This window comes from Desulfovibrio desulfopostgatei (assembly GCF_053570645.1).
This window is the reverse complement of sequence record NZ_JBRBQS010000002.1, coordinates 197,098-311,485: the sequence shown is the minus strand read 5'-3', so window position 1 is coordinate 311,485 and position 114,388 is coordinate 197,098. Positions and strand designations below refer to the sequence as shown.

Below are 114,388 nucleotides of genomic sequence, written 5' to 3'. Positions count from 1 at the left end.
ACCCTCCAGGCGCACTACGGCATAGAAAGCCAGTGCATCCTGACCCTGCCCCTGCTCGAAGGCACCGATGGCGTGCGCAAGATGTCAAAATCTTACGGTAACTACATTGGTATTGACGAAGCGCCTTCCCAGATTTTCGGCAAGGTCATGGCCATCTCTGATGAGCTTATGTGGCGCTACTATGAGCTGCTCTCGGCCAAAAGCCTTGAAGACATTGCAGCCCTCAAGGCTTCCGTGGCCAGCGGCGAGCTGCACCCCAAGGCCGCCAAGGAAAATCTTGCCCACGAGATGGTGGCACGCTACCACAGCGAAAAAGATGCCGATGAAGCAAAGCAGGGCTTTAATGCCGTTTTTGCTGGCGGCGGCGTGCCGGACGACATGCCCGAGCACCAGTGCGCCTGCGGCGAAGACAGCACTCCCCCGTTTTTTCTTGAGGCCGCAGGCCTTGTTAAAAGCCGTGGCGAAGCCAAACGCCTGATGAAAGAAGGCGCGCTCTCCATTGATGGAGAACGCTGCGAAGACGCCATCACCCCGCTTGCAGCCGGGGAATACGTGGTCAAACTCGGCAAAAAGCGCTTTCTCAAGCTGAAGGTGCGCTAAGACGCAATCTGTCTGAATACTTGAAGAAACGCCCTTGCGCGGCAGGTCTGCACCTGCCGCGCAAGGGCGTTCTTTTTATGCGCCAAAACCCTGACCCTCCGAATTATCCACGGCAGGCGGCAACAAATTGTCCGCAAGGCATACGCGATTTCGGCCACTGTTCTTGGCCCGGTAGAGGGCAAGGTCTGCCCTCTTCACCATGTCTTCCAGGGGATTTTCCATATCTGCCTGTAAATCCGCCAGACCAATGCTGACTGTAAAGCGAATGTCCTTTTCGTTGTGCCACACGACCATTTCTTCCACGCGCCTGCGCAACCGCTCCGCAATGGCTTCTGCCTGCTCGGGCACAACACTGGCCAGAAGAATGCCAAATTCTTCCCCGCCAAGGCGTCCCACATGGTCAGAGGTACGCATGGTGTCATGCAGCAGCGCGCCAAGCGCTTTCAGCACGGCATCGCCCGTATCATGCCCGAACGTATCGTTGATCTTTTTGAAATGGTCGATATCGAGCATGAAGAAGACCATGTTCAGGCCGTAGCGCTTGGCCCTTTCAATCTCGAACTGAATCTTTTCCAGCAGATTCCTGCGGTTGTTCAAGCCCGTAAGCGCGTCTGTGGTCGCCAGCGAGTACAGGTCTTCAATGCGTTTTTCCAGGCTTTGCTGTGTCTGCTTAAGTTCTGTAATGTCAGAGGCAATAACAAAAAAACCTCGCACCTCCCGTCCATCCATATCCGGTATGTAGCGGGACAGCACATAGCCTGTTGAACCGTCGGCCCTGGCCCTTTCCTGTTCAAAATTCTGCGGTTCGCCGCGCAGGGTCGCATCAATGAGGGGGGCGCATTTGGCAAGCAGCTCCTCGCCCAACAGGGATTGCAAATCAATGCCGATGATCTCCTCCTCACCTTTGCCAAACCAAGCCCTGTACATTCTATTGGCGTAATGGCACCGCCGCTCCGCATCCCAGTAGGATACCATGATGGGCGCGTGGTCCATCAGGATACTGATGAACTTGTCGCGCGAGCGCATGGCGCTTTGCAGTTTTTCTGTGGAAAGTTCAGAACGGCGACGGCGGCGCGCTTCTATCATCAGGAGTAAAGTCGAAAGCACTGCCGCGGCCAGCCATATCAACACCTGAATGAGCAGGTCGCTATGCCAGTGGGCATAACTGTTCTCGCTGCTGATGATTGTTCCCACCACCAGGGGGCCGCCCGCCAGAAAGGGCGCTGCCGCCTGCTGCAAGGTGAGCATGGACCGCGCGCCATCAGCCCGCAGGGACTGGGTGTGCAACGCTGCCGCATCGGGTGCCATGTTTGCAATACTCTCCGCCAAAAGGGCATTTTCAGCGTTGCCCAGGTTGGCAAAGGGCAGCAAAGGGCGGCCAGAGGCTGTATATACGGCAACTTTGGCATCTGCGCGGTTGAACGCATACGCCAGTTTGTATCCCCAGAATTCTGGTTTCAAGGCAATGCTTACAGATACGGGTGGAAGCCCGTCCTTTGCTGTGGAACGGGAGAAAAGGGCTGTGGACGCAGAAGAAATTGCGCCAGTGGAGGCCCGTGGTGCACCGTTGAGCTCGACAGCAATGGCGGCGACAAGGGGGTTATCCCGCACCAGACCTTGCAGTTGGTCGGCAAGCTGGCCTTCGTCCCGCTGGGCCATGACAGCGTTTTCCACCGTGTCCAGCAGATGGGTGATGCCGCCCACTTCCATTTTGACAATATTGACGGCAATGCTGCTTTCAGAGAGCAGCAGACGCAGCTCATTTTCCTGGAGCTGGAAATAACCATCCACCACGTTGGCGCACAGGACGCCAGCAAGCACGACCAGCCAGACACTGTGGATGGCCCAGTGTGACCGGGAAGCCAGCGTTCTGAAAAAGGCCGTGATGCTCATGGCAAAACTCGGCAGGTAAATATGTTTATTGCATGATACTACCGCTATTGCGGGCAGGCAAGGAGCGACCCGCCCCATCCCGCAGAGTTCTTTTATTTTTTTCTCTTTTCTCCTACCATGCTGCAACGGAGGTCGTATGCAGAAACTTTATGTCGCCATGGTCGGTCTGCCCGCAAGGGGAAAATCCACTCTGGCAAAGCGCATCCGCGATGGGCTTGTGACCGAGGGCATTGCCGCAAAGCTGTTCAATAACGGCGACATGCGCCGGGCGCTCATTGGCGCGGAATCCACCGACCCCAATTTTTACGATCCCAACAACAAGCTGGGACGTGAAGCGCGCGAAATGATCTGCATGCGCAACATGGAGATTGCCCGCGAATGGCTGGCCAAAGACGGCGAGGTGGCCATTCTTGACGCCACCAACGTCAGCCGCGCACGCAGGCACCTCATAGAAACCACGCTCACCGACTACCCGGTACTCTTTGTGGAATGCGTCAACGAAGACCAACTGCTGCTCAATGCCTGCATACGCCGCAAGACCACTCTGCCGGAATACGCCTCGTATACAGAAGAAGAGGCCCTTGCCAGCTTCATGAAGCGCATCAGCTACTATGAAACCATCTACGAGCCATTGCAGGACGAAAAATACTGGCTGCGCGTTGATTCCACAGCCAACCGCATTCTGGACGAGCGCCCCTGCGAAAGTTCACCCTACTATCCAGCTATCCGCGAAATGGTTGTCAGCGTATGGATTCAGTGCCTGTATCTGGCGCGCCACGGGCAGACGGAATTCAACCTGCGGGGGCGCATCGGCGGCGACCCGCCGCTCACAGCCACGGGCCGCGCCCAGGCGCTTGCGCTTGCCGCCCACCTGCGCGACAAGCCCATTGAGTGGGTGTTTACCTCCACGCGCATACGCTCGCACGAAACGGCAACACCGTTGCTGACCGAACGGCCAGAGGCGCATGCCATGGCCTTTAAGGAATTTGACGAAATCTGGGCGGGCGATTGCGAGGGCATGCTCTACAGCGAAATCCGCGAACGCATGCCCGAGGTCACCCAAGGCCGCAACGCCTGCAAGTACACCTACACCTACCCCAATGGAGAAAGCTACGCCCTGCTGCGCGAGCGGGTACAACGTGGTTTGCGGCGGGCGCTTTTTCTGGCTGGGGATGCACCCCTGATCATTGTGGGGCATCAGGCCATCAACCGGGTGCTGCTTTCGCTCTTTCTCCGGCAGCGCAACGAAGACGTGCCATTTATCTACATTCCGCAAAACCAGTACTACCACATCAGCCTGACCCCGCGCCGCAAGGTCTTTGAACGCGTGCCCTATGACGGCGGGCGGGGGGCCAGCCTGCTGGCTGAATAAAAAAGGGCTGCGCCCCTGTCTGCCCGCGCGTCCATCAAACGCAGGCAGACAGGGGCGCAGCCCGTGGACAGCCTGTTACGCGAGGCGCGATGTTACGTAGTTACGCACCGCGCCCTGCTCTTATTCAGCATTCAAGGCAACCGGCCAGGCGGTTGAAAACCGTCGGTTCCGCATGCCCCACCTGCACATCCAGCACATCGTGCAGCTTGCGCACCTGCTTTACAATCTGCTCCATACGCCCATCGTCCTTGACCACCAGCCACATGCGGCAGGTATCGCCGTCTGCTTCCGGCGTGACAAGCACGCCCTCAAGGTTGTAGGCGCGGCCAGCAAAGAGGCCGCACACGTGCGAAAGCACACCGGGATGATTGTTGACGCTCAAGTGCAAAGTTGTAAGCGCGCTCGTCACGGAACCGTTCATGCGTTAACCCCCTCTATCATCTGACTGTTTGCCGCTCCTGGCGGCACCATGGGAAAAACCTTTTCTTCTGCGCTCATGCGCACTTCAAGCAGGCATGGGCCGGGCGTGCCCAAGGCCTTTTCCAGCACGGCCCTTGGGTCGCGCTCGTTGTTAAGGCAGATGGCCGGCATGCCAAAGCCCTGGGCAATGCGCACAAAGTCCGTGCCCGCCGTGAAGGTCGAGCCGAACAGCCGCCCTCCAAAGAACAGATCCTGCTGTTGCTGCACCAGCCCCAGTCCATCGTTGTTGCACAGGATAATCTTGACGTTGGCCTGATTTTCAACAGCCGTGGCCATTTCCTGAATATTCATGAGCAGGCTGCCATCGCCGGAAAAACAGACCACGGTTTCCTCCGGCTTTGCCAGCGCAGCGCCTATGGCGGCAGGCAGGCCAAAACCCATTGTTCCCAGCCCGCCGGATGTGAGCCACTGCCGGGGCTGCATCATGGGGTAGGCCTGGGCCACGCGCATCTGGTGCTGGCCCACGTCTGTGCTCACAATGCCCTTGCCGTGCAGGGCGTCCGCCACGTGCCTGATGATGCCGTAGGGCGAACAGACCTCATCCGTGCGGTCAAAACGCAGGCCGTGCTCCGCCTTGCATGCTGCCACGCGCTCAAGCCACGGCTCGTGGTCGGTCTTGCGCAACAGGGGCAGCAGGGCCGTGAGAGCCTCTGCCGCGTCCGCTGTAATGCCCACCTGCGGAATGCGCAGCTTGCCCACCTCGCAGGCATCAATATCGATGTGGACAAGGCCCGTCTTGGGGCAAAATCCGTCCAGCCTGCCCGTGGCGCGGTCGCCAAGGCGAGCGCCCACAACCATGAGCAGGTCGCATTCGTCTACCAGCATGTTGGAGGCGCGCGCTCCGTGCATACCCAGCATGCCCACGGCCAGCTCATGCCCATGCGGCACCGTGCCCAGCCCGCGCAGGGACATGACGGCGGGGATGCGGCGGGCCTCCATAAAGGAAACCACCGCCGCCGAGGCCTCGGGAGAAGACGTGCCGCCGCCCAGCAACAACAGGGGGCGCTTTGCGGCGTTCATCATTTCCGCCGCGCGGGCAAGGGCCTGCGGGTCTGGCTGCGGCATGGGCGCGGGGATTCCGGCGGCGGGCAGATCCTGCAATTCAGCAACAGCCACCTGCACGTCACGCGGGATGTCCACCAGCACAGGGCCGGGGCGGTCGCCAGCGGCAATGGCAAAGGCCTCGGGAATCACGCGCAGCAGTTCGTCAATGGAGCGCACAATAAAGTTGTGCTTGGTGGCGGGAATGGACATGCCGTAGATGTCCACTTCCTGAAAGGCATCGGTACCGATCATGCTCAGGGGCACCTGCCCGGTGATGCAGACCAGCGGCACGGAGTCCATGCGCGCATCGGCGAGCGCCGTGAGCGTATTGGTAGCGCCGGGGCCGGAAGTGGCAAAGATAACGCCGGGACGGCCCGTAACCCTCGCCATGCCCTGCGCTATAAAGCCTGCGCCCTGTTCGTGACGGGCAAGGATATGCCGGATGGTTCCACTGCGCCCGAGGGCATCGTAGAGAGGAAGATTGAAACCGCCCGGGATGCCCGCAATGTGCGTGACACCCTGGTTCTCCAGCAGGCGGATGGTGAGTTCTGCTCCCGTAAGACGTAACATCGCCGCAAGACTCCTTTTCGATGGTGAGGCTTGTCGGCGGCGGTGCGGACTAAAAAACCCCGCCGACTCGCGCCGGCGGGGTTTGCAATACTACCTTGGATCTTCCCTGCTCAGAACGCGCGCAAAGTGTGACACCGTACTACTACGGCGCACATAATGGATAGCAGCGCTACGTGGCGGAAAGAAGATTGTGTGTTCATGCTCATGGTTGAGACCCTACGCTGGCACCCGGCAAGATGTCAACATATCAGACCAGTGCGGACCAATAATTTTATTTTTTGCGCTTTCTGCCATCGGTATGCGGCAGCAGCAGCTTGACCGCGCGCACCTCGTCAATACGGCGACGATCCATGCGTGTTATCTCCAGATCCCAGCCCTGATAGCGCAGGCGCGCGCCTTTTTCGGGTATACGGCCCAGGCGCTCCATAATGAGCCCCCCGAGGGTGGCGCTGAACAGACGGCGCGGCAGGCTCACCCCAAGCCAGCTTGCAAAAAGGTCAACGGCAAGACGCCCCGGCAGAACCCAACTGCCGTCAGGCCTGCGGCAAACCTCCGGCCCGGCGGGCATGTCGCCCATCTGGCCCGCAAGCACGCTCAGCAGTTCCGCGGGGGTGATGATGCCAACAACACTGCCGTATTCATCCCGCACAAAGGCCAGCGGCGCGGGATTTGTACGAAAATCTTCCAGCAGGGTCGTCAGCGGCGTGTGCTCAAATATGGTGGGCGCGGGGCGCACGTAGGTTTTCAGATCCCACTCGCGGTTGCCTATGCCCTGTTGCTCCTGTTGCAGGATTTCACCGGGGTGCACCACGCCCAGCACTTCGTCCGTATCGCGCCGCTGCACAGGCAGCCATGCAAGGCGCGAGGCAGCCGCAAAACGCGTGACCGTGGCGCGGTCGGCATTGCTGTCCAGCCAGTCCACGCGCTGACGCGGAATCATGATAAAACGCGCCGTGCGCCCGCCAAGGCGGATCACACGGGCCACCATGTCCCGCTCCATGGGAGCAAAGAGCTGCCCCCCGGCATCACCAGCCAGCGCCGCCGCCTCAAGCTGGGCCTCGCCGCCGCCGGGTACGCCGCCGCCGAGCAGGTTCAGAATGACCCGCGCCGTGGATTCGCGCATGTCGCGCATGCTGTAGCGCCTGCGGCGGCTGCGCAAGGCCCACTGGTTGCAGGTCTCCACCAGCACGGAAAAACCTATGGCCGCGTACATATAGCCCTTGGGGATATGGTAGCCAAGTCCATCGGCCAGCAGGCTCAGACCGATCATCAGCAAAAATCCCAGACACAGCACAATGACTGTGGGGTGGCGCTCCACAAATTCCAGCAGGGGGGCTGCGGCAAGCACCATGATGACCATGGCAGCCAGCACCGCCAGCATCATGATGAACACATGGTCCACCATGCCCACGGAGGTGATGATGGAATCCAGCGAAAACACGGCATCCAGAATGATGATCTGAAAAATCACCTGCCAGTAGCCAGCCTGCGGCCCGCTGGTATCGAACCTGCCCGCATGGCCTTCAAGCCTGTCGTGCAGTTCCATTGTGCCCTTGAGCAGCAAGAACACGCCGCCAGCCATAAGGATAAGATCGCGGGCAGAATAGCCGTGCCCCCCCAGGGTAAACAGGGGGTCGGTAAGGGCAACCAGCCGCGCCATGAAGGCCAGCAGCACCATACGCATGAGCAGGGCAAGCCCAAGGCCGGTCATGAAGGCCTGACGCTTCTTTTCCTGCGGCAGCTTGTTCACAAGTATGGAAATAAAAACCAGGTTGTCTACGCCCAGCACCACTTCCAGCAGCACCAGCGTACCCAGGCCAGCCCAGGCTGCGGGGTCAGTTACCCATGCCAGATCCCACATATTTTCTCCGGCGGCCATGCCGCGTTTCCGTAATAAAAAAGGGGCCAGAGGCCCCAGCAGACAGCAATTCCCGCCTGGCGGGATTTGAAGAAACCATTCGCGCCCGACAACACCGCAAGGCGCTGTCAGTTCATGATTTCTGGTTGCGTTGACTTTGTCAAACGCAATGGGGGGCCAAAGGCCCCCCATAAAACCGTGCTTGGCCAGAAGGCGTACACTTATGTGCCGGAATCCGGCGCAGCGCTGTGCCTATTCGGCAGCAAGCTGGATGCGTTCGAAACCGGTAACCGTGATTTCGTCGCCGATGGTCTTGCCCGTTTCGCGCACGATGTCGGAAATGGTCTTCTTGTCATCGCGGATGTAGGGCTGTTCCATGAGGCATACTTCCTTCTGGAACTTCTTCACCGCGCCGTCGGCAATCTTGTCCACGATCTGGGCGGGCTTGCCTTCTTCAAGGGCCTTCTGGCGGTAAACTTCGCGTTCACGCTCCACAGCTGCCTGATCAAGGCTGGCGGCGTCAAGGGCCAGGGGGCTGGCGGCGGCAACCTGCATGGCGAGGTTCTTGGCCAGTTCCAGCACTTCGGGCTTGGCGGCGCTTTCAGCCTTGCCGCAGGTCAGGTACACAAGAACGCCAATCTTGCTGTTGGCGTGGACATACTGACCCACCACATCGTTGGCGCTCTTTTTGCTGAAGCGGGCAAACTTGCCGAGCTGCATGTTTTCGCCCACGGAGGCGATGAGCTGGGTCACTTCTTCGCCCAGGAGGGCTTCAAGAGCGGCGGCGTCGGCAGGAGCCTTTTCAAGGATAACCTGGGTCACGCGGGTGGCCATGGCCTGGAACTGATCGCCGCGAGCCACGAAGTCGGTTTCGCAAAGCAGCGAACCCATGGCGATGTGCATGTTGTCGGCAGTGGCGGCCACGGTCACGAGGCCTTCGCTGGTGGCGCGGCCAGACTTTTTGGCAGCCTTGGCCATACCCTTCTGGCGCAGCCAGTCAACGGCCTTTTCCAGGTCGCCTTCCACTTCCACCAGGGCTTTCTTGCAGTCCATCATGCCTGCGGCGGTCATGTCGCGCAGTTCTTTAACCAATTGTGCAGTGATAGCCATAGTATACTCCACACGCTGTCCGGCCCCAAGCCGGAGTTTTGTAAATGCCTGATCGGTTGCGCGGCCTCCGCGAAGCGCGGCGCGCAATCTTTCATCCAGACGGGGGCAGCGCAGCCCTTACAGGTTGCGCCGCCCCCAGGATACGGAATATGGAAAGGCCTGCTATTCGGCGGGAGCGGCTTCCGGAGCGGGAGCGGCGGCTTCAGCCTTCTGCATGGCTTCTTCGGCGTTGACGGCTTCGCCCTTGTGATCCTTGTTCATGGCTTCGCCTTCCATGCAGGCTTCGGCGAAAGCAGCCACAAACAGCTTGATGGCGCGGATGGCGTCGTCATTGCCGGGGATGATGTAGTCAATGACATCGGGATCGCAGTTGGTGTCGGTCACGGCCACGATCGGGATGCCGAGCTTGCGGCATTCCTTCACGGCGATGTCTTCACGGTGCGGGTCGATGATAAAGGCAAGCTGGGGAATGCGGTCCATGTTCTTGATACCGCCAAGGGTTTCCTCGAGCTTTTTCATTTCGCGTTCCAGAAGCAGAATTTCCTTCTTCTGGTAGCGATTGATGGTGCCGTCGCCAAACATGGCTTCCAGCTTCTTCAGACGGTCCACGCTCTTCTGGATGGTGACAAAGTTGGTGAGCGTGCCGCCCATCCAACGGTTGGTCACATGGAACTGACCGGCGCGGCCAGCCTCAGCGGCCACTGCTTCCTGAGCCTGACGCTTGGTACCGATGAACAGCACCTTGCCGCCCTTGGCAACAGTGTCGACCACTTTGTCGTAGGCGACGCGGAACAGCTTGACGGTCTGCTGCAGGTCAATGATATGGATGCCGTTGCGGGCGCCAAAGATGTAAGGACGCATCTTGGGATTCCAGCGGCGGGTCTGGTGACCGAAATGCACGCCGGTTTCCAGCATTTGCTTCATGCTGACATAAGCCATTGGGATTCCTCCAAAGGGTTAACTTCTTCCACCCATGCCCTGACCCTGCAACCCGATGTCCACACCCTGGAGGGACAAGCCGTCCTTGGGCGCAAAAAATGGACGACGCCACACGCGCCGTCCCACCGGGCACCCCGGGCCGCTGCCTTTGGGTGTGCTTGATGGAAAGGGAGTCAATACACTATCACCTTGCGAATAGCAAGCATTGATGCGGAAATTTCCGCGCAAACCGCAGATCAGCCTAACGGCTCAGCCCCTGCACAAGCTCAGGCTGGGTTTCGCTCAGCCCCTTCCCTGCATAAATGACCAGAACATCACTGTTCTTTACGCGGACAAGATCGGGATGCGCGTCAAAAAACGCTGCCGCCCGTTCAAATTCCCCACGTGATACCCCGCCCCCGCCGCCCGCAAGATAGGCCGTGCCCGCATAGGGTGAAATCATCACCACACTGTCGCCCAGCGGCCCGTCCATATGCGATATGTCGGCGATATAGCGCTGATAGGGATAAAATACGTGCGGCCCAAGGCCGGACTGCGCCCACACGCGCACCGTCGGAGAAAAGTTCGGCAATTGCCCCAGAGCTTCGCGCAGGCGCGTATAAGACTGCGCCTCGGGGTGTTGCAGCAGCCGCGCCACTGTCACAGCCGGATTGTACCAACCCGTCTGCGTAGCGAGCATGATGACGGCCATCGCCACACCGGCGGCGGGCAGAAGCTTTTTCCACAATGCGGGGCGCAGGTTGCCCTGCACCCACATGCAGGCGTGGCAGATGGCGAGCATCAGAAACACGCCGGGCAAATCCTCATACTGCCCGGCCATGGCCCACATCTGGCTGTAGCCCGAAACAGCCACCATGGCGAGATAGGGCAACGTGCACAGCAGGCAAAGCAAGGCCTTGCGCCCAAGCAGGGGCAAAAACCACGAGTACGCCAACAACTGGATATAGTATCGCAGTTTGAGATCCCACTGCCCGCGCACATCTACAAAATGGCTGAAGGCATAGCCCGTGCCCGCGCCTGCAAGCTGGCGCATGTAGGGCAGCCATACCTTTGTGACCGTGACAAACCACAGGCCGGAACACAGACATAAAATAGCGCCGACACGCCGCTGCCCCAACAGCAAAAAGGCATACATGCCCAGGCAGAAAATACTGGGCGCGGCGCGCTCCTGCGCCAGAAAGACCACAAGGCAGCATCCGGCTAGCGCCCACCAGCGGCGCTTGTGCAGCATGAGCACGGCCAGCATGAGCATGGGCGTGACGAGCGTTGTGTAGTGAACCTGCCGCGACCACGGCGTGAGCACCGGACGGAAAAAAAAGAAAAGAAGCAGCGCAAAACCTGCCGTCCACACCCAGTTGCCAGAAGGCGTATCGCCTTCCGCTTCTTCATGCAGGGTGCGCACCAGCCGGGGCAGAATAAAGGCCATTGCCCCCACCGCCACGCCTTGCAGAACGCTGAGGGGGTACGGGCTCTTCCACGGCCCCACAAGGGGGGCCAGCAGGGCCGTCAGGGGGGTGCAATGGTGGGCGTAAAAGGGTTTACCCTCATAGACGTTGGAAAAAGGAGCCTGCCAGTCCCAGCCGTTCCAGACCCGCCAGATCTGCGTAATAAAGTAGCCAAAATCCGCATCATTGATGACAAAGCTGCGCATTTGCAACACGCTGCCCCATATGAACAAGGCGGCAAAAGCCAGAGGAATGTACCAGAGCACCAGCTTTTCCGCCAGTGCAGACCCGCCTGTACAGGACTTGCAGTTCATGTTCATATCATCTCGCTCAATCAAAAATTTGCGGCCCAGCGCAAGGGCACGGGCTGATTTCAGTATCACGCCGGGAGCCGGGTCACAAGCCGGGCATGACGCGCCCGCTGGCAGCGCCCCTTTTCAAACGGCGCATCTATACTTATAGTTAGAGTTCACGCTGCGCCTCAAGCGGCGCTGCACATCAACACTTCAGGATTCATCATGAACAATCACGGATTCACTCTTCTTACAGAACAGCATCTGCACGAAGTGGACGGCACCGCCCGTTTGTGGCGGCACGAGGCCACGGGAGCGCAACTGCTTTCCATTAATAACTCTGACGAAAACAAGTGCTTTGGCGTCAACTTTCGCACGCCGCCAGCCGACTCCACAGGCGTTGCCCACATTCTGGAGCACTCCGTTCTTTGCGGCTCGGACAAATATCCCGTCAAGGAACCCTTTGTGGAACTGATGAAGGGATCGCTGCAAACATTCCTCAACGCCTTCACCTTTCCCGACAAGACCTGCTACCCCATCGCAAGCTGCAATCTGCGCGATTTTTACAATCTCATTGACGTCTACATAGACGCCGTGTTCCACCCCCGCATCGATGAAGATATCTTCCGGCAGGAAGGCTGGCACGTGGAGGCCGAAACGCCCGATGGCCCGTGGTCGTACAAGGGCGTGGTCTACAACGAGATGAAGGGCGTCTACTCCTCGCCCGATTCCGTCCTCGCGGAGCAGAGCCAGCAGGCGCTCTTCCCCGATACGCTCTACAGCCTTGATTCCGGCGGCAATCCGGAAAACATCCCCGACCTCACCTACGAGGCCTTTTACGATTTTCACAGCCGCTACTACCACCCCAGCAACGCCCGCTTTTTCTTCTGGGGCGACGACCCGGAAGACGAACGCCTGCGTCTGACGGCAGCCGCGCTTGAGGGCTACACGGCCCGCCCGGTCAATTCCGACGTGCCTTTGCAGCCGCGCCTGGAAACCCCACGGCAGATTGAAGTGGCCTATGCCGCCTCCAAGGGCGAAAAACGCGCGCTGTTCACGGTCAACTGGCTTTTGGGCGAGCGTGGGGACGTGCATCAGGCCCTGCTGATGGAAATGCTCGAGCATATCCTTGAAGGCCTGCCCGGCTCCCCCCTGCGCAAGGCGCTCATCGCCTCCGGCCTTGGTGAAGACACCACCGGCTGCGGGCTGGAGACTGACCTGCGCCAGATGTACTACTCTACCGGTCTCAAGGGCGTGGCCCCGCGCGATGTGCAGCAGGCCGAACTGCTTATTTTTGACACCCTGGCCCAACTGGCGGACGAAGGCATCCCCCGCTCGGCAGTGGAAGCCGCCGTCAACAGCGTGGAATTCGCCTACCGTGAAAACAATTCCGGGCGCTTCCCCCGTGGGCTTTCAGCCATGGTGCAGTCGCTGACCACATGGCTGTATGATGGAGACCCGCTGGCCCCGCTGGCGTGGGAAGCCCCGCTCAACGCCCTCAAAGCCCGCATTGAGGCTGGCGAACCCGTATTTGAACAGGCAATCAAGGACTGGTTCCTCAACAACGAGCACCGCGCCACCGTGGTGCTGCTGCCCGACACCAAGCTGGGCAAAGCCCGCGAAGACGCGGAAAAGGCCCGCGTGGACGCCGTACAGGCCGCCGCCGATGCCGAGGCCCGCGCCAGGATGGTGGAAGAAACCACCCGCCTCATGGAAGCCCAGAGCGCGCCCGACAGCCCGGAGGCTCTTGCGACCATCCCGGCCCTGGGGATTGAAGACCTGCCGCGTGAAAACGCCTTGCTGCCCCGCGCAGTGGCAGAACTGCCCGAGACGTTCCTGACGCACGAGCTGCCCACACAGGGCATTGCCTACGCAACCCTGTTGCTGCCCCTTGCCAATGTACCGGACAGGCTCGTGCCCCTGCTGCCGCTCTTTGCCCGTTCCCTCACCGAAACAGGCACCGCCAAACGCGACTTTACGGAGCTTGGCGCACTCATGGCCGCAAAAACGGGCGGCCTTGGAGCAGAAACACTGGTGGGCCTTGTGCGCGGCAGCCGCAAGACTTTTGGCTACCTTGGCGTGTCTGGCAAGGCCGTGTACGACAAGCTGCCCGACCTCTTTGCCCTGACCCGCGAGATTCTGCTGGAACCCCTGACGGACGCCGACGTGTTGCGCGAACGCCTGGGGCAGATGCTGCTGGAAGGCAAGGCCCGGCTGGAGCACGGTTTGCAGTCCGCCGGGCATGCGGCGGTCAGCGCCCGCCTGCGGGCGCGCTTCAACGGCGCAAGCGCCATTGCCGAGCGCACCTCGGGCCTGAGCTACCTTGAGAGCGTACGTGGCCTGCTGGAACGCATGGACACGGACCCGCAGTCTGTTTTGAACGATCTTGAAGAACTGCGCTCACGCATCATCGCCCGGCCCGGCGCTGTTATGGACTGCACCGCGGAGGCGCAGGGCCTCGCACTGGTAGAAACGGAAGCCCGCCAGTTGCTGCGCTCGCTTTCACCCGCACGGGCAGGAGCGGCAACGGACTTTGGCAGCGCCCCTCTGGAACTGCCCAAGGGCGAAGCCTTCATTGCTCCGGCCCAGATCAACTATGTGGGCAAGGCCGCCAACATCTATGATCAGGGCTACGTGTACCACGGCTCGGCCAGCGTTATCCTGCGCAGCCTGCGCATGGGCTACCTGTGGGAGCGCGTGCGCGTGCGCGGCGGCGCGTACGGCGCGTTCTGCAATCTTGACCGCCTTGGCGGCACCCTTGTGTGCGCCTCATACCGCGACCCCAACGTGGACGACACCCTGGCGGCCTTTGACGGCATGGCCGAATACCTGCGTACCTTCAGCCCGGACAAGGCCCAGCTTACCCAGGCCATAGTGGGCGCGGTGGGCGATCTGGACAGCTACCTGCTGCCCGACGCCAAGGGTGCCCAATCCCTCTCGCGCTGGCTCACGGACGATACCGATGCAGCCCGCGCCCTCATGCGCGAGGAAATCCTTTCCACCACCGGAAAGCACTTCCGCGAATTTGCCGAGGTGCTGGCCGAGGCCGCGCGCAGCGGATCCACCTGCGTGTTGGGTGGCCCCAAGACCGAAGCAGCAGCCAAGGAACACGGCTGGAGCAGCACCAAACTGGTGTAGCCTCCTGCGATTATAGAATGATAAAGGGGGAGATTTTCAAGAAATCTCCCCCTTTGCGCATGGTGGCTGCATGGCCGACGCCACATGCCGCGCACAAGGAACACCCCCATGTCCCGAGATTCAGGCGACCAGACGCTCCAGCCAGACACGCCGCATCTGCGGCCCGCACGCTTTGCAGGCCGTCTGGCCGCTCCGTCCTTTGTGCTGCCCGCCGGAGTGGCGGAAAACGCACGCTTTCTGGCTGGCAAGGTGGACGAGGTAGGTCTGTGTTTTTTTGAAGCTCAGTCCTGCCTGAACTACGGGCCGCAGGACTTGCCGCCCGATCTGGAAACCCTGCCCCTGCGCTGGCATGTGCATCTGCCCGTTGACCTGCCCTGGCCTGCCAGCAAGAGTACTGCCGCCTACCCTGCCCGCGCTGCCGCCCGCCTGGCCCATGCCGTGCTTGGCAAGGCGGCTTTTCTTCAGCCGCGCTGCGCCGTGCTGCACCCGCCCCAGGGATCGCCGCAAGTGCAACGCCGCCTGCTGGCAGGTTTTGCGCATCACTGGAAAAACTGCTGCGATATTCCGCTGTTGCTGGAAAACGTTGCCCACAGTGATATTACCTGCCTTGGACAGGGATTTCTTCAGGATCACGGACTGGGCCTGTGTCTGGACGTAGGGCACCTCCTGGGCTATGGTCAAAAAAACCTGTTGGTTTCGACCCTGCCAGAGCAGGCGACCATGACGCACTGGAGCGCCCCCGGCGACGGCGACCGGCATCTGCCCCTCACGGCTTTTACGCCCGGGCAGGCGCAGACCGCAGTCGCCCTCATGCAGCGCATCCCCGCTACGGCAGTGCATATGGTCGAGATATTCAACTGGAATCGTTTGGCCGCTTCCCTGCCGGTGCTGGAGGCACTTGCGCAACCGCATTCCGGCAGATGATGAACATGCGCGCATAAACGTTTAAGGAGAATCATGGCTGGCGCCACAGACCACATCGCCCTGCTGCAAAAATGGCGGGCAGGTCTCAGCAAGGACGACCGCTGGTGCATCCTCATCAATGCCGACCCCGATGCCCTGGCATCGGCGCTGGCGCTCAAGCGTATTATGATCCACAAGGTGCACAGCGTGGATATTGCGCGCATCAATGAGGTGACCCGCCCCGACAACCTGGCCATGATCCGCTACCTGAACATCCCCGTGCGCCCCTGGCAGCCTGAAAATGCCGACCAGTACACCCACCTTGCAATGGTGGATTCCCAGCCGCACCACAGCAAGGCTTTCCAGGGCCTGCACTTTGACTGCATCATCGACCACCATCCCCTGCCCCGCGCCGCCAACAATATTACGGCATGTTCACTGGCTGGCCCGGCTTTGTTGCGCGATATCCGCCCCAACATGGGCGCCACCAGCACCATGATGGCCCGCTATCTCAAGGCTCTGCGCATGCGCCCCGGCCCAAGGCTGGCCACAGCCCTGCTCTACGGCATCCGCACAGATACGGCGGCGTTTGAGCGCTCTGGCGGCGAAGACGATTTCCGCGCCTATCAGTGGCTTTCGCGCCATGCGGATAACGGCCTGCTGCGCCGTATTCTGCGCAGCGAATACCTGCGGGAATGGCTGCCGCTGTTTTCACGCGCATTCCGTTCCCTTGCCGACTGCCGCGGCGGCGGGGCCTTTGCCTCGCTCAACGAGGTCAACAGCGCAGACCTCTTGGTGGCAGTGGCGGACTTTTTCACGCGGGTGCATGGCCTGCGGTGGATAGCCGTAAGCGGCGTGGTGGACAAAACCGTTATCGTGATATTTCGCGGCGATGGCGGCCGGGACATTGGCCGTCTTGCGGACGCCTGTTTTTACGATGTGGGCGAGGCCGGCGGCCACCGCAATCTGGCCCGCGCGGAGTTTCCCCTCTCGGCAGTGCCAGAAGGCGTAAAACCCGGCGACTTTGTGCTCAAGCGCATTGAAACGCGCAAGCTGCGGCGCAAAACAACAGCCCCGGACGCCCCCTCAGACCCCGCAGAGCGTGGCGCAGCCTGACTTTGCGAATAATTTGCATGCAAACTTCAATTTTCTATTGACAGGCTTTTGCATGCCGCGTAGCTTTTTACCTAGAAAATTTTAAGGATACTTTCATGCAGCGCATTTCTTCCAACCACACCTCCTCATACGCCGCCGGCATCTTTAGCTGGTATTATTTTGCGTACTTTACCGGAGCCTGTGGTCGGGAGCTTTGCTGACGCGTAAAAGTTAGAAAGTTCAACGGGCCGCAGGCAACAAGCCAGCGGCCCTTTTTTTGTATGGGCCGCCGGAAAAGATGCGGCAAACCCCGCTCCATGCGGGTCACCTTAAAGCAGCAGACTGAAAGGAGCGAGCCCATGTACCTTGGAAAAAAAATCCGCCTGGAACGTATCATCAACCGCGCAAATGGCCGTACCATCATTGTTCCCATGGACCACGGCGTGACCATCGGCGCGGTTGAAGGCCTGGTGGACATGCGCGACACCGTCAACGACATGGCCACGGGCGGCGCTGACGCCGTTCTCATGCACAAGGGCCTTGTGCGTTGCGGGCACCGTAACGCGGGCAGCGACATCGGCCTTATCATCCACCTCTCCGCCTCCACCGCTCTTTCCCCCCTCGGCAACACCAAAACCCTCGTAGCCACAGTTGAAGAAGCCATCAAGCATGGCGCGGACTGCGTTTCGGTACACGTCAATCTGGGCGACCCCAATGAACGCCTCATGCTGGCCGATCTGGGACGTGTGGCCGAATCGTGCGACAACTGGGGCATCCCGCTGCTGGCCATGATGTACGCCCGCGGCCCCCAGATCCAGAACGGCTACGCCAAGGACGTGGTGGCCCACTGCGCCCGCGTGGGCGTTGAGCTGGGCGCGGACATCGTCAAGGTGCCCTACACCGGCGATGTGGAAAGCTTCTCTGAAGTAGTGGCCGCCTGCTGTGTGCCCGTGGTTATCGCTGGTGGCGAACGCATGGATTCCACCCGCCAGATCCTCCAGATGGTTCAGGATTCACTGAGCGCTGGCGGCGCGGGTATTTCCGTGGGCCGCAATGTCTTCCAGCATCCCAACCGCGTTGCTCTGGTCAAGGCCCTGCGCGCCATCGTTCACGACAACGCTTCCGTGGATCAGGCCATGGAAATTGTAGGAGAATAAGCCGCATGTCCCGCATCTATTTCAACTGCGTTCCCTTTGACAAGGGCGATGTGACCCTGGCGCTGGAATCCGGCGTGGACGGCGTTATTGTGCCGCGCAAGCATGTGGAAGAAGTTTCCGGTCTTTCGCGCTGCCCTGTGTGGGCTGCCGAAGATACCGCCATGATGGCGCTCAGCGTCAAGGCTGACGAAGAAGCCGTGCTCGAACGGCTGCATAAGGGCGAGCGTGTGGTTCTGGCTCGCGGCTGGGAGGTAATACCTGTGGAAAACCTTCTGGCCCAGAGCGACAGCGTTCTGGCTGAGGCCGCTACGCTGGACGAGGCCCGCCTTGCCGCAGGAATTTTGGAACGCGGTGTGGCGGGCATTGTTGTATCCAGAGAGGCCGTGGCCGATCTCAAGACCATTGTCAGCCAGTGCAAGCTCGCGCAGGGGCATGAAGAACTGCAGCCCGCCGTGATCACCCGTGTGGAATCCGTGGGCCTCGGGCACCGCGTCTGCGCCGACACGCTCTCCATCCTGCGCAAGGGGCAGGGCATGCTGGTGGGCAATTCCAGCGCCTTTACCTTTCTTGTGCATGCGGAAACCGAGCGCAACGAATATGTGGCCGCCCGCCCCTTCAGGGTTAATGCGGGGGCCGTGCATGCCTACGTGCGCCTGCCCGGCGACAAAACCACCTACCTTGGCGAGTTCAAGGCGGGGCAGGAAGTGCTGATCGTGGACGCCAACGGCGAAACAAGCCTTGCCACCCTTGGCAGGGTCAAGATTGAAGTGCGCCCCATGCTGCTGGTTGAAGCCCAGGTCACCACCGAAGACGGCGTCAAAACCGGCGCGGTATTTTTGCAGAATGCCGAAACCATCCGCCTGACCACCCCCGGCGGCGAACCGGTAAGCGTAGTGGGCCTGAAGCCCGGCGATACCGTGCTGTGCCGCCTGGACGAAGCCGGCCGCCATTTTGGCATGCGCATCCGCGAAGACATCCGGGAGATATAGCATGGACGACAGCAACAGCCACTGGCCCAAGGGCCACCCCGTAGCCGCAGCAGACCGTCAGGCAGCCTCTCCCGATGAGGCGGGCGCGCGCCTTGCCGCCATCCGCCACGAGATTGACGCCGTGGATCAGGATCTGCTCACGCTCTTTAACCAGCGGGCGGCCCTGAGCCTTGAGGTGGGACGTATCAAGGCCGACGTGCCGGGCATTATCTTCAAGCCCCTGCGGGAAAAGGAAGTGCTGGACAGTCTGGCTACGCGCAACCCCGGCCCCCTGCCGGAGGATCATCTGCGGGCCATCTGGCGCGAGATATTTTCTTCCTCCCGTTCCTTGCAGCGACCCCAGAATGTGGCCTATCTCGGCCCGGAAGGCACGTTTTCCTACTTTGCAGGCGTGGAGTACCTGGGCCATGCCGCCCAGTTCCGCCCCTGCAACGATATTACACAGGTCTTTCAGGAAGTGGCTTCCGGTCAGTGCGAGCTCGGCGTGGTGCCGCTGGAAAATTCCCTTCAGGGGACCGTGGGCGTGAGCTTTGACCTGTTCCTCAAGTACGACGTGCATATTCAGGCCGAGCTGTTTTCGCGCATTTCGCACTGTCTGCTGAGCAACGCGCCCTCGCTGGCCGCAGTGCGTACCGTGTATTCCCACCCCCAGCCCCTGGCCCAGTGCGGCGCGTGGCTGCGCGCCCATCTGCCAGGCGCTGGCCTTGTGCCGGTGGAATCCACCGCTGCCGCCGCACAGTACGCCGCTGGCAAGGAAGACGCAGCCGCCATCGGTCACGGCAAGCTGGCCGACCTCATGGGCATTGCCGTTCTGGCCCGCCGCATTGAGGACGAGCCGGGCAACTGGACGCGCTTTGTGATCATCGGCCCCGGCGATGCACGCTCGGGCAGCCGCACGGGCGGCCCGCAGCCCGGCCATACCGGCGCGGACAAAACCTCGCTGCTGTTCACCACGGCAGACAAGGCTGGCGCGCTCTCGAGCGTGCTTGACCTGCTGGCAAGCAACGGCATCAACATGCGCAAGCTGGAATCGCGCCCCCTGCGCGGCCAGCGCTGGAAATACGTTTTCTTTGCCGATGTGGAAAGTGATCTGGAAGATCCCCGCTACGCCCCCCTGCTGGAAAAACTGCACGAAGTCTGCACCAGCTTCCGCATACTGGGCAGCTATCCCACAGGGCCGCAACTGGACCGTCTTGACCTCCACTCGGAAACACCGGAGCAGCCAGCCTCATGAGCCAGAGCACCATTATCATCACCGAGGCCGAAAAGCAGGCCACGGCAAGCGTTACCGCACCCGCTTCCAAATCCGTTTCACACCGCTATCTTATTGGCGCGGCGCTGGCGCAGGGTGTTTCCACCGTGCGGCATACCCTTGAAAGCCGCGACCTCGAACGCACCCGCGCCATCCTGTGCGGGGCCGGGGCGGGCATGGAAACCCTGCCCGAAAGCACTCCGGCCTCCGGCGCGTGGCGCGTGACGGGCATGGGCGGCAAGCCGCTCGGCGGCGCAGAGGGTACGCCCCTCTCCTGTGATGTGGAAGAGTCCGGCACAACTTGTCGGCTGCTTACCGCCGTGCTGGCCGCTGGCGAGGGTGAATTTCGCATACACGGCGCGCCGCGCATGCACGAAAGACCCATTGCCGAACTGACGGACGCACTCAAAAAGCTGGGGCTTGCCGTCACCTTTGAAGGCAAGCCCGACTGCCCGCCTCTGGTGCTGCACGCCAAGGGCCTCAACCCCGCGCTGTGCGAGGGAGAGGTGACCCTGGGCATGGATATTTCGAGCCAGTATTTTTCGGGTCTGCTGCTGGCTGCCCCCATGGGGCCTGCGCCCCTGTCCGTAACGCTTGGCGGGCAGAAAGCCGTTTCCTGGCCCTATGTGGGGCTGACCCTGCAATGCCTGACCGACTATGGCATCCGCTTTGATGTGGAAACCCGCGCCGAGGCCGATGCCCCGTGGGAAATGCTGCCTCCTGGCGCATGGCGCGAGCTCAAGGCCGCGCATCCCGGCTGCCTGCGCGTGACAGTCCATCCCGGCGCGTACCGCGCGGGCAACTACACAGTTGAAGGCGACTGGTCTGGCGCCTCCTATCTGCTGGCCGCTGGCGCACTGGGCCTTAAGCCCGTGAGGGTCGAAGGTTTGCGCACGGATTCCCTGCAGGGCGACCGCGCCATGCTGGGCATTTTGCAGCGCATGGGCGCGCGTATGACCATGACGGGGGATTCCGTCACCGTGTACCCCTCCGCCCTTCATGGCGTGGAGCTGGACATGGGCGACTGCCCCGACCTCGTGCCCACAGTGGCCGTTCTGGCGGCCTTTGCGCAGGGTTCCACGCGCATCAGCAATGTGGCCCATCTGCGTTATAAAGAGTCGGACCGCATCAGCGCCCCGGCGCAGGAGCTTGCCAAGGCTGGCGTAGTCATTGACCAGCTTTCAGACGGCATGCTCATTCACGGCCTGGCCGGACGCGGCAACGGCAAGCCGGACTGTCCGCGTTTGCCCGAGGGCGTTTCCCTCTCGGCCCACAACGACCACCGCATCGCCATGTCTCTGGCCCTGCTGGGGCTGCGCCAGCCTGAAACAAACGTGCGCGACCTGCTGGACGACCCGCTGGTGGTGCGCAAATCCTTTCCGCAATTCTGGAATATCTGGGAGCAACTGGCATGAACGGCAATCAAGGCAGCAACGGCGTCCCTGCCGCCCAGAACGGCGGGGAATCCGCTGCGGAGGATGGATTTGACGGCTTTACCGGCTTCTGCCCGCGCAATCCCGTAAAAACCGTCATTGTCGGCTCCACCGGCCGCATGGGCGCCATGCTGCTGGCCCGCGCCAAGGCGGCAGGGCTGAACGTGGCGGGCGTGGACGTGCCCCTGACGCCCGAAGCTCTTGCTCCCGCCTGCGCGGGGGCCGATCTGGCCATCATTTGCGTTCCTGCCGCTGTATTCAGCGAGGTTGTTGCTACGGTCTGCCCGCATCTGCTCCCTGGGGCTGTGCTGGCGGACATAACCTCGGTAAAGGAAATCCCGCTGCAACAGATGGAAAAAATCTGGGCAGGGCCAGTGGTGGGCACGCATCCCCTCTTTGGCCCCAAGCCGGATCCGCAGGCAGACCAGCCCGTGGCCATTGTGCCGGGGGCCCATGCGGTGCAAGAGCATGTGGAGCTGGCCTCGGGCTTTTTTACAGCCCTTGGCTGCCGTGTATTCTGCACCACTGCTGAAAAGCACGACAAGGCCATGGCCAGCATCCAGAACATGAACTTCATCACCAGCCTGGCGTATTTTGCCCTGCTGGCGGAGCATGAGGATCTGCTGCCCTTTCTTACGCCTTCGTTCCGCCGCCGCCAGAACGCGGCCCGCAAAATGCTGACAGAAGACGCGCGCATGTTCGCTGGCCTGTTTGAGGCCAATCCATACAGCTATGAGGCTGTGCGCCAGTACCGGCAGATGCTCAACCTCGCCGCCGCTGGCGATATTGACCTGCTCTGCCAGCGCGCCCGCTGGTGGTGGCAGGAGGAAGAGGATCGGCAAACTCCCTGATTTCAAAGAGCTCGCAACAGATGGCGTACATGAGGAGGAAGCCCATGCGCCCAATGACCGTTGCGCCCATATCTGATATGCCCGCCAGTTCTCTGACGGGCATATTTTTTGCTATTGCCAGGGCAAAGCGCTTAACAGCGCCAACCAAGCCAGGGCGGTAAGAGCATGTTCGGTTCACAGCAAGATCCAAGCAGAACAGAAGAAGCCACTCCAAAACGTGTCAGCAAACAGCGTGAGGAGGGCAATGTTCCCAAAGCGCAGGAGCTTGGCAAGGCCGTGAGCCTGCTGGGGGGCATGTGTATTATTTATGCCTGGATCGGCCCTATGGCCGACAACATCAAGCGCCTCTTCCGCCACTTTCTCAGCCACTCGTGGGAGTTCGATCCCAATCCTGAAAACGTCTACAGCCTCAGCATTGACGTCACGCTTGAAATTGCCCGCATGATCATGCCAATCCTGCTGACTCTGGGATTTCTGGCCTTTCTGGCGCAGCGCTTACAGGTGGGCAAACTCTGGACAACCAAGGTGATGCGCCCCAACCTGAAGCGCTTCAACATAGTTCAGGGCCTCAAGCAGATGCTGGCATCGCCGCAAACAGCCCTGCGCACCATCAAGAGCCTGCTGTTTTCTCTTGTTCTCGGCATTATCCCCGGCTGGATCATCTTCAAGGAACACCAGAACTTTCTGCCCATGTACTACGCCAGCACCGAAGGCGTGGCGACCTACATGCTGCAAATGGCCTTCAAGCTGACCAGCTATGCACTTCTGCCCATCATTGCCATTGCCATTTTTGACGTATGGCAGTCGCGCTATGCCTATAACGAAGGCATGAAGATGACCAAGTCAGAAGTGAAGGACGAGCAGAAACAGACCGATGGCGACCCCGTGATCAAGGGGCAGCAACGCAGAAAAATGATGGAAATGATGAGCAAGCGTATGCTTGCAGACGTGCCCAAGGCGGATGTGGTGGTCACAAACCCCACGCACATAGCCGTGGCCCTGAGCTATAATACATCGGAAGCTCCCGCCCCCATCGTGCTTGCCAAGGGCGCAGACCATCTGGCCGAAAAAATCAAGGAAGTAGCCCGCGAAAACCGGATTCCCATTCGCGAAAACGTGCCTCTGGCACGGGCTTTGTATAAGTCCACAGAGGTGGGCGACATGATTCCCGAAGAGCTTTACAAAGCTGTGGCTTCCGTGCTGGCCAGCATCTGGAAGATCAAGCCAAAAGTGGTAAAACACTAAAAAGACATGAAATTTTTCCATCTTGCCCATACGTTCCAGGGTAAACCCGCTTTCGGGAACCAACGCAGAGAGGTGTCATAAAAATGGCTGCCGCAGTAATCCCCCAGCTTGATTACGCTCGATTTTCAAAAAACGGCGAAATATTTCTTGCAGCCGGCGTGGTCATCATCCTGTTTGTCATGTTGGTGCCTCTGCCCACGTTTTTTCTCGATTTCATGCTCTGCGTCAGTATTTCCATTTCACTGCTGGTGCTTGTAACCACCATGTTCATGACCTCGCCGCTGGAATTTACCATCTTTCCTTCGTTGCTGCTGGTCACGACCCTTCTGCGGCTGGCGCTCAACGTGGCGTCCACCCGCCTTATTCTGCTCAACGGCAATATGGGCGCAAACGCCGCGGGCGAAGTCATCCGCGCGTTCGGCCAGTTTGTTGTAGGCGGCAGCTACGTTGTGGGCGCAGTTATCTTTATGATCCTGTTCATTCTGAACAAAACCGTTATCACCGCTGGTACCACGCGTATCGCAGAAGTGGCGGCCCGCTTCACCTTGGACGCCATGCCCGGCAAGCAGATGGCCATTGAAGCCGACCTCAACGCTGGCTTGCTGGATGAAGAACAGGCCAATGCCCGCCGTGCAGGGCTGCGCAAGGAAGCAGATTTTTACGGCGCCATGGACGGTGCCTGCAAATTTGTTTCGGGCGACGTAAACGCAGGCATGTTCATCACCCTGGTGAACCTTGTGGGCGGTATCATCATCGGTATGGTCCAGAAGGATATGGACTGGAACACAGCCCTCACCACCTATTCCCTGCTGACCATCGGTGACGGTCTGGTTTCCACCATACCTTCCATCATTGTTTCCACCGGCACAGGCCTGCTGGTTTCGCGCGCCGCCTCCGAAGCCAAGATGGGCGAAGAATTTCTGGCCCAGCTTACCTTCAACAGCCGCGCGCTCAAGATGGTCTCGGGCGTGTTGCTGTTGTTTGCGCTGGTGCCCGGCCTGCCGACCATCCCCTTCCTCTGCATATCCATCCTTATCTTTGTGGTGAGCCGCCTCACGGAAAACAAGGATCAGGAGGCCGCCAACAAGGCCAAGGCAGACAAGAAAAAGAAGAGCGGTTCAGGCACTGCCGACACGCCGGAAGAGGTTCAGGCACTGTTGCCCCTTGATACACTTGAACTTGAAGTGGGCTACGGCCTCATCCCTCTGGTGGACGAAGAACAGAGCGGCAACCTGCTGGCCCGCATCCGCTCCATCCGCCGACAGTTCGCGCTGGACATGGGCGTGGTCATCCCCTCGCTGCACCTGCGCGATAACCTTCAGCTCAAGCCCGGCCAGTACGCCCTGCTTATCAAGGGCAATCAGGTGGCTTCGGCAGAAATTCTGGTCGATCACTTTCTGGCCATGGATCCCGGCAACGTGACCACCAAGATCAGCGGCATTGAAACGCGCGAGCCTGCCTTTAACCTGCCTGCCCTGTGGATTCCCGACAGTCAGCGCGAGGAAGCCATGCTTGCGGGTTACACGGTGGTTGACCCGGCAACGGTTATCGCCACGCATCTGACGGAAGTGTTCAAGCGTCAGCTGGCCGACTTTCTTGACCGCCAGGGCGTGCAGGGTCTGCTGGACACGGTCGCAAAGCATGCGCCCAAGGCAGTGGAAGACCTGGTGCCCAATGTGCTGCCCCTTGGCGTGGTGCAGAAAGTACTGCAACTGCTGGTGCGCGAAAGCGTCAGCATACGCGACATGCTCACCATTGTGGAAACTCTGGGCGACTTTGGCACAAGCGTCAAAAACCCCGACACGCTGGCAGAATATGTGCGCGAAAAACTCTCCCGCGCCATTGTGCGGCCGTATCTGGACAGCCAGGGAACGCTTTCAGTGCTGACCCTTGCGCCCAATGCCGAGCGTATGGTGCAGGAAGGCATTCGCCATGCCGACAACGGCGTAACCTTCCTCTCCATGAATCCGGCTGTGGCCCAGCGGCTGGTGAACAACATCAGCACGGCTGCCGACAATGCGGTGAATACCGATGCCCAGCCCGTGCTGCTGGTGACGCCGCTCATCCGCCCGCATCTGGCCCAGATTGTCACGCGCTTTCTGCCCACGGTGCCGGTCATCTCGCAGGCGGAGATTCCGCCCGACATCCGGCTGCAATCTGTGGGCGTGGTAAGCGCCGAATAATCCGGCCAGCCCCAACGTTGCGCGGCGCTCCGACCCCTTGTGTCAGAGCGCCGCTTTATTTTTTATATTCCTCTCCAGCTATCAGGATTCGTTGCCTTTTACTTTTCCACCAGCTAGTATTGTCTATGCCAAAAGCTGCATTCCCGTGATTGTAACCGCATGGGCCAATACTGCCCAACAAGTTGGCCCCGAATTTGCAACTACTGGTCTGTCGTCAAACAAACGGCACTGATGCGCCGCTGGGCGATATAGAACCGTTAGGCAAAGGAATGGGCCATGCAGGTAAAGACGTTCACAGGGGCCACATCACAGGAAATTCTGGCCAGAATCAAGGCCGAGATGGGGCCTGACGCCGTTATCCTGGGCAACCGCACCTATCGTAAGAACGGTGCCGTCTGCCATGAAATAACTGCCGGGATCGAGCGCCCCAAGGCCGAAGCAGCGCAAGCCGCAGGCGCGCCTGCTGGCTGGGGTGAATGGCACAAGGAATGGATGCATCTCAAGGATCAGATTTTTGCCTTGATGAAGCCAGCCATTCAGCTTGAACGCCTTACGCCCCGCCAGCGTGTTGCTCTGGAATATTTGCAGCGCGAAGGTGTTTCTGACTCTGTGGCGGTTGACCTTTATCAGCGCTTGCTGGCGGAACCCGGAGCCTCTGTGCTTGAATGCCTCTGCGGCATGGTGCCGGTTAAGGCCTGGGGCGCGGAACAGTGGCAGCAGCGCATCCACCTGATGGCCGGGCCTTTCGGTTTTGGCAAAACCACAACGGCCCTGCGCTTTGCACTGCACCTGCGCAAACACGAACCAGAAGCGCGCATTGCCTTTATCAACGCCGACTGCCTGCGCGGCAACGGCAGGCTGATTTTGCGCCACTGGGCGGAACTTTCCAATTTTACGTATATGGAAGCGCCCGACAAGGCCGCCATGGAGCTTGCCCTGGCCGCCACACGAGAGGCCCGCGCCGTATTCATTGATGTTCCCGGCCTTGACCGCAACGGCAATCTTGCCCACTGGCGGGCCGACATGGGCCTGGACACTGTGGAAGCAGCTACGCACCTTACGCTTTCGCCATTTTTTGACGCGCTGCAAACACAGGCATTTTTACAAAGATATAAATTTGAAGGGCCTGGCTCCCTTGTATGGACCAAGCTGGACGAAGCCGTAAGCTTCGGCAATATTGTGAATGTGGCCTGCGCTGCCGGATTGCCGGTTTCAGCACTGTCGTTCGGCGCGGAACTCAAGGAAAGCCTTGCCCCGGCCACCGAGCCGCTGGTCTGGCGTCTTATTTTCAAAAGGCAACTTCCCGGCCAGGCCGCCTAGCGCGGCATGAGCCATAACATGTGGAGCAGACAGATGAGCGGCACTTTCCCTCTGGTTTTTTCCGTCACCTCTGGCAAGGGCGGCGTAGGCAAGACCAATATCTCGGTCAATCTTGCCACTTGCCTTGCGCAGCTGGGCAAGCAGGTGGTGCTTATTGACGCCGACCTCGGCCTGGCTAACGTAGACGTGGTGCTTGGTCTGACCCCGCAGAAGAATATTTTTCATCTGTTTCACGAAGGGGCCACCATTTCGGACATACTCTTTCCCACGCCTTACGGCTTTTCCATCTTGCCTGCTTCCTCCGGCATGAGCGAAATGCTCACCCTTTCCACGGGTCAGAAGCTTGAACTGCTTGAAGCCGTTGATGAAATGGAAGACGGGCTTGACTACCTCATCGTGGATACAGGCGCAGGCATCAGCGACAACGTGCTCTATTTCAACATGGCCGCGCAGGAGCGCCTGGTGGTGCTCACACCGGAACCGACCTCGCTCACTGACGCCTATGCTCTCATCAAGGTGCTGAAAAACAATCACGGCGTTGAACGCTTCAAGGTGTGCGTCAACATGGCCCCGGACCTCAAGACGGCCAAGGACATGTTTGTGCGTCTGCATCAGGCCTGCGACCATTTTCTCAGCGGCGTCTCCCTGGAACTTGTGGGCGTCATCCCGCGCGATACAGGCGTACGCAAGGCCGTGGTGCAGCAGTTGCCCTATTGCATAAGCGAACCGCAAAGCCCGGCGGCAAAGGCCACCATGTCGCTGGCCAAGAACATCAGCGCATGGGAAGCCCCCGAAAACCTCGACGGCAACATCAAGTTTTTCTGGAAAAAACTGCTGTTCCGCTAGAATTGCGGATGGGATTCCGGGCCTGAAAAGCCTTTGGCGACAGAAACAACGCTTCATAACCTCAACGAGTCAATAACGCAGCGCAACCAGCCTTGGCGGGCAGGTGGAGCGAGGCACAACAGGCATCCAGATGCCACGGGGTAGAAGAGGCAAATCCGAAGGAAACCAACATGAAGACCGGCACAGCGCAAGCGCAAGCTCCCTGCCCCTGGGAAGCGCTCGAAACCGGGGCAACCCCTTGGGAGAGCTTTTCACCGGCAGAGCAGGAATCCGTGGTGCGTCACTATGCGCCCAAGATCCGCTTTCTCGCTTTGCGGCTCAAAGCCAAACTGCCGCGCAGCATAGAACTTGGGGAGCTGATCAGCTCCGGCACTCTGGGCCTCATGGAAGCCTTGGGCAAGTTCAGGCCGCAGCTCGGCATCCGCTTTGAAACGTATGCCGAAAGCCGCATCAAGGGAGCCATGCTCGATGAATTGCGCCGCCTTGACTGGTTTCCCCGGTCGTTGCGTCAGCGTGTGCGGGTGCTTGATGAAGCCATGCGCAAGGTTGAACACGAGCAAGGCCGTCAGGCCACCGAGGACGAGCTGCAAAAGATCACCGGCCTCGACATGCGTGATGTGCGGCAGGGGCTTGAAGCCCTGCAAAACCAGCTCTGGATTTCACTTGACGCTATTCAGGACACGATTTCTGGCGAAGGCCCCGAAGGCGGAGAACCCTTCCGCAGCACTGCCCTGCAAGAGCTTGTGGAGCGCGTGGCACCGCTGATCGACCGCTTGACGCCAAGAGAAAAGTTGGTACTCTCGCTGTATTATACTGATGAGTTGAATATGCGTGAAACTGCCGAAGTCATGGGCATCACTGAAGGCAGGGTTTCACAATTACATTCACAGGCCCTGAGCCGCCTTCGCAAGGAATTTCATAATCTCTACGGCGAAGGCACAGAAATATAAGCTTACGACAGACAGTGGCGCACGGCTGCAACGTCTGTTGCAAACCGATATTGACGGCGCTTCAAGGAGTTCTTCTCATGCCTTACAATCCGAATATGCGTGTTCTTGTGGTTGACGATTTTTCCACCATGCGCCGTATTGTGCGCAACATTCTGCGCCAGCTTGGTTTTCAGAACGTGGTGGAAGCCGATGACGGCACCTCGGCATGGGAAGTTCTGAACCGCGAGAAGATCGACTTTATCGTTTCGGACTGGAACATGCCCCAGATGACAGGCATTGATCTGCTCCGCAAGGTCCGCTCAAGCGAGCAGTTTGCCAACATCCCCTTTCTGATGGTCACTGCTGAAGCCCAGCAGGAAAACATCATTGAAGCCGTGCAGGCCAAGGTTTCCAACTACATCGTCAAACCCTTCACTGCGGACACGATGAAGCAGAAAATCGACAAGATTTTCCCCTAGAGCATTCCATGTTGAAAAACTTGCCAGAGGCGATGTGCATTCGCCCGGCAAGCATGCGTGGCGCGGATATACATAAATAACCACGCAGGGCAGCCAGCCTTTTCGCAGGCAACCTGCCTTTGGCCACAGCGCCAAATTTCCCTGGCTTTGACGGCCCGCTCCTGGCCGGGGTCAGCGCTGCATGCGCTCACCTGGTTCGGGGCGGGTTTTTTGTTCTTAGTGGTTGTGGTAGTGTAGTGCTGGTCACGGCATGGAACAGATGAACAGGCCGTGATTGTCAGGAGAGGCGCGTGGCTGAAAAGCAGGATTTGAAAGACGCCCCCGTCAAGGATGAACTTCAGGTTGCGGTCAGCCAGGACACAAGCCTGCGCAAGGTCGAACTTGATCTTGACGATGCCCCGTTCCTTGTGGAACAGGCGCCTCCTCCCCCGGCCAAAACCGAGGAAGCCCCACTTCAGGTAGCCGAAGAAGGGGCCGAACCACCCAAGAAGAAAAAAAAGCTGCTGCTCATTGCTGCCGCTGCTGGCCTGCTCGTGTTGCTGGTGGCAGGCGCTGCAATCTGGTGGTTTGTACTGCGCACCCCCCCGCCGCCGCCTCCGGAGCCAATCAAGCCGGACGTGATCGTGGTGCCTTCTGCGAAAACACCGACTGCCCAGCCTGACAGCGTCAAGGAACTGGCACCCTTCGTTATTCCCCGGCAAACACCCACTGGGGCGCGCTTTTTGATCTGCAAATTTTCAACAGTCAGCCAAAGCCCCAGGGTGGGCATGGAGATTGACCACAAGCTCATTCCTCTGCGTGATGCCCTGTATTATTACCTGAGCAGCAAGTCGGACGAGTTTTTGCTGAATCCGGCCAATACGGCTATCATAAAAAAAGACCTCAGCGGGGTGCTGAACGATTACCTGACGCAGGGGCGCATTGATGACATTTTGTTTGAGAGTTATCTGAACGAATAGCCACAGCAGCATCTGCAGGCCAGTGGAGCCAGCAGACGACAGCGCCCGTGGCCCGACGCAAGGCACACCCGCTGCTGTTGCACAAGCGACCTGTGAAGGTCGTCAGGCCCCCGGAACCGGCAACAGGAGGCCTCCATGAGCGTTGACGCCACCATGGCCGTGCTGTATGCCCAGACCAGCCTGGCCACATCCGTAAGCAATGCCGCTGCTGTCGCCCCGCAGGCATCGGCTGCCATGTCGCGCGTTCTTGCCGCCGCCATGGCAAAGCAGGAGCAGCAGCAGGTAACGCGCACAGAACCCGGAACCCAGACGGCGCTGAACCCGGATGCCGATCACCAGGGCGCACCCCATTTTGGCAGCCGCAGAAGGCGGCGGCCCCCCCCTGAACCGGAAACCCCAGCGGGTGAAACTTCATCCCCGCTTGTGGGCAACCTTTTGAACATAAAAGTATGAACGACACACTGCTTTACGCACTTATCATGCTCTTTTCCCTCTTCGAGCTTGCCATCCTTGGCGGTGTGCTTGTTTTCTACCTGCGTTTGCGCCGGTCAGAGGGCCTGCTCAACGCCTTGCAGGGCAATCAGGACAGCCTGCTGGCGCGCATAGAAATGAACGCACGGCTGGAAAAAGAAATAGTGGCTACGTTTGCCCAACGGCAGGCGGAGTTGCGGAATCTGGATGAAAAGCTGGAAGCGCGCACGCATGAACTGCGCCGCCTGCTGGAACAGGCCGAGGGCATCAGCCGGTCGCCCCAGTTTTTGCGGGAACTGATTTTAAATGGACACCGCAAAGGCCTGAGCAGTCGGCAGATCGCCAAAAACGCTGGCCTCAGCGTGGATGAAGTGGATCTTATCCTTGCGCAGAACGTTCAGTAAGGCCCCATACGGCCCTTCACCCGCTGTGGGGCAGCCATTCCTTACGCAACCCCGCACGCACAGACAAACAATTACCCACTCCTGCGGCAGGGCTAGAAGTCAAGCTTGAACTGCATGCCCAACCCCAAGGCGGATTCGGGCTGTTTGTTGGCATTGGCGCGCTCGCGCTGCTCATCCTTGAGGATCAGCTCCGGCCCGACCCTGATGCTCAGGTCATCGCCCGCGTCCACATCCGCATAGGCCCGCACAACATGGCGGCTTTGCATGGGGACATTTTCGTCCGCCTCTAGTTCATGCTCTCCCTTCTTACGCCACGCGGAGTCTTCCTGCCCCACGCTCACTGCCATGCCGCTTTTGTGTTCTTCTTTTGCTGGCGGCCCCTTGAGGGCGGAATTGATGCTGGCCGTTGTATTTACTGATTTTTCCTTGGGCACGTCATCCCCCACGGCCCGCTTTTGCAGATCGTTGGTGCTTGTGCCTTCCCGCCATGCATCCCGGCTCTGCGCCCCGCCGCCAAACGCCCACGCTGGGGCGTGAATACCCTTGGAGTTCTTTTCCTTCTGCTTGCCCTCGCGCCGGTTTGCCTTGGCGGAGGCCCCTTTTTTCTCGCCAGAACGCTGGGCGCTGGATTTGGGGGGGGCACTTTGAGGTGTGCTTTTGTCAGTCTGATCTGTCGAGGCCGGATTTTCCTTGGCGCATGCCAAATCCGGCGCAGAGCAGCACAAACCCAGCGCCACGCAAAGAGAAAGAAAAATCAGGGGCAACTTTTTATCCATGTTTTTCCCTTTACGACAGGCCCGCCCCTTCTGTAAAGCCCCCGCGAGCGGGCCGGGCTGGCTTCAGTTCCCAGATACGGACGAATATGCACATAAACGCACAGTGGGGGAAGCGCCGTCAGACGCCTCCCCCACTGTTTATCAGTCAGCGGCAGCATGCCGCTTCAGTTCGTATATTATTCGGATTTAGCCGCAGGCGCGCTTGCCCGTCCGCCAGCCTGCTCCTGCAACAGCTTTTCTGTGTTCACCACAGGGAAGCTGGGGCTTGTGCCGGGGTCCTGCCAACCGCCGCCAAGGGCCATGCACACGCTGACGACGCTATCAAGTCTGTCGCGCAGCGCTGTCGCCAACCGCAGTTCGGCAGCAAAAAGCTGACGCTCGGCGTCCAGCACCGTCAGGTAGTCCGTATAGCCGTTGTCGTATTGCAGGCCAGCAATCTGGGCGGCACGCCGCAGGCTTTCAACCTGCACCTGCATGCTGCTCACGATGTGGTCGGCCTCACGCTGCGATGTCAGCGCCGTGCGGATGTCTTCAAAGGCCGTCTGCACTGTTTTACGATACACGGCGATGGCTGCCTTTTTCTGGGCTTCGGCATCCTTGAGGTTATACCAGTTGCGGCCAAAATCCAGCAAGGGCACCGTACCGCTTGCGCCATAGCTCCATGTACCAGCGGGGCCGGTAAAGAGGTTGCCCATGGAAGCGCTCAGGGAGCCCAGCATGCCCGTGAGGGAGATGGAGGGGAAGAACTGTGCGCGGGCAACGCCGATATTGGCGTTGTAGGCCATGATGCTGAATTCTGCGGCGCGCACGTCAGGCCGACGCTCCAGAAGATCAGAAGGCAGGCCAGCGGGCAGCACAGGCGGCGCGGGCAACATGTGGATGCCCTGTCCGCGCTTCATGGCCCGATCCATTATGTCGCGGGGCGAGCGGCCAAGCAGCACGGCCAGACCGGCCTCTGCCTTGTCCACATCCACGGTGCTGGTGTGCACCTGGGCGCGGGCGGTTTCCACCTCTGCACGGGCGCGCTGCCAGTCGAGTTCGGTAATATCGCCCTGTTTGTAGCGGGCGGTATAAATCCGGAAGGATTCTTCACGCGATTTCAGGGTGCGTCGGGCCGTATCAAGCTGCATGTCCTGCGCCAGCAGGGCAAAGTAGCCCTGGGCCGTCTGCCCGGCCACCGAGAGGCGGAGGGCTTCGTGCCCAATAACCGTGGTCATCAGGATATCGCTGAGCATGGTGTACTGGTTGCGGATCTTGCCCCAGAAATCCAGTTCCCAGGAGGCGCTCAGAGCGCCCTGATAGGCTGTGGTAGAACGCGACATCTTGCTCTGGTCAAAAGGCACCGTGTTGGCGGCTTTTTCTGATGCGCCCTGAGCGGCGGCGGAACCGGTGCCGTTGATGACGGGCATCAACGCGGCCGTGCCTACGCCCACCTGCGCGGCGGCAGATTCAATCTTGGCCATGGATTCGGCCAGATCCTGATTGTTTTTCAGCGCTTCTTCAACCAGTTCTGACAGCACAGGGTCGTTAAATCTGTTCCACCAGTCGGTATGCAGAGGCGCTGAGCCCATATCCACTGCCCTCCACTGCTTGGGCATTTCCTGCTCCGGCCTGTCATAGCGCGGAGCAAGAGAGCATGCCGAAAGCAGCATGGCCAGCATCAGCACCAATGCAGGTGTCTTGAGCATTATGCCCGGGGCCTTGCCGGAAGCGCTCATATGTCGTCCTCCTGGTCTTCCGCAAGGTGGTCCCTGCCCGCATTCGGATCAGTTTTGCCCTGCAGTTTCAGTGAGAGTTGCATGATGGCCTTGAAGAAGAACGGCACAAACAGCGTGGCTATGCACGTTGCCGCCAGCATGCCGCCGATGACCGCCGTGCCGATGGCGTGGCGGCTGTTTGCGCCCGCGCCCGTGCTGATGGCCAACGGCACGCAGCCGAGGATAAAGGCAAGCGAGGTCATCACGATGGGCCGAAAACGCAGCTTGGATGCGTGGATGGCCGCCGCATCAAGGCTGCGCCCGGCGCGCCAGGCCTCAACAGCGAATTCCACGATAAGGATGGCGTTTTTAGCCGCCAGACCTACCAGGGTCACAAGTGCCACCTGGAAGTAGATGTCGTTGGAAAGACCGCGACCCCAGGTCGCCAACAGGGCTCCGAACACGCCAAAAGGCACGGCCGTGAGCACTGAAAGCGGCAAGGACCAGGATTCATATTGTGCTGCAAGAATCAGGAAGACCATGACCAGCGCCAGCACAAAGATGACAGTGGTGTCGGCGCTTGCCATTTTTTCCTGAAGGGCGGTACCAACCCAGCCCAACTGGTAATCGGAGGACAAAACCACAGAAGCGGCTTTTTCCATTTCGTTGAGGGCCTGACCCGAAGAATACCCAGGCGTGGGCGCACCCATGATGTGGGCTGCGGGGAACACGTTGTAGCGTTCCACAACCTGGGGTGCGGTGCGGCGCTCAAGGGACATCACTGCAGTCAGGGGCACCATCTCGCCATTTTTATTGGGCACGTATATGTCGTTAAGGCTTTCAGGCAGCACACGGGTATCCGCCTCAGCTTGCAGACGTACCTGGAAGGTGCGGCCCATGAGGTTGAAGTCGTTGACGTATGAACTGCCGAAGGTGGCGCTCATGGCCGAATACACATCGGCGATGCTGATGCCCATATCCTTGCAGCGTTCGCGGTCAAGGTTGGCGTAGAGCTGGGGCGAACCAGTAGTGAAGAGGTTGCGCACCATGCCCACAGCCGGGTACTTGGGCGTGCCGTCGGCATTTTTGGAGGTCACTTCAAGCACCAGCTTGTTGGCAGCTTCTTCCATGTCCTTGAGGCTGCCGCTGCCGCGCATCTGCACATAGCCTTCAAAACCACCGGTATTACTCATGCCGCTGATGGGCGGCGGCGTAAAGCCCAAGATAAAGGCCTCGGGCTGCATCACGGTTACAGCGCCCACGGTGTTCACGATGACGCTGGCTGCATCCTTGGGATCCTTGCGTTCTCCCCAGGGCTTGAGCAGGGCAAAGAAGGTGCCGTAGTTACTCTTGGCAGCCATGGAGGTGATGTCCAGACCGGAGAGCGTGCCCACGCTCAAGACCGCAGGGTTCTTGAGCATGAAGTCGGTAAGCACCTTGTTGACCGCGCGGGTGCGGGGCTGGGCCGCGCCATCGTCCAGAATGGCCAGACCAAGCAGGTAGCCCTGGTCTTCATCCGGCACAAGGCCGCCGGGCACTACGCGGAACAGCCCCACGATGCACAGAACCATGACTACGCAGAGCGCCAGCGCACGCCAGGCGGAGGCTTTGACAAAACGCACGGCGTTTACATAGCGGCGGGTAATGCGACCAAACACATAGTTGAACCACACAAAGCCCTTGGCAGGCGTGTGGTCATGGGCATGCGGCTTGAGCAGCAGGGCGCAGAGCGCCGGAGTGAGCGTCAGCGCCACAATGCCCGAAAGCACCACCGATACCGAGATCGTAATGGCAAACTGCTTGTACATCTGCCCCGCAAGGCCGCCCATGAACGAAACAGGGATAAACACGGCGCACAGCACAAGCACAATGGCGATAACCGGGGCCGTAACTTCGTTCATGGCCTTTGCTGTCGCCTCCCTGGGCGGCAGATGCTCCGAACTCATGATACGTTCAACGTTTTCAAGCACAACGATGGCGTCGTCCACCACGATACCGATGGCAAGCACCAGAGCGAACAGCGTAAGCGTGTTGATGGTGTAGCCAAAGGCGTACAGACCCGCGAACGTGCCGATAATGGATACTGGCACGGCAATGCAGGGAATGAGCGTGGCGCGCCAGTTTTGCAGAAAGACGTAAACAACGATGAACACCAGGATCATGGCTTCGACCAGGGTGCTCACCACTTCCTTGATGGATTCGATAACGAAGTCGTTGTTGTCCACCAGCAGGGTATACGCCAGGCCATCGGGCATGCGCGAGGCAATGTCCTCCAGCTTGGCCTTTACCATATCGCCCGTGGCGATGGCGTTGGCGCCCGGCAACAGATACACGGCGCCCATGCGGGCACCCATGCCGTTATAGCTGGAAAGAACGCTGTAATCCTTGCCGCCCAGTTCTATGCGCGCCACATCCTTAAGCCGCAGCATGGCGCTGTCATCACCGGAGCGGACGATGATTTCGCCAAATTCTTCGGGAGTGACAAGGCGGCCCTGGGTGTCGATCTGCCAGGTAAGCTGGGTGGAGTCAGCCGTGGGCATGTCGCCCAATCGACCAGGCGCATACTGGGAGTTCTGCTCCTGGATGGCCGAGGTTACCTGCTGTGTGGTAATGCCGTACTTGGCGAGCTTGTCCGGCTGCAGCCAGATGCGCATGGAGTAGTCCATGCTGCCAAAAAGCGAGCAGTCGCCCACGCCGTTGAGGCGTTTGAGTTCGTCAACAACGTTGACCTGGGCCCAGTTGTGGATGAACACGTCGCTATAGCGCCCGTCGGGCGAATAGAAACAGAACACCTGCAACATGGCGGGCGAACGCTTGACGACCGTGACGCCCTGCCTGCGCACATCTTCCGGCAAGGTGGCCTGGGCCAGGTTAACCTTGTTGTTCACGTTGACCAGGGCCATGTTGGCATCACTGCCCAGCTTGAAGTACACGTTGATGTTGCCCGAGCCGGAACCCGAAGCGGCAATGGAAGTCATGTAGAGCATGTTTTCCACACCGTTGATATTCACTTCGAGGGGAGCCAGAACCGTGGAGGCAATGGTTTCCGCAGAAGCGCCGGGGTACGACACGCTCACGTTGACCGTGGGCGGCACAAGGTCGGGGTATTGTGCGATGGGCAGGGCCTTCATGGCCAGCGCGCCCACCAGGGTTATGACAATGGAAATAACGGCCGACAGAACCGGCCTGCGCAAAAAGAAATTCGGCTTTGTAGAAACAGCCATATGCTACCTACTTCTTCGGCGCGGCATCCTGGGGCTGCTGCCCACCGGCTTGCTGCACGCGCACTTGAGTCCCGGGGCGGGCTTTGATGATACCTTCACTGATGATGCGTTCCCCGCCCTTGAGGCCGGAACCCACCAGATACTGATCTCCCACAGCCACAGTCACAGTGATGGGAATGGGGTAGACCTTGTCGTCCTTGTCCAGCCCCATGACCACGGTACCCTTCTGGGTCACGACAACGCACTTTTGCGGAATAAGAATGGCGTTCTTGAGGATATCGCCTTCCACAAACAGGCGCACATACTGCCCGGGCATGATCTGCCCGTCGGCATTGGGAAACACCGCACGGGCCTTGATAACGCCCGTGGTGGGCTGCACCTGGCTGTCGATAAAGGTCACGTCGCCTTCCGTGCCGTACATGGTGCCGTCCAGCAGGCGCAACCTGGCCTTGTAGCGGTTGTCCTTGGGGAACACCAGAACGCCCGAGGCTGCAAGCTGCTGGCGCAGCATGCGGTCAGGCGCGGCGATGGAAAAGTCAATGTACATGGGATCTGTCTGGTTCACGTAGGTAAGCAGCGAATTGTTGCTCACCAGGTTGCCGGGGGTGTAGTTTTCCTTGCTGCTGTAGCCGGAAACAGGCGCCACCACCTGACAGTAATCCAGATTGATCTTGGCCTGACGCAGGGAGGCCTTGGCGCTGTCGTACGCTGCCAGGGCAGAATCGCGGTCTTTCTGCGAAACGGCGTTCTTTTCGTACAGAGGGCGAATACGCTTCCATTCACGTTCCGCGTTCACGTACTGGGCCTGCGCCTGCTGCACCTGGGCTTCGTACTGATCGCGTTCAAGCTGGAACATCTGCTGCCCGGCCTTAACGAAATCGCCTTCGTTATACAGGCGCTTTTCAATAATGCCCTGAACACGGGCGCGCACTTCAACAGCGCGTGACCCTGAGGCCTGAGCCTGAAACTGGCTGGGCCAGGAGGCATCGGCCACGGTTACTTCAACAGCCGACACCGGCAAGCGCATGTCGGGCTGTCCTTTTTTGTCGCTCTGGCAAGCGACAAGGGCAAGGCAAAGCCCCAATACAACTGAAATTTTCGCAATAGGTCTGATACTCATGAATAACTCCATATGGCGTGGCGCACGGCGCTCAAAACACGCACGGCGTAACGGCGGCGGCTTTATTTTCCACCGAGACGGGTCATCGCTAAACGTCGTTCCTGGGGGGGGATCAGCATGAAAGATTTGGCGCGAACAAGCGCCTAATGACGCGTTGGGGGCGTCATACAGCCCCAGCCTGATAAACTCACCGACAATTGCAGTAAACCACCCCTTTAAAAAGCACAGTTCACGCCAAAAAGCAATGTATCGGGCTGTTGGGCAGCCAAATGCTGAATGTGATTATATCGTGTAATTTCAGGCAGTTACGGTATCGTGGTATTTTTTTATAACATACTGAAATTATTAACTATTTTTTTAGAAAAATTCTCCATCAGAATCAGGGGTTTCACTCTTTTCAAAGTACTCTCTGATGTGTCTGGCATTGGCGCTTGCACTGTCCAGAAAGACCACCCACCACACGGTATCCTTGAGCAGCTCCATGCGCTTGAACTTGTGGCGCTCGTCAGTCATGCGCAGCACTGTTATCTCCAGCTGCTTCTCTGCACCGCTTTCACCCGCAAAGACAATCCGCAGGCCAGCACGCAGCATGACGCGCAGGTCTGCCGGAGAATATTGAGAAAGTATTCTGCCTGCAACATCGGTGGCCTTGAGGAAACTGGTGGCCTGCGCGGATGAAATGCCCACATTGCGCACATCGCCGTTAATCAGCAGTTCCACACGCTTGATGTTGGCCAGATTGATACGGCTGCGGTTGATGACCTTGCCGTCGCGCAGCACACGGTAATAACACGCCCCGATTTCCTCAGAAACGCCCATAACAACAGTGGCGCTCACATCAGGATAAAAAACGCCGATGCTGGCCGTCATGCCGGAGGCCCTGGCAATATCGCCCTTCTCCTCTGCGATGCAGCGCAGATGGCGCGCAGTACGCATCCTGGCATTTATATAAATGCCTACAAGCAGGAGAAACAGCAGGGCGACAATTGTAAGGGTCATGCAAAGCGCCTTGGAGGGTAAGGGATGAAGTATCTGCGCACCCGGCAATCCGGCAGCAGGCAACTGCGCGGCGGAGCGGCGCACACTCGCCTTTCAGGGCCAGTTAGCACCTGAAATGCGCCTACAGCAGGCAAAAGCCTGCCTGCCCGCATTTCGCGGCCAGAATTTTCAAAAAAATTCTGGCCGGGCAGTTAGATTATTTCATTCGCCAACGGCTCTAGTCGTCAAATCGCAGGCGCACCAGGGTCCCGGCACGGGCGGCCAGCAATTCGGCCACAATGGAAACTGCAATCTGCTGCGGTGTCTCCGCCTCTATGGAAAGGCCAATGGGGCAGCATACGGCAGCCAGTTCCGCATCTGGCACCCCCTGCTTGCGCAAAGCGGCATACACCTGTTCGCGCTTGGTTCTGCTACCAATCATGCCCACATACTGGGCATGACTTGTCAGAGCCTGAGCCAGGGCCTCGCGGTCAAAACTGTGCCCGCGCGTGATAATGGCCACAAAATGCCTGCGCCCGATATCGCAGGTCTGCACAAGGTTCTCGTAGCCAGGCAAAACCCGGCAATGGCGGGCCATGGGGAAGCGCCCCGCATTGGAAAACTCTTCGCGGTCGTCCACCACATCCACCACAAAGCCGCAGGAATGGGCCAGCCGCGCAACTTCCAGCGACACATGCCCGCCGCCGCACAGCAAGAGCACGGGCGGCGCATCCAGAGGTTCCACGTAAAGGATGCGCCCGTCAACATCTACCAGCCCGGGGCGGCCCTTGCGCGTCTCCAGCAGGGGGGTTACCGCGTCCAGCCCCACGGTCACGCCTTCGGTCAAAACGGCATGTTCCGGCAAGGCGTCCACAAACAGCCGCCTCTGCGGGGTTTCCCCCTCGCCATGCAGCGAAACGCCGTCCTGGCGCAGTTCAACCAGCCATGCACCCCGACCGCCCAGCCGCAGTACTTCTGCCGCGAGGGCGAACATTTCAGCCTGACGGGGTGCAAGCACCTCGCACAGCACTTCCATGCCGCCGCCGCAGATCATGTCGCTGTTGGGCGTAAAGCCGCTCATGTCGCACGAAACACGCGCAGAAAGGCCGCTTGCAAGGCTGTTGCGGGCCGCTTCCATGGCGCGCGCTTCAAGCAGGCCGCCGCCCACTGTACCTTCAAATCCGTTGCGAGTCTGAAGGGCGCGGGTTCCGGCTTCGCGCGGGGCAGAGCCTGTGCGGCTCACCACGGTCACAAGCACCAGAGGTTCGCCCCCAGTCAGCAGGGCCGCAGCGCGGGCTTCAAGCGTGTCTTCCCACGGGGTTGTCACCAGAGATTCCGGCGTGCCCTTGGGGCCTTCGCCGGCTGAAGGCAACAGAGAGGCATCGTTTTTCTTACCCATCTCCATCCTCCTTCACATAGCCGCAGCCCTTGACCGGGCAGATGACTTTTGCGCCATCGCGGCTTTTCTTTTCGATCAGATAGGGCGAATTGCACCGTGGGCAGGGGCCGGGCACGGGCTTGTCCCACAGGGCAAAATCACACTGCGGGTACTGGTCGCATGAATAAAATATCTTGCCGCGCTTGGTGCTTTTTTCCACCAGAGACCCTTTGCCGCAACGTGGGCAAGGCACCCCGGTGGAAAGCGGAGCCGCGTACTTGCAATCAGGATAGCCCGTGCAGGCAATGAAGCTGCTGCCAGTGCGGGACTTCTTGATCACCAGGTCTTTGCCGCACTGCGGGCAGTCTCCTACCTTTTCATACTGGGGCTTTTCCTGGGCCACGGCTTCCACGGTGCCGTCTTCCGTACGCTCAAAATTGCTGGTGTAGCGGCATTCCGGATAGCCGGAACAGGCCAGAAAAGCCCCGGCCTTGCCAAACTTGATGAGCAGATCCTTGCCGCACTCCGGGCAGGGCAGGTTTGCGGGCATGCCCCCCTTGAGGCTCTTCATATTCTTGGACGCAGCAGCCAGCGTGGGATTGAAATCTTCCGAAAAACGCCGCAGCAGTTCGACCCACTGTTCCTGACCTTCGGCCACCTTGTCCAGGTTTTCTTCCATCTGGGCGGTGAAACCCACGTCCATGAGCTTGCCGAAATGCTCCACAAGCTGGGTGCATACCACGCGCCCAAGGTCGGTGGGCACAAAATGGCGCTCTTTCAGGCTCACGTATTCCCTGTCCTGAAGGGTGGAAATAATGGCCGCATAAGTGGAAGGACGCCCGATGCCCAGTTCTTCCAGCTCGCGCACAAGGCTTGCTTCGCTAAAGCGGGCCGGGGGCTGGGTGAACTTCTGCTCCTTGTCGAGCTTTTCGAGCGTGAGCGTCTGCCCTGCGGTCAGAGGCGGCAGTTCAGCGTCCGCCTCATCCTTGCCGCGCGGCATGGCCGCCAGAAAACCGGGGAACAACAGGCGCTCGCCCTTGGCCTTCCACTGCGTATGCGCGCAGGCAATACTGGCCGTGGTGTCGTGAAAGCGCGCCCCGGCCATCTGCGAGGCCACAAAGCGCGACCAGATGAGCCGATAAAGATTGTACTGCTCCGGCGGCAGGTGAGTTTTCACCTCATCGGGCGTGATGGTCACATCAACAGGGCGGATGGCTTCATGCGCGTCCTGCGCGCCGCCCTTGGCCTTGTAGACCCTGGCCCGCTTGGGCAGATATTCCTTGCCAAAGCTGCCTTCAATAAAGGCCTTGGCTGCATCGCGGGCTTCATCGGCAATGCGTGTGGAGTCGGTACGCATGTAAGTGATGAGGGCCGTAAGCCCCCTGTCGCCCAGTTCAACGCCTTCGTACAGACGCTGGGCAATATTCATGGTGCGCTTGGCAGTGTACGAAAGGCGCTGGTTGGCAGCCTGCTGCAAGGTTGAGGTAATGAAGGGCGGCTGCGGGGCGCGTTCGCGCTCTTTTTCTTCCACGCTTTCTACCACAAAGGGCTTGCCCGCCATGGCGTCTTCAATATCCTTGGCCTGGGCCGCATTGCTGACCACGGCCTTTTTTCCGCCTACCTTGGCAAGCTCGGCCTTGAACGGCGGCGGCACGTCGGCTGCCAGCAAGGCTTTGAACAGCCAGTATTCTTCGGGCTTGAAGACCTCGCGGGCCTCCTCGCGCTCAACAATGAGGCGCAGGGCCACCGACTGCACGCGCCCGGCAGAAATGCCGCGCTTGATGGACTTCCACAGCAGGGGCGAAATTTTGTAGCCCACCAGACGATCCAGCACACGGCGGGCCTGCTGCGCGTCAAAAAGATGTCCGTTGAGCTCGCGCGGGTGCGCCAAGGCTTCTTTCACCGCCTTGGCCGTGATTTCGTTAAACTGGATGCGTTTGATATCCTTGGCTTTGTCGCGGATAAGTTCCGCCACATGCCAGGCAATGGCCTCTCCCTCGCGGTCGGGGTCGGGCGCGAGATATACGGTATCGGCCTTGGAAGCGGCCGCGCGGAGTTCGCTGACCACATTTTTTTTATTGTCTATAACCTCGTAGTGCGGCGCAAAATCGTTGGCTTCGTCCACACCAAGCGAGCTGGACGGCAGGTCGCGCACATGGCCAACACTGGCCTGCACCATGTACTGCGGCCCCAGAAACTTCTTGATGGTCTTCACCTTGGCGGGTGATTCCACAATGATAAGCTGTTTGCCCATGCTGCCCCTCGGTTATCTCGTGCTTGCCGGCAAAAAACGTGCGGCCCTGTTAACGCTCACGCCATCGCGTGGCTGCCGCGCGCACCCTGCACCGTCACTTATATGGTTGCCAGCGCGGCGTTTTCACGCAATTTTTCTTGCGTGCAATCGCAACGCAACACGCCCGCGCAACGATTATTTTCCGTTGCCAAAATCCATTGCAGCGCCATAACGCCCCGTTGGCGGCAATGCGCGACACAACCAATAGCGTCAAGTACGAAGCATTTGTCAAGTCCCGACCTGTCTCAGCTCCATACGCCAGCACCGCTTATCCTGGGGGCAACCGTGCCAAACTGGACAGCAAGGCCAATCTGCGCTATTTATGATAGTGTCGTTCAAAATTGCAAGGAAGCATATGACAATCTGTTTTCTGCCACGTAACTTTTTTGCGGCTCTGTGCCTGCTGACCATGTTTGCTTTTGGCGCGGGTTGCGCCACGCATCAGGAGCAGCCGGGCACCCCGCCTGCCGCAGATTCCGGAGCGCAGCCAGGCAGCGATGCAGATGTTTCTGATGCACCGCTGCAAAGTGTGCAGGTGCGCAAAGGGCAGACCGTGCACGTGGCAGTGAGCGGCGGCGATGCCTCGTTTAACGCCGACTTTGAATCCATGCTCACGAGTTATTTGCAGAGCGAAAAAGATCTGACCCCCGCCGATTCGGCGCAAAAGGCAGACTTGCTCATACGCGTGAAGGTAGAGGACATATACCCTCTGGGTTCGCGCAACGCGCCTGTGAGCGCAGGGCATGCCCTGGGTTCAACCGCCACCGGAGCCATGCTGGGCGTGCTGCTTGGCGGCACAACCGGCGGCAGAAGCGGGGCAGCCTGGGGGGCAGGCGCCGGAGCGGCCCTTGGCCTGGGCGTGGCCCTACTGGACAGTTCCGGCAAAAGCAAAATATGGGGAATGAAAGCTCTCGTGGGCGTGGGCCGCAACGGACGGGAACCGTCAGATGCGGACATGCACCGCACCACGGTGCGCGCTGAGGGAGCCAACATGGGCAAGGAGGAAATCCTGCCCGCCCTAGAGGACACATTAAGCCGAAAGATTCTCGAGTCGCTGCGCTCCTGATTTCGCGCCAACGCTATCCGCATTCCAGCCCTCGCCCCGCGAGGCTGGTCGCAAATATTATCTCCCCCCCGAATACAACTCAGATCCGCGCCTTTTTTGGCGGCGGCATCTCAAAGGAGCAGTATGTCCTTTATCCGCTATATTCTGATGCTGTGCCTGGCCGTTGCCTCCCTGTGCGGGTGCGTGCGCCAACCGGCGGACGCCGCACGTGTGGAAGTGCTGCGTCAGGGCCAGATTGAGGAGCCGGAAGCCGATGTGAACATCCATCCGGCGGTTTATGTTAATGTGCGCGATAATACCAACAAGGTTTTCGGCCTGCGCACCCAGGTGGAAACATGGCTGCAACGCCAGGGCTATACGGTAGTGCCAAACCCCAGCGAGGCTGGCTACATCCTCCAGATAGTCGTGCTTGCTGCCGGGACGACCGCACCGGAAACCGCCCGCCAGGTGGTGACTGCAGGGTATGACGCCCCCTCGCAACTGAGCGGCAAGGGCGGCACCGCCCTGGTGGCGGATGTTTTGCTGGTGCAGCGCCATGTCCCCAGCACTCAGGGTTCCCGCCGCACAAACCTCAAAAACATTGGCAAACGCAATGCCGTTGGCAGCAGCCAGATGCGCATTGCCCTGCTCGTCCATCAGGAATTCAAGACGGGCGCGGGCATGCCCCCGGTCTTTGCCGAAACGCTTGCCAAGGAACTGGCGACTTCCGTTCACAGCGCCAACACCGAAGAAGCACCAGCCCAACCCGCCAAGCAGTAACCGCTTCCGCTCGGAAGGGGCAGCCTGATCCCATACCCCATTGCCTTTCCCAAGGGCAACCGATGCTGTCGGTTGCCCTTGTTATTGATGGCAACCCTCACGGGTTCCTCCGCCAGCGTCAGCATTCCGGCGCAGGCCCGACCCGCAAAATATAACCTGTCGTTTTACCCGCGCATATCCAGAGTTGGCACTGTACTTGCTTTTTCCTCAACGCGGAGCCTCAGGCCCGCAGGAGGAACACATGGCACTTTCCAATTTTCTGATCCGCCCCCCATCTGATGCACAAAAGGCCCAGGCGGGAGCACCACGCCGCACTGCGCCTGCGCAGGCCGGAAACCCTGCGTCCTTTGCCAACATCATGAGCGGCCAGACCACCAATGCGGAAAACGCCAGCACGGCCGAAATGCAGCGTGCAGGCATGGCCCTGGCTGGAAATACGGGGCAGCAGGGCATGGTACTGGCAGGGCGTTCGCCCAGCGATCTTGCCCGCGCGCAGGTGTTCAGCAAGGCAGAAACCGACATGCGCCAGACCAAGGCCATTGACAGCCTCATGCAGACAGTATCAGGCGGCAACTCAACCCTTGATCTTGCCCGCAGCATGGGTACTGCCCGCCATCTGCGCTCCATGACCAGCGCCATGGACAACCGCATCAAGGGACTCAACATGGGCGATTTTGTCCATTCGCGCACCCAGCCCCAGGCTCAGGCCCGCACCAAACCCTCGCATAAGGTAGAGGACATGGAGCTCGGCCAGCTTTCAGCCCGCTTTGAGTCTGGCAGCGACGGCATTGCCGCCGTGGGCTATGACCGCAATGGTGGTACCTCCTACGGCAAGTATCAGGTATCGTCCCGCGCGGGCAGCCTGAAGGATTTTTTAGATTTTCTGGATACGGAAGCCCCGGATCTTTCCAAGCGCCTGCGCTCCTCCGGCCCCGGCAACACGGGCAGCCGCAAGGGCGCCATGCCCGACACGTGGCGAGCCATCGCCAGCGAACAGCCCGAGCGTTTTGAGGATCTTCAGGAGGCCTTTGTACGTCAGAGCCATTACAAGCCCGCGCTGGATTCCATCGCACAACGCATCGGCCTGAACCCAGACAAGGTTTCCACAGCCATGCGCGAGGTTATCTGGAGCACATCCGTACAGCACGGCCCTGCTGGCGCAGCACGCATATTCGAGCGGGCGCACGCCATGAGCGGCAAACCGACCGATGCGGCCTATGAGCGCAACCTCATCAACAACGTGTACAACATACGCGTGGGGCAGTTCGGATCTTCCGACAGCAATATTCAGGCAGCCGTGGCCAACCGCTTCAAGCAGGAAAAGGCCCTGGCCCTGAACCTTCTGAACGGCGGCAAAACCTCGGCGCTGGCATAAGGCAGTCAACCAATGGAGACCACCTGCTCTGCGGCTGACCGCTCAGGCACCACACTGGTCATCAACCTGACGCGATTTGGCGACCTGCTGCAATGCCAGCCCCTCATTGAAGATCTGCATTGTCAGGGCCAGGCAGTGCATCTGGTGTGCCTGGACAATTTTTCCAGCGCCCAGCCCCTGCTGCGCCATGTGGAGCGCACCTGGCCCCTGCCCGGCGCGCGGCTCATGGCCGACATGGACAAGGATTGGCGCATCGCAACGGCGCTTCTGCTGGAATTTGCCCGCGCCGTCAGGAGCGAGGCCAGGCCCGACTGCGTCGTCAACCTGACCACTACCCTGCCTGCGCGGCTGCTCACTGGCCTGCTGGCTGGCGGGCAGGTGGACGGGCAGGCCAAAATTCGAGGTTTCTGCCTAGACGCGCACGGTTTTGGGCAAAACAGGGGCATCTGGTCCACATTTCTGAACAGCGGCGCTACAAACCGACTGAGCGCCCCCTTTAATCTTGCGGATATGTTCCGCATGGTGGGCGCTCCGCACACGCCAGCAGCCGCAGACGTGCAACCACGCCAGCGGCTGGCTGATCCGCCCGGGGAAGCCCTGGTTGCGGCGGACGCCCTGCTTGCCGAGGCTCCGCCAGAGACATGCGGTTTTGTGGCCATGCAGCTGGGCGCAAGCGAAGCCCGGCGGCAGTGGCCCGCACATTTTTTTGCCGAGGTGGGCGACCGGCTGTGGCGCGATCGCAAGCTCTGCCCGGTGCTGCTTGGCTCACCTGCCGAACGCCCGCTGGCCGAGGCCTATGCCCAGGCTGCCCAAGGGCATTGGGTGGATGCCGTGGGCAAGACCAACCTCACCCAACTGGCGGCACTGCTACGCCGGTCAAAATTGTTGTTTACCAACGATACCGGAACGATGCATCTAGCTGCTGGCCTTGGCGTGCCCTGCCTGGCCATATTTCTAGCCACGGCCCAGCCCTGCGACACCGGCCCCTATTTGCCCGGATGCTGCTGCCTGGAACCTGCCCTGCCCTGCCATCCCTGCCCCTTTGGCCGCCCCTGCCCCAATAATCTGGCATGTGTGACGCACATCAGCCCCCGGAGCGTGGAATCCCTCGCCCTGTCATGGCTTGACGCTGGACGATGGGATGCCGCACCGCTTGACCTTGTGGGGCGCGAGGCCCGCGTATGGCTGACGGAACAGGATGACAAGGGCTTTATGACCGTGCGCTGCCTTACGGAGCACGCCGCCGAGGATCGCAGCCTCTGGCTTGCGCAGCAGCGGATTTTCTGGCGTCAGATACTTGACGAACTGGACAGCGCGGCCCGGCCCGCAGCGGCGGAGCAAGGGAGCTCGGATACACGTCAGCCTGAAGAAAATGCCCCTTCATCATCTGCACATGGCACCGCCCATGCGGACGATTCGGCTGGCGCTTTTTCTGCCGGATTTTCGCAACGTATGGCGGCATCGCTGGAGCAGGCCGCACAACTTTTTGAAATGCTTACGCAACAAGGACAACTGCTGGGCAAAAGCCCCAAGGCAGGACAATTGTTTTTACGCAATTGCGAACGCCTGCAAACGGTTTTTGACGCCTGCCCCGAGCTGCGCTCATTGGGGGCCTTCTGGCGTGAACTGCGCCAGGAACGCGGCGACCGGCTGGACGACCTGCTGGAGCTTACTGCCCAGCTTGGCGCGCATTTCGTTATCTGGCGCCATAAATTTACTGATGGCACGTCATTTGCTTAAACATACTCAGAACACATTACGGTAAAATCTTCCCTGTGGGGAGAGGAGGGAACTGGAATGATAATCATAGACGGCTCACAAAGCGAAAAAAGTATTTCTGCCTTTGCCAACCTTGAGGAACTGCTCAAAGATGTCATGCAGGAAGACCAGATGACCAACCGCGTGGTCACGGACGTTCTGGTAAACAACGAAGCGTTTTCCGAGATCTATCCGCATCAGGCCGAAGACATCGCCTGCTCCGAAATTTCTTCCATTGAGGTGCGCTCCGTGCCCATGGCTGAAATGGCTGTGGACATGTCCGCCGAAATGGGCAAGGTCGCCCAGATGATGGCCCACGGTTCGCGCGAAGTGGCCCGGTTGTTCCGCGCCGCCTCCGACACTGACGCCCTGGAACTTTTTCAGGATCTGCTGGACGTGACCCGCGACTTCATGGGCATGCTGGGTGAACTGCGCACCAACTACACGGATGGCGCTCTGCCCGATTTTGCCGAAAAAACCGAAAAATTTTCCAGCCTGCTTTCTGAAATGGGCGACGTGCTGGAAAACGAAGACTGGATTCTCCTGGCTGACCTGCTTGAATATGAATTCATCCCGCTGTGCGACGATTGGCGCGCCACCAGCGAGATTCTGCACAAGCAGGTTGCCGAACACATGGCCCAATAGGCCTCAGGAGCTTGCATGAATCAGGGAGTATGCCTTCTTGATGAAGCGCTGAACCTTGCCCGCCTGGAAATGGCGGCACTGGAGGACGGCGCATACGACAGGGCGGTCGAGCTTGCCGAAAGGCGGGGCGAAGTGACCAGCATGGCCTGGCACATGCTGGAAGACAGCCAGGCCGACCAATACAGAACTCACCTGATTGAGCTGGCCCGTGTGCAGGATCAGCTGACGGAACTTGCCACCAGGGCGCACAGCGAAATCAGGTCGCAGTTGCAACGCTCACGCCTTGAAAGTCGCCGCATGCGCGGCTACCACAGGGCAGTGGGCCAGGCTCTGCAATAGCGCACCGTGCGTTCAGAATCATAAGTGGCGGCATACGCAACAGCGTGTGCCGCCACTTTTTTTGATGCTGGCCCGCTCCAGGTGTAGAGTGTCAACACGTTGTTCACCCTTCCCTTCACTCGGTATGTTGTTGTCTGGTAACACCAGCTTTACCGATTTATGAAAGGTGAACAACCTATTGGAATATTACATCTAGGGGCTGTTTCTAAATAAAAGATTTTGCGCCGAGGACAAGGAAAACAGTTTTTTTACGACAGGAGCGGACTCGCTTTAGCCGTTGCGACGCAGGAAGCTACGGATAAAGACAGCAGCGCTTTTTGTCCATGACTGGAGTAAAAAATGCTGGATGACGCAGTGATCGGCCAAAAGAATTATTTAGAAACAGGCCCTACCCCACCATGCCTTCACGCATGGCCTTGCGCACATCTTCCACTCTGGTCCGGATGTCGGGCGCGCCGACCAGTTCGCTCACAAGCGAGCAGCAGCGCGCGCCGTGCCGCGCGACTTCCGCAATGTTATGCCGCTTGATGCCGCCAATGGCCACAAAGGGCAAATCCCCATTGCGGGCGACCCAATCCAGATACTCGTACCCAACGGGATCGACCACGTCTTCCTTGGTGTTGGTGGCAAAGATCGGCCCCACGCCGATGTAGTCCGCACCGAGGCTGCGGGCTTCGCGGGCCTGCTCCGGCAGGTGGGTGGAAAGGCCGATGATCATTTCCGGCCCCACGAGGCTGCGCACGGCGGGAACAGGCAGATCCTCCTGCCCCACATGCACGCCGTCTGCCTGCACCAGCATGGCGATATCCACGTGGTCGTTGACGATAAAGCAGGCTCCGGCCTCCCTGGTCAGCCGCCGCAACAGGCGGCATTCCTCCAGCATGGCACCGGATTTCAGTTTTTTTTCGCGATATTGCAAAATGCGCACGCCTGCCCCCATAAGGGCGGAAACAACTTCTTCAAGCGGCCTTCCCAGTGAAAGACCGGCATCCGTGATGGCATAAATATCCGTTTCTCCAGGCAGGATTCTGGGCATATGAGGCTCCTTGGCGGCTATTTTCTGAACGCCGCAACAATGCGGCGAAAACAACTGTGTACAAAGCGGGCAGGATGAAAGGACGTGTGCGAAAGCTCCGCTGGCAACTGGAACCCGGCAGATGAAAAATCCAAGGGGGTTCGCAGGGGAAAGACAGCCCGAACACCGTCATTTTCCTCTGCCGCGGCGCTGCCCCAGGCATGACGGCGGCACAGGGCCGCACCTAGTGGCACATTCTGCGGCGCAAGGCCCAATACGGCATACAGCGCCTCGTCCAGCGCCACGGCAGAGGCGCTGGCCCCTACCACGCCCAAGGCAAATGGGCTGCCGTTGCTCGGCCCTGTCACATGCATGGCCGTAACGCCGTCCGCAACTGCGGCAACAGGGGGCAAGGCCGCCCACAACGCAGCAAGGCAGTCGGCAAAGAACAGGGGGTCGCGCCCCTCGCGGGCGTGAGCAAAAGCCTTGTGCAGGCCGCGCACGCAACCAAAACAGTTTTTGACGGAGAGCGTCACCAGCATCTGCGCATGGGCCTTGACCCGGGGAACCGACACAATAAAATCGCTCTCAAGTGCCAGACGCGCCACATGAAATCGCGATCCGCCCGCCTGCAAACCTGCCTTTTGCGCCGCTTCCCCCTCAAGGGGCAGGGGTACCGGCTGCGCAGGGCCGATCTCTTCAACTTCAAGGCCCAGAGGGCGCAAAGCTGCTTCAAGCCCCACAGCCCGGGCCACAGAGGCCGCGCGTCCAAAACCCGGCGAATCCGCCACGCGCACCCGCGCACCGTGATCCATAAGCCAGGCGCATACTGCGGCCACAACCTGCGGCGAGGTGCAAGCAAGGGGCTTTGCCAGCAAAAGATTGGGTTTTACCAGCACGCGCGCACCGGGGCGCAGGGGGCAAAGCTCCGTCAGGCGGGCAGCGTCCATGACTTCGCCCACAGCCCTGCCCAAGCCGGGATCATGATAATCCTCTTGCTGCAACAAGGCCACGGGCAGTGAAGCCGGGGCGGCGACAGGGCTGTTTTCCAGCCCGGAAGGCGGGGTGTTGATGCCGTTTTCCATGTCCGGACTATGCCGCCCGTCCGGCTCCTTGTAAAGACCACGGCCTTTTCAAACGGCCTTTCTTGACGTATGGAAGGGCATCCACCTTCAGGGACAACCGACTGTAATCTGAGGATTCCATGCACGCACCCAAATTGCTGATAACCGCCCTTTTATTGACCCTGTGCTGTGCCCTGGCCTCTCCCGCCGTATTTGCGGCGGAACCGACCCCCGCCGCCAAACAGGATACCCCCAAGGCAGACGCCGCCAAGCCTGACACTGCCAAGCCCGATGCAGCCAAACAGGACGCCCCCAAGGGCGAGAAGGCCGACAAGTCTGACAAAGCCGACAAGCCCGCCGTCAAGACTGACGCCAAAGCCGATGCAAAAGCTGATGCAAAAGCAGACGCCAAGGCGGACGCAAAAGCGGACCAAAAGGCGGACCAAAAGGCGGACGACAAGGCTGAATCCAAGGTTGACACCAACGAAGAACCCGCCATTGCCACACTGCCCCTGCGCGATCCATGGGAAATGGTCTGGAGCGGGCAAAAGGCCATGCTCGATGAAATTACCCAGAAGGCCACGGCCATGGGTGATACCTTTGCCCAGCGGTCAACCAATCTGAGCCAGAAAGTTCAGCCCTTCATGGAAGAAGCGCGGCGTCTGCTGGTGCTGCTCAATACGTATAAAAACTGGCCCAACCCCGTTGAGGCCGTCAGCCGCCGCATCACAGCCACGGTGCTTGATCTGCGCAAGATGCTTGACCCTGTGCTGGTTGCGCGCAGCGAGGCCCAGGCCCTGCTGGAACGCGTTGGCTATCTGGCCGACAGCATGCCTGAAGACCTGCACGATGGCAGCCTTAGCCCGGAAATGCAGGAATACGGCAAAACGCTGGCGCTCACCCGCCTGCGCCTTACAGCCGTTCTGGCCCAGTACGACTCGGCCCTTGCTCCTGCTCTGGCGCTCATCAAGCGGCTGGAAAAGATGCAGGACGAGATCAACGCCCAGATCCCCCTGCTGTGGAAAAACTATTATCTGCAAAGCCCGGTGCCCTGGCTCAGCCCTGATGCATGGGCCGACTTTGGGCGGCAGATGCACTATTCCGTTCAGGGCATGATCCTGCGCCTGCCTGTGGAAGTTCCTGTTACGCTTGAGCGCTGGGGCACGGCAGTGCTGCGCTTTATCCTCGGCCTGCTGCTTACCGGCGTGCTCACCGTGTTGCTGTACCGCCGCTGGGCCGCGCAGGACAAGGACGAAAACAGCACCCTGCGGCATGTTTTCCGCGTCAGTCTACCCTGGCTGTGCGTGGGGCTGGCATTTCTCGGCAGTTCCATGTCCGCATCCGGTGAATTCTTTCGACTGTTTCTGGCCCTGGGCAATTTGTGTCTCATTGTGGCCCAGATACATCTGGCATGGGACCTGCGCCTGCTGAAATACCCTGAAGTGCCTCGCCAAAAGCCGCCCTTCTGGATACTTATCCAGCCAACGCTGTGTTCATACGTTCTGCTTTATCTGCCGCTGACCAAGCCTCTGGTGCTGGTTATCTGGCTGTGCATCGTTATTATTTCCATTGTGCGGCAGCACCGCAGGCCCAAGCTTGATCTTGGCCCCATGCATGTGGAAACCAGCGTGCTTGAATGTGAACCCATTGTGCTGTGGATATGCCTTGTGCTGACCCTGGCCGGGCTGCACATCTACAGCATGGTGCTGTATCTGCTCTTTGTTTCCTGCTCGCTGGCCCTGCAACTCTGCATGGGGGGCATGTCTCTTGTCAGCAGCCTCAACGACAAGCTGCCTCAGGAAGGCGTGCGCGCTGCCCTTGCTCACCTTGCCGTGGCGCTCTCCGCCCCTGTGGTGCTGGTTGCGGCCTTTGTGGGCGTTTCGCAGTGGGTCGGCACATTGCCCGGCGGCATGTACCTGCTCCAGCATTATGTCCTGCGCGGCGTCAACGTGGGCGCTACGCAGTTCAACGTTGTGCACCTGCTGCTTATCATCACCATGTTCTACCTGACCCGCACGGCGGTTGCCATGGGCTCGCGCTTTCTGGCGCGCCTGCCCAAGCAGGGGCTGGCTATTGACGCCACACTCATCCCGCCCATGCAGACGGCCTTTACCTATGCGCTGTGGTGCTGCTTCGGCCTGTTCGCCCTGCGCGCCGTGGGCATGGAACTGAGCAACCTCGCCATGGTAGCCGGTGGTCTTTCTGTCGGTATCGGTTTCGGCATGCAGACCATCGTCAACAACTTCCTGTCGGGTCTGATACTGATCTTCAGCCGCACTCTCCAGGCGGGCGATGTGGTGGAAGTGGGCGGCACTCAGGGCCGTGTGCGCAAAATCAGCGTGCGCGCCACAATGGTGGAAACCTTTGACAATGCCCTGATCATTGTCCCCAACTCGGAATTTGTGGCCAGCCGCCTTATCAACTGGACGCGCAACAGCCGCACCGTGCGCAGGGAAATCAAGGTCGGCGTGGCCTATGGCTCCGATGCCAATGCGGTGATGAAAATCCTGCTGGCAACGGCCAACGCCAATAGCAACGTGCTCAAATATCCCCCGCCGAGCGTGGCCTTTGCGGATTTTGGGGCCAGTACGCTTGATTTCAGTCTGAGGTTCTGGGTGCGGGATTATGACGTGTCTGTTTCCACAGCCTCGGACATTCGCGTGGAAATCGAACGCGAATTCCGCGAACAGCGCATTGAAATCGCCTTCCCGCAGCTTGATGTGAACATCAAGGAACTGCCGCCTCGCACAAGGGCCCCCCAACCGCCGACCAAGCCGCGCGCAAGTAAAAGACGCGCGCCGCGCCGTCCGCACAAGGTGCTGCCTGCCGGGGCCAAAGGCAAGCCGGAGGCCAAAAATGCGCCAGCCGCTGCCCCCGATGACGGGGACGATGACGAGAACAACAACTAAGCGCTTTCCGCGCGAATGATCGCCGCCGCAATGCCCGGTTATCACGCGGGCATTGCGGGCGGGCCTTGCAAAGCAGGGAAACGCGCTCTTGCAGCCCAGTTTTAACCGGCGCATCCGCGCCCGAACCACAGGAGAACACCATGATCAACCGCGCTGACGCTCTGGAATGCTTTGAAAAGGAACTTTTTGGCGGACCGGGCGCCGTCCACTTTACCAAGATCGTCAATGAGAACGGGCTGGCCGGCAAAGGCCGTCTGTTCAACATCGGTACCCTCAAGCCCGGCTGTGCCGTGGGCAACCACAAGCACAACGGCGAAATCGAGATATACTACATCCTTGAAGGCGAAGGCATGTACAACGACAACGGCGTTGAAGCCCCCGTCAAGGCTGGCGATGTGACCGTATGCAACGATGGCGAAAGCCACGGCCTGCTCAATACCGGCTCCACGGATCTCAAGATGGTGGCGCTGATTCTGTTTACCAAGTAAACAACGCCCGCCCCCCTGATATGAAAACGAGGCCCCTCACTGAGGGGCCTCGTTTGTTTTAGCATGTCTGCAATTATTTGTTAATATTGAATATAGGCCACATGAGTCTGGAGATATTCCATAAGGCCGTGCTTGCCGTCCGCGCCGCCAATGCCCGACTTGCGCCAGCCAGCATGGAAGCCCTGCATGGCCTCGAAGTTTTCGCGGTTCACGTAGGTCTCGCCAAACTTCAGGCGGTTCACCGCTTCCATGGCCGTGGATACGTTGGTGGTGTAGATGGAGGAGGTCAGGCCGTAGTCGCAGTCGTTGGCAAGGGCCAGGGCTTCATCCAGATCGTGGAAGGTCATCATGGGCAGCACGGGGCCAAACACTTCGTTACGCACGATTTCCATATCCTGTCGGCAGTTGCGCAGCAAGGTGGGCGTATAGAAGTAGCCGGAATCGCGGTCGGCGGGCGCGCCGCCGACAACGGCTTCCGCACCGTCGGCTTCCGCGCGCTTGACCATGCCGCTGATCTTTTCAAGATGCTCGGCGCTGATCTGGCTGCACATGTCCGGGGCCGGATCGTCAAAGGGATTGCCCAGCCGCACGGCGGCGAAGGCAGCAGCCAGTTTTTCGGCGAACATGTCGGCCACGCTTTCGTGCACGTAGAGGCGTTCCGCGCAATTGCACACCTGCCCGCTGAACACCGTGCGCGAGGCAGTAACGGCCTTGACCGCCAGATCCATGTCCGCATCGGCGCAGACAATGGCCGGGGCCTTGCCGCCCAGTTCCAGCGAAACCTTGGTGATGTTCTGCGCGCCAGCGGCAATGATGCGCTGCCCGGCCTCCACGCTGCCTGTCAGGCTGACCATGTCTGTCATGGAGCTGGAAGAAAGGGCCTCGCCCAGGGTGCTGCCGCCGCCCGTAACAAAGTTTACCACGCCAGCGGGCAAGTCCAGCTCCGTAAGCAGGCTGGCAAAATGCATGACCGTGGCCGGGGCAATACTGCTTGGCTTGATAACCGTGGTGCAGCCCACAAGCAGCGAGGGGGCGACCTTGCGCGCCATGACAAAGAAGGGGAAGTTCCACGGGCAGATGCCCACCACAACGCCAATGGGCTTGCGGTACAGCAGGATATTTTCGCGCGGGCGATCGCTCTGGATGATCTCGCCCTCGTAGATGCGCGCCCATCCGGCATAGTAGTCAAAATACTCAGCGGTGAGGTCGATCTCGACCTGTGCCAGAGGATGGGTTTTGGCCTGCTCCTCAGCGAGGATGCGGCCAAGTTCCAGCCTGTGCTTGCGGATGAGGTCCGCCATTTTTTTAAGGTATCCGGCACGGGCCACCGCCGGAAGCGCCGCCCAGGCATCCTGTGCCCTGTGTGCGGCTGCCAGTGCCGCCAGCCCGTCCTCACGCCCGCCGTTGGGCGTCTGGGCCATTATTTTGCCGGAGGAGGGATTCTCCACCTCAATCATTGCAAAGCTTGTAGGGGAAACCAATTTGCCGTTGATGAACTGTTGGTATGTACGCATGGTTGCTCCTTGGTTTGGGCAAGCATAGGCACACATGGCAACAAAGGTAAAGATACTCCCTTTTTTACGTATTCAGCAAACACGCATGGCCGCAAGGCGGGGCCAACCGTGCAACGGCTCCCACACCTTGCGGCCATGCGCAACAGACGCCCCACAGGCGCTACGCTGTACGCGATCCTACATGCGCGAAATCACGGCCAATGCACCGTCCATAAAGTGCTGGTCAACATCCTCGATGGCGCCCTTGTCACAGGCCTGTGCAAGGGCAGGGTCAATGGGCAGGCGGGCAAGCACCTTCAGGCCGTGCCGCTGGGCTACGGCATCAATGTGACTCTCGCCGAATATCTTGTATTCCTTGTTGTTATCCGGGCAGTTGAAGTACGAGTAGTTCTCCACCAGCCCAAGGATGGGAATATCCATCTGGCGCGCCATATCAATGGCTTTCTGCACGATCATGCTCACCAGCTCCTGCGGCGAGGTCACAACCACAATGCCGTCCACCGGCAGGGACTGGAACACGGTCAGCGGCACATCGCCCGTTCCTGGAGGCATGTCCACAAACATGTAGTCCACATCGCGCCAGACCACATCCGACCAGAACTGCTTGACCGCGCCGGCAATGATGGGGCCGCGCCAGAGCACGGCATCGGAATCGCCGGGCAGCAGCAGGTTCATGGACATGATGTCCACCCCGCCCTTGCTGCGCTCGGGCACAAGGCCGTCGCCCTCAACATGGGCCTTGCCCGTCAGGCCGAACACACGTGGAATGGAAGGGCCGGTGATGTCGGCATCCAGAATGGCGCAGTGTTTGCCCTGTTTAGTCAAAGCTACCGCCAGCAGGGATGTGATCAGCGACTTGCCCACGCCGCCCTTGCCGCTGACAACACCTATAACCTTTCCAATGCGGCTTTTTGGGTGTGGTTTGACGCGAAAATCCACCTGCGCCTCCTGCCCCTCGCTGCGCTCGTCGCACTGCTCGCCGCAGGAACCGCACTGATGATTGCAATCACTCATGATTCTTTGCCCTCTCAAGATGAACTGCTTTCAGAAGCATTTTTTTCAGACAAATTGGCCTTGCCTGATTTTTTGTTATTGACATATGTCGTAAACACACATACTCCTGTTTATGACATATGTCAATAACAACAACTCAAGGAGGACAATATGCCTCGTTTCGATCACACAGGGCCGGAGGGCAAGGGTTCGCGCACAGGGCGCGGTATGGGCAAGTGCGGCAAGGCTGCCAACGCGGCTGGGCGCGGAATGGGCGCTACGCCTGATGCAGGCCAGACAGCAGGTCAGGGAATGGACGCAAGCCAGAATATGGGCCGAGGCATGGGACAGGGCACAGGGCAAGGCCGCTGCTGCCGCCACGGACAACGACACGGCAACAGGGGCGGCAACTGCGCCATGAACGGGCAGGAAGCAGGCATGGGCCGCGGCGAAGGGCGTGGTATGGGTCGCGGCATGGGCCGTGGTATGCAGCAGGGCAACGGCCCCGCAGGTCAGGCCGAAAGCTGCGGCGCAGGCCCTGCGGCAGGCAGTGACGCGGCGGGCAATAACGGCTAAAGTGTCCGCATATGAATGAGCAAGGCCGCCCGGTCAGTGTGCGCATCCTGAGAGCGCATTGCCGGACGGCCCAAAGAGGATTGCATGCCAAGACCAAAAAAATGGCGCAAAGTCTGCTGCCTGCCGGAAAACCGCAATTTTGGGCCGCTGCCGGGCTTTGGGCAGAGCGCCCCGCAGGCGCAACAGGAAGTCATCATGACCGTGGACGAATATGAGGCCGTGCGCCTCATTGATCTTGAGGGCATGAATCAGGAGGCCTGCGCAGAAAAAATGCGCATTGCCCGCACCACCGTGCAGAGCATCTATGCGGAAGCGCGCAAAAAACTGGCAGACTCGCTGGTGAACGGCAAGCTGCTGCGCATTGAAGGCGGGGATTATGAACTGTGCGACGGGCACGGCGCACGCTGCGGCGTGGGCGGATGCCACAGACGGCGCGGCGGTTTTGGGCAGTAGGGCCAAAAAGCCAGCACATCGCGGGCGCTCTGAGGCAACAAGCCGCAGATAATCGCCCGCCCGCAGGGCGCGTCAAAAACACAGCGCCCGCAGGTTCACGCACGGCCCGTGCCGCAACGCAGTATTATCCTACGGGCGCATCAGCAAAAAAAATCAGGATTCTTCGTTCTTGCACACGTCCACCCACACGCCGCCCGTGACCCGCTCCAGCTCCGCCAGGGTGAGCTTGGCAGCATTGTTGGGCGCGCCCGCAGCCGGATACACGGGATCATAACGCCTGAGGCTTTCGTCCAGATACACGGCAACGCCCTCGGGCAGGGCAAAGGGGCAGACGCCGCCCATAGGATGCCCCACCTGGGCCTCCAGATCTTCGGGCTTGATAAAACGGGCCTTGGCGTGAAAGGAGTCCTTGAACTTGCGGTTGTCCAGCCTGGCCGTGCCCATGACCACCAGCACCAGCGGGGCATCGTTGACGCTGATGGACAGGCTCTTGGCAATGCGCCCCGGCTCGCAGCCAATGGCCTGAGCCGCCAGATCAACTGTGGCGCTAGAAACTTCAAACTCCCGATATGCCTCTTCAAGACCGTGGCGGGCCAAAAACTCCCGCACTGCATCAACGCGCATTTCTTTCCCTTATTTTTGCTGCAACGCGGGGATTCTTCCGTTCGCCGCAGGCATTATCAGCGGCGCACCACAAGGACGATGCCCGCCAGCACCAACACCAGACCAAGCATTCTGCGCCAGTCAAAAGGAAGGACATTAAGGCCGAACCAGCCGTTGTGGTCGATGATGGCCGCCATAACAAGGTTGCCAAAAATCATGGCGACCAGCGTAGCCAGCACGCCAATACGCGGCGCGGCCAGGGTGGTGCTCACAACCATGAACGCGCCCAACACCCCGCCAGCCCACTGCCATACAGGGGTTTCAATTACGCGGACCACACTGCCCCGCCCCATCAGCAGAACCGGGACAGCCAAAAAAACCGCGCCTATGGCAAAGGAAATAAGCCCGCTTTCCAGCAGCCCCACCGTGCGGCTCAAGGCCGCATTGATGGGCGGTTGCAGGGCCACAATGCAGCCCGCAAATACCACCAGCGCAATGTAGTACATGCCGCCTCCCTGCTCAGGCCGTTTCCTCCGCCGAAGACGCCTCGCGCAAAAAAGGCGTGTGCGTAACAGCCATGAGTATGCCCTCTGGGCTGAGGAATCTGGTGACGGTTTGCCCCCAGGGTTCTTCCTTCAGCCGGAGAAGCAGCTCATAGCCGTTCTGCTCAAGAATGCGCGTGGCGGAAACAATATCTTCCACATCAAGCTCTAGCCAGGCCTGCGGCACAGGCAGACGCTCCGGCCAGACCTCCTCGCCAAAGCAGGAGAGCGCGGCCTTTTCCAGCGGCCAGAGGGCGAAGTGTTTTACGCCCTCCAGACACTGGGAATGCCAATAGCCTTCGTAACCTTCTTCATGGCGCAGGGGCAGGCCCAGCACCTTTCTGTAGAGCTTTCCGCTTGCGTCCGGGTCGGCCACCACCGGGCCGAAACCAGCCACAAACAGAACCCGTATGCCATCAGGAAGCTTGTTCTGCATGGTTTGCTCCCGGCTTACAACCCGTTAAAATTATCTGCCGCAGGGGCGGCCTGTCGCTTAAGCCAGAATGCCTTCGGGCAGGGGGCCGAACACGGCCTCGTAACGCTGACGGAAAACTTCAGGCGAATACTCGTGTTCCTGCGTGCCCATTTTTTCAAGGCAGAAGCTGGCGCTCACAGAGCCGAGCTTGGCGGCCTCGGGCATGGCAAGCCCGTGCAGCAGGCCCTTGAGCAGGCCTGCGCGGTGCGCGTCGCCCGCGCCTGTGGGGTCGAGAACCTGACGCGGCGGCACGGAGGGAATGCGCGTTTCCGTGCCATCTGCACCGCGCACCAGCGCGCCGTCCGCGCCGAGCGTGGTAACAAGCCACAGGGTGCGGCCCACCAGTTCGTCTTCGCTCTTGCCCGTGGCCTTGCAGATCATGTTCAGTTCGTAGTCATTGGTGATGCAGGCAAAGGAGCCTTCAATGGCCGCCAGCAGATCGTTGCCGGTGAGCACGGGCAACTGCTGGCCGGGGTCGAAAATATAGGGAACGCCCTTTTCGCGGTAAAATCCCGGCAGGCGGCGCATGTCTTCCACATTGCCGGGGGAGATGATGGCAATGTCCTTGTCCGCATCAATGGCGGGGAAGCTGTAATCGGCAGGGAGGCTCATGGCGCCGGGGTAAAAACCGGTGATCTGGTTGCTGTTGAGATCGGTGGTGATGTAGCACAGGGCGGTAAAGATTTCTTCCGCCCGGCGGATACCTTCCAGAGGCAGCCCCATATTTTCCAGCACAATGGCGTAAGGGCCAAAGTCGCGCCCAGCGGCGGCAACAATGGTGGGCTTTTCGCCAAGCAGGGCCAGAGAATAGGCAATATTGCCCGCGCAACCGCCGCGCCGTTCATCCATGCCGTCCACCATGAAGCTCACGTTGATCATGTGCAGCTTGTCCATCAGGATGTGATCCTGAAAACTGCCAGGGAAGGTCATGATGCGGTCAAAAGCCAGTGATCCTGAAACATAGATGGACATAGTTTCCTCTTGATGACGTGACGGATGAAGGTTGGTCAGGCCGTGGGCGGCAGACTGTTTTCTGTAATCCAGCGCAAAAAAGGCTGATGGCCGTCTGCAATGGGCATGGCGACCACGCAGGGAACTTCATAACTGTGCAGTGCGCGCGCCTTTGCCATAAAATCCGGCAATGCGGCTTCGCTCACCTGGGCCACCAGCAGGCATTCCCCGGCTTCGTGCACCTCGCCCTTCCAGCGGTAAACCGACTGCGCGCCGGGCACGATGTTGACCCCGGCGGCCAGCCGCATACGCACCAGCTCGCGCGCGAGCGTCAGCGCCTCCTCCTGGGTTGGCGTGGTCATATAGACCAGAAAAACCTTGCTGTTTTCCCCGTGTTCCATGAAGGCATGCTACACGTAGCCGAAAAAAAAACAAACCCTGCACCCAGGGCGCGATACTGTAGCCAAACGGAGGCGGGACTGGCTCCATTGCAGAGAGTTATGCCACGCTCACAGCCTGCGCCCTTGCTTGCGGGCATGCGCTCGCTGTGGCATAAAGAGACATGAGCGTAAAATCATCCCCACAGGCAACGGCCCGGAACGTTCTTGCCGCCCTGCAAAAACGCTATCCACACCCGCGCACTCATCTGGACGCCCAAAATGCATGGGAACTGCTGGTAGCCACAGTGCTGGCGGCGCAGTGCACAGATGCCAGGGTGAATACTGTTACGCCGGAGCTGTTCCGCCGCTGGCCCACCCCTGCCGCTCTGGCAGAGGCCCCGCTGGAAGAACTGGAAAGCGTTATCCGGCCCACAGGATTTTTTCACAGCAAGGCCAAAAACCTGTTGGGCGCGGCGCGGCGTGTGCGTGATGTTTTTGACGGGCAGATTCCCAAAAGCATTGAAGACCTCGTCACCATCCCCGGCGTTGCCCGCAAAACAGCCAATGTGGTGCTGTTTGGCGCATACGGCATCAACGAGGGCCTTGCGGTTGATACGCATGTGAAGCGCATCGCCTACCGCCTGGGGCTGACGGACGAAACCGATCCCATACCGATTGAGCGCGACCTCATGAAACTTTTTCCGCGCGAGGAATGGGGCGACGTGAACCACCGCATGGTCTGGTTTGGGCGCGAAGTGTGCGATGCGCGCAAACCCCTGTGCGACACATGCGAAATGCTGAGCTTCTGCCCCCGGCGCGAACCGCCCAAGGCCGCCAAGCCCGCGAAGGGGCGCAAATAGGTTTTTGAACATAGGCCTTAAGGGAATACATATCCTGCCGATACATCTCAACAGCAGTTCCCGTAAACGGAGCACACGATATCGGTGGAAAGCCACGCCTTCCGCAGCACAGGATGGAAAGCCATGTCGCAAAACAGCTTGCTGAACGTTAGCAATAACGAACTTGAAATTATTGAATTTATCATTGATGAAAAGCAGCCGGACGGCAAGGTTTACAGCGGGCATTACGGCATCAACGTTGCCAAGGTGCTTGAAATCATCCGCCTGCCCAATATCACCAGTGTGCCCAGCAAGTGCGACCCTTCAGTACTTGGCACGTTCAATCTGCGCGGCAGGGTGCTGCCCATATTGAACCTTGCCGCATGGCTGGGCAAAGAAATGGCCACGGAAGAAAACACCAAGGTCATTGTCACCGAATTCAGCGGCGTGCAGGCGGCGTTTATGGTCTCCTCCGTCACCAGCATCCACCGCATGACCTGGGATCGCATTGAACCGCCGAACCAGTATGTGCAGACATATTCGCGCGAAAGCATCACGGGCGTTCTGCGTATTCAGGATCGCGTGCTTTTTATTCTGGACATGGAAAAAATCCTCGCCAGCCTCGACAGCACCCTGGACATGTCGCAGGTTGAGGTGGACACCACCCCCGTGGAAGGCGCCGGGCAGTTCCACCTGCTGGTGGCTGACGATTCAAGCTCGCTGCGCAATGTCATGCAGTCGTCGCTGGAAAAATCCGGTTTTCAGGTCACGGCTGTGGGCAGTGGGCGCGCCGCTTGGGATTTTTTGATGCACACCCGTGAGGAAGCCCAGGCCAAGGGCAAGGAACTTACGGATGTGGTGCATCTGGTTATTTCCGACATTGAAATGCCGGAAATGGACGGGCACATGCTCACGGCAAAAATCCGTGAAACTCCCGGCCTCAGCACGCTGCCCATCATCCTGTTCTCCTCGCTCATCACCGATGCGCTGTATGAAAAGGGCGTAAAGGTAGGGGCAGACAGGCAGGTTTCCAAGCCTGACCTCCCCGGCCTGAACAAGATCATACGCGAAGTTATTTCCGAAAAACTGAACAAATAAAGGGCCGGAGCAACCTTGCTCCAACCAGCTCAGATCAGATTTGCCAGCGCCGCAGGAACGTATCCTGCGGCGCTTTTTTATATAAATGATGTCTATGCCCTGTGCACCGAGGCAAAACTGCGTTCAATACCTTTGCCATAGTGGACGCTCGGATATCCAAACAGCACCACCACGCCCTCGCGGCTTTTGCAGCGGATGCCATGCCGTTTGCGAAAACGCGCAGCGCTGCCGCCCCACTGCAACAAAGGGTGGATGGAACCTATCATGCAGGTGCCAAGGCCCAGGGCCTCGCCAGCCAGCATGGCAAGGGATGCGGCCACCAGCGGATCAGCGGGGTCTGCCCAGGGCGAACCATAAAAATACATGGCCAGAGGCGCGTCATAGGTAACGATATTTATTCCCGCATCCATTGAAGATGTGAACGCCGCCAGCGCAGGTCGCACAAAATTGCGGAACAGCCCGTCATTGGCCTTGCTCCAGAATGGGCGCATGAGCGCAAGAAACCAGGGGGCAGTGAGCCAGCCAAGGGTTTTGAGGTGTGCGCAAAAATCACTGGTGAAGGCGCGGTTTTTCTCCCGGCTGTCCAGCACAAGCACATTGACGTCCGAAGGTGGCACTCCGGTGGGCGCGGTGCGGGCCGCGTCAAGGATGCGCTCAACCAGCTCCGGCTCAACCTCGGCGGGCATAAATTCGCGCACGCTTCTGCGCCGCCGCAACAGGGCGTAATAGGCATCAAAACTCGCGGAGCTGCTCAGGGGCGGCAGGGCAAACAGATCTTCCGGGGCCAACGCCCGGCCACGCACGGTTATGGCCCCGGCAGGGCAAACAGCCATGCAATGGGCACAGCCCACGCAGCCAAAAAGCGGTTGGGGGGCAAGGCAGGCCTTGCCCCCTTCAAGCCGCAGACCAAAATCCTTGCACACGGCCACGCACTGGCCGCAGCCAGTGCAGAGCGCTGTTTCTATGCAGACAGTGGCCTCGCTTTGCGTGCGTGATGTGGGAATGGCCATAATGTCCCCTTGCGGCAGTGATAGTAGTTGCGTCACAGTACTACCCAGGGCAGAACGCATCAAGCAAACCATACCGGGAACCGTTCGATACTGGTATCGCGTGGCAGCCATTTCAGGCTTGCCGCTCCAAACATTTCGCCCTTCTGCCCTTGGGCGTCACAAGCGTGACGAAATACTTGGCAACCTTTTTGCAAAACTTACTATATGGATGTTTATAACTACGATCCGGCCAGTGTGCTCAGCCTGCTGCTCACCATGATGCGCGTGAGCATCGTCATGTTCATGCTGCCCGTATTTTCCACCAACAACATCCCCACGCAGGTCAAGGCGGCCATAACCATTGTTTTTTGCCTGGGCGTATGGCCGCACCTCACGCTCCCAGCCGCCGCATTGCCTGCGCATCCCTTTGACGTGGCGCTCATGATGCTGGGAGAGATGGTGCTGGGTCTGGTACTTGGCATGGCCGTCAATTTTCTGTTTATGGGCATTCAGGCGGGTGGTGAACTACTGGGCTTTCAGATGGGCTTTACCATGATCAACTTTGCCGATCCGCTCACCGGCAACCAGACGGGCGTCACGGCATTTTTTCTGTGGATGGTGTCCCTGCTCGTTTTTCTGAGCCTTGACGGGCATCTGTATATGATCAAGGGATTTGCGGCGTCATTTGACCTGGTGCCGCCGGGAGGGCTGTTTATCGGGCCAGTGGTGCTGCGCCAGATTCTGTATCTGGCCTCGCAGATGTTTGTGCTGGCCTTGCAGATCGCAGCCCCGGTCATGGTGGCCCTGTTCATGGTTGAAGTATCGCTGGGCCTCATGGCCCGCACCTCGCCGCAGATACCCATCATGGAATTTGGGTTCCCCATCAAGGTGATGGTGGGCTTTTTCTTTCTGGGGCTGCTCATGGTCATCATGTCTGACCGCATCGCATCCTTTGTGCAGGGGCTGGACAGCCTGTTCATCAACCTGCTGCGCTCCATGAGCCCCTTGTACCAGTAAGCCCCTGACAAAATCCAAAGCAAGTCGCCCGGCTTCTCCTGTCGTCCCTACCCCAAAACACTGCCAGTGCAGAAGGCCCCATTGACGCGGCCATCCCCCTCCAGCAGTTCAGGCGGCAGGCAGGCTACTTCTGTTTTCTGAAAAGAAAGCAACCGCAGCCGTACTTCTGTTGCTGCGCTTCCGCTTCTGAACCGTGCGCAATAAATTCTCCCCTGTCGGTGACAAGGGCAAATTCCTCAAGATACAGGGAGCCAAAGGCCTCCAGGACCGCGCTGTATGTGTAGATGCGGTGAGCGTTGTAGTGAATTTTTGCCACCCCGCCAATGGGAACAGCAAAGAGCAGACGCCCTCCCCTGCCAAGAACACGCGCCAGTTCGCGCATGGCCGCAATATCCCCCTGCGGAGAAAAAGGATCGCCGTAGCGCTCAAGGCCAATATGCTCCACAACGTGCATGCACGACAGGGAATCCACACTTTCGTCAGCAAAGGGGAGGCTGGTGAGGTCGGCCCGTTTGCAGCGCAGGTTGCCAAGGGTAAGGGGGGCGGGGCGATAGTCGTAAAACGTGATGGGCACAAAGGCCGACGCGATAGACACAAAATAGAGGCTCGAAGAAATGTCTATATGGCTTGCGGGCCGCGTGCGTGCAAGAACGCGTGCCGCCCACGCCGTATGGTAGATATAATGGGCGTCAAAGGGGGTTGTGCCCTGCGCATCATTCAGACAGGGGTGCAGATCTTCCTTGCAGCAGAGGAAACGCCCGCCATCTTGCAACTGCTCCGCCACTTCCAGAAACCGCAGAAGAAACTGTTCTTTCAGCGCCATTTCTTCACTTTTCACATATCCCCCAGTATCGCTGATCGTTGCCGCAAAAATGCAAAAAGCAGGGTGCGCGCCGCGTTATTCTACCGGGCACATATGCCAGCCTTCCACTCGCATGCATTCGCCCGGGATGGGGCTTTTGCCGCCACGCCACTTGCTGGGCATGATGACGGTTTTATTCTCCGCCCGCTGCGAAAGCCAGGCCCCCCACCAGCTCAGCGAAGAATTTGAGATGATGAAGTGTTTACACTGCGTCATCAAAAAAAGATCCCCTGCGACATTGTCGTTGTCGTTGGCATCCACGTAAACAAAATCGTAGGGAAGACCGGCGAAGGCTTTTTTTGCCCACTCCATGCCGTTGGAAAACACAAAAAAAGTTGGCTTTGGCTGCAACGCCGCTGCCAAAATTTTGAAGGCGCGTTCAAAATACCGTGGAGTAAGAACCTCATGCATCGAGCCGATGTAGTCGCCGCGCCGTACGTGCACGGCTACCGGCATTGGCGCGGCATGTATGGCTTGCAGCATGTCCAGGTTGCTCTCTTCCACCGCTGGCGCAAAGACATAGGCCTCGCGAATTTCTTTTTCCGCGCTGGTTACATACTGTGCATTGACATAATAGCCGCCGAGGTAGGTGGGCTGCTTCAGGGCAAGTATGTCAGGATCAAAATTGCAAATGCTGTCGGGATACCGATTGAGAGCAATATGAAAGAACAGGCGTTCGTTTTCAGAAGGCAAGCGCAGATTGATATTGGTAAAAACGCTGTTTAGGATAAAAAACCTGTTTTCGACCCCGCGTATATCTTTGGCGTAATGGCGAAACCAGGACAAATCATGTTTTACCGTAAAGGAACTGCCTTTCCCCACCGCCAACGAAAGGGCGTATTGCCACATCTGACTGCCCAGGCCACCGTCCACCTTCACAAGTGCCATACGCTGGATAGCGGCTACATCGATCGAAAAAGACATTGCGGCTCCTTTATGCGCAATCACTGTGAGTTGCGGGCATAAGCAAGGATGCGGTCAAAAAAAGAGCTATCAGCCCTGCCATACCGACAGGTCGCCTTCCCCAAACGGTGTCGGCCCAAAAGCAGTTCTGCGCAGGCCTACCGGTTGTCAAACTGATGCCGCTGCACGCATAGAGCCACTTCTGCAAAGGATACTGGCGTCTTGCGCTCCAGAATGACGGCGGTATCGGCCTCTTCAACCACATCAAAATACTCAAGCAGCACATGGTAATACTCACGGGGCGTAAAATCGTGCACCATGATCAGCGGCGTTTTTTCCCTGGTGCGCAGCAGCAGCTGCAAGGCGCAGGCAACCCGGAACCGTCCGTCCACAAGCACAAAATCCAGCTTTGAGGCGTCAACGGCATCCCATATGGCCTGATGGTAGTTAAGCCACGCCACGACAGGCTCATGCGACAGGGGAAACCCCCATTCGCCCGTTGTCCCTATCTCTACATGAAAGGGACACCAGCGCCGCGCCTTGGCCCATTCCCGCAGGGTGCTGTTGCCCAGCAGCATGCGGTTTATCCACTCCCGGTCAGATTCAACGCTGATCAGCTGCCGTACGCCTTTTTTTGCAAAAAAGGCCGAGCTTCCGCCAGCCCCGAATTCGAGAATGCAGCCATCCGGCGTATATTTGTCCATGAGGGCCACTTCGGCTTCGCTCATCTGGGGCTGCAAACTTTCCTGGGTAGGAAGAGTGGTATCCATCTAATACCTCACTGCGCACGGTTGCGGCAGGCGCCATGCCCTGTTCTGACCCGTGAGTTCCATCGGTGCAGCCCCCGTCATTGCTGACAATTCCACTTTTGCAGCCGCCACAGGTGGGGCTGCGCCAGATGCGGACTGCGCTGCATGGCGGCCTCAAGCCGACCATACAACAGGGCATTGAACAGATCAGGCGAAAAAAGTTTTCTGGTTGCGTTGGCCATGCGCAGGGTGACAGCCCAATCCACAAGCCCAGACATATCTTCAGCGGTTTCAACGGGGGCGCCGCCATACAGATGGCGGTGATGCATCATCAGGCGGTTACCAGGCGCAACGCCCAATGCCTGGAACACCTGCATCTGCGCCCTGAAGGCATACTGCGCCTGCTCTGTGCTGCGCGCCGTGGAAATCTGGGCGTCATGCCTGCGATAAAACCCGAGCACGTCATCCACATTGGCAAAAGCCATCTGCGGATGACGCAGAAATATCCTGAGGTAAAGCTCGTAATCCAGAGCGCAGACCATTTTTTCAGAGTACTGTATGCCGAGGCGGGAAAAAAGATCCCCGTCAAAGGTCACAAAAGGATGCGCCATCGGCGCTTTGAAAAGCAAGTTGGCCTTGATGCTTTCTGAATCAAGAGGCAGCCTGATAAGCCCGCCCTCACCGGATGGCAAAAACGCCACAAAATGGCACCCACAGATACCAATATCGGGGTTTGCCTGCATGATCTGAAGCTGCTTTTCCAGGCGCTGTGGAGCGCAGATGTCGTCCGCATCCATATGCGCCCAGTACCGCCCCCGGCACTGGGACATAAGCCGGTTGAGGCTGCGCGCGATGCCCTGCCCCTCCATATTGCGCAAAACCTGCACGCGCGGGTCCTGCACGCCCATCATGACGTCGTAGGTTTTGTCGGTGGAGCCATCATCCAGCATGAGCAATTCAAAATCGTCAACCGTCTGGTCGAGCATGGAGCGCATGGCCTGCTCCACATACTCCTGCACATTGCGGCCTGCCGCAAAAAAAGACACCAGCGGTCTGCTGCTATGGCTCGGGCATGGCGCGCCCGCAACATCCTCGCCCTGTAGATCCGGCATTATCCCCCCCTGAAAAGACGCAAGGCCGCAAAGGCACTCTTTTCCACCTTCCCTTGCATGCAATCTCGATACCAGCGCGGATGCGCAAGCTTGCCGTTTCAGAAGAAGCGTCCGCTTCAGGCGACCTGGCTCAGACACTCCAGTGCATGGGGGCAATGCGGAAGGCCCAGCCTGGGGGTAACATACGCCCATTCTGCTGCACGAGGGTATCCGGCAGTAAAAAACCGGATACCCTCGCCGCTCAAATCAACCCGGGCACTTGTGGCAAAACTGCCCGTTGCGCGAGTTTTTGACTATAACACGCCTGTTAGCCCATAGCCCGTTGCAGCCGGGCAAGGGTTTCCTGCTTGCCCAGAAAGGCCATGATTTCATTGAGGTGCGAACCGCCCATAAAGCCCATGAGGGCCGTGCGCAGGGGCGGGGCCACTTCCTTGAACTTCAGCCCGTTGTCGGCCACATAGGCGTTGAGCGCGGCCTCAAGGGCTTCAGCGGTAAAAGGCTCGCAAGCGGCAAAAACAGCCGAGAGGGCCTGCAAATGTGCCTTGCCCGCATCGGTAAAATGCTTGGCCGTGTCCTTTTCCACATAGCTGAGTTCTGCGGCAGGCACCACCAGCGGGCGGAAGGCCTCGCCCAGCGCCTTGAGGTTGTTGGCCCGCTCGCGGAACATGACGCACAGTGGCTCAAGCTTTTCCTGCGGCAATGCGCCAAGCCCGGCCTCTTCCACAAAGGGGGCAACCAGCGCCGCCAGTTCGGGCAGGGGCAGCTCGCGCATAAAATGGGCATTGCACCATTCCAGCTTGGCCGGGTCAAAGGCCGCGGCGGCAGGGTTCAGGTTGGTGCCGTCAAAATATTCGATCAGTTCTTCCTTGGTGAACAGCTCCTGATTGCCGTGCGACCAGCCAAGCCGCACCAGGTAGTTCACCAGAGCCTGCGGCAGCAGGCCGTCCTGCTGATACTCAATGACCGCCCGCGCGCCGTGGCGCTTGGAGAGCTTTTGCCGATCCGGGCCAAGAATCATGGGCACATGCCCAAAGCGCGGCACGGGCAGGCCCAGAGCTTCATAAATAAGAATCTGGCGCGGCGTGTTGGAAACGTGGTCGTCGCCGCGAACAACATGGGTGATGCCCATTTCGTAGTCGTCCACCACCACGGCCATATTGTAGGTGGGCATGCCGTCAGCGCGGCGGATAACCATGTCGTCCAGCTCGGTGACATCCACGGCTATCTTGCCCTTCACCAGATCGTCAAAAACCACCTTGCCCGCCACAGGCGCCTTGAGGCGCACGCAATGGCCCTCGCCGGGGCCGAGATTCCGTTCGCGGCAGCGCCCGTTATAGCGCGGCTTGAGGCCGTTCTGGCGGGCTTCTTCGCGCATGGCTTCCACTTCTTCCGGCGTGCAGGAGCACCAGTAGGCGTGGCCTGTTTCCAGCAGCTTGTCCACATAGCGGTTGTACACATCGGCCCGCTGGGTCTGGTAGGTCAGTTCGCCGTCCCAGTCCAGCCCAAGCCAGCGCATGGAGGCCAGGATGGAATCGGTATATTCCTGCTTGGAGCGCAGCAAATCAGTGTCTTCAATGCGCAGGTGAAAACGTCCGCCGGAGTGGCGGGCCAGAAGCCAGCAAAAAATGGCGGTACGTGCGCCGCCTATGTGCAGATGCCCTGTCGGGCTGGGTGCAAATCGGGTTACCACTTGAGTCATGTTGCTTTCCTTGAAACTGGCGTTGGGGGGAAGGTCGCGCATGGGCGGCTGAGTGTCAAGAGCCGCTGCGCAAGTGCAGGAGGCTTTGCCCCTTTCGGCAAGCCTGCTGCCGCCCGCAGAGCATCAGACATTTCTACTCTGCCGGGCCTCGGCTGAACTGTTTGAGTGTGCGCCGCAGATCGGCAAGGTTAACGGGCTTGGTCAGGTGCGCGTCCATGCCTTCCTGCATGCTGCGTTCCGCATCGCCCCGCATGGCATAGGCCGTCATGGCGATAATGGGCACGGTCTTGGCCCCCGGCAGGCTGCTGGCCCTGATGGCGCGCGTGGCCGAATAGCCGTCCATAACCGGCATCTGCACATCCATGAGCACAATATCAATCTCCGCGCTTCGCTGGTTCCAGATTTCCACGGCCTCCTGCCCGTTGACGGCAGAAATGCAGGTTATGCCCATGTCTTCCAGCAGAACTTCCATGATCTCGCGGTTAATATCGCCGTCCTCGGCCAAAAGTACCCGCAGGCCCTGAAGCGATGCGGCTTCCTCCCCGCTGCTTTCTTCCGCCTGCTCCTGCGCGCAGTCTTGGCTGCAAATGGCAAAGGGCAGCTCCACACGAAAAACGCTCCCCTGACCCGGCTCGCTCTGCACAGAAATGCTCCCGCCCATGAGGGCTATCAGGCGGCGGCATAAGGAGAGACCAAGCCCAGTGCCGCCAAATCTGCGGGTGATGGACGTATCCGCCTGCGAAAAAGGCGTAAATGCGCGGGCCAGTTCATCGGACGACATGCCAATGCCTTCATCGCTCACAATAAAGGCCAGCCGCGCCTTGCCGTCACTTTGCTCCAGCAGCTCCACGGCCAGGCGCACCGTGCCGCGCTCGGAAAACTTCAGGGCGTTGCCGCCCAGATTCAGGAGAATCTGGCGCAGGCGCAGGGCATCACCGGAAAGCACTTCCGGCACGCGAGGATCCATGCGGCTCTCAAGGTTGAAATCCTTGAGCTTGTGCCCAACCTTGGGCCGCAGCAGAGACATGACCGACTCAAGTTCCTTGCGCGGCTCAAAAGGCAGATTTTCAAGCTCCAGATGGTTGGCCTCAATTTTTGAAAAATCCAGCAGATCGTTGATGATATCCAGCAAGGATTCGCAGGTTGCATGGATTTTTTCCACATAATCCCGCTGCTGGGGATTCAGAGGAGTGTTGAGCACCAGATGCGCCATGCCCATGATGCCGTTCATGGGGGTGCGTATCTCGTGGCTCATGTTGGCCAGAAAAATGCTCTTGGCGGCATTGGCGGCTTCAGCGGCCTCCTTGGCCTCGCGCAGGATGCGCTCGTGCTGGCGCGCCTCCGTCACATCGCTGACATAACCGGCAATGCGCAGCACTCCCGGCCCGCTCACAATCTCATAGGCCAGGGCATACCAGCGCAAGCCCTTGCGCGGGTGGGCAACCCGCAAATCCAGATGCTCCTGCCCGCCAGCCGTCCACCCTGCGGGGTTGCACAGTTTGCGCCACTTGGGCTGATCCTCGCTTACAATGCGCGAACCCATGATCTCAAGTCTGTCCGCCGTGTTCGAGGCCGTATTGATGCCAAACTGCTCATAAAAAACATCGTTGCCAGTAATATCCAGACCGGAATTTTCGAGACGCGCTATCTCAAAAACTCCAAGCCAGCCCAGGCGACAGGCCAGCGAAAGCCGCACAAGCCCCTCGCGCAGGCTCTGATGCGCCTCGTGCAGCTCCGTCATATCCTGATGATAGCCGACAACCCGCACAACATCATCATGATCGGCGCTGATGCGCCGCCCGCCGCAGCGCACAGGCACCAGCCCCCACGTGGGGTGGTTGTACTGGTAGCGCACCTCGTGCATGGCGGTGTCTGCAATAAATTCGTCATGGATGGCCCAAAGATGGGGGCGGGAGCGGGCATCAACCCTGTCCACCCAGAAGTTGAAGCATTGGGCGGGGGTCATTTCTTCGCTTGCACCAAGCAGGCGCAGGGTCACCGGATTGGCAAGCATGGATATATGGCCGGTGTTTCTGTCGATATCAATGACCCACAGCCCCACATTGGCCGCAGCCAAGGCTTCGCTGTTCCAGTCCTCGTTTCGGGACGCGTCTTTTGCAGCGTTTTTTGCGGCCATAATTCCCCCGTTTTCCATTGTACCATCCATAGCTGTTTTGCTACTCCAAGACAATGCCGGGGAGGGTTGGCGCTGCCCAGAGGCCAACTAATTTGCGCATGGCACAAATCAAAAATTATTTGCATCGCCACGCACTTGTCACACGCGACTCTTGCAGGGCGGCGCACAGGGTGCTAGTGCTTCCAACTGTAAACCAAGTACGCAATACTGATGAAAGGCCCGCGCCTGCGCCTGTGCGCGAACGAGGCGGAGCAGCCTTTCCGGCCCAGACGGCCAAAGGATCAAACAGATGAAAAACGCTACAGTCGTTATCAAATACGGCGGACACGCCATGGACAAGCCCGAACTCAGTTCGGCCTTTGCCGCAGACCTTGCGCAGCTTACCGAACAGGGCATGGGCCTTGTGGTGGTGCACGGCGGCGGCCCGCAGATTTCTGCCCTGCTCAAGCGCCTGAATATTGAGAGCCACTTTGTGGACGGCCTGCGCGTTACCGATGCCGCCACCATGGAAGCTGTTGAAATGGTGCTCTGCGGGCAGGTGAACAAGGCCGTGGTCAACGAATTTACAAGTCAGGGCGTGCGCGCTGCGGGCATTTCAGGCCGCGACGGCGGGCTGTTGCGCGCAAGGGTGAAGAATCCCGCGCTCGGCCTGGTGGGTACAGTGGAAGCTGTGGATCCAGCCCTGCCCCGCTGCCTGCTGGGAGGAGGTTTTGTGCCCGTGGTGGCCCCTGTGGCCTCCGGCCCGGACGGCGAAGCCCTGAACATCAATGCCGACACCGCCGCAGGCGCGCTGGCAGGGGCCATCGGCGCGGAATATTTTGTGCTGATCTCCGATGTGCCCGGCGTGCTGGATGCTGACGGAAGAATTATTTCCAGCCTGAACCGCAAGGAAATCCAGAAGCTGCGCGAGACCGGAGTCATCACCGGGGGTATGATCCCCAAGGTGGAAGCCTGCCTCAACGCTCTGGATGCGGGCTGCCAGCGCGCTCTCATTCTTGACGGGCGTTCGCCTTCAAGCCTGCGCCGCTACCTGCTTGACGATGCCCCGCTTGGGACGGTGGTCGCCAACTAGGTGATGTAACCGCAGGATGTATTGCGGAGAAAAGGCAGGCCGCCAGTTAAGAGGCCTCCCTGCTCCTCTCCGGCAAAGTATCAAGAAAGGCCCGAGACCGGATAACGCGGCACTGCGCCGCCCGGTTTCGGGCCTTTCATACTCCTGAAAATCAGTTTTTTAGCGACCTCGCCGCACCCACCATTCCCGCTCAACCTGCCCATACCACCAGCGGTTGTGATCCGCACGCAGCACAGCCTCTGCCACCTGCTGCGCCGCAGGGCTGCGCAGACGCTTTACCGCGCTTTCCAGCCACTGGGCGGCAAAGGCATTGCCCTTGTCCAGTTCGGCCTTGAGGTTGCAGATAAGATCAAGCTGGTCGGCATCGTGCGCCAGAATGGCCTCACGGCTGGCTTCTTCCGCCAGCTCGTCCCAGAGGGGCAGCACGTCATCCTCCAGCCCGGTTCCGTCCACGCAGTCTTCCAGCGCCTTGCGGGCCTGGCACTGCGCATAGCGGTGGTTCACGTAGTTCAGATCGCCCGTGCGGGCCTCATGCAAATCATGGAACAGGCAAAGATACGTCACCCGCGCCGGATCCATGTCGCACATGCGGGCCAGCACGTAGCCCATGACGCTCACACGGTAGGAATGCTCGGCCACGTTCTCCTGCCCGGTGCCCAGGAAGGCGTAACCAGTGCGGGGCGTGTGCCGCAGCATGCCGACTTCGTTAAAAAAATCCGCAAGCCGGTCAAGCCGATCCGTGCTCACGTCCATAGCCTGGAAATCACCGTTGTTGCTCTTGGATTCACTCATGCCTGTTCAATACCGATCCCGGCGGCATGTGGCAAGGTTGGCGGCGCAGACGGGGAATAGACGAAAAACGGCTCCGGCGACCCAAGGCCCGCACCCTCAAGAACCCCTTTGCGGCTTGGCGCTGGGGCAAATTTATCAGCATGGAAAGATTGCAAAACTGCCCATTGCGGCTGACCGTGTCAGTTGCTGTAAACGGCCATGCCATCCTTCACTTCAATGGTGACGATTTGCGATGTGGCGGCATTGTTCTGCACATCTGTCATTTCAAACATGAACATAAACTGCCCGTCGCCCATGTCCGTATCTGAAAAAACAACTTTTTTGCCAAGGGTAAAGGTATCCACCTCCACCTCCTGAAACTCTCCGTCTTCGTCGTCCATGCGCATGGCGAGAAGGATTGTGGTCACCTTGTCGCCAGCCTTAAGCCTGATAAGCGCCTTGTCGGTCATTTCGCCTTCTTGCACACGGCGAGCCCCGAGGATTTTGTATTCCTTTTCCCCAAAATTATAGACGACAATAAGGTTGCAGCGCACTCCGTTCAGTTTGATGGGCACAACATAGTGGTTTATCCCGTCATCCTGATGCGTGATCTCAAGGAACACCAGGTGGTCGTCCAGGGCTGCCCACTTTCCCTGAAAATTGTCCTTGAACACACCTTCGGCCCAGTCAGCTTCCATATCTGCATCCTTGCCCAGCAGCATGATCAGGTTGTCTTCAATGCTGTAGTAAGCAAGGTAGAACTGTACGCTATCCAGAAATTTGACGCGCTCGGGGCCAAGATTGAGCAGCGCCTCGACGCCATCGCCGACTGTTACCTCAAAATCCTCAAGCGCGGTGATATCCAGCGGCCCCAGGGGAACCACCGATGCAACAACGGCGCTGGCGGCCTGCCCCAGCAAAGCCGCAACACTGCCTGGGGATTGACCGTCAACACTCTGCCCGCCAAGGATGGCTGACAATCCCGATTGCAAGGGCGCCCACAAGGATTGGGCACTCCCCTGCGCCTGGGGCGCGGGCAAAGGCAATGGTGCGACAGGGGCCGGTGTTCCTTCCGGGATGTTTTCTTCCCGTTCAAGGGCGGCAGAGATATCAGCAGAGATGCGTTCAAGGTGTTTTACGGCGCTGTCCGTATCCAGAAAACCCAGTTGAAGCCCGCTCAGAATCAAAAAAGTGGTGATGTTGCCCGCCCGCATCATGCTGGAAAAACCAGCCTTGCCGCCGTCAAACGGATAGTAGCAGGACAGACCGGAAGGCGACCGGTAGGGGCCGTGAACCGTATAGACCACCGCTTCGCCCAGAGCATCCAGAAAATACGGAGCAAACTCGGGCAAGGCCGTTTTCAGCCGCCGCACAAGGGAACCAAGGTCCACCATATTGGTGTAGCCTTCCGAACGCGAGTTCACATAATTTTCAGAGGCCTTGGCCTGCCTGCCGTAGGCGGCGTAAAAGCTGTCGTCATCCATGGCGAGGGAAACAGCTTCAAGGCCGAGCGCGTTGTAGGCAAGATTAACAAAAGGGATCCTGGCAAGATCAACAAGCGAAAGAGTGGCGTTTCCTGCTGTCTCCGCCTCTTTGCAGCCGTCAAGATAGGTATTGCAGATAGCCTTGCCCAACGCTTCCGGGCTTATGGAGGTATTTGCCCCAAGAGCATTCACCCATTCCGTGTACTGCCAGCCATTGGCTGGCTCCACCTCTTGCGAGGCCACCATGTAACGGGCAAACCCGCTTACAGCGCTGGCTGTGTCCAGCGTAGCCATCAGGCAGGCGTCAAAGCCGATGATTTCAAATGGCGGACGGGCAACAGAGGCCGTATACACCTGCTTGAAGGAATTATTGATTTCCTTGAGGGACAGGGCGTCAAATGCATAATTCTCGTCATTGGCTACGCCGCCGATGCTGCCGCCGCCGTGATCCCAAAAAATGAAAACCTGATGATCTGCGCTGTAATTTTCTTTGCAAAAGGCAAGAAAGGAGGTCAGCGTTTTTTCATCCCCCATGCTTGCCTGCGGCAGCTTTGCCACCGGCTCAAGTTTTCCTTTATGGTAAAGGTAGCGGCCGATATTTTTGGGGCTGATGCCCGGCCTGTGCCATTTGCTGGCTCCCCCGGTCTGAATGACCACCTTTACATTATCCGGCAGGCGAGCCTTGAGCAGCTCTGCCAGATCGGCAGAGGCCGCGCCGTCTTCTGACTCAAGATTGCTGCCGCAGAGATACCAGTACACAGCCCATGTTTCTTCAGCACGGGCTCCATAGGGGCAGGCAAAGAGCAGCAACATTGGCAAAACGCAGACTGCGCATTGGAAGTAGCGGATACTGTTTTTCGGCATAAGGATCGTGCTGAAAACAAAGTTACAGGGTCACACTGCCAGAAAACAAAGGCTTCCGAAGCAGTCAAAAGGCATCAAGACGGGCCTGCGCGTCAGCATCACCCTGCCGGGCGGCCTTACCGTACCAGTAAAGGGCTTTTTCCCTGTCATTGTCCAGGCCGTCCCCTGTCTCATAGCTGCGCGCAAGGTTATACTGGGCGGTTGCATAGCCCTGTACCGCCGCCCGCAGAAACCAGTTGGCGGCGGCATGCGCATCGCGCGGCATGCCTATGCCCTTGCTGCAAAGAATGCCGAGCATGTTTTGCGCCTGAGGGTAACCAAGTGCGGCAGACTTACTGTACCAATACACGGCTGCGGCCTTGTCTGCGTTTACCCCCAAGCCATCCTCAAGACAGCCTGCAAGCCTGTATTGGGCTTCGGCATGCCCCTGTTGCGCGGCCTTGTGCAACAGCAACACCGCCTGTTCAAGATTCTGCGCTACGCCAAGGCCAAAAAAGCAGCGCATCCCCAAGGCAAACTGGGCTTCTGCCCGGCCTGCTTCTGCCGCTTTTTTAAGCCAGATCACAGCCAGAGGGTCATCCTTGCACAGGCCGCGCGAGCCACTTTCATACTGCCGGGCAAGCCAGAGCTGGGACTCGGCATCGCCGTGCTGCGCCTGCTCATAAATCTGCTCCATGCTGTTGCACGATTTGGCGGAGCATACTGGAGAGTGGGCGGCCTGCCCCGCTCCCCAGCCAGGGGCATTCCGCATTGGATCCATGGATGCGAACGATACGCTATCCCTGGCAGGCACCGAGGCCGCGCACAAACAGGCCGAGGGGCCAGCCGTCCCCAGAAAACCAGAAATAACAGCAAGGCAAACCACAGTGCCGCGCATAAGCGTCACCGCTTACAAAAGCACCAGCGGAATGCCCACCTGAATCAGCACGGCCAACAACAGCGCCGCCCAGTGCAAAGGGCCAAGCGCGGCAGGCGCTGTCCCCTTCCATATGGACAAAAACCCCTGCAGCGTGCGCTTGAGAGTCCAGACAAGGTACAGGAGTGTGGAGCCGCACATAAAGGCAACCAGAGCCTTGCTGCCCGGAATCGCCCAGAACTGACGCAGCATTTCCAAAGGGGGCTGATCCCCGGTGGATAGTTCATCAAGCTTTGCCATTACTGCGGGATCATTGCCCATCCATCCAGCCACCCCGACGATGCCGCCAATCCCCACAAGAGCAAGCACCAAGGCAAGCCACACGGTATTCACCTGCCACTGGGCATGAGCGCATTCTGCCTGCATGGCTCCCTTGCGGGCCTGTCGGCGCTGGTAATAGCCAAGGGCCAAAGCGCCAAGGCCAGCCCACAACAACAGACTCCAATAAAGTGAAAAAGAAAAAATAAGCAGCAGAACATAGCCCGCCCAGATCATGCCACTGACGTGAGTGCTGGAATCTTTCATCGACTGTTCTCCATAACTAGATTTTCAATGCGTGCGGCATTGACGCAGAATTCCAGCAGCTTTTTCCTCCAATTGGTCGCAAAACGGTATCACCCGAAGAGACCTTTGTGCAAAAAAATTTGTCACCCATGTGGGTGATGTGTCCGTTCAGCCATCACGGCAGTCGAATGCGCTGCCCGGAAAAAGCTCTGCCGGGAGACGCTCGAGCGCAAAGCAGAGGATTATCGCAGCATCCACGCTGCGGCTGCGAATCGTTAACCCTCTTAAATCTAATTATTTTTTATGCACCACGCCATTATTCACCCCCAAGGGTGAACAGCAATCGGCAAAATCGAACATTAAGGTGATGTGCAGAGCTCTGCCCAAAGTGTAGGCCTGATCGGGTTGTTGAGGCCATCAGGGATTCGCGGCGCCCTGCACTGGAATAGGCTTTGCGTCCAGGCGCTGACATTTCCCAGCACCGCACGAATATCTTCGGATAATTGGGGTCATGGTTAAATATCAATCGAAGACGGAGGAAGTAATGAAAAAGTATATGTTGGCTGCACTGACTGTTTTTATGTTGGGCGCTGCTCCCTTTGCGGCACATGCAGCAGAACAGGATGTGGCAAAAATCACCTGCAAGGACTTTCTGGCTGACAAGCAGAACATAAGCATGATGGTGATGTGGATTGACGGTTACATGAGCGGCAAAAGCGGCAATACCTCCATCAGTGATCAGTGGATGGAAAAGCTGGGCACCCACCTGGGCACCTACTGCGCAAAAAACCCTGCCAAAACCATTATGGACGCCATCGAAGCCGTACCCGAATAACCACTGCCGACTTCAGCACACGGCACGCCACCACACCCGGGATCACATGGAGATAATTATATGAAACGCTTTATCCTTTCTTTTGCCGCAGCGCTGATGCTCTTTGGTTTCAGCGCTGGAGCAGCCCTTGCACAGGAAATCGTTGTCGCCAACGGCACAGGATTTACCATCCAGCGTCTTGGCCTTGTTGACTCCAATGCAGGCGGCAACGCTCAGGATCTTTTGGGCAATGACACGCTTGCCAATGGCGAAGGCCTGAAGATCAACATCAGCGGCAGCCCCAAGGGGTGGGAACTGATCGCCGTTGACAGCGACGGAGGTCAGGTGAACTGGCAAAACCTCGACCTGAGCGGCGTTAAGAAAATTACCCTGCGCGGCGATGGATCTGCGGAACTTGAATAAATGTGATGTCGCTTACGTGCCAGCATTCCAGCAATTTTTGCAGGACTAGCTGATCCCGAGGCATGCACAGCCGGTGACAAAAGCCCCTGTCAGCTTGAGCGGGCCACAGATGTCGCATGGCTTGAAGAGGAAGGTACCCGAACGCTTGTTCGGGTACCTTCCTTTGCTCTGTTCTCCTGTCAATCCATATAGTTCTGTTGCAGCACTTCGCCGAAGTTTACTGAGGCCTCACGCTGAAAAAAGCTTTCGGGCAACTTTCCGCGAGGGCCAGATGGAATGATGCAATCAGTATCGAATAACACGTATACGAATTTGCTATTGACCCATAATAAATGTGGTGTTCTTTTAGGGGGTAGTGCAATTGCAACTGACTATCTGATGACAAGCCACGCTGACATTTCGGAGAACCAATGGAATCAGGCAAAAAGGGATTGCCAGTCATTTCCGGCATAGGCATTGCCAGCCTGCTGGCAGCCCAGTTTGTAATTTTTCTGGAAGGCCGGGGACTTGGCATTGTATCTTTTTCCCTGCAAAACGCGGTTGCCGGATTTTGCGGCGGCATAATTCTGGGTGGGCTGCTGTTTTCCACCTGGCTCCCCAAACGCTTTGGCGCCCCGTGCGCTGTGGCCTTGACCATGATGGGCGCACTGCTGTGGGCGGGCAGCATATTCCAGAACAATGCCATTTACTCTTACGGAGCCTGTTTCTGGGGCGGGGCGGTTCTGCCCCCGTTGCTCAAAAATTTCTTTGCGCGCAGTTCATCACCCGGTTTTCATCTGGGCGTTGCCTTTGCTGTTGGGGATTTTTTCTGGCTGTTTTTATACATCTTTCCCCTTTCAGATGAATCGCTGCAATGGCTTATGCTGTGCCTTCAGTTCGTGAGCGGCGGCATGGCGGCCACTTGCCTGTTCAAAGAGCAACCGCCAGCAGAAGGCTTGGAAGTTGTGCGCAAGTCAGACAAACTGACAGTAATTTCACTCAGATACCTGACTGCCATCGCCTTTATATTTTTTCTGCTAAACGCCTTTATTGACATCACATTTTACAGAGTTCACAGCCAGGCCTTTCCCATCCCCGCCCAGGTGCACCTGTATACGTGGCTGGCCTATCCCATTGTTGGCCTGCTGATTGACAAGTACGGCACGGACATGCGCCTGTTACTCTTCTGCATTGGCGGGGTAATTTTATCCCCGACCCTTGTGATCATCACAGAGGGAACAGTCATCTACTGGATCATTTATGTGATTGATCTTGCGTGCCGTGGCATTGCGCAATTGTACTTTCTGCTAGTTTTCGATCAGATCGGAAGGCACTCTCCCCGGCGCGGCCTGATTTCTGCCATTCCTTACCTTGCAATGCTTATGGCTTTTTTGTGCGTATACCGCTTTGTGGAGCACTTTCCCGGTACAGTGCCGGTTGCATTCTGGTGCCTTTTTCTCACTACGGCCTTCAGCTATGTCAGCTCCCGCATCCAGTACGCCCTGACGCTTTCCGGGGTATCAAAAACGCCCACAGCGGACGGCGAAGACAAAACAGAACACAAAGCCTTCACCCCGCAGGAATCACACAAAAGCGAACGCTGCCGGGCAGACAGCATCGCTGATTTTGCCCTGACATACGGTATTTCTTTGCGCGAACGGGATGTTTTGTGTCTGATTCTGGAGGGGTGCGATACGTCTGCCATTTGCGGTCGGCTGCATATTTCTGAAAACACGCTCAAAACCCACATTCGGCAAATATTGCGCAAGACGGAAACGCGAAACAGAAACGCTCTGCTGGTACTCTTTTTCAATGAAGAAAATATGGAAAAAGAAGCAGAGGCGCGGCTTGAGAGTTTTTAGCCTTCAGGTTCTCAGGCAGTCAGGGCAGCGGGCCTTATTTCTGTAGCGTGCTGTCGCGACGACAGGCGGGCTTGTCCTTACTGGCCCGACTGACCTTCTTTCTGCAAAAATGAAAAATGCAACTGCCCCGCTGCGTAACGGACATTGTTGATGTCTGGGCGCAACCGCCTGAACAGCTTGTATGCCTGAAGCGCCCTGTAGCCATACTGACAGTGCAACAGCACAGCAGAATCCTGCGGAATATTTTTTACCAAATGCTGAAAAGCATATAGTGGCATGTTAACGGCGTTTGGAAGATGCCCATCTGCAAATTCTTTTTGACTGCGCACGTCGATAATAATCAATTTTTCCGTCTTTAAAACATATTCACGAGCCGCTTCTGGCGACAAGGCCATTGACTCACCCGCGCTGTTGCTCGTTGGCGCTGAAAATTTCCAATAAATACATGTTTCCGCACATGCAATAACAAGCAGAGCTGCAATAATTTTCAGTAGCCGCCTTGTTCCATCAGTACCATGATACAAGGCAATGCCGTCTCCTGTTGTTCTCATTGAAAACCTCTCTCCAACGCCTTACCGCGCGGCATTCATCAGTGCAACTCGCCATTTCCATTGCTTTTCAGGCCAATCACCCAAAAACGACCTCAGAGGGGCACGCCGTCAGGGTGCAAAACCCGCCCGCCATCCGCAACTGATGCTCGGAGGGGTGTTATACACTTCTTCCTTGCCCACGCGCAAAAGAATTCAGAACCCACATTCGTCTAGTGATCGGAGGAATTTTGTGCGCTGACAAGGCCCGCAAGGGGAGACACAGGGAGTGGACGTTCGGTCCTTGACCGATGCCGCCTCCGCAGCGGAACGCCGTCAGCGCGCAAAAGACCCCGATCACTCAAGGCCGTACTTGCGGAGCTTGTTATGCAGAGTAGCCCTCGTAATTCCCAACTGCCGGGCCGCCTCGCTCTTGTTGTCGCCTGTCTGGCGCAGGGTTTCCTCAATGGCGCGACGCTCCACGGCATCCAGGGGCAGACCTGCCAGGGAGGCGTCCACCTCGGGCTGGCGTTCGTCGGGCAGGGCGGGGCCAGTGACCACAGAGGGCAATTCGCGCTCGGTGATGAGGTCGCCGTTGCAGAGAATCACGGCGCGTTCCACGGCGTTTTCCAGTTCGCGCACATTGCCGGGCCAGTTGTAGCGCAGCATGCAGGCCAGCGCCTGCGGCGAAAATCCGCGCACGCTTTTGCGGTTGCGGCTGGCAAAGCGCTCCAGAAAATGCGCGGCGAGCACGGGAATATCCTCGGCGCGGTCACGCAGGGGCGGCACTTCAATACAGATGACGTTGAGGCGGAAATATAGATCCTCGCGAAAACGCTTTTGGGCCACTTCTTCGCGCAGGTCGCGGTTGGTGGCCGCCAGTATGCGCACATCCACGGTTATGGCGGCATCGGCCCCCACGCGTTGCACCTCGCCCTGCTGCAAGGCGCGCAACAGCTTTGACTGAAGGGTAAGGGGCATCTCGCCGATTTCGTCCAGAAAAAGCGTGCCGCCGTTGGCTTGGGCAAAGCGCCCCTCGCGGCGGCGATCCGCGCCGGTGAACGAGCCCTTTTCGTGCCCGAACAGTTCGGATTCCAGCAGGTTTTCGGCCAGGGCCGCGCAGTTCACCGTTACAAGCGGTTTGTCCGCTCTGGCGCTGGCGCAGTGCAGGGCGCGGGCCACCAGTTCCTTGCCAGTGCCGGATTCGCCGGAAATGAGCACCGTGGCCTCGGTAGGGGCAACAGTGGCGATAATTTCCTGCATGGCGCGGATGGAGGCGCTACGGCCAAGGATGCCGGGGCGCGCGGCGGCATCGCTGAGCTGACGGCGCAGCTCACGGTTTTCCACACTGAGACGCGAATGCTCAATGGCTTTTTCAAGCGTATGCCTGAGAGCTTCAAAATCCAGCGGCTTGACCAGATAGTCGTATGCGCCGAGGCGCAGGGCCTCCACGGCAGTTTCCACTGATGAATAGGCCGTCATGAGCACCACGGGCAGAGCCGGATTATATTCAAGAATGTTTTTGAGCGCGTGGATGCCGTCCATGCGCGCCATGCGCACGTCAGTCAACACGGCGTCAAAGGATTTTTCGCGAACCAGAGGAACGGCCTCGTCGCCGTCCGTGGCTTCTTCCACAGCATATCCCCAGGAGCGCAGCATGGTGCGCAGCATGCCGCGGTGGGCATCGTCATCGTCTACAACCAGTATGCAGTTGCTCACCGTATCCTCTCTTTATGCTTGGCAAAAACCTGAAATCCCGGGCCGCGCCGCAGCCGCGCAGGTTATTTTTTACGATTGTCCTGCGCCACCGCGCCTTCCGCCGCGCGGGGCAGCCAGATGCGGAACGTGGTTTCCCCGCGGCGCGCAGTTTGCGCCGGGCGCGAGGTAACGCTGATTTCGCCGTCGTGGGCTTCCACAATCTTGTGCACCATGGCAAGCCCCAGCCCCGTGCCTTGCCCCTTGGTGGTATAGTAGGGGTCAAAAATATGCGGCAACTGGCTGGCCTCAATACCTGTGCCGTTATCGCGCACCATAAGGCACACGCGCCCTTTGCGCTCCACAATGGCAAGCGTGAGCTGCCCGCCCTCGGGCATGGCGTCCAGAGCGTTGAGGCAGAGGTTCAACAGGGCCTGCCCCATGCGTTCGGGGTCGGCCAGGGCCAGCGGCACCCGCCGGGGCGAACGGCAGACAATCTTGACATCGCGTTTGTCCGCATCCTGATGGATAAGGCGCGTCACGTGATCCACCACAAGCTTGAGATCAGTAGGGTGCGGGCTCACATCGCTGGGACGTGAAAGTCCTATAAGATCCATAATTACGCGATTGAGCCGGTCAACCTCGTGTACCATCACATTGGCGGCCTCGCGGTCTTCGCTTCCTTCGGGAAAGCGCTGGCCGAAGTAGGTGGCGTAGCCCTTGATGGAGCTGAGAGGATTGCGGATCTCGTGCGCAACCCCTGCGGCCAGATTGCCCACAGCGGCCAGCTTTTCCTTGCGGCGCACTTCTTCTTCAAGCCTGCGCACCTTGCCCTCGGCCATGCGCTGCCGCTGGCGCGACTCCCGCGCCCGCTCGGCATAGTACAGGGCCACCAGGCAGGCCAGGCCCACCAGCAGGGTCACTGCGGCCAGCATGGCAACGTAGTCCCGGTTCTGGCTGCGCGTTATTTCAAAGGGCGAAAGATCAAGGCCGAGAAAAATCACCGGCAGCGGAAAGCCCCTTGGCAGATCGCGTATACCCGGCGAAAATTGCCTGTACACGGCAAACACGCGCCGCCCCTCCATGCGCATGATGCCCCAGTGGGGCAGCATGTCGGGGGCAAGGTCGCGCATGGTGGCCTCATCGGCTTCGTGCGAACCCACCTGCAAAATTTCACCAAGCCGGGCAGGGTTGCTGTGCGCCACAATGGTGCCGTCAGGCATGGTCACGGCCACAAAAACAATGCCGGGGCTTTCGCCCATTTCTTCCAGCAGCACCTGAAGGCGGACGCCAGCCTCGCTGCGCATGCCCGAACGCAGGATGCTCTCAAAGGCGATGATCAGCGATGAACCCTTTTCCGCCAGCAGGCGGGCCATGGCGGCCTCGCTGCGGTCAATGGAAATAAGGGTCAGCAGCGTTACCATGAGGGCCAGCACAACGGCGGCCCCGCCCAGCAGCAGGCCGAGCGGCGTATGCGCGCCAACAGCGGCGGCCTGCGCTGTCCGCGACTTATCTGTGGAGATTGCGGGGCTTGTGGAGTTTGCTGCGGCTGCGCCCTGTTGCGCAGCTTCCTGTCCGTTTTTTTCAGCCGTGCTGTTTTCCATATTCATACGGCACACTCTGTATTGCGCGCGGCACCGCCAGAGGCGCACCACGAGTAAAAAAATTTGCACGCTTTTTGCAATAAATTATTCATTCCTCGTGCCCACAAAGCCGGGAATCTTGCCACCCCGCTCAGTGATTGGTATGAGAGCGGGACGAGTTTATTCTTCAGAAGGTCTTTTATGATGAAACCCCTTCTTTCCCTTTGTGTTTTGGCCAGTCTGTGCCTCCCCCAGCCAACGGCGGCGGATCAGACCGACTATGCGGAATATACACCTTCGCCGGGAAGCCCCGCAGCCAACCACGCCGCAGATATGCGGACATGGCTGCAACAGCTTTCGCCCGCGCAACGGGCCAAAGCCCAGGCCGTCATTGACGAATACTCCCCCAAGGTGAACGAACTGCGCAAAAGCATCATGCTGAAAAAAAACGAGCTTGCCCACCTGAGCTACAACCAGACCACCTCGCCGGAAACGCTGCCCCGTCTGGGGCATGAATTACAGCAATTGCGAGATGAACTGCGCGCCCTTCTGCAACGAGCAGACCAGCGAATGGGTACTGAGGTAGGCGTTCCGCTTGGCAGCCCGCAAACGCGCGGGTGCAGCATGGAATATCCCGGTCTGTCCACTTCCGCCAGCAAATAACCGCGACAATCTGCTCGCAGCAACACGCGTCCGCCCTCAAGGCGGGCGCGTTTTTTATTCAACTTTGCCCGACAGCCCCTGTAAGAAAATTATGCAGATGTACAAATTTTATACAGAGACAATGCCCGAATGTATAAAAAACATACGCTTCTCTGCCCGCAGGCGCAACGGCCGCGGGAGATAACACATTAACAATCTAGTTTTATTAAATAAAATATAGTTGGCACACGCATTGCTATATAGCAATCAAACGTTGCAGGAACAACGAAACCATATACGAGAAAAAAGACTACGAGGTAGCCTTCCATGAAATCCAAAAACATCGCCATCGCAGCCATACTTGCAGCAACTCTGATGGGTGGCGCCATAACCGCCTACAGCCAGCCTGGCCCCGCAGGCGATATGCCAGAAGGCATGCGGGAAATGGGCGGCTGCATGGGTGAAATGCCCTGCCCCGGAATGCAAGGACACGGCATGATGGGACGTGGGGCGTATACCCCCGAACAACAGCAGAAGTATGATGCCATTGTGGCCGAGTTCGTCAAACAGATGGAACCCGTAAAGGACCAGATGTTCATCAAGCGACAGGAGCTGCGCGCCCTGCAAAATGCCTCCAACCCCGATATTGCGGCTGTGCGCGCCACTGCCACCGAATTGCTGCAACTCAGAAAGCAGCTCGGCCAGATGCACGAAACCATGACTCAGCGTCTTGAAAAGGAAGTGGGCAAGCCTGCCGTTGCCCCCATGCCCAAAAAGGACGCCCCCGCTGCGGCGAAACATCAGCACGGCGCGGCCCAGTAACCACTAATCAACCGAAATTGCCGCTCCCAACTCGTCCGCCTAAGGCGGTTGACATATACAGGATCACTGAGAACAAATTTCCGTCCTGTCCCCTACCCCCAAGGGGGGCATCACGGAGCCTCCAAGAACCTCCTCCTTTGAACAGAACCTTATAACCATCAACACCCTCCCTCCCTTCTCGGCCGCCGGTTCCCCCCCGGCGGCCGCCTCCTTTTCCAGAGCTGACAACAAACGCACAGAACCCGCCGCAAAGCGGGTTCTGTGCGTTTTGCCCTGCGCGACGTCACTCTGGTCGCGCTTGAATTTTAGTAACTGAGCGTGGGGAAAAACCTTTTTACAAAAGGCGTCTCCCTGCAAAACATTTCGCTTCCAACCAGACCTAGATAAATACAAGCTGCGGCGAGGTGTTATCGTCAAAAGATACCGTGCGCAGCCCCAGCGCCGCCCATCTGGCGCGCAGTTCTCCCTTTGCGCCCCAAAAGAAACCCTGGGCTGACCGGGGTAGCTGCAAATCAAACTGCGCGGCTGGTGTTGCCGCATTCTCGCCAAGCAGTTCCCTTACCGCCAACAGCAAGGCACGCCCCTTGACCCTGCCGCCAAGTTCCCTGTCCACCGGCCCGGCAAGCACGGCACTCTCCAGCCCCGGCTCCGGGGCAAGGCCCATACGGATCACGGGCACGTTGGCCCGTGCTGCCACGAGCCATCCGTGGGCAAGGCTTTCAAGTGTATCCTCCAGCGGCCAGGGTTTGTAGCTCCCATCGCGCCACATGGCGGCAAGGCCCGTTCCTTCAAGCACAAGACAGGGATAAAACCGCAGCATCTGCGCGCCCACAGCCAGGGCCGCTGGCACATCGTCCATAAAAAACTGCGGGCTATGCCCCGGCATGCCGGGCAGGAGCTGCACCACCAGCTTGAGGCCAGCAGCCCGCACAAGAACGCAGGCCGCCTGGGCAGTGCCGCCGGTATAGCCCCGGCGGGAGGCGGCAAGCGCACTATCGGCAAAGCTCTGCACGCCCAGTTCCACCACACCGCAGCCTGCGGCGCGCAACCGCTCCAGTATTGGGGCATCCACCCTGTCCGGGCGGGTTGAACAGCGGAAGGAACGTATCCAGCCTTTTTCCTGCGCTTCGCAGGCCAGATTGAGGCAGGCGGCCATATCCTCCTCCGGTAATGCGGTGAAAGTGCCGCCGTAAAATGCCAGCTCCGCCGCAGGCTGCCCGCTTTCATGGCGCAGGCGCAAACTCTCCCGTGCGGCGAGCAGCAGACCCTCCACACTTGCGGCGCGCGAGCCCTCCGCCAAATCCGGATTTTGGCAGTCGCCAACGCCAGTCTGCACGTCCTGCGCGCAAAAAACACAGCGCACAGGGCAGCCCCTGAATGGTAAAAAAACCGGCACAACGGCCTGCCGAGGTTCCGCACCGCGCTGCAGCCATGCAAAATTCAGCGGCACCGGGCGCTCTTTGCCTCCAGTCTGCGATGAGGTCTGCGCAATATTCTGAGCCATATTCATATTAGCTCCATGGTCATGCAGTGCGGCGGGCACAGATTCACAGCAGGCATCCGCGGAATGAGCTTGTCTATAAAAGGGCGAAGAAATGTCCATAAGGGTCATGGACAAAAACTTTTTTTTGGGGGGCATAGGGGGCTCGCTGACTGTGAAACGGTATGTAGAGCGCATTGGACGGAAAATGACATGCAGGCGATTTTTTTAAAAAAACCTTGCTCTGTCTGTAAGTTGCGTGTATTTTACACAAAAGTTCCGTTTGTGTGAAGCTGACAAACATTGCTGCGGGGCATTAGGAACACTGGGTTCCACTCAGCCATACCAGCGCACTGCGCCGGAGAGCACTATGAAAAAAACACTGACCAAAGCGGACATCGTGGAGGCCATCTACGAAGAAACGGACAAAAACCGCGTAGATGTCAAGAACGTGGTAGAAAAACTGCTGGAGATCATGAAGGTCGCCATCAAAAAAGACCGGGCCCTGCTTATCAGCGGCTTCGGCAAGTTTGAGTGTTATGACAAGGCCTCCCGCAAGGGCCGCAACCCCAAGACAGATGAAACCATCACCCTGCCGCCGCGCAAGGTTATGGTGTTCCGCCTCTCGCGCAAGCTTCGCGCAGAGCTGAACCCCTAGGCAAGCTCGGAGCCTCGGCAGCCTTGGCATGCCGGTGGGGGCGCGTGTGACGCGTTTCTTGTCGTGCGCGCTTTTTCTTTGCCATTTGGCCTACAAAAAATGCACAGCCCGGCACGGCAGACATGCATGCCGGGCTTGAGCAACCGCCTTGCCCTGCTGTGCGGAACGCAAGGCAGCACTGGGGATCAAAGCAGGATGCCCGCATTTCAGCGGCTCAGCCGCAGAGTACGAAGCATCCCACACTGCAAACTCGGAAGAATTCAGGCTGACGCCAGCGCGGCGGGCATGTCCACGCCGTCCAACGGGAGTCGCACATGCTTTTCAACTCGTACACATTCCTTTTCGCCTTTCTACCCCTGCTGCTGGTGTGCTGGCGGCTGGCCCAGGGCTACGGCCCCACGGGTCTTGCCCTGGTGCTGCTGGCTTTTTCCGTAGTATTTTACGGTTTGTGGGGTTTGCCCTTCCTGATTCTGCTGGCTGTGATTCTGGGCATGAACTATGCCTTTGCCCTTGCCCTGGCAGCGCCGGAGCCAGAGCAGAAACAGGATGCCGCCCCCGCTGAAAACGCGGAAGGCGATGACGAAAAGGCCTGCCTGTGCGGTTCGCGCAAACAGGCTGGCTGCCGGTTCCACCTGAGCCGCAAGGGCCTGCTGGTTCTTGCCCTGGTGCTCAACCTGCTGCCCCTGCTGTGGTTCAAGTACTCCGCCTTTCTGGCCCAGAATCTTGGGGCGCTGCTGCATGCGCAGTGGCATTTCACCCCGCCCGGGCTGCCCCTGGGTATTTCTTTTTATACCTTCATCCAGATCGCCTGGCTTGTCAGCGTATACCGCGGGCAGGTCACGCCGCAGGGCTTTACGCGGCATGCGCTGTTCTCCGCCTGCTTTCCCTATGTTATTTCCGGGCCAATCGTGCGCTATGAGCAGATAGGCCCGCAGTTTGACACCCTTGCGCCAGCCACTGCGGAGAATCTGGCTCAGGGTTTCACGCTTTTCACCATCGGCATGGTCAAAAAAGTTCTGCTGGCCGACAGCATTGCCCTGTACGCCGACTCTGTATTCAATGCGGCGGAAAAGACCTTTCCGCTCAGCGGGGCCGAGGCGTGGCTGGGTTCTCTGTGCTATACCTTCCAGCTGTATTTCGACTTTTCAGGCTACACGGACATGGCCATTGGCCTTGCCCTCATGCTGGGCCTCAGGCTGCCTGAAAACTTTGACTCGCCCTACAAATCCACAGGCATTGTGGACTTCTGGCGGCGCTGGCACATCACGCTCAGTTCGTGGCTGCGCGATTTTCTGTACATCCCCCTTGGCGGCAACCGCAAAGGGCGGCTCATGCAGTACCGCAACCTGTTTCTGACCATGCTGATCGGCGGCGCGTGGCACGGCGCTGGCTGGACCTTTATTGTCTGGGGCGCGCTGCACGGTTCCATGCTGGGCATCAACCACTTTTTCCGCGCCTGCATCAAGGGCAAGACGCTGGAGCGCGTGCTGGCCCTTGCGCCTCTGCGCATCTGCTCCATCCTGTTTACATTTTTCTGCATCAACCTGTGCTGGGTTGTGTTCCGCGCGCTGACAATTGAAGGCGCAGGCCGCATGTTCAAAGCCATGTTCACAGGGCCGTTTACGCGTGAAGCGGCGGGCCTGAGCGCAACAACCGACGGGCTTACGGGCTTTGCCGCCCTGGTGGCCCGCTGGCTGCCCAACAACTACATTCAGGGATGGGTTCCCTTTGCCCTGCTGCTGGTGAGTTTTCTGGTGGTCTGGGCGCTGCCCAACAGCCATGAGATTCTGCACGGCAGACGCGATGGCAGCCGCCCGCGCCTGAGCTGGCGGCCCACAGCCACCTGGGCTACGGGGCTGGCCGTTATGGCCTTCCTCACCCTGATTCTGGTTTCGCGCAAGGCGACCTTCCTGTACTTCCAATTTTAACCACGCGTGAACGCCATGAACAACACAGAAACCGCCTTTTTGAAGCGTTATTTTCTCGTGCTGCTGGGCCTTGTCCTGGCGGGATGCCTGCTGGCTGTTCCCTATACCGCGTGGTGGCTGCACAGCAGCGGCGACGTGGCCGTGGAACGGGCCGTCGCAGAACAGTCCAAGGGGAACTTTGCCGTGTTTGGATCCGGCGTTTCCCAGGATTTTGTGGACTACAAACTGCAACTCTATGCCAAGGTGAAGCCTGAGATCGCCGCCGTGGGTTCCTCGCGCGTCATGCAGTTCCGCGGCGCATACTTCCGCAAGCCCTTCCTCAATGTGGGCGGCACGGCGGGCAATCTGCCCGTGCTGCGCTCCACCATCGACGCCATGCTGCGCATTCACAAGCCGGATGCCATCATCATCGGGCTGGACTTCTGGTGGTTCATGCCGCAGTGGAATGCCGACCCATTCAAGGAAGAACCGCCCACCAGCGGGTCGTACAACTACGGATTCGACAGCCTCAAGAAACCCTGGACATGGCTGCTTGAAGGCAAAATTTCGTTCAGGGACTTTATCGCCCCCATGTTGCCGCAGTCCATGGGCGGATTCCGCAACGCCCGTTACGGCATCATGGCCCAGCAGTACAACGACGGCTTTGGCTCTGACGGTTCCTGGTATTATACGGGTGAAAGCACAGGGCAAAAGCGGCCCTTTGACTACCAGTTCGAGGACACCCTCAAGCAGGTACGCTACGGCACCAAAGCCTTTTTCCACGCCAAGCCGCTGGCTGACAGCCGCGACCCCGGCGGCATCAGCAGCGCCCATCTGGACGCCTTTGCAGAAATTTACTGCCGGCTCAAGGCCAGAGGCATTGCCACCTTTGTTTTCATTTCGCCCCTTTCTGTCCGTGTGCTTGACGCCATGCGCGAACGGGAGGCCGATTATCCGCACCTCTTCAAACTGCGCGACGCCCTGCTTGCCCGTGGCATTGACGTTATGGAATTTACCGACCCGCGCACCTTTGCTTCCGGCGACTGCGAGTTCTTTGACGGCTTCCACGGCGGCGAAGTCACCTACGCGCGCATGCTACGTGATATGGCCGACCGCTGGCCCGCCTTGCTGGCTTACGTGAATATGGATAGAATCAATGCCACCTTGCGCGACTGGCGCGGCTATGCCCTGGTGCCTGACGAGCGCCTGACAAGCCGCCCGGAAGTGGACTTTATGAATTTTAACTGCCCCAAACGTAAACCGTAAGGAACACCAGCATGTTTCTTCGATGGGGCGCGGTTTACAGCCGCGCCCATCTTATTTCAGCCATCCGGGCCGTATTCGTGTACAGCCTGTGCGTGTCCCTGGCGCTGCCGGGCGGCGCGGCTTTTGCCGCGTCAGACTCCGTTTTTGTTCAGGGTACTGGCGCGCCCAACGCTCCAATTGGTGGGAGCAATGCGCCCAGCCCCAACGGCATGGGTGGGCAACCCTTCGGGGGCGGTACTTCGCCCACGCTTTCGCAGCCAATGCCAGCAGCGCCAATACAGACGCCTACTGTTCAGGTGCCTACCGTGCAAACACCCACGGTGCAGACCCCAAACGTCGCAGCGCCATCCGTGCCCACGCCGCAGCAGGTCAACCCCCTGAACGCACCGGGAGCGCACGCCCCTGCTCAGGCCCAGCAACCGCAGGCTCCTGCGGCACAGGGCGCATCTGCCCCCGCCGCTCCTGCCCAGCCCGCAAGCCCTGCCCTTGAAGCGCCCAAAAAGCCAGAAGCTCCAGTGAAGGAAAAGGGCTCAAAAAACCGCAGAGATAAAAAATCAAAAAAGGGCAAGAAGGAAGCGGCCGCCGAGCAGGAAAAAAATGCGCCTGCAGTGGAAAGCGCCCCCACCAAGGCACCAGTGCCTGTTCCGCAAAGGACTTCGCCGCCCACGCAGGCGGAAGAAGCCGCAACAGCCTACGCCAAGGGCGATTATGCCACCGCGGAAAGCATCTGGAGCAAACAGGCCGAAGCGGGCGATGGGCAGGCCATGAACAACCTTGGCGTGCTTTATGACCTCGGGCAGGGGGTGGAGCCTGACCTGGGCCGCGCCCTGCACTGGTTTGCAGAATCAGCCAAGACCGGGCACCCCTCGGGCATGAGCAACTACGGGCGCATGCTGGAACAGGGACGCGGCATAGAACCCAACCCCGCGGAAGCCGCGCGCTGGTTTGATCTGGCGGCGCGGCAGGGCCAGCCTGAGGCCCAATATAATCTGGGCATGCTCTATGAGCTGGGGCGCGGGGTACAGCAGGATTTCACTGCGGCGGCGGCATGGTACAGCCGCGCAGCCGCGCAGCAGCAAACCGAGGCTCTGTTCCGCCTTGGGCATTTTTACCGCATCGGGCAGGGCGTGACCAAGAACCCCTCGCGGGCGGTGCTGCTGCTTTATGCGGCGGCCATGAACGGCGATGCCAACGCCATGAAAGAACTGGAAGATATGGCCCGCGCCGAACCTTCGCGCCCCGAGGCCGTTCTGTTTGGCCAGCGGCTCGACAATACCGACAGAAATTCCATGCGTGAAGCCCTGCGACAGTACGGAGCAACCGTTATCCGCGAGGATGACGCCTATATCTGCGACCTGTACGATGCCGCCAAGGTTGCCCCCGGCGCGCGCCAGATGGCGATCTGTTACGGCCCCGGAAAACCCGGCCCTCTGGGATTTCTTGAGCTGGATTACACCGCGCCGAACAATACGGTGGAGGGCATGATCCTCAAGATGGTCACTGACCGTTTTGGCAAGGCCTCGGCCGGGGAAGGCGATGACGCCCACCTCTGGAATCTGGGTTCTGTGGTGGTTGCCACGCGCTATGAGCCTACGCGCGGGCAGTTGAGCCTCATGTACATGGTTCCCCGCGTGTACCACCTGACGCGCCAGCGGTAGCCCACATAAGGGGCTCTTTGCGCAGCGCTATCTGCTGAGCGGCGACCACGCCCGGCAAAAGCGGATAAACGTATCCATGCCCGCAGAATGGTATTTCGACTCGTGCCAGCAAAGAGAAAATGTGCGTGAAAACGTCTGCGTCAGCCGGATTATTGAAAAACGGCTGCTGAAGCCTGGCAGCTCGGCCATGAGCCGTGAAGCAAAGGTGATGCCCAGCCCATGCTCCACCATGCCCAGCACCGCCTCGGTGGAGCTGAGGCTCAGGGCCACGGTATAGGGCGCAATGAGCGAGCCTAGGGTGTGCGCAAAAAAGGCCCTCGTGCCGGAATCCGGCTCCCTCAGAATCCAGCGCTGGCCTGCCAGCTCTTCCGGCGCGTGGGCCTTGCCGTCCGCCAGAGCATGCCCCTTGCACGCCACCACTGCCATTTCATCCTTCAGCCATTCCTCTGCCACCATGTCGGTCCGATGCTGCTCGCCCTCCAGCAGCACCACATCCAGAACATAGCCTTCCACCAGTTCAAGCAGGCGGTTGGTGTTGGCTATCTGCGCCTTGGGCAGCCAGCCGTGATCCTTTTCAAAATCGTGCATCAATTGCGGCAGCAGATAGTTGCCAATGGTCTTGCTGGCCCCAATGCTCAAAAAGCAGGCCCCGCCAGCCTGAAACGTCCGCTCGATGGCCTCGGCCCTTTGCAGCATTTCATCCGCCAGCGGCCACAGGCGCGCACCCTCATGATTCAGCCGCAAATGCGGGTGTACCCGGTCAAACAGGCGCACGCCGAGGTGCCGCTCCAGTTCCTGCAAGGCCTGGGAAACCGCGCCCTTGGTCAGAAACAGAGCCTCTGCGGCCTGTGTGAGGTTCTGAAACCGCGCCACAGCCAGAAAAACCTGCAATTGCTTGAATGTCATATCATCGTTTAATTTTTTTATATATTACGTTAAATTCATTTCGATTTTCTTAATGCCTGATCCATGGCAAACATGCAAGCAGACCACAACCAAGGATAGTTCCATGTTGCAGAATGTTCGCAATTTCTTTCGCGCTGTTCCCACGCCCCTTGCGGGGCTGGCCCTTGGCATTGCCAGCCTGGGCATCGGGCTTGAAAAAAGCCTGCCCCTCCACAATTTCGCACAGGTGTTTGGCGCGCTGACATCCATGACGCTGATTCTGCTGCTGGCGGGCAAATTTGCCATGAACCCAAGGCTGCTGCTCGAAGAACTGCGCCATCCCGTGCTTGGCAGCATTTTGCCCACCACCTCAATGGCCCTGATGCTGCAATCCAAGAGTCTGAGCATTCTGGATGCGCGGGCGGCCCAGTGGCTCTGGCTGTTTGCCGTGGCCCTGCATCTCTGCCTGTTGCTGGCCTTTGTAGCCTTCCGGGCACGGCAGTTCAGCCTTCACCACATGCTGCCGAGCTGGTTTGTACCCTTTGTTGGCATCAGCGTGGCGGCCATGACGGTTCCCGGCCCGGCCTACTACCAGCTTGCCTATGGTCTGATGGTTTTTGGCATGGTCAATTACGCGACCCTGCTGCCTGTCATGTTGTATCGCCTCATATTTTCCAGGGAAATCGAAGACGCATCCAAGCCCACCATCGCGGTGCTTGCCGCTCCGGCCAGCCTCTCGCTGGTAGCCTATCTGAGCCTTGAGCCAACCCCCTCCCTGCTCCTGTGCAGCCTTTTGCTCGGGGTGGCGGTGCTGATGACCAGCATCATCTATGTTGCCTTTTTCAAACTGCTGCGTTTGCCCTTCAGCCCCGGCTTTGCGGCCTACACCTTCCCCATGGCGGTGGGTGCAACAGCGCTGTACAAGGTTTCCGAACTGCTGGCCGCGTACCCGGCAACGCTGGAGTACGCCCTGCAACTCAAGGTGCTGGCAGTGCTGGAAATGATTGTCGCCACCCTGGTTGTGGCCTATGTGTGCTGGCGCTACCTGATCTTTTACGTTCGGGCGTGGGATACGCTGCTGCGCGCGCAAAGGGCGGCGCACGCCTGACCCGCCGGGCGGGGAAAAATACCCTTGCGCCCCACACACGGTAGAGCTAGCCTGCCAGAACTGCGCGGCGATTTCTGCCGCTGCATGTAATTGCTCAACTTTACGCCGCCCGTGGAGGCGGCCCGTGCAGCAGGTGATCTATGCTTGTTTTTGCCGCCATGCTTTTGTTGGGGATATTGCTGGGCTTTGTGGGCGCTGGCGGCGCTGGGGTTATGATCACCATGCTCAGCGTGGGCTTTGACATCCCCATGCAGGTCGCCCTTGGCACCTCGCTCGCGGCCATGGCTTTTACGTCCCTCTCAGGCTCCATCAGCCACTTTCGCGAGGGCAACGTCAACCGCAGGCTGGGCTTGCTGCTGGGCGCGTTTGGCGCCGCCGGGGCCTTATGCGGCGCGCATATTTCGTCCGGGCTTGCCTCCGCCACGCTCAAACCGCTGACTGGCGTGGTGCTTATGCTCTCCGCCTTCCTCATTTATCTGCGGGTCTTTCACCCTGCCAATCCGCTGTTCAGCTTTCGTTTCACCAGCACCCGCGGCGTGAAGTTCTGGCTGCTGACAGGCATGGTGGGCGTATTCAACGGTCTGGTTTCCGGGGCTTGCGGCGTGGGGGCAACGCCCTTTATCCAGATGACCCTGCTGATTATCTTCAATGTGCCGCTCTATCAGACCGTAGGCACAACCATGCTGGTCATTCTGCCCATCGCAGCCTTTGGCAGCCTGGGGTTTCTCGCCGCCGGGCATCTGGATCTTGTGCTGTTCCTGCAGGTTCTGGCTGGTCAGGTCATCGGCGCGTATGTGGGTGCAAAGTTTACCCGCATGGCTCCGCAATTGCTGCTCAAAGGCTGCATGGTGGCGCTGCCGGGGCTGGGCGGTCTGATTCTGCTGCTCGCCCGCTAAAAAGCCCCCGGCGGAATCCGACGGAGGCTCAATGTCTGTGGCGGTCAGCGCCCCCCATGCGCAGGGCAGATGCCGGTCATTGACCTATTACTTCACTAAATAAGACAGCATCTTGGCAACAATGGGCGAGAGCAGCACAATGGCATAGATGCGCACCAGATGATAGACCATCACCATGGGGGCTTCTGCCCCTGTGCCGCCGGAAAGCGCCACCACAGCGTTGAATCCTCCAGGGCTGGTCGCCAGATACGCTCCGCCCACAGAAAGCCCGCCCCAGCGCACGGCAATCCAGGTGCACAAAAGCCCCGCCATCAAAATGATGCCCGTTGAAAGCAGCATCATGGGCCAAGTGTCGCGCACGGCATCGAGCATACCGGGATTATACATGTTGCCCACAAGCACACCCACGCACCCGTAAACAATAAAGCGCACCCAGTGCGCCATGTCGGGCGAGGTAATGGAACCGCAGCTTTTGAAAATCACCACGGCGATCATGGCCCCGGTCATGGCCCCGCCGGGCAGATGAAAACGGTCAAAAACAAAGCTTCCTGCAAGCCCCACGGCAAACAGCATTATTGTTGTCCCCATATCGTGTCCTTCGCGCCGCGCAGAGCGCGGCTGCCTGCTGATCTGTAGCCGCACCTGCGCGGCGTCAGACCTGCTTACGCCCTTTTTTGCCCCCCCTCAATGAGGCTTGCACGGCATACCCCGACAGGTTTTGGGCAAAATCTTGCGCCTGATTTTCATCTTTTGGCAGGGATGCAGCATCGGTTTGACGTGCCGCGCCCCCGCCGCTAGTCTGCTGCAAGGCCACGGATTATCCCACTGCATGCCATGGGGGCTTCAAGGATTTGCACCCTGCTGGCGGCATCCATGTGACACCTAGCCACCCCACACAGGAAGCATCATGAATTTTGCATCCAGCCCCTATGCGGAAACGGAATCCCAGCGTTTTGACCCCATGACCACGCGGGGAATGGTTACATCTCCTCACTATCTTGCCACCCAGGCAGGCGTGGATATTCTGCGCAAGGGGGGCACCGCCCTCGACGCCGCCGTTGCAGTAGCGGCAGTGCTGGCCGTTGTGTACCCGCAGATGTGCAGCATCGGCGGCGACAACTTCTGGCTGGCGCACGAGGCAGCGACAGGCGCGCTGCACGGCATCAACGCCTGTGGCCGCTCTGGCGAAAATGTCACGCGGGATTTTTTTGCGCAAAAGGGCCTTTCGTCCATTCCCCTGCGCGGGCCGCTGGCTGCCTGCACTGTGCCCGGTGTGGTTTCTGGTTGGGATGCCGCCCATGCACTCAGCCGGTCATGGGGCAGCCCTCTTGCTCTTGGCGACCTGCTGCAAGAGGCCATCAGCCTCGCGGCAGAAGGTTTTGCCGTAACGCCCTCTCTGGCCCACTGGCTGCATGAGGACTGCAAGCCTGATCCCACGGGTTATCGGCAATTGCAGCGGTTTCCCGGCTTTGCCCATACTTTTTTGCCCACCGGCGCACCCCCGCAAACAGGGGCTGTGCTGCGCCTGCCCGACCTTGCCGCTACTCTTGGCCTCATCGCCAGCGAGGGCGCGCGCGTATTTTACGAAGGCGAACTGGCCGACCGCCTGACCCGCTGGCTCTCGGACAACGGCGGTCTGCTCACTGCGCGGGATTTCGCCGCACATCAGGCAGAAACCGTCACGCCCCTGCGTGTGCGCTACCGGGGCCTTGAGTGCTGCAACCTGCCGCCCAATACCCAGGGTCTGGCTTCGCTCTCCATACTCAACATCCTTGAGCATCTGGATATCCAAGGTATGGGCGAGGGCAGCGCCGCATACCTGCATGCCATAGTCGAAGCCACCAAGCTGGCCTTTGCCGATCGCGATGCTTATGTGACCGACCCGGACTTTGCCGACATTCCTGTAGATTATCTGCTTTCTCCGGAGCATGGGCGCGAGCTTGCCAGCCGCATTGACCCTGCCCGCGCCCTCAACCCCACCGCCCCATTGGAACCCAAGGGCGATACCTGCTGGTTTGGCGTGGTGGACGCTCAAGGCAACGCTGTTTCTGCCATCCAGAGCATTTTTCACGACTTTGGCGCTGGCCTTGTGGCTGGCGATACGGGCATCTTGCTGCAAAACCGGGGCAGCTTTTTTTCGCTTGATCCCGCCCATATTAACAGACTTGAACCGCGAAAGCGCACCATGCATACGCTCAACCCGCCCATGCTGCGCAAGGACGGCAAGCCATGGCTCGTTTACGGCACCATGGGCGGCGAGGGCCAACCTCAAACCCAGGCGGCCATAGTCACCCGAATGGTAGATTTTGGCCTGAGCCCGCACGATGCTGTGGCCGCGCCGCGCTGGCTGTATGGCCGAAGCTGGGGCCTGCCAGTAAACAACCTCCGGCTCGAAGGCCGCTTCAGCCCGCAATTGGCCGAAGCCCTGACCAAACAGGGGCACTCGGTTGAACGCATTGCAGACTTTAGCGATCTGATGGGCCATGCCGGGGCCATTCTTTGTGATCAGGATACCGGGGTGTTGTTTGGAGCAACTGATCCGCGCAGTGACGGGCTGGCTGCTGGTTATTGACCCAGGCAATGCAGGTAATCTTTTTCTGTGGCTTTTACCGCTGAATCGTGCTTATATACCGCAGGTTTTTTAGGCCTGTCGGGCTGCTCTGTCTGGTCTGACGCCACGCGGAAGCGGCGCAGGAAGCGTAGCTGGCGGCAGAGCTGCTAGCAGGGGTTCCTCCGCTTCCGGCAAGGGCGTGAGGGCAAGGCCTACCAGTCCGTAGAATAAGGTAACAAATTGAAATTATTTTATATTTTAGATTTTTTTGGAGACCTCACGGAATATTAAGCCACAACAACTCCGCAAAATCGACAAAAAAGTATTTTTTACTTTAAAAACAATTTTACAATATTAACAGTAAGTTATCTATTCAGACGATATCCTTTTCTCGTCGCCAAGCTGGTGCTCACAACCAGAATCCCTGATGGACTGAAAAGCAGCCACACGGGCAACTCAAAAAAACTTTTTAAATTCAGCATATTGTGAAACTGCTCCACAAAAAAATCTGACAGCCCCCTCCAACACGGTATCATATTTGACTTGCGATACCACATATGCGACAAGGTTCATGCTCTGGTTATCGTTTTATTTTTTCACTGTTTTGTAGTGTTTACGCGCAAAAAGTTACCAAAACGTATTTTTTGTGCCGCTAAATTTTACAAACTATGTTCATTTCCAATAACTTAGCAAAACGGAATAATTTTTGCTTTGTTCAGCCTTACCGTATTTTTGGTACACCCCTGTAACTGCACATAAAACTCGGGAGGCCTTCATGAATTTGCTGAAAGTAGCGTCAGTTTGCGCCCTGTCTCTCTTTGTGGGGCAAGCGGCCATGGCCGCAGAAGCTCCGATCAAAATCGGGTTCCCCATCCCGCTTACCGGTGAAATCCCCAAGGTGGGCGAAGGTTCCAAGTATGCGGCTGAAATGCTGAAGGAAGAGATCAACGCCAAGGGCGGGCTGAAAGTGGGCGACAAGATGTACCCGCTTGAATTCATTTATGAAGACAATGAATCCAAACCCGAGTCTGCCGTTAACGTGACCCTGAAGCTCATTGAGCGCGACAAGGTCATGGCCATCGTTGGCCCCCAGTCTTCGCGTCAGGCCGTGCCTGCGGGCGCTGTTGCCAATGACGAGCAGGTGCCCATGATCACCCCCTGGTCCACCAATCCCGACGCCACCAAGGACCGCCCCTGGGTCTTCCGCGGAGCCTTCCTTGACCCCTTCCAGGCTCCTGTGGCCGTGGACTTCACCACCAAGAAGTTCAACGCCAAAAAAGCCGCCGTTCTGTTTGAAGTATCCAACGACTATTCCAAGGGCCTTGCCGACAACTTCAAGGAAGCCTTTGAAAAGACGCACGGCAAGGGTTCTGTGGTGGCCATGGAATCGCACGGCCCCAAAGACCAGGATTTCTCTGCCCAGCTGACCAAGATCATCGCGGCAAAGCCCGACTTCATTTTTGTGCCTGAAAACTACAGCTTTGCGGCCCTTATTGTGCCTCAGGCCCGCGACCTCGGTTACAAGGGCCCCTTCATGGGTTCCGATGCCTGGGGTTCCGCCGAGCTCTTCAACCTCTGCGGCAAGGACTGTGTGGACCAGTTTTTCTCCACCCACTACACCGCCGAGGGCGCGACCGGCAAAACCAAGGAATTCATCGACAAGTACAAGGCCAAGTACGGCTATGTGCCTGACGACGTTGCCGCTCTGACCTGGGACTCCATCAACATCGTGCTTCAGGCCATCCAGAAGGCCGGCAAGATTGACCCCGACCTCAAGAAAGAACGCAAGATCATCCGCGACAACATGGCTGGCATGGCCAACTTTGACGGCATCACCGGCAGCATGAAGTTTGACGAAAACCGCGACCCCATCAAGTGTGCGGTTATTGTGCGCGTGACGGAAACCGGCGCGTTCGCCTTTGTGGAATCTGTCTGCCCCAAATAGCAGACATCAGCAGGTAATTGGCACTGCCGCGCGGCCCAACCCACAGGGGGCCGCGCGGCGGCAAAACATCCGCTGCGGATAAAAACTGCGCCACAGATCAGATCGATATTTTTTGCCTTTGGCTGAGTCCCGGTACGAAGAAGGAATATTTTTGCGCTTTTTGGCTTAAAAGCATGCAGAGGTAAGGCTTGCCTTGCGTTGCTGGCGTAAGCCACCCGCAAATTACCCTTGGGGCAAAAGGATTTTCGCCTGAACGGGCGGTTCAGGGGCCGCAAACGCGCACTGCCGCTCAGAAATTGAAAAAAAGCGCCACAGGATTTGCACACTGTAACCGTCAGCATTTTTGGGTAGCCTATGGACTTTCTGCTGCAACAGACCCTCAACGCCTTGCAATGGGGCAGCTTTTACGCCCTCATCGCCCTGGGCTACACCCTGGTTTACGGGGTGCTGCGCCTCATCAACTTCGCCCACGGCGACATTTTTATGGTTGGGGCCTACATTTCCTTTTTTGTGGCCACGTATCTGGTTTCTTCCGACGGGCTTGGCCTTTCAAAGCCAATGACCCTGTGGCTGACCATTGTGCTGACCATGGGCCTCACGGCTCTGGTGGGCGTTACGCTTGAGCGCATTGCCTACCGGCCCCTGCGCCGCAAGGGCGCGCACAGGCTCTATGTGGTCATTACCGCACTGATGTGCGGCCTTATTCTTGAAAACGGCAACCTTGCCCTGCTCGGCGCCACCAAGCGCAAGCTGCCAGAGCTTATCGACAAGGCCGTATATTCCATCGGGCCGCTGGTCATCACCAACCTGAAAGTATGGGTTATTGTGGCTGCGGTGCTGGTGTTCCTGTTCTTGCAGACCATTGTCACGCGCACCAAGGTGGGCATGGCCATGCGTGCGGTTTCCTGGGATCGCTTTGCCCTGCCGCTCATGGGCATACCGCTCGACAGCGTCATTGTGGTCACCTTTGTGCTTGGCTCGGGTATTGCCGGGCTTGGCGGCATGCTGTTTGCCATGTGCTACCCCAACCTTGAGCCATACATGGGCGCCATGATCGGCTGGAAGGCCTTTATCGCGGCGGTTGTGGGCGGCATTGGCGACATACGCGGCGCATTTGTGGGCGGCTTTATGCTGGCATTTGTAGAAATCATGGTGGTGGCCTTTTTGCCGTCCACCTACATGGATCTGTTTTCCTTCACCATCCTGCTGCTCATCCTGTGGGTGCGGCCCACGGGCATTTTCGGCATGCCGCAAACGACCAAAATCTAGCCGGAGTGTCTGAATGCTGCCTCTTTTTGTACAAACGGTTCTCGCGATTCTGGGCGTGCTCTGCTTCGGCTATGCCATCAAACGGGTTGTCAAACAGAAGAAGATAGACTGTCTTCTGTTCCTGATCGGCGGGCTGGTGCTTGTTTTTGCCGAATACTTTTCGTGGATTGACGGCTACTGGCTCTCAGTCATCAAGTTTATGGGCCTTAACGTTATTTTTGCCACCAGCCTGAACCTTGTGAACGGCTACATGGGCGAATTTTCCTGTGGTCACGCGGGCTTTATGTGCGTGGGGGCCTATGTGGGCGGGCTTATTTCCATCATTCTGTTCACCAAGAACAAGATGCTGGGCGCTCCCCTGCTGCCGCCCGAGCTTGCGCCCCTGCTCTTTCCCCTGGTGCTTGCCGCAGCGGGCGGCGTGGCGGCCCTCTTTGGCCTGCTGGTGGCCCTGCCCTCGTTCAAAACCCGCGACGACTATCTGGCAATCATCACCATTGCCGCCAACTACATCATCATTTCGCTTATCATCAATATCGACTTTGTGGGCGGCCCACGCGGCCTTACGGGCATGCGCGGCGTGGTGCGCGCCATGGAGAGCGTGGCCGACATACCCTGGATGATGATCTGGATGCTGCTTGGCGTGATGATCACCACCATGATGTTGTACCGTCTGGTAAACAGCACCCTGGGCAAGGGCATACCTGCGGTGTGCCAGAACGAAGTTGCCGCTGAGATCATGAGCGTCAACACCAAGAAGGTGAAGCTCGTGGCCTTTATGGTTTCAGCGGGCATTGCCGGTGTGGCGGGCGCGCTTTACGCGCACATGTTCAGCTCCATTTACGCCAACAGCTTTGGCATCATGAAGTCCACCGAGGCCATGGTCATGGTGTATCTGGGCGGCATGGGTTCGCTTTCCGGCTCGGTGCTGGCAGCCGTGATGTTTACCCTGCTGATCGAGCTTTTGCGCTTCGCCCTGCCTGCCATGAGCGATTTGGCCCACATGCTGCCCTTTGTGCCCAATTCGTTCAACATCAGCCAGGAATGGAAGTGGGTCATCATCCCGCTGATTCTCATTCTGCTTATGCAGTTCAGGCCCGAGGGCCTCTTGGGCAACAGGGAGCTGACCGATGTGTTCCCCAAACTGAAACGGCTGGTAAGCTTCGGCAAGCGCGACTAAAGCAATTGCCGGCCCCAGGGCGGCGCGTCCTGAAAGCGCCATTGATGCAGATACAACCAGAACGAGTGGGGGCTGACCTTGGCACTGCTTGAAATGAAAGAAGTCACGCAACGCTTCGGCGGGCTGATTGCGTTAACGGATTTTTCCATCGCCGTGGAAGACCACTCCCTTGTGGGCCTCATCGGCCCCAACGGCGCGGGCAAGACAACGGTATTCAACCTGGCCTCGGGCTTTTATCATGCCACCGAAGGGCAGATTGTCTTTAACGGCCATACATACGATACCCGCCTTGAGCCACATCAGGTTACGGCCATGGGCATGGCCCGCACCTTTCAGAACATCCGCCTGTGGAACGACATGACGGTGCTCGACAATATCTGCGTGTCGCAATACCACAGGCTGGGATACGGGCTGCTTGACGCGTGGCTCTGCAATGAGCGCTACAGCCGTGAAGAAAAACGCGTGCGGCAAAAGGCCTCAAAGATTCTTGAAATCATGGAACTGGCCGATGTGGCCAATGAATTTCCCAAAAACCTGCCCTACGGCCTGCAACGCCGGGTGGAGCTGGCCCGTGCCCTTTCCACAGACCCCAAGTTGCTGCTGCTTGATGAACCCGCCGCTGGCCTGAACTCCTCGGACGTGGACGGCCTCATCAAGCACATCCGCTGGATATTTGACGAATTCAAAATCGCCATCTGGATGATCGAGCACCAGATGAAGGTTGTCATGTCGCTGTGTCAGCACATTACCGTGGTGGAATTCGGCAAGACCATTGCCAAGGGCACGCCGCAGGAAATTCAGTCCAACCCCGATGTCATCAAGGCCTACTTGGGCGACGAGAACGTGTGATGCTACTGGAAGTTGAAAATCTCTACGCCGGCTATGGCAAGATTGAAGCCCTTCACGGCATTTCATTTCACGTGAACAAGGGCGAAATAGTCACCCTCATCGGGGCCAACGGCGCTGGCAAGTCCACCACGCTCAAGGCAGTCATGCGCCTCACGCCGCCGGAATCGCCCACGGTCATCAGTGGCGACATCCGCTTTAACGGCGAATCCATCCTGAAGACAGAGCCGCACCATGTGGTGGCCCGCCTCAAGATGGATCTTGTGCCCGAAGGCCGTCACATTTTCGGCAACCTTACGGTGAACGAAAATCTCAAGCTGGCCACATGGACGCGCAAGGACAACAATATCCAGCGGGATGTGGACAAGGTTTTTGAGCTTTTTCCGCGCCTTAAAGAACGCATGCACCAGCGCAGCGACACACTCTCTGGCGGCGAACAGCAAATGTTGGCCGTGGGCCGCGCTCTTATGACCAACTGCTCGGTGCTCCTGCTGGACGAACCCTCCATGGGGCTTTCGCCCCTGCTCATGTACGACATGTTCCGTACCTTCAAGCAGCTCAACAGCGAGGGTCTGACCGTTGTGGTTGTGGAGCAGAACGCCCGTTTGGCGCTCCAGGTGGCGGATCGCGGCTACGTGCTCGACACAGGCAGCATTGTGGCAGAAGGTTCCGCCGCCCATCTGGCAGACACGCCGGAAATCAAGGCAGCCTATCTGGGCGCATAAGCCTGCTCTGGCGTAACTATCAGCAATGACAAAGCCCCCGTTTTTCAACGGGGGCTTTGTGTTTTACCGTAGGCAGTACGGAAGCTATCTGGCAGCAGCGGCAACCATTGCCGCGCCTATGCGGCGGGCCTGTTCCAGGTCTTGCGGAAAATGCGCATCGCGATAAGCGGCTTTTTCCGGCTCGGAGAACCGTTCGCATTTGTACTTGCTATAGTCGTCAAACTGGTAGGTATTGTGCACATGCTGCACCTGCGGTTCGCCAAAAAGGCGACCCACAAAGGTTTCCATGCCCTTGAGGTTCTGGAGGTAGCCGTACTGCTCCATTTCTTCGCTGCTCACGTTCATGGGGTAGATAAAGGCTGTGGGCATGCGCTTGGGAGCAAGCGAACTGTAGTCTTTGTCATACACAAAAAAGGGAAACATCAGGCGTTCCAGAAAGCTGCGCATCATGCCCGTGACATTGCCAAAATAGATGGGGCTGCCAAAGATAAGCCCGTCCGCCTGCGAGAGCTTTTCCAGCACCGGGGCCAGATCATCCTTGACTGCGCAATGCCCATAGCTCTTGCCGCCCACCCTTTTGCACGAAAAACAGCTCACGCAACCCTTGTAGTTGAGACCATACAGGTGGATCATCTCGGTTTCGACTGTTTCGCTACAGGGTGCGGCTGCAGCGCCGTCCAGAGCAGACTGAAGCAGCTTGGCGGTATTGAACTTTTTTCTCGGGCCACCGTTTATGGCGTAAATTTTCATTATATCCTCCTGTGGGAATTAGTTGATGGCAAGGAACTTCTTGACCACCATGTATACCTGCTTTAATATTATTATAACAAGTACGCATTTTTTTCTTCCCTACTTTTTGCGAGCATACCATGACAAAATCTTCTTCACGCGCCGCCAGCTGCCTGTACGATAACAAGGCAGAATGCCCCATCCTGCACGTTTTCAAGTGCATTGGCGGCAAGTGGAAGCTGCCCGTTCTGTGGCATTTGGCCGAAAAAGAGACCCTTCGTTACAATGAACTGAAACGCACAGTGCGGGGCGTCACCAACATGATGTTGACCAAGTGCCTGCGCGAGCTGGAAGATTTTGATCTTGTGCATCGCATGCAATACAACGAAATTCCACCCAGAGTTGAATACTCCCTCACAGAGCGCGGCAAAACACTACTCCCGGCGCTGGAGGCGCTGTACGCCTGGGGCCGGGAGCATCTGGATTTTGAAAAAAATGCGGAAAAACTAGAAGCAGAAGATTGCGGCTGTCAGCCCCGCGCCTGCCCGGATAGTTTGGTGGACGGTTCGGCGGATACTTCCAAGGGCGGTTCGGCGGCCTGAGCGCATCCGGCCCCGCTACGGAAGTTTTCCACAACAATGCCGGTGATTATAAGCGCGCCGCCAAGCAGGGTCGCCAGTGTCATCTGTTCACCCAGCAGGGCCGCGCCAAACAGCACCGCCGCCAGGGGATTGAGCGCAATAAATACGCCAGCGCGCGCTACGCCAATTTTCTGGATGCCGTCATAATACCAGATATAGGCCACGGCGGAGCCAACTATGCCCAGATAGAGCAGGCTGAGCATTTCGCCGCTGCTGAACCGCGCCACGGCGGCAAAATCCAGCGCGCCCGTGCAGGCGGTATAGACCGCCAGCATGAGGGTTCCGGCATAGATGGAATACGTAACCGTGTGCAACGGCCCAAGCTGCCGCACCACAGATTTGCAAAACACGCTGTAGGCGCTCCAGCTCAGCACGCAGCCGCCTATAAGCGCCTCGCCCAGCCAGCCGCTGCCGCCAGCCCCTGCCCGCTGGGGATCGCCGCCTCCGACCACCAGGGGCACACCGCCGAAACACAGGGCAATGCCAAGCATTTTCAGAGCGCTCACGCGTTCACGGTAAAAAAGGTAGGCGATAAGGGCCATGACCGCCGGGTTCAGCGCCACAATCAGCGCCGCGCGCGAGGCGCTGATGTGCTGCAAGCCGCTGAAAAAGAAAAAGCTGTAAGAAAAGATGCCGCAAAACCCCAGCAGGCTCACCACCAGAGCCTGCCCCACCGTCACACGGCGAAAGCCCTTGCCGGAAACCACAAGAAACAGACTCAGCGCCGCCGAGGCCAGCAAAAACCGCAAGCTCGCCGAAAACATGGGCGCAACGCCAGCCAGGCTTCTGCCCGCAATGAAGGTTCCCCCCCAGGCCACGGCCACAAGTGCCAACCGGACGTACACGGCGGCGTCCCCAGCGCGTTCTTTTGCAACACTCATTTCAATCCCTGACTTTACTGAAATTCTGCGGCCAAAGGCATTGCACAGGCCGCACCCATTGCACCCGCTAGCTGAAGCGCATACATTTACGTACATGTTCATTCATAGAGAAATGAGCAATAACTCATGGAATCGCAATGACGCTGACCCAGCTTGAAATATTCTCCACCGTGGCCGCGCGCCGTGGCTTCACTGCCGCAGCCCTGCAACTGGGGATTTCGCAATCGGGCGTATCCCACGCCATTGAAGCGCTTGAGCAGGAATTTGGCGTGGCCCTGCTGCGGCGCGGCAAGAATCTGGAGCTTACAGATGTGGGCGCTCGCCTGTTGCGGCAGGCGCAGGCCATGCTTGGGCTGGCGGAATCCATGCGGCAGGAGGCCTCGGACGCGCACGGCATGAAGCGCGGCACGTTGCGCATTGGCTCCTTTGGCCCTACGGCCTCGCTGCGCCTGCTGCCCCCGGTGCTTGAAAAATACCGCGCGGTATACCCCGGCATTGAAGTCCACGTGGATGAAGGCCCGGACGGCGAGGTGGCCCAATGGCTCACAGACCACCGTGTGGACATTGGTTTTGTGACCTTGCCGGATGAACGGTTTGACACCTTTCCCCTCATGGAAGACCAGCTGGTGGCCCTGCTGCCTCTGGCGCACCCGCTGACGAAGAAAAACGCCGTCACCCTGGAGGAACTTTGCGCCAGCCCCTTTGCCATGACCAGAGCCGGATCTGAAGACATTATCGGTGGCCTGTTCCGCGCGTTGCGACTGCAACCCAATATACGTTGGCGCTCGTTGCAGCTTGTGAGCACCATTGCCGCCGTGGCTCGGGGCGAGGCCGTGAGCATTGTGGCAGAATCCGCCCTGCCGCCAGATAAAGCACAGGGCTACGTCAAAAAGCCCCTCCGTCCTGCGGCCCGGCGGCAGGTAGCCCTGGCAACGCCGGACGCTCGCCGCATGTCGCCCGCAGCGCGGGAGTTCATCCGCATGGCGCAGGAGGTTTTTCCGCATCCCGCGCAATCAACCGCAAGGCCGGCAAAACGATAAAATTGCCTGTTCTCCGGCAAACGGTATAGACTGCATCAAACGCACGGCTTCGCACAACAGAGGGGGTTCACCATGCATGTTCTCATTCTGGGCGGCACAGGCTTTGTGGGGCGATACATGGCAACGGCGCTCATGCGCCAGGGCCTCACCGTAAGCGTGGTTTCACGCAGGGCGGGCAAGGACGGCAACGGGCCACGGCGCGTGGTCTGGAACGGCTGGGATGGAGCTGCCCTGGCCGGATTGCTGGACGGCATCGACGCCATCATCAACCTTCAGGGCGAGAATATCGGCGGAGGCCGCTGGACGCCGGAACGCAAGCAGGCCATTGTGAACAGCCGGGTAGAAACCGGGCAAGCCTTGTGCGTTGCCCTGCGCCTGCGCAAGGAACAATCCCAGCAAGCGCCTGCAACCCTCTTGCAGGCTTCGGCCAGCGGATACTACGGTCTGTGGCAAAACAGCGCGCCTCCCTGCGATGAAGGTGCGCCCTCCGGCACGGGATTTCTGGCCGAAACCTGCCGCCAGTGGGAACAGAGCACCGTGCCCGTTGAAGCGATGGGCATCCGCCGTTGCGTGCTGCGCTTTGCCCCGGTGCTGGGCAAAAAGGCGGATGGAACCCCCGGCGGATTTCTGGAGCGCATGCTGCCCCCCTTCCGCATGTTTGTAGGCGGGCCGCTGGGTTCAGGCAAACAGCCATTCTGCTGGACGCACCTTGAAGACGTGACCGGAGCAGCCGCCCTGCTGCTGCAAAGACCCGACCTTGCGGGCACGTTCAACATCTGCGCGCCGCGCACCCCCAGCATGAGCGAATTTACCCGCGCCCTTGGCAAGGCCTGCGGCAAGCCCTCGTGGCTGCCTGTGCCCGCAGCGATACTGCGCCTGATGCTGGGGCAGATGGCCGATGAACTGCTGCTCGCTGGGCAGAATCCTGTTCCAGCGCGGTTGCAGGCTGCTGGCTATGCCTTTTACCAGCCGGATCTCGAATCAGCCCTGCGGAGTGTGCTTCTCTAACGCCGCTAACACATTATACGTAAACAGCGCTCGGACAGTCCCACTGGCAACCTGCGCCTAGAAAGCCACCTGTTTTTGCGCGTTCCAGAGCGTTCTGTAGCCGAAATAGAGCGAGCAGAAACAGCACAGGCACACGCAGGCGCAAATAGCCACCATGATGGTTATCTGGTACAGGATGGCAGTGGTGGGAGCGGTGCCGGAAAGTATCTGGCCTGTCATCATGCCGGGCAGCACCACTATGCCCATGCCCAGCATGGAGTTGAGCGTGGGCACGAGGGCGGTTTCCAGCGCCTGGCACACAAAGGGAAAAAGCACCTTCTCCGGCGTGGCCCCGATGTTCAGCAGCGCCTCCACGCGCGCCCGCTGCCCCTCAAGGCCGTTCCAGAATGACTTGAGGCCCAGCGAAACGCCCGTGAGCGCATTGCCCATGAGCATGCCGCTGATGGGGATGAGGTATTGCGGATCAAACACGCTCTGCCCCACAATACAGGTCACGAAAAATATGATGATGCCCAGCCCGCAACTGGCAATGGAAACAGACACTATTACCCGAAAGCGCGGGTTGAGCCTTTTGTTGCGCGAAAGCACCAGATAAATGGTAAAAAACACCAGTATGAGCAGATAGCCCATGGTGAGCAGTGGGTGCGGATGCTCGAAAAGAAATGTCAGCGCGTAGCCTGCGGCAATGAGCTGCAAGGTCATGCGTGCGCTTGCCAGCACCAGTAGTTTGGTCTGGTTGATGCGGCATTTTTTCATAACCGCCAGCACCACCAGCAAGAGCACATAGACGAGCAAAAAAGAGCCTAACTGAATCTGGGCAACGCCGTTCATGGTTATTCCGCCTCTGCCCGCAGGCTGATGATGTTTTCCGCATGCCGCCCGGTCAGGGCGGGATCATGGCTCACGGCTACCACGGTCATGCCGCGCTCGCGGCAAAAGGCCAGCACCTGGGCCATAAAGCGCTCTGCTGTTTCCTGATCCAGAGCCGAGGTGGGTTCGTCGAGCATCAGCACCTTGGGCAGGAATGAAAGGCAGATGGCCAGAAACACGCGCTGGCGTTCGCCACCGGAAAGATGCACGCAAGGCGCATCCAGCGGGAAATTGGCGCAGCACAGGCGCAGGAATTTCTGCTTGTCTTCCGCCGCAAGGGTGGCGGATTCTCTGGCTTCGCAAAAGGCGTCAAAGTTTTCGCCCACGGTGCCTTCAAAGAGAAACACGGACTGCCCTGCCAGCAAAACCTCTCGCCGCAGGGCAATGCTGTCCGTTTGGGCCATGTCCTGCCCCCGATACAGCACCGTGCCTGCCGTAGGGGCCAGAGTTTTGTTGAACAGCCGCAGTAGCGTGCTTTTGCCGCAGCCGCTGGGGCCGCTGATAAAGGTGGCCTTGCCCTCTTCGATGTCCAGATCTCTATAGGATATCTGGCCGTAGGCAAGACCGCGTGTCTGTATACAGGACATGGTTTCTCCTGATGGCTGACGTGATGCAGGACTATTCCGGCGTAGGCCATCCTACAGAGGAGCGCGGCAAGGTCAACAGCCTCTAAACGCTTTGTGCCGCGTAGCAGAATTTTTTTACATCTGCGCCAGAATCTTCATCCCTTGCGGGGGGCGGCTTCTGGGCGGTTTTTTTCAGTCAGGCCGCCGTCTGCCGCAATCTGGGGCTGATGGGGCATTGTGCATTGGCGTGTATGAGGCTATGGTACGCTACCAAGTAATTTTTTATGTACAGGAACAGCATGTCCCCATCGTTCGAAGATTTTCATTTGTCCCCGGAATTATTGCAGGCCGTCAAGGATATGGGTTTTGAAGAACCCTCTCCTATCCAGGTGCTCGCCGTACCCTTTCTGCTGACTGGCCGCGACGCGGTAGGTCAGGCCCAGACCGGCACTGGCAAAACAGCCGCCTTTGGCATGCCCATTCTGGAAAAGCTCACCCCCACAAGGGCGGTGCAGTCGCTGGTGCTTTGCCCCACGCGCGAGCTTGCCATTCAGGTTGCCGAAGAACTCAGCAAACTGGCCGCCCGCATGCGCGGCGTCGCCATTTTGCCCATATACGGCGGTCAGGCCATTGAACGCCAGCTCCGCGCTCTTGAACGCGGCGTGCAGGTGGTGGTAGGTACCCCTGGCCGCGTTATGGATCACCTCCAGCGCGGCACCCTCCGCCTGGGCGGCGCAACCACCATTGTGCTTGATGAAGCCGACGAAATGCTCGATATGGGCTTTCGCGAAGATATAGAAGCCATTCTGGAGCGGGTGCCCGCTGAATGCCAGCGCGTACTTTTTTCGGCCACCATGCCCCCGGCTATTTTGCAGTTGAGCAAGCGCTTTCTGCGTGAGCCGGAAATGCTGGCCATTGCCCAGAAAACCCTGACTGTGCCCGCCATTGAGCAGGTCTATTACGAAGTGCGCCCCCATCAGAAGATGGACGCGCTGTGCCGGGTGCTGGACGCCCAGGGATTCCGCAAGGCCCTGGTGTTCTGCTCCACCAAGCGCAGCGTGGACGAAGTGACGGCCCACCTGCAACAGCGCGGCTATCAGAGCGACGGCCTGCACGGCGACCTTGCCCAGTCGCAGCGCGACAGGGTCATGCAGCGTTTTCGCGGTGAGGGGCTGGACATTCTGATTGCCACGGACGTTGCCGCGCGCGGCATTGACGTGGACGATGTGGATGCCGTGGTCAACTACGATATTCCCCATGACGCAGAGCGCTACGTGCACCGCATTGGCCGCACCGGGCGCGCTGGCCGCGTGGGCAAGGCCTTCACCTTTGTGACCCTGCGCGAGCAGCACAAGCTGCGCGACATTATCCGGCATACCAAGGCCCGCATCCAGCAGGAACGCCTGCCTTCGCTGCGCGACGTTGCCAACATCCGCACCTCGCGGTTGCTGGACGAAGTGCGCGCCACGCTGACCGCCGGTGCGCTGGAAAGCTGCATGCAGATGGTTGAAGACTTTTTGTCCGAACAGTTTGCAGACGACGTGATCACCAGCCGCGATGTGGCCGCAGCCCTGCTCAAGCTGCTGATGCAGCGCGATTTTGGCGATGCCACCAACGTGCCAGAAGAAGACCCGCTGGCCGAAGCGCCCCGTCGTTTTGGCCGCGATGGTCGTGACGGTCGCGACGGGTTCCGTCAGGGCGACCGCGATGGCGCGCGTCCGCGCCGTAATGATGCGCCCATGACCCGCCTGCACATCAGCGTGGGACACGCGCACAAGGTTTCGCCCGGCGAAATGGTGGGCGCCATCACTGGCGAATGCGGCATTGCTGGCCGCAGCATCGGCGCAATCAGCATTCAAAAGCATTTCAGCCTTGTTGAAGTGCAGAGCGAATTTGCCGACGACGTGCTGGCCGTTCTTAACCGGGGCGTGTTTATTGCCGGTACGCGCGTGACCGCCAAGCTGGATACTGGCGGCGGCTCGTTCCAGCGCAAGAGCTTTGGCCCTGGCCCCCGCGCACCGCGTGGCCCCCGGCCCGGATACCCTGCCCGCAATCAGCGCGATGGCGGCGGTAACGGTGGCGGCGGCAAGCGGTTTACGCACCCCGATAAATGGGGCAGAAAACCGCGCGGCGCAGAAGAAGACAGGGATTAATCTTTGTTGCTAGCATAACGGCCCGTTGGCTCATAGAGCCAACGGGCCGTTTTAATTTCATCTACATGCCGCTCTAACTGTTTGCATGAGGAACGAGAGCAGGCCCATTGCATCGGCCAAGCCCCCGGTAATCCGCACGGGCGGCTCCGTGCTCCTCAGATGAAGCCCCCTACGCTTGAATACACCTTTGCATAACCCAAAGAATACGTATCACCCTGCGCCGCGGGGACGTAAGCCCCTATAAGGCTCTCTTACCATCTGCTCCCTAGCAGGTGCATGTTCGATCTGACATTTGCATTTCTGTTACTTACGGCCTGTTAACGGGGTACCCTGGATCCGGAGGACTCAACGGATCGCTGAGCTTATCTCTATCAAGTTACTTTTTTATGCAATCCTGAATTGTTGTACTATCCTTGCCCACGGTATCTATATAAAAACCCGCGAAACAAAAACTCACGACTGTAATATTTAAATTTAAGATTGCCGATTGCTTATAGAGCATCAAACTATCTTTACCTTTTAAGTACCCTATAAAACTCGATACGCTTATCTCCGGGGGTATCGCAAGCAGCATGAGAATATGAACCTCTAAACTACGCAGCAGCTTCTTATTCAACTTCTCCAGAAGCAGTCTGACGTTCCTCTTTAGTATCATAGTGTTCACGTGCCTTTTCGATTTGAGGCAGGTGTTCTATCGCCCAATTGTAGACCGCCCTTAAAGGTACCTGTAGCGTTCGGCCAAGTTCGGTAATTGAATATTCGACGGCTACAGGAGATGTCGCCATAATCTTGCGCATGATTAATCCATTTCTTTCCAATCGTCTCAAAGCCTGCGTCAACGCCTTATGCGTAATACCCTCAAGCCTGCGCATGAGCTCGTTAAACCGTGTAGGCTTCTCTTCTAGAATAGTTAGGATCATCACAGACCACTTGTTTGCAACTTGGTCGAAGAATGATCGTGCCGCGCAGTCCGCAAAAAAAAACAGTATCCACTTTTTGTGTCATAGCAGTATACTCCTGTATATCTACGCACCTTAAGGTGCGTAATTGACGTTATAATCGTAACATATATTAATGAGCACAGCCCACTTTATTAATGGTCGTCGATGTTGATGTCGGCGAGGATATCTCAAAGGATGCTTACATTGAAAGTACAGAACACGCCCTTATCCCGGCGAGGCCTCATGAAGCTGCTAGGCTTGACCACAGCCTCGACAATTATGGCCAACCCCCTGCGCGGCCTTATGGTACTTACGGGGTTAACCACAGACGCGACCACTCCAATACAGGCCTTTGGCGCAAGTAAACCAACCGCCGAGCTTTTTTATACCGACACTGGAAAAGGTAAAAACATGATGCTGCTCCACGGTTGGAGTTGTGACTCGCATGATTGGAGTTGGCAACTCCCAGCGTTGGAAAGCCGTTATCGCGTTGTTGCCATAGATCTGCGCGGGCACGGCAGATCCGAGGTAATGCCGTCTGGCAATTACATGCCGGATGACTATGTCGCAGATATCGAAACGCTCATCGAGACTAGGTTTTCAAGTGAAAAATTTGTGCTGGTGGGGCATTCGATGGGAGGGCAAATCGCCGCACGCCTAGCGAACAAACGGCCGGATCTGATTGAGGGAGTCGTCTCGGTTGATGGTTCGCTCGGATTTTCCGACAAACTTGCTTCTATATTTCAAAAGACGGTTGATGACCTGCAACACGGCAATCCAAGCGATGTAATATCAGCCTTATTAGCCGGATTTTACGACAAAGCCACAGATCCTGCTTTAAAACGATGGCATACCAGACGCCTTCAGGGCACACCGATCTATCCTGTGCGTGAATCCTTTGCCCCCTTATTTTTTGGCCCAAACCAAGTCGGACTTGGGGAGCAAAGCAAAGTATTTTGCAAAACCATTCGCACCCCATTTTATCATCTTTGCAGAGATAAAGAGCAAGCCGAGCGAATGCATACATGGTTCTCTCACCCGAAATCAAAGGTCGACCTCTGGGAAGGCGCTGGGCACTGGATCATGCAGGATCGGAAGGACGATGTGAATGCGGCGATCATCACCTGGGTAGATGCGCTCTGAGTGGCCTGAGAGGAGCCTCTACCTCAAAGACGGGGGCATAGCGGCTCAAAGAA

At 58.7% G+C, this 114,388-nt stretch carries 101 protein-coding genes (1 of these 101 cut by a window edge); 55 read left to right on the top strand and 46 right to left on the bottom strand.

Annotation, left to right across the window (positions count from 1 at the left end; translation table 11 throughout):
- Window positions 1-600, top strand: partial view of a tyrosine--tRNA ligase gene (gene tyrS / locus ACUZ9Q_RS01340; RefSeq protein ID WP_227118926.1) — the 3' portion only. Its footprint begins 597 nt before the window's first position; 600 of the gene's 1,197 nt are visible here — the last part of the coding sequence; its start codon lies beyond the left edge, outside the window; it ends in the stop codon at window positions 598-600.
- Between the two features lie 75 nt (window positions 601-675).
- Here the strand turns inward: tyrS and ACUZ9Q_RS01335 are convergent, their stop codons facing one another.
- The gene (locus ACUZ9Q_RS01335) at window positions 676-2,493 is read right to left on the bottom strand and encodes a diguanylate cyclase (RefSeq protein WP_449247190.1); all 1,818 of its coding nucleotides are present in this window, start codon (window positions 2,491-2,493) and stop codon (window positions 676-678) included.
- Window positions 2,494-2,629: 136 nt separating this feature from the next.
- Here ACUZ9Q_RS01335 and ACUZ9Q_RS01330 point away from each other — a divergent pair, with 136 nt between their 5' ends.
- Complete coding sequence (locus tag ACUZ9Q_RS01330) at window positions 2,630-3,865, top strand: bifunctional nucleoside/nucleotide kinase/histidine phosphatase family protein (protein WP_192112214.1); 1,236 nt, start codon at window positions 2,630-2,632, stop codon at window positions 3,863-3,865.
- 124 nt (window positions 3,866-3,989) lie between these two features.
- On the opposite strand, the gene ilvN is transcribed toward ACUZ9Q_RS01330, so the two are convergent.
- From ilvN to ACUZ9Q_RS01300, 6 genes are all read right to left on the bottom strand, one after another.
- Window positions 3,990-4,286, bottom strand: coding sequence for an acetolactate synthase small subunit (ilvN, locus tag ACUZ9Q_RS01325; RefSeq protein WP_022657648.1), 297 nt, complete (start codon window positions 4,284-4,286; stop codon window positions 3,990-3,992).
- Window positions 4,283-5,959 carry an acetolactate synthase large subunit gene (ilvB, locus tag ACUZ9Q_RS01320; RefSeq protein WP_449247189.1) on the bottom strand — a complete coding sequence of 559 codons (1,677 nt, stop codon included), beginning with the start codon at window positions 5,957-5,959 and terminating at the stop codon, window positions 4,283-4,285. The genes ilvN and ilvB overlap by 4 nt, the downstream gene beginning before the upstream one ends.
- 271 nt (window positions 5,960-6,230) lie before the next feature.
- Window positions 6,231-7,820: a TerC family protein gene (locus tag ACUZ9Q_RS01315; RefSeq protein ID WP_192112212.1), complete on the bottom strand. Its 1,590-nt coding sequence runs from the start codon at window positions 7,818-7,820 to the stop codon at window positions 6,231-6,233.
- A 249-nt stretch (window positions 7,821-8,069) separates the two neighbouring features.
- A complete protein-coding gene (gene tsf / locus ACUZ9Q_RS01310; protein WP_233483654.1) occupies window positions 8,070-8,927 on the bottom strand; it encodes a translation elongation factor Ts in 858 nt (285 codons plus the stop codon).
- Between the two features lie 162 nt (window positions 8,928-9,089).
- Window positions 9,090-9,866 (bottom strand): 30S ribosomal protein S2, encoded by a 777-nt coding sequence (gene rpsB, locus ACUZ9Q_RS01305; RefSeq protein ID WP_192112210.1) that lies wholly within the window; start codon window positions 9,864-9,866, stop codon window positions 9,090-9,092.
- Between the two features lie 241 nt (window positions 9,867-10,107).
- Entirely contained in the window at window positions 10,108-11,625 is a 1,518-nt protein-coding gene (locus tag ACUZ9Q_RS01300; RefSeq protein ID WP_449247188.1) for a DUF2079 domain-containing protein, read from the bottom strand.
- 204 nt (window positions 11,626-11,829) lie between these two features.
- Here ACUZ9Q_RS01300 and ACUZ9Q_RS01295 point away from each other — a divergent pair, with 204 nt between their 5' ends.
- The 17 genes from ACUZ9Q_RS01295 to ACUZ9Q_RS01215 all read left to right on the top strand — a co-directional run bounded on the left by ACUZ9Q_RS01295 (window position 11,830) and on the right by ACUZ9Q_RS01215 (window position 31,258).
- Window positions 11,830-14,742: an insulinase family protein gene (locus tag ACUZ9Q_RS01295; RefSeq protein WP_449247187.1), complete on the top strand. Its 2,913-nt coding sequence runs from the start codon at window positions 11,830-11,832 to the stop codon at window positions 14,740-14,742.
- Between the two features lie 108 nt (window positions 14,743-14,850).
- On the top strand, window positions 14,851-15,666 hold the full coding sequence (cbiR, locus tag ACUZ9Q_RS01290) for a cobamide remodeling phosphodiesterase CbiR (RefSeq protein WP_449247186.1): 816 nt from the start codon (window positions 14,851-14,853) through the stop codon (window positions 15,664-15,666).
- A 33-nt stretch (window positions 15,667-15,699) separates the two neighbouring features.
- Window positions 15,700-16,761 (top strand): DHH family phosphoesterase, encoded by a 1,062-nt coding sequence (locus tag ACUZ9Q_RS01285; protein ID WP_192112207.1) that lies wholly within the window; start codon window positions 15,700-15,702, stop codon window positions 16,759-16,761.
- 338 nt (window positions 16,762-17,099) lie between these two features.
- Window positions 17,100-17,897, top strand: a complete 798-nt coding sequence (locus tag ACUZ9Q_RS01280; protein ID WP_192112206.1) for a 2-amino-3,7-dideoxy-D-threo-hept-6-ulosonate synthase — start codon at window positions 17,100-17,102, stop codon at window positions 17,895-17,897.
- A 5-nt stretch (window positions 17,898-17,902) separates the two neighbouring features.
- Window positions 17,903-18,886, top strand: a complete 984-nt coding sequence (locus tag ACUZ9Q_RS01275) for a 3-dehydroquinate synthase II family protein (protein WP_215646704.1) — start codon at window positions 17,903-17,905, stop codon at window positions 18,884-18,886.
- Between the two features lies 1 nt (window position 18,887).
- Window positions 18,888-20,120, top strand: a complete 1,233-nt coding sequence (gene pheA, locus ACUZ9Q_RS01270) for a prephenate dehydratase (RefSeq protein WP_192112204.1) — start codon at window positions 18,888-18,890, stop codon at window positions 20,118-20,120.
- Window positions 20,117-21,553, top strand: coding sequence for a 3-phosphoshikimate 1-carboxyvinyltransferase (locus ACUZ9Q_RS01265; RefSeq protein ID WP_449247185.1), 1,437 nt, complete (start codon window positions 20,117-20,119; stop codon window positions 21,551-21,553). Before pheA ends, ACUZ9Q_RS01265 begins: the two co-directional genes overlap by 4 nt.
- 137 nt (window positions 21,554-21,690) lie before the next feature.
- Window positions 21,691-22,422: a prephenate dehydrogenase gene (locus ACUZ9Q_RS01260; protein ID WP_297144997.1), complete on the top strand. Its 732-nt coding sequence runs from the start codon at window positions 21,691-21,693 to the stop codon at window positions 22,420-22,422.
- Window positions 22,423-22,587: 165 nt separating this feature from the next.
- Window positions 22,588-23,667, top strand: a complete 1,080-nt coding sequence (gene flhB / locus ACUZ9Q_RS01255) for a flagellar biosynthesis protein FlhB (protein ID WP_192112201.1) — start codon at window positions 22,588-22,590, stop codon at window positions 23,665-23,667.
- 83 nt (window positions 23,668-23,750) lie between these two features.
- On the top strand, window positions 23,751-25,850 hold the full coding sequence (gene flhA / locus ACUZ9Q_RS01250; protein ID WP_192112200.1) for a flagellar biosynthesis protein FlhA: 2,100 nt from the start codon (window positions 23,751-23,753) through the stop codon (window positions 25,848-25,850).
- 276 nt (window positions 25,851-26,126) lie between these two features.
- Entirely contained in the window at window positions 26,127-27,170 is a 1,044-nt protein-coding gene (locus tag ACUZ9Q_RS01245) for a flagellar biosynthesis protein FlhF (protein ID WP_215646710.1), read from the top strand.
- Window positions 27,171-27,203: 33 nt separating this feature from the next.
- Window positions 27,204-28,016, top strand: a complete 813-nt coding sequence (locus tag ACUZ9Q_RS01240; RefSeq protein ID WP_449247184.1) for a MinD/ParA family protein — start codon at window positions 27,204-27,206, stop codon at window positions 28,014-28,016.
- Between the two features lie 170 nt (window positions 28,017-28,186).
- On the top strand, window positions 28,187-28,966 hold the full coding sequence (locus ACUZ9Q_RS01235) for a FliA/WhiG family RNA polymerase sigma factor (RefSeq protein ID WP_192112197.1): 780 nt from the start codon (window positions 28,187-28,189) through the stop codon (window positions 28,964-28,966).
- 77 nt (window positions 28,967-29,043) lie between these two features.
- Window positions 29,044-29,424 carry a chemotaxis response regulator CheY gene (locus tag ACUZ9Q_RS01230; protein ID WP_192112196.1) on the top strand — a complete coding sequence of 127 codons (381 nt, stop codon included), beginning with the start codon at window positions 29,044-29,046 and terminating at the stop codon, window positions 29,422-29,424.
- A 290-nt stretch (window positions 29,425-29,714) separates the two neighbouring features.
- Window positions 29,715-30,383 (top strand): flagellar basal body-associated FliL family protein, encoded by a 669-nt coding sequence (locus ACUZ9Q_RS01225; RefSeq protein ID WP_297144869.1) that lies wholly within the window; start codon window positions 29,715-29,717, stop codon window positions 30,381-30,383.
- Between the two features lie 135 nt (window positions 30,384-30,518).
- Window positions 30,519-30,836 (top strand): hypothetical protein, encoded by a 318-nt coding sequence (locus ACUZ9Q_RS01220; RefSeq protein WP_192112194.1) that lies wholly within the window; start codon window positions 30,519-30,521, stop codon window positions 30,834-30,836.
- Window positions 30,833-31,258, top strand: coding sequence for a hypothetical protein (locus ACUZ9Q_RS01215; protein WP_192112193.1), 426 nt, complete (start codon window positions 30,833-30,835; stop codon window positions 31,256-31,258). Before ACUZ9Q_RS01220 ends, ACUZ9Q_RS01215 begins: the two co-directional genes overlap by 4 nt.
- Before the next feature lie 92 nt (window positions 31,259-31,350).
- On the opposite strand, the gene ACUZ9Q_RS01210 is transcribed toward ACUZ9Q_RS01215, so the two are convergent.
- The 7 genes from ACUZ9Q_RS01210 to topA form a co-directional block, all read right to left on the bottom strand.
- Complete coding sequence (locus ACUZ9Q_RS01210) at window positions 31,351-32,034, bottom strand: hypothetical protein (protein ID WP_449247183.1); 684 nt, start codon at window positions 32,032-32,034, stop codon at window positions 31,351-31,353.
- 176 nt (window positions 32,035-32,210) lie between these two features.
- Window positions 32,211-33,752, bottom strand: a complete 1,542-nt coding sequence (locus tag ACUZ9Q_RS01205) for an efflux transporter outer membrane subunit (protein ID WP_308583862.1) — start codon at window positions 33,750-33,752, stop codon at window positions 32,211-32,213.
- Window positions 33,749-36,955 (bottom strand): efflux RND transporter permease subunit, encoded by a 3,207-nt coding sequence (locus ACUZ9Q_RS01200; protein WP_215646712.1) that lies wholly within the window; start codon window positions 36,953-36,955, stop codon window positions 33,749-33,751. The genes ACUZ9Q_RS01205 and ACUZ9Q_RS01200 overlap by 4 nt, the downstream gene beginning before the upstream one ends.
- A gap of 7 nt (window positions 36,956-36,962) precedes the next feature.
- Entirely contained in the window at window positions 36,963-38,075 is a 1,113-nt protein-coding gene (locus ACUZ9Q_RS01195) for an efflux RND transporter periplasmic adaptor subunit (protein WP_192112190.1), read from the bottom strand.
- Window positions 38,076-38,432: 357 nt separating this feature from the next.
- Window positions 38,433-39,074 (bottom strand): thioredoxin, encoded by a 642-nt coding sequence (locus ACUZ9Q_RS01190; RefSeq protein ID WP_192112189.1) that lies wholly within the window; start codon window positions 39,072-39,074, stop codon window positions 38,433-38,435.
- Window positions 39,075-39,291: 217 nt separating this feature from the next.
- Window positions 39,292-40,452, bottom strand: a complete 1,161-nt coding sequence (locus ACUZ9Q_RS01185) for an XdhC family protein (RefSeq protein WP_192112188.1) — start codon at window positions 40,450-40,452, stop codon at window positions 39,292-39,294.
- Window positions 40,445-42,685: a type I DNA topoisomerase gene (gene topA, locus ACUZ9Q_RS01180; RefSeq protein WP_192112187.1), complete on the bottom strand. Its 2,241-nt coding sequence runs from the start codon at window positions 42,683-42,685 to the stop codon at window positions 40,445-40,447. The genes ACUZ9Q_RS01185 and topA overlap by 8 nt, the downstream gene beginning before the upstream one ends.
- Before the next feature lie 394 nt (window positions 42,686-43,079).
- Between topA and ACUZ9Q_RS01175 the strand changes: the two genes are divergently transcribed.
- From ACUZ9Q_RS01175 to ACUZ9Q_RS01150, 6 genes are all read left to right on the top strand, one after another.
- Window positions 43,080-43,790, top strand: coding sequence for a hypothetical protein (locus ACUZ9Q_RS01175; protein ID WP_297892822.1), 711 nt, complete (start codon window positions 43,080-43,082; stop codon window positions 43,788-43,790).
- Window positions 43,791-43,913: 123 nt separating this feature from the next.
- On the top strand, window positions 43,914-44,549 hold the full coding sequence (gene traT, locus ACUZ9Q_RS01170) for a complement resistance protein TraT (protein WP_192112185.1): 636 nt from the start codon (window positions 43,914-43,916) through the stop codon (window positions 44,547-44,549).
- A 241-nt stretch (window positions 44,550-44,790) separates the two neighbouring features.
- Window positions 44,791-45,924 carry a VgrG-related protein gene (locus ACUZ9Q_RS01165; protein WP_227118960.1) on the top strand — a complete coding sequence of 378 codons (1,134 nt, stop codon included), beginning with the start codon at window positions 44,791-44,793 and terminating at the stop codon, window positions 45,922-45,924.
- 12 nt (window positions 45,925-45,936) lie between these two features.
- A complete protein-coding gene (locus ACUZ9Q_RS01160) occupies window positions 45,937-47,664 on the top strand; it encodes a glycosyltransferase family 9 protein (RefSeq protein WP_449247182.1) in 1,728 nt (575 codons plus the stop codon).
- A 57-nt stretch (window positions 47,665-47,721) separates the two neighbouring features.
- Window positions 47,722-48,327 carry a hypothetical protein gene (locus tag ACUZ9Q_RS01155; protein WP_192112182.1) on the top strand — a complete coding sequence of 202 codons (606 nt, stop codon included), beginning with the start codon at window positions 47,722-47,724 and terminating at the stop codon, window positions 48,325-48,327.
- 15 nt (window positions 48,328-48,342) lie between these two features.
- Complete coding sequence (locus ACUZ9Q_RS01150) at window positions 48,343-48,666, top strand: hypothetical protein (protein ID WP_192112181.1); 324 nt, start codon at window positions 48,343-48,345, stop codon at window positions 48,664-48,666.
- Window positions 48,667-49,054: 388 nt separating this feature from the next.
- Here the strand turns inward: ACUZ9Q_RS01150 and thiE are convergent, their stop codons facing one another.
- Window positions 49,055-49,702, bottom strand: a complete 648-nt coding sequence (gene thiE, locus ACUZ9Q_RS01145; RefSeq protein WP_192112180.1) for a thiamine phosphate synthase — start codon at window positions 49,700-49,702, stop codon at window positions 49,055-49,057.
- Between the two features lie 17 nt (window positions 49,703-49,719).
- Complete coding sequence (locus tag ACUZ9Q_RS01140; RefSeq protein ID WP_449247181.1) at window positions 49,720-50,766, bottom strand: DUF362 domain-containing protein; 1,047 nt, start codon at window positions 50,764-50,766, stop codon at window positions 49,720-49,722.
- A 119-nt stretch (window positions 50,767-50,885) separates the two neighbouring features.
- On the opposite strand from ACUZ9Q_RS01140, the gene ACUZ9Q_RS01135 reads away from it, so the two are divergent.
- Together ACUZ9Q_RS01135 and ACUZ9Q_RS01130 are read left to right on the top strand one after the other, a co-directional pair.
- On the top strand, window positions 50,886-53,654 hold the full coding sequence (locus tag ACUZ9Q_RS01135) for a mechanosensitive ion channel domain-containing protein (RefSeq protein ID WP_449247180.1): 2,769 nt from the start codon (window positions 50,886-50,888) through the stop codon (window positions 53,652-53,654).
- A gap of 140 nt (window positions 53,655-53,794) precedes the next feature.
- Window positions 53,795-54,142 (top strand): cupin domain-containing protein, encoded by a 348-nt coding sequence (locus ACUZ9Q_RS01130; protein WP_192112177.1) that lies wholly within the window; start codon window positions 53,795-53,797, stop codon window positions 54,140-54,142.
- Window positions 54,143-54,222: 80 nt separating this feature from the next.
- Here ACUZ9Q_RS01130 and aldA read toward each other — a convergent pair whose 3' ends face one another.
- A complete protein-coding gene (aldA, locus tag ACUZ9Q_RS01125) occupies window positions 54,223-55,656 on the bottom strand; it encodes an aldehyde dehydrogenase (protein ID WP_192112176.1) in 1,434 nt (477 codons plus the stop codon).
- 177 nt (window positions 55,657-55,833) lie between these two features.
- A complete protein-coding gene (locus ACUZ9Q_RS01120) occupies window positions 55,834-56,670 on the bottom strand; it encodes a P-loop NTPase (RefSeq protein WP_449247179.1) in 837 nt (278 codons plus the stop codon).
- Between the two features lie 150 nt (window positions 56,671-56,820).
- Here ACUZ9Q_RS01120 and ACUZ9Q_RS01115 point away from each other — a divergent pair, with 150 nt between their 5' ends.
- Both ACUZ9Q_RS01115 and ACUZ9Q_RS01110 read left to right on the top strand, forming a co-directional pair.
- Window positions 56,821-57,225: a hypothetical protein gene (locus ACUZ9Q_RS01115; protein ID WP_215646724.1), complete on the top strand. Its 405-nt coding sequence runs from the start codon at window positions 56,821-56,823 to the stop codon at window positions 57,223-57,225.
- An 84-nt stretch (window positions 57,226-57,309) separates the two neighbouring features.
- The gene (locus ACUZ9Q_RS01110) at window positions 57,310-57,678 is read left to right on the top strand and encodes a DUF134 domain-containing protein (protein ID WP_192112174.1); all 369 of its coding nucleotides are present in this window, start codon (window positions 57,310-57,312) and stop codon (window positions 57,676-57,678) included.
- A 153-nt stretch (window positions 57,679-57,831) separates the two neighbouring features.
- Here the strand turns inward: ACUZ9Q_RS01110 and ACUZ9Q_RS01105 are convergent, their stop codons facing one another.
- Genes ACUZ9Q_RS01105 through cutA form a run of 5 tightly spaced genes read right to left on the bottom strand, consistent with a single transcriptional unit; the run spans window position 57,832 to window position 60,650 of the window.
- A complete protein-coding gene (locus tag ACUZ9Q_RS01105; protein WP_192112173.1) occupies window positions 57,832-58,302 on the bottom strand; it encodes a YbaK/EbsC family protein in 471 nt (156 codons plus the stop codon).
- A 56-nt stretch (window positions 58,303-58,358) separates the two neighbouring features.
- A complete protein-coding gene (locus ACUZ9Q_RS01100; protein ID WP_215646726.1) occupies window positions 58,359-58,787 on the bottom strand; it encodes a DMT family transporter in 429 nt (142 codons plus the stop codon).
- 13 nt (window positions 58,788-58,800) lie between these two features.
- Window positions 58,801-59,259, bottom strand: coding sequence for a VOC family protein (locus tag ACUZ9Q_RS01095; protein ID WP_192112171.1), 459 nt, complete (start codon window positions 59,257-59,259; stop codon window positions 58,801-58,803).
- A 57-nt stretch (window positions 59,260-59,316) separates the two neighbouring features.
- Window positions 59,317-60,270 carry a carbohydrate kinase family protein gene (locus ACUZ9Q_RS01090; protein WP_192112170.1) on the bottom strand — a complete coding sequence of 318 codons (954 nt, stop codon included), beginning with the start codon at window positions 60,268-60,270 and terminating at the stop codon, window positions 59,317-59,319.
- Window positions 60,271-60,305: 35 nt separating this feature from the next.
- Window positions 60,306-60,650, bottom strand: a complete 345-nt coding sequence (gene cutA / locus ACUZ9Q_RS01085) for a divalent-cation tolerance protein CutA (protein WP_192112169.1) — start codon at window positions 60,648-60,650, stop codon at window positions 60,306-60,308.
- Window positions 60,651-60,811: 161 nt separating this feature from the next.
- Here cutA and nth point away from each other — a divergent pair, with 161 nt between their 5' ends.
- Both nth and ACUZ9Q_RS01075 read left to right on the top strand, forming a co-directional pair.
- On the top strand, window positions 60,812-61,489 hold the full coding sequence (gene nth, locus ACUZ9Q_RS01080) for an endonuclease III (RefSeq protein WP_192112168.1): 678 nt from the start codon (window positions 60,812-60,814) through the stop codon (window positions 61,487-61,489).
- Between the two features lie 123 nt (window positions 61,490-61,612).
- Window positions 61,613-62,566 carry a chemotaxis protein gene (locus tag ACUZ9Q_RS01075; protein ID WP_192112167.1) on the top strand — a complete coding sequence of 318 codons (954 nt, stop codon included), beginning with the start codon at window positions 61,613-61,615 and terminating at the stop codon, window positions 62,564-62,566.
- Window positions 62,567-62,658: 92 nt separating this feature from the next.
- Here ACUZ9Q_RS01075 and ACUZ9Q_RS01070 read toward each other — a convergent pair whose 3' ends face one another.
- The gene (locus ACUZ9Q_RS01070) at window positions 62,659-63,576 is read right to left on the bottom strand and encodes a nitroreductase family protein (protein ID WP_233483633.1); all 918 of its coding nucleotides are present in this window, start codon (window positions 63,574-63,576) and stop codon (window positions 62,659-62,661) included.
- Between the two features lie 204 nt (window positions 63,577-63,780).
- On the opposite strand from ACUZ9Q_RS01070, the gene fliR reads away from it, so the two are divergent.
- Window positions 63,781-64,572, top strand: a complete 792-nt coding sequence (gene fliR / locus ACUZ9Q_RS01065; protein WP_022657594.1) for a flagellar biosynthetic protein FliR — start codon at window positions 63,781-63,783, stop codon at window positions 64,570-64,572.
- Between the two features lie 124 nt (window positions 64,573-64,696).
- Here fliR and ACUZ9Q_RS01060 read toward each other — a convergent pair whose 3' ends face one another.
- The 6 genes from ACUZ9Q_RS01060 to ACUZ9Q_RS01035 form a co-directional block, all read right to left on the bottom strand.
- Window positions 64,697-65,410 (bottom strand): DUF268 domain-containing protein, encoded by a 714-nt coding sequence (locus ACUZ9Q_RS01060; protein WP_192112165.1) that lies wholly within the window; start codon window positions 65,408-65,410, stop codon window positions 64,697-64,699.
- A 60-nt stretch (window positions 65,411-65,470) separates the two neighbouring features.
- The gene (locus ACUZ9Q_RS01055; RefSeq protein ID WP_215646731.1) at window positions 65,471-66,358 is read right to left on the bottom strand and encodes an alpha-1,2-fucosyltransferase; all 888 of its coding nucleotides are present in this window, start codon (window positions 66,356-66,358) and stop codon (window positions 65,471-65,473) included.
- Between the two features lie 137 nt (window positions 66,359-66,495).
- Window positions 66,496-67,107 carry a hypothetical protein gene (locus tag ACUZ9Q_RS01050; RefSeq protein ID WP_227118979.1) on the bottom strand — a complete coding sequence of 204 codons (612 nt, stop codon included), beginning with the start codon at window positions 67,105-67,107 and terminating at the stop codon, window positions 66,496-66,498.
- Between the two features lie 77 nt (window positions 67,108-67,184).
- Entirely contained in the window at window positions 67,185-68,198 is a 1,014-nt protein-coding gene (locus ACUZ9Q_RS01045; protein WP_449247178.1) for a glycosyltransferase family 2 protein, read from the bottom strand.
- A gap of 307 nt (window positions 68,199-68,505) precedes the next feature.
- Complete coding sequence (gene gltX / locus ACUZ9Q_RS01040) at window positions 68,506-69,897, bottom strand: glutamate--tRNA ligase (protein ID WP_215646737.1); 1,392 nt, start codon at window positions 69,895-69,897, stop codon at window positions 68,506-68,508.
- Between the two features lie 133 nt (window positions 69,898-70,030).
- Complete coding sequence (locus ACUZ9Q_RS01035; RefSeq protein WP_449247177.1) at window positions 70,031-72,034, bottom strand: ATP-binding protein; 2,004 nt, start codon at window positions 72,032-72,034, stop codon at window positions 70,031-70,033.
- A gap of 289 nt (window positions 72,035-72,323) precedes the next feature.
- On the opposite strand from ACUZ9Q_RS01035, the gene argB reads away from it, so the two are divergent.
- Window positions 72,324-73,106 (top strand): acetylglutamate kinase, encoded by a 783-nt coding sequence (argB, locus tag ACUZ9Q_RS01030; protein ID WP_192112159.1) that lies wholly within the window; start codon window positions 72,324-72,326, stop codon window positions 73,104-73,106.
- A 159-nt stretch (window positions 73,107-73,265) separates the two neighbouring features.
- On the opposite strand, the gene ACUZ9Q_RS01025 is transcribed toward argB, so the two are convergent.
- The 4 genes from ACUZ9Q_RS01025 to ACUZ9Q_RS01010 all read right to left on the bottom strand — a co-directional run bounded on the left by ACUZ9Q_RS01025 (window position 73,266) and on the right by ACUZ9Q_RS01010 (window position 77,666).
- Window positions 73,266-73,898: an HD domain-containing protein gene (locus tag ACUZ9Q_RS01025; protein ID WP_300551439.1), complete on the bottom strand. Its 633-nt coding sequence runs from the start codon at window positions 73,896-73,898 to the stop codon at window positions 73,266-73,268.
- A 179-nt stretch (window positions 73,899-74,077) separates the two neighbouring features.
- The gene (locus tag ACUZ9Q_RS01020) at window positions 74,078-76,174 is read right to left on the bottom strand and encodes a clostripain-related cysteine peptidase (RefSeq protein WP_449247176.1); all 2,097 of its coding nucleotides are present in this window, start codon (window positions 76,172-76,174) and stop codon (window positions 74,078-74,080) included.
- 115 nt (window positions 76,175-76,289) lie between these two features.
- Window positions 76,290-77,102, bottom strand: coding sequence for a tetratricopeptide repeat protein (locus ACUZ9Q_RS01015; RefSeq protein ID WP_449247175.1), 813 nt, complete (start codon window positions 77,100-77,102; stop codon window positions 76,290-76,292).
- Window positions 77,103-77,114: 12 nt separating this feature from the next.
- The gene (locus ACUZ9Q_RS01010; RefSeq protein WP_449247174.1) at window positions 77,115-77,666 is read right to left on the bottom strand and encodes a hypothetical protein; all 552 of its coding nucleotides are present in this window, start codon (window positions 77,664-77,666) and stop codon (window positions 77,115-77,117) included.
- A 523-nt stretch (window positions 77,667-78,189) separates the two neighbouring features.
- Here ACUZ9Q_RS01010 and ACUZ9Q_RS01005 point away from each other — a divergent pair.
- The 3 genes from ACUZ9Q_RS01005 to ACUZ9Q_RS00995 all read left to right on the top strand — a co-directional run bounded on the left by ACUZ9Q_RS01005 (window position 78,190) and on the right by ACUZ9Q_RS00995 (window position 80,723).
- A complete protein-coding gene (locus tag ACUZ9Q_RS01005; RefSeq protein WP_022657584.1) occupies window positions 78,190-78,480 on the top strand; it encodes an HdeA/HdeB family chaperone in 291 nt (96 codons plus the stop codon).
- 60 nt (window positions 78,481-78,540) lie between these two features.
- Window positions 78,541-78,882 (top strand): hypothetical protein, encoded by a 342-nt coding sequence (locus ACUZ9Q_RS01000; protein ID WP_192112155.1) that lies wholly within the window; start codon window positions 78,541-78,543, stop codon window positions 78,880-78,882.
- Window positions 78,883-79,292: 410 nt separating this feature from the next.
- A complete protein-coding gene (locus ACUZ9Q_RS00995; RefSeq protein ID WP_449247173.1) occupies window positions 79,293-80,723 on the top strand; it encodes a LuxR C-terminal-related transcriptional regulator in 1,431 nt (476 codons plus the stop codon).
- A 77-nt stretch (window positions 80,724-80,800) separates the two neighbouring features.
- Here ACUZ9Q_RS00995 and ACUZ9Q_RS00990 read toward each other — a convergent pair whose 3' ends face one another.
- The 3 genes from ACUZ9Q_RS00990 to zraS all read right to left on the bottom strand — a co-directional run bounded on the left by ACUZ9Q_RS00990 (window position 80,801) and on the right by zraS (window position 84,555).
- On the bottom strand, window positions 80,801-81,274 hold the full coding sequence (locus ACUZ9Q_RS00990) for a rhodanese-like domain-containing protein (protein ID WP_449247172.1): 474 nt from the start codon (window positions 81,272-81,274) through the stop codon (window positions 80,801-80,803).
- Between the two features lie 333 nt (window positions 81,275-81,607).
- A complete protein-coding gene (locus ACUZ9Q_RS00985; RefSeq protein ID WP_371740863.1) occupies window positions 81,608-82,921 on the bottom strand; it encodes a sigma-54-dependent transcriptional regulator in 1,314 nt (437 codons plus the stop codon).
- A gap of 110 nt (window positions 82,922-83,031) precedes the next feature.
- Complete coding sequence (gene zraS, locus ACUZ9Q_RS00980) at window positions 83,032-84,555, bottom strand: two-component system sensor histidine kinase ZraS (protein ID WP_449247171.1); 1,524 nt, start codon at window positions 84,553-84,555, stop codon at window positions 83,032-83,034.
- Window positions 84,556-84,729: 174 nt separating this feature from the next.
- On the opposite strand from zraS, the gene ACUZ9Q_RS00975 reads away from it, so the two are divergent.
- The gene (locus ACUZ9Q_RS00975) at window positions 84,730-85,191 is read left to right on the top strand and encodes a periplasmic heavy metal sensor (protein WP_022657578.1); all 462 of its coding nucleotides are present in this window, start codon (window positions 84,730-84,732) and stop codon (window positions 85,189-85,191) included.
- Window positions 85,192-85,497: 306 nt separating this feature from the next.
- The gene (locus tag ACUZ9Q_RS00970) at window positions 85,498-85,992 is read left to right on the top strand and encodes a Spy/CpxP family protein refolding chaperone (protein ID WP_192112151.1); all 495 of its coding nucleotides are present in this window, start codon (window positions 85,498-85,500) and stop codon (window positions 85,990-85,992) included.
- A gap of 379 nt (window positions 85,993-86,371) precedes the next feature.
- Here the strand turns inward: ACUZ9Q_RS00970 and ACUZ9Q_RS00965 are convergent, their stop codons facing one another.
- Entirely contained in the window at window positions 86,372-87,496 is a 1,125-nt protein-coding gene (locus ACUZ9Q_RS00965) for a radical SAM protein (protein ID WP_308583901.1), read from the bottom strand.
- A 346-nt stretch (window positions 87,497-87,842) separates the two neighbouring features.
- Between ACUZ9Q_RS00965 and ACUZ9Q_RS00960 the strand changes: the two genes are divergently transcribed.
- The 4 genes from ACUZ9Q_RS00960 to ACUZ9Q_RS00945 all read left to right on the top strand — a co-directional run bounded on the left by ACUZ9Q_RS00960 (window position 87,843) and on the right by ACUZ9Q_RS00945 (window position 92,961).
- The gene (locus ACUZ9Q_RS00960; RefSeq protein WP_022657574.1) at window positions 87,843-88,130 is read left to right on the top strand and encodes an integration host factor subunit alpha; all 288 of its coding nucleotides are present in this window, start codon (window positions 87,843-87,845) and stop codon (window positions 88,128-88,130) included.
- Window positions 88,131-88,444: 314 nt separating this feature from the next.
- Window positions 88,445-90,058 carry an MBOAT family O-acyltransferase gene (locus ACUZ9Q_RS00955; protein ID WP_449247170.1) on the top strand — a complete coding sequence of 538 codons (1,614 nt, stop codon included), beginning with the start codon at window positions 88,445-88,447 and terminating at the stop codon, window positions 90,056-90,058.
- Between the two features lie 15 nt (window positions 90,059-90,073).
- On the top strand, window positions 90,074-91,303 hold the full coding sequence (locus ACUZ9Q_RS00950) for a hypothetical protein (RefSeq protein ID WP_297892864.1): 1,230 nt from the start codon (window positions 90,074-90,076) through the stop codon (window positions 91,301-91,303).
- Window positions 91,304-91,314: 11 nt separating this feature from the next.
- The gene (locus ACUZ9Q_RS00945; RefSeq protein WP_308583906.1) at window positions 91,315-92,961 is read left to right on the top strand and encodes a sel1 repeat family protein; all 1,647 of its coding nucleotides are present in this window, start codon (window positions 91,315-91,317) and stop codon (window positions 92,959-92,961) included.
- A 27-nt stretch (window positions 92,962-92,988) separates the two neighbouring features.
- Here the strand turns inward: ACUZ9Q_RS00945 and ACUZ9Q_RS00940 are convergent, their stop codons facing one another.
- Window positions 92,989-93,867 carry a LysR substrate-binding domain-containing protein gene (locus ACUZ9Q_RS00940; RefSeq protein WP_449247169.1) on the bottom strand — a complete coding sequence of 293 codons (879 nt, stop codon included), beginning with the start codon at window positions 93,865-93,867 and terminating at the stop codon, window positions 92,989-92,991.
- 103 nt (window positions 93,868-93,970) lie between these two features.
- Between ACUZ9Q_RS00940 and ACUZ9Q_RS00935 the strand changes: the two genes are divergently transcribed.
- On the top strand, window positions 93,971-94,954 hold the full coding sequence (locus ACUZ9Q_RS00935) for a TDT family transporter (protein WP_449247168.1): 984 nt from the start codon (window positions 93,971-93,973) through the stop codon (window positions 94,952-94,954).
- A 140-nt stretch (window positions 94,955-95,094) separates the two neighbouring features.
- Window positions 95,095-95,850: a sulfite exporter TauE/SafE family protein gene (locus tag ACUZ9Q_RS00930; RefSeq protein WP_449247167.1), complete on the top strand. Its 756-nt coding sequence runs from the start codon at window positions 95,095-95,097 to the stop codon at window positions 95,848-95,850.
- 87 nt (window positions 95,851-95,937) lie between these two features.
- Here the strand turns inward: ACUZ9Q_RS00930 and ACUZ9Q_RS00925 are convergent, their stop codons facing one another.
- A complete protein-coding gene (locus tag ACUZ9Q_RS00925; RefSeq protein WP_192112144.1) occupies window positions 95,938-96,438 on the bottom strand; it encodes an AbrB family transcriptional regulator in 501 nt (166 codons plus the stop codon).
- A 319-nt stretch (window positions 96,439-96,757) separates the two neighbouring features.
- On the opposite strand from ACUZ9Q_RS00925, the gene ggt reads away from it, so the two are divergent.
- From ggt to ACUZ9Q_RS00895, 6 genes are all read left to right on the top strand, one after another.
- Window positions 96,758-98,422: a gamma-glutamyltransferase gene (gene ggt / locus ACUZ9Q_RS00920; protein WP_449247166.1), complete on the top strand. Its 1,665-nt coding sequence runs from the start codon at window positions 96,758-96,760 to the stop codon at window positions 98,420-98,422.
- Between the two features lie 754 nt (window positions 98,423-99,176).
- Entirely contained in the window at window positions 99,177-100,346 is a 1,170-nt protein-coding gene (locus tag ACUZ9Q_RS00915; RefSeq protein WP_192112143.1) for an ABC transporter substrate-binding protein, read from the top strand.
- Window positions 100,347-100,700: 354 nt separating this feature from the next.
- On the top strand, window positions 100,701-101,615 hold the full coding sequence (locus tag ACUZ9Q_RS00910) for a branched-chain amino acid ABC transporter permease (RefSeq protein WP_192112142.1): 915 nt from the start codon (window positions 100,701-100,703) through the stop codon (window positions 101,613-101,615).
- Window positions 101,616-101,628: 13 nt separating this feature from the next.
- The gene (locus ACUZ9Q_RS00905; RefSeq protein ID WP_192112141.1) at window positions 101,629-102,792 is read left to right on the top strand and encodes a branched-chain amino acid ABC transporter permease; all 1,164 of its coding nucleotides are present in this window, start codon (window positions 101,629-101,631) and stop codon (window positions 102,790-102,792) included.
- A 78-nt stretch (window positions 102,793-102,870) separates the two neighbouring features.
- Window positions 102,871-103,641, top strand: coding sequence for an ABC transporter ATP-binding protein (locus ACUZ9Q_RS00900; protein WP_192112140.1), 771 nt, complete (start codon window positions 102,871-102,873; stop codon window positions 103,639-103,641).
- Complete coding sequence (locus tag ACUZ9Q_RS00895; RefSeq protein ID WP_209819340.1) at window positions 103,641-104,363, top strand: ABC transporter ATP-binding protein; 723 nt, start codon at window positions 103,641-103,643, stop codon at window positions 104,361-104,363. The genes ACUZ9Q_RS00900 and ACUZ9Q_RS00895 overlap by 1 nt, the downstream gene beginning before the upstream one ends.
- A gap of 84 nt (window positions 104,364-104,447) precedes the next feature.
- On the opposite strand, the gene ACUZ9Q_RS00890 is transcribed toward ACUZ9Q_RS00895, so the two are convergent.
- Complete coding sequence (locus tag ACUZ9Q_RS00890) at window positions 104,448-105,113, bottom strand: flavodoxin family protein (protein ID WP_192112139.1); 666 nt, start codon at window positions 105,111-105,113, stop codon at window positions 104,448-104,450.
- 119 nt (window positions 105,114-105,232) lie between these two features.
- Between ACUZ9Q_RS00890 and ACUZ9Q_RS00885 the strand changes: the two genes are divergently transcribed.
- Window positions 105,233-105,694, top strand: coding sequence for a winged helix-turn-helix transcriptional regulator (locus ACUZ9Q_RS00885; protein ID WP_215646769.1), 462 nt, complete (start codon window positions 105,233-105,235; stop codon window positions 105,692-105,694).
- On the opposite strand, the gene ACUZ9Q_RS00880 is transcribed toward ACUZ9Q_RS00885, so the two are convergent.
- Window positions 105,622-106,614 carry a DMT family transporter gene (locus ACUZ9Q_RS00880; protein WP_449247165.1) on the bottom strand — a complete coding sequence of 331 codons (993 nt, stop codon included), beginning with the start codon at window positions 106,612-106,614 and terminating at the stop codon, window positions 105,622-105,624. The two genes, ACUZ9Q_RS00885 and ACUZ9Q_RS00880, sit on opposite strands and share 73 nt — an antisense overlap.
- Window positions 106,615-106,751: 137 nt before the next feature.
- On the opposite strand from ACUZ9Q_RS00880, the gene ACUZ9Q_RS00875 reads away from it, so the two are divergent.
- Together ACUZ9Q_RS00875 and ACUZ9Q_RS00870 are read left to right on the top strand one after the other, a co-directional pair.
- Window positions 106,752-107,654 (top strand): LysR family transcriptional regulator, encoded by a 903-nt coding sequence (locus ACUZ9Q_RS00875; RefSeq protein ID WP_227119347.1) that lies wholly within the window; start codon window positions 106,752-106,754, stop codon window positions 107,652-107,654.
- 72 nt (window positions 107,655-107,726) lie between these two features.
- Entirely contained in the window at window positions 107,727-108,662 is a 936-nt protein-coding gene (locus tag ACUZ9Q_RS00870; protein ID WP_449247164.1) for a TIGR01777 family oxidoreductase, read from the top strand.
- 57 nt (window positions 108,663-108,719) lie between these two features.
- On the opposite strand, the gene ACUZ9Q_RS00865 is transcribed toward ACUZ9Q_RS00870, so the two are convergent.
- Window positions 108,720-109,493 carry an ABC transporter permease gene (locus tag ACUZ9Q_RS00865; RefSeq protein WP_192112134.1) on the bottom strand — a complete coding sequence of 258 codons (774 nt, stop codon included), beginning with the start codon at window positions 109,491-109,493 and terminating at the stop codon, window positions 108,720-108,722.
- Window positions 109,494-109,495: 2 nt separating this feature from the next.
- The gene (locus ACUZ9Q_RS00860) at window positions 109,496-110,119 is read right to left on the bottom strand and encodes an ABC transporter ATP-binding protein (RefSeq protein WP_233483615.1); all 624 of its coding nucleotides are present in this window, start codon (window positions 110,117-110,119) and stop codon (window positions 109,496-109,498) included.
- A gap of 278 nt (window positions 110,120-110,397) precedes the next feature.
- On the opposite strand from ACUZ9Q_RS00860, the gene ACUZ9Q_RS00855 reads away from it, so the two are divergent.
- Window positions 110,398-112,251, top strand: a complete 1,854-nt coding sequence (locus tag ACUZ9Q_RS00855; RefSeq protein WP_192112132.1) for a DEAD/DEAH box helicase — start codon at window positions 110,398-110,400, stop codon at window positions 112,249-112,251.
- A gap of 376 nt (window positions 112,252-112,627) precedes the next feature.
- Here ACUZ9Q_RS00855 and ACUZ9Q_RS00850 read toward each other — a convergent pair whose 3' ends face one another.
- The gene (locus ACUZ9Q_RS00850) at window positions 112,628-112,825 is read right to left on the bottom strand and encodes a transposase (RefSeq protein WP_449248127.1); all 198 of its coding nucleotides are present in this window, start codon (window positions 112,823-112,825) and stop codon (window positions 112,628-112,630) included.
- 34 nt (window positions 112,826-112,859) lie between these two features.
- Window positions 112,860-113,237 carry a winged helix-turn-helix transcriptional regulator gene (locus ACUZ9Q_RS00845; RefSeq protein ID WP_449248126.1) on the bottom strand — a complete coding sequence of 126 codons (378 nt, stop codon included), beginning with the start codon at window positions 113,235-113,237 and terminating at the stop codon, window positions 112,860-112,862.
- A 198-nt stretch (window positions 113,238-113,435) separates the two neighbouring features.
- Between ACUZ9Q_RS00845 and ACUZ9Q_RS00840 the strand changes: the two genes are divergently transcribed.
- A complete protein-coding gene (locus ACUZ9Q_RS00840) occupies window positions 113,436-114,335 on the top strand; it encodes an alpha/beta fold hydrolase (protein ID WP_449247163.1) in 900 nt (299 codons plus the stop codon).
- The last annotated feature ends 53 nt before the right edge of the window (window positions 114,336-114,388 follow it).

Coding starts and splice junctions, on each gene's coding strand:
- ACUZ9Q_RS01280 (WP_192112206.1), top strand. CDS start 17,100: ATGTACCTTGGAAAAAAAATCCGCCTGGAACGTATCATCAACCGCGCA.
- ACUZ9Q_RS00955 (WP_449247170.1), top strand. CDS start 88,445: ATGCTTTTCAACTCGTACACATTCCTTTTCGCCTTTCTACCCCTGCTG.
- ACUZ9Q_RS00910 (WP_192112142.1), top strand. CDS start 100,701: ATGGACTTTCTGCTGCAACAGACCCTCAACGCCTTGCAATGGGGCAGC.
- ACUZ9Q_RS01020 (WP_449247176.1), bottom strand. CDS start 76,174: ATGTTGCTGCTCTTTGCCTGCCCCTATGGAGCCCGTGCTGAAGAAACA.
- ACUZ9Q_RS01300 (WP_449247188.1), bottom strand. CDS start 11,625: ATGAACTGCAAGTCCTGTACAGGCGGGTCTGCACTGGCGGAAAAGCTG.
- cbiR (WP_449247186.1), top strand. CDS start 14,851: ATGTCCCGAGATTCAGGCGACCAGACGCTCCAGCCAGACACGCCGCAT.
- nth (WP_192112168.1), top strand. CDS start 60,812: ATGAGCGTAAAATCATCCCCACAGGCAACGGCCCGGAACGTTCTTGCC.
- ACUZ9Q_RS00855 (WP_192112132.1), top strand. CDS start 110,398: ATGTCCCCATCGTTCGAAGATTTTCATTTGTCCCCGGAATTATTGCAG.
- ACUZ9Q_RS00965 (WP_308583901.1), bottom strand. CDS start 87,496: ATGGCTCAGAATATTGCGCAGACCTCATCGCAGACTGGAGGCAAAGAG.
- ACUZ9Q_RS00940 (WP_449247169.1), bottom strand. CDS start 93,867: ATGACATTCAAGCAATTGCAGGTTTTTCTGGCTGTGGCGCGGTTTCAG.
- ACUZ9Q_RS01175 (WP_297892822.1), top strand. CDS start 43,080: ATGACAATCTGTTTTCTGCCACGTAACTTTTTTGCGGCTCTGTGCCTG.
- ACUZ9Q_RS01165 (WP_227118960.1), top strand. CDS start 44,791: ATGGCACTTTCCAATTTTCTGATCCGCCCCCCATCTGATGCACAAAAG.
- ACUZ9Q_RS01010 (WP_449247174.1), bottom strand. CDS start 77,666: ATGAAAGATTCCAGCACTCACGTCAGTGGCATGATCTGGGCGGGCTAT.
- rpsB (WP_192112210.1), bottom strand. CDS start 9,866: ATGGCTTATGTCAGCATGAAGCAAATGCTGGAAACCGGCGTGCATTTC.
- ACUZ9Q_RS01160 (WP_449247182.1), top strand. CDS start 45,937: ATGGAGACCACCTGCTCTGCGGCTGACCGCTCAGGCACCACACTGGTC.
- thiE (WP_192112180.1), bottom strand. CDS start 49,702: ATGCCCAGAATCCTGCCTGGAGAAACGGATATTTATGCCATCACGGAT.
- ACUZ9Q_RS01045 (WP_449247178.1), bottom strand. CDS start 68,198: ATGCCGGATCTACAGGGCGAGGATGTTGCGGGCGCGCCATGCCCGAGC.
- ACUZ9Q_RS01240 (WP_449247184.1), top strand. CDS start 27,204: ATGAGCGGCACTTTCCCTCTGGTTTTTTCCGTCACCTCTGGCAAGGGC.
- ACUZ9Q_RS00890 (WP_192112139.1), bottom strand. CDS start 105,113: ATGAAAATTTACGCCATAAACGGTGGCCCGAGAAAAAAGTTCAATACC.
- ACUZ9Q_RS01265 (WP_449247185.1), top strand. CDS start 20,117: ATGAGCCAGAGCACCATTATCATCACCGAGGCCGAAAAGCAGGCCACG.
- cutA (WP_192112169.1), bottom strand. CDS start 60,650: ATGGAACACGGGGAAAACAGCAAGGTTTTTCTGGTCTATATGACCACG.
- ACUZ9Q_RS01100 (WP_215646726.1), bottom strand. CDS start 58,787: ATGTACTACATTGCGCTGGTGGTATTTGCGGGCTGCATTGTGGCCCTG.
- ACUZ9Q_RS01155 (WP_192112182.1), top strand. CDS start 47,722: ATGATAATCATAGACGGCTCACAAAGCGAAAAAAGTATTTCTGCCTTT.
- ACUZ9Q_RS01200 (WP_215646712.1), bottom strand. CDS start 36,955: ATGGCTGTTTCTACAAAGCCGAATTTCTTTTTGCGCAGGCCGGTTCTG.
- ACUZ9Q_RS00945 (WP_308583906.1), top strand. CDS start 91,315: ATGTTTCTTCGATGGGGCGCGGTTTACAGCCGCGCCCATCTTATTTCA.
- ACUZ9Q_RS00905 (WP_192112141.1), top strand. CDS start 101,629: ATGCTGCCTCTTTTTGTACAAACGGTTCTCGCGATTCTGGGCGTGCTC.
- ACUZ9Q_RS00950 (WP_297892864.1), top strand. CDS start 90,074: ATGAACAACACAGAAACCGCCTTTTTGAAGCGTTATTTTCTCGTGCTG.
- fliR (WP_022657594.1), top strand. CDS start 63,781: ATGGATGTTTATAACTACGATCCGGCCAGTGTGCTCAGCCTGCTGCTC.
- flhB (WP_192112201.1), top strand. CDS start 22,588: ATGTTCGGTTCACAGCAAGATCCAAGCAGAACAGAAGAAGCCACTCCA.
- ACUZ9Q_RS01190 (WP_192112189.1), bottom strand. CDS start 39,074: ATGACCCTTACAATTGTCGCCCTGCTGTTTCTCCTGCTTGTAGGCATT.
- ACUZ9Q_RS00885 (WP_215646769.1), top strand. CDS start 105,233: ATGACAAAATCTTCTTCACGCGCCGCCAGCTGCCTGTACGATAACAAG.
- ACUZ9Q_RS01135 (WP_449247180.1), top strand. CDS start 50,886: ATGCACGCACCCAAATTGCTGATAACCGCCCTTTTATTGACCCTGTGC.
- ACUZ9Q_RS01335 (WP_449247190.1), bottom strand. CDS start 2,493: ATGAGCATCACGGCCTTTTTCAGAACGCTGGCTTCCCGGTCACACTGG.
- ACUZ9Q_RS00990 (WP_449247172.1), bottom strand. CDS start 81,274: ATGAGAACAACAGGAGACGGCATTGCCTTGTATCATGGTACTGATGGA.
- ACUZ9Q_RS01260 (WP_297144997.1), top strand. CDS start 21,691: ATGGGCGCCATGCTGCTGGCCCGCGCCAAGGCGGCAGGGCTGAACGTG.
- ACUZ9Q_RS01205 (WP_308583862.1), bottom strand. CDS start 33,752: ATGAGCGCTTCCGGCAAGGCCCCGGGCATAATGCTCAAGACACCTGCA.
- ACUZ9Q_RS01130 (WP_192112177.1), top strand. CDS start 53,795: ATGATCAACCGCGCTGACGCTCTGGAATGCTTTGAAAAGGAACTTTTT.
- ACUZ9Q_RS01095 (WP_192112171.1), bottom strand. CDS start 59,259: ATGCAGAACAAGCTTCCTGATGGCATACGGGTTCTGTTTGTGGCTGGT.
- ACUZ9Q_RS00930 (WP_449247167.1), top strand. CDS start 95,095: ATGCTTGTTTTTGCCGCCATGCTTTTGTTGGGGATATTGCTGGGCTTT.
- gltX (WP_215646737.1), bottom strand. CDS start 69,897: ATGACTCAAGTGGTAACCCGATTTGCACCCAGCCCGACAGGGCATCTG.
- zraS (WP_449247171.1), bottom strand. CDS start 84,555: ATGAATATGGAAAACAGCACGGCTGAAAAAAACGGACAGGAAGCTGCG.
- pheA (WP_192112204.1), top strand. CDS start 18,888: ATGGACGACAGCAACAGCCACTGGCCCAAGGGCCACCCCGTAGCCGCA.
- ACUZ9Q_RS01140 (WP_449247181.1), bottom strand. CDS start 50,766: ATGGAAAACGGCATCAACACCCCGCCTTCCGGGCTGGAAAACAGCCCT.
- ACUZ9Q_RS01025 (WP_300551439.1), bottom strand. CDS start 73,898: ATGAGTGAATCCAAGAGCAACAACGGTGATTTCCAGGCTATGGACGTG.
- ACUZ9Q_RS01035 (WP_449247177.1), bottom strand. CDS start 72,034: ATGGCCGCAAAAAACGCTGCAAAAGACGCGTCCCGAAACGAGGACTGG.
- ACUZ9Q_RS01115 (WP_215646724.1), top strand. CDS start 56,821: ATGCCTCGTTTCGATCACACAGGGCCGGAGGGCAAGGGTTCGCGCACA.
- ACUZ9Q_RS01105 (WP_192112173.1), bottom strand. CDS start 58,302: ATGCGCGTTGATGCAGTGCGGGAGTTTTTGGCCCGCCACGGTCTTGAA.
- ACUZ9Q_RS01120 (WP_449247179.1), bottom strand. CDS start 56,670: ATGAGTGATTGCAATCATCAGTGCGGTTCCTGCGGCGAGCAGTGCGAC.
- ACUZ9Q_RS01235 (WP_192112197.1), top strand. CDS start 28,187: ATGAAGACCGGCACAGCGCAAGCGCAAGCTCCCTGCCCCTGGGAAGCG.
- ACUZ9Q_RS00995 (WP_449247173.1), top strand. CDS start 79,293: ATGGAATCAGGCAAAAAGGGATTGCCAGTCATTTCCGGCATAGGCATT.
- ACUZ9Q_RS00975 (WP_022657578.1), top strand. CDS start 84,730: ATGATGAAACCCCTTCTTTCCCTTTGTGTTTTGGCCAGTCTGTGCCTC.
- ACUZ9Q_RS01275 (WP_215646704.1), top strand. CDS start 17,903: ATGTCCCGCATCTATTTCAACTGCGTTCCCTTTGACAAGGGCGATGTG.
- ACUZ9Q_RS00960 (WP_022657574.1), top strand. CDS start 87,843: ATGAAAAAAACACTGACCAAAGCGGACATCGTGGAGGCCATCTACGAA.
- topA (WP_192112187.1), bottom strand. CDS start 42,685: ATGGGCAAACAGCTTATCATTGTGGAATCACCCGCCAAGGTGAAGACC.
- ACUZ9Q_RS01245 (WP_215646710.1), top strand. CDS start 26,127: ATGCAGGTAAAGACGTTCACAGGGGCCACATCACAGGAAATTCTGGCC.
- traT (WP_192112185.1), top strand. CDS start 43,914: ATGTCCTTTATCCGCTATATTCTGATGCTGTGCCTGGCCGTTGCCTCC.
- ACUZ9Q_RS00935 (WP_449247168.1), top strand. CDS start 93,971: ATGTTGCAGAATGTTCGCAATTTCTTTCGCGCTGTTCCCACGCCCCTT.
- ACUZ9Q_RS00925 (WP_192112144.1), bottom strand. CDS start 96,438: ATGGGGACAACAATAATGCTGTTTGCCGTGGGGCTTGCAGGAAGCTTT.
- ACUZ9Q_RS01215 (WP_192112193.1), top strand. CDS start 30,833: ATGAACGACACACTGCTTTACGCACTTATCATGCTCTTTTCCCTCTTC.
- ACUZ9Q_RS01000 (WP_192112155.1), top strand. CDS start 78,541: ATGAAACGCTTTATCCTTTCTTTTGCCGCAGCGCTGATGCTCTTTGGT.
- ACUZ9Q_RS01110 (WP_192112174.1), top strand. CDS start 57,310: ATGCCAAGACCAAAAAAATGGCGCAAAGTCTGCTGCCTGCCGGAAAAC.
- ACUZ9Q_RS00860 (WP_233483615.1), bottom strand. CDS start 110,119: ATGTCCTGTATACAGACACGCGGTCTTGCCTACGGCCAGATATCCTAT.
- ACUZ9Q_RS00865 (WP_192112134.1), bottom strand. CDS start 109,493: ATGAACGGCGTTGCCCAGATTCAGTTAGGCTCTTTTTTGCTCGTCTAT.
- ACUZ9Q_RS00870 (WP_449247164.1), top strand. CDS start 107,727: ATGCATGTTCTCATTCTGGGCGGCACAGGCTTTGTGGGGCGATACATG.
- ACUZ9Q_RS01015 (WP_449247175.1), bottom strand. CDS start 77,102: ATGCGCGGCACTGTGGTTTGCCTTGCTGTTATTTCTGGTTTTCTGGGG.
- aldA (WP_192112176.1), bottom strand. CDS start 55,656: ATGCGTACATACCAACAGTTCATCAACGGCAAATTGGTTTCCCCTACA.
- ACUZ9Q_RS01295 (WP_449247187.1), top strand. CDS start 11,830: ATGAACAATCACGGATTCACTCTTCTTACAGAACAGCATCTGCACGAA.
- flhA (WP_192112200.1), top strand. CDS start 23,751: ATGGCTGCCGCAGTAATCCCCCAGCTTGATTACGCTCGATTTTCAAAA.
- ACUZ9Q_RS01070 (WP_233483633.1), bottom strand. CDS start 63,576: ATGGCCATTCCCACATCACGCACGCAAAGCGAGGCCACTGTCTGCATA.
- ACUZ9Q_RS01185 (WP_192112188.1), bottom strand. CDS start 40,452: ATGGGTAAGAAAAACGATGCCTCTCTGTTGCCTTCAGCCGGCGAAGGC.
- ACUZ9Q_RS00915 (WP_192112143.1), top strand. CDS start 99,177: ATGAATTTGCTGAAAGTAGCGTCAGTTTGCGCCCTGTCTCTCTTTGTG.
- ACUZ9Q_RS01150 (WP_192112181.1), top strand. CDS start 48,343: ATGAATCAGGGAGTATGCCTTCTTGATGAAGCGCTGAACCTTGCCCGC.
- ACUZ9Q_RS00970 (WP_192112151.1), top strand. CDS start 85,498: ATGAAATCCAAAAACATCGCCATCGCAGCCATACTTGCAGCAACTCTG.
- ACUZ9Q_RS00840 (WP_449247163.1), top strand. CDS start 113,436: ATGAAGCTGCTAGGCTTGACCACAGCCTCGACAATTATGGCCAACCCC.
- ACUZ9Q_RS01075 (WP_192112167.1), top strand. CDS start 61,613: ATGTCGCAAAACAGCTTGCTGAACGTTAGCAATAACGAACTTGAAATT.
- ACUZ9Q_RS01220 (WP_192112194.1), top strand. CDS start 30,519: ATGAGCGTTGACGCCACCATGGCCGTGCTGTATGCCCAGACCAGCCTG.
- ACUZ9Q_RS01050 (WP_227118979.1), bottom strand. CDS start 67,107: ATGGATACCACTCTTCCTACCCAGGAAAGTTTGCAGCCCCAGATGAGC.
- ACUZ9Q_RS01330 (WP_192112214.1), top strand. CDS start 2,630: ATGCAGAAACTTTATGTCGCCATGGTCGGTCTGCCCGCAAGGGGAAAA.
- ACUZ9Q_RS01315 (WP_192112212.1), bottom strand. CDS start 7,820: ATGTGGGATCTGGCATGGGTAACTGACCCCGCAGCCTGGGCTGGCCTG.
- ACUZ9Q_RS00875 (WP_227119347.1), top strand. CDS start 106,752: ATGACGCTGACCCAGCTTGAAATATTCTCCACCGTGGCCGCGCGCCGT.
- ACUZ9Q_RS01285 (WP_192112207.1), top strand. CDS start 15,700: ATGGCTGGCGCCACAGACCACATCGCCCTGCTGCAAAAATGGCGGGCA.
- ACUZ9Q_RS01210 (WP_449247183.1), bottom strand. CDS start 32,034: ATGGATAAAAAGTTGCCCCTGATTTTTCTTTCTCTTTGCGTGGCGCTG.
- ACUZ9Q_RS01090 (WP_192112170.1), bottom strand. CDS start 60,270: ATGTCCATCTATGTTTCAGGATCACTGGCTTTTGACCGCATCATGACC.
- ACUZ9Q_RS01005 (WP_022657584.1), top strand. CDS start 78,190: ATGAAAAAGTATATGTTGGCTGCACTGACTGTTTTTATGTTGGGCGCT.
- argB (WP_192112159.1), top strand. CDS start 72,324: ATGAAAAACGCTACAGTCGTTATCAAATACGGCGGACACGCCATGGAC.
- ACUZ9Q_RS00880 (WP_449247165.1), bottom strand. CDS start 106,614: ATGAGTGTTGCAAAAGAACGCGCTGGGGACGCCGCCGTGTACGTCCGG.
- ggt (WP_449247166.1), top strand. CDS start 96,758: ATGAATTTTGCATCCAGCCCCTATGCGGAAACGGAATCCCAGCGTTTT.
- ACUZ9Q_RS01055 (WP_215646731.1), bottom strand. CDS start 66,358: ATGTCTTTTTCGATCGATGTAGCCGCTATCCAGCGTATGGCACTTGTG.
- ilvN (WP_022657648.1), bottom strand. CDS start 4,286: ATGAACGGTTCCGTGACGAGCGCGCTTACAACTTTGCACTTGAGCGTC.
- ACUZ9Q_RS00895 (WP_209819340.1), top strand. CDS start 103,641: ATGCTACTGGAAGTTGAAAATCTCTACGCCGGCTATGGCAAGATTGAA.
- tsf (WP_233483654.1), bottom strand. CDS start 8,927: ATGGCTATCACTGCACAATTGGTTAAAGAACTGCGCGACATGACCGCC.
- ACUZ9Q_RS00850 (WP_449248127.1), bottom strand. CDS start 112,825: ATGCTGCTTGCGATACCCCCGGAGATAAGCGTATCGAGTTTTATAGGG.
- ACUZ9Q_RS01230 (WP_192112196.1), top strand. CDS start 29,044: ATGCCTTACAATCCGAATATGCGTGTTCTTGTGGTTGACGATTTTTCC.
- ACUZ9Q_RS01195 (WP_192112190.1), bottom strand. CDS start 38,075: ATGAGTATCAGACCTATTGCGAAAATTTCAGTTGTATTGGGGCTTTGC.
- ACUZ9Q_RS00985 (WP_371740863.1), bottom strand. CDS start 82,921: ATGCTGCGCACCATGCTGCGCTCCTGGGGATATGCTGTGGAAGAAGCC.
- ilvB (WP_449247189.1), bottom strand. CDS start 5,959: ATGTTACGTCTTACGGGAGCAGAACTCACCATCCGCCTGCTGGAGAAC.